At 36.6% G+C, this 115343-nt stretch carries 101 protein-coding genes and 1 riboswitch (2 of these 102 only partly in view); of the genes, 25 read left to right on the top strand and 76 right to left on the bottom strand.

The genetic code is table 11. The annotated features are described in order from the left end of the window. Nucleotides 1-120, top strand: partial view of a YktB family protein gene (locus tag ACQKNX_RS14545; RefSeq protein WP_427429487.1) — the 3' portion only. It extends 507 nt beyond the left edge of the window; only the last 120 of its 627 coding nucleotides appear in the window; the start codon falls outside the window, past its left edge; it ends in the stop codon at nucleotides 118-120. 537 nt (nucleotides 121-657) lie between these two features. Here ACQKNX_RS14545 and ACQKNX_RS14550 read toward each other — a convergent pair. Continuing rightward, nucleotides 658-945 (bottom strand): UPF0223 family protein, encoded by a 288-nt coding sequence (locus ACQKNX_RS14550; protein ID WP_427429488.1) that lies wholly within the window; start codon nucleotides 943-945, stop codon nucleotides 658-660. Between the two features lie 21 nt (nucleotides 946-966). Then, complete coding sequence (locus tag ACQKNX_RS14555; protein ID WP_427429489.1) at nucleotides 967-1926, bottom strand: NAD(P)H-dependent flavin oxidoreductase; 960 nt, start codon at nucleotides 1924-1926, stop codon at nucleotides 967-969. A gap of 145 nt (nucleotides 1927-2071) precedes the next feature. On the opposite strand from ACQKNX_RS14555, the gene ACQKNX_RS14560 reads away from it, so the two are divergent. Continuing rightward, nucleotides 2072-3541, top strand: a complete 1470-nt coding sequence (locus tag ACQKNX_RS14560) for an aminotransferase class I/II-fold pyridoxal phosphate-dependent enzyme (RefSeq protein WP_427429490.1) — start codon at nucleotides 2072-2074, stop codon at nucleotides 3539-3541. A 313-nt stretch (nucleotides 3542-3854) separates the two neighbouring features. On the opposite strand, the gene ACQKNX_RS14565 is transcribed toward ACQKNX_RS14560, so the two are convergent. Further along, nucleotides 3855-4643, bottom strand: a complete 789-nt coding sequence (locus ACQKNX_RS14565) for a helix-turn-helix domain-containing protein (protein ID WP_427429491.1) — start codon at nucleotides 4641-4643, stop codon at nucleotides 3855-3857. A gap of 190 nt (nucleotides 4644-4833) precedes the next feature. Here ACQKNX_RS14565 and ACQKNX_RS14570 point away from each other — a divergent pair, with 190 nt between their 5' ends. After that, the gene (locus ACQKNX_RS14570) at nucleotides 4834-5430 is read left to right on the top strand and encodes a class I SAM-dependent methyltransferase (RefSeq protein ID WP_427429492.1); all 597 of its coding nucleotides are present in this window, start codon (nucleotides 4834-4836) and stop codon (nucleotides 5428-5430) included. A 65-nt stretch (nucleotides 5431-5495) separates the two neighbouring features. Here ACQKNX_RS14570 and ACQKNX_RS14575 read toward each other — a convergent pair whose 3' ends face one another. From ACQKNX_RS14575 to pdhA, 7 genes are all read right to left on the bottom strand, one after another. Beyond that, on the bottom strand, nucleotides 5496-6173 hold the full coding sequence (locus ACQKNX_RS14575) for an LrgB family protein (RefSeq protein ID WP_427429493.1): 678 nt from the start codon (nucleotides 6171-6173) through the stop codon (nucleotides 5496-5498). After that, complete coding sequence (locus ACQKNX_RS14580) at nucleotides 6166-6609, bottom strand: CidA/LrgA family protein (protein WP_427429494.1); 444 nt, start codon at nucleotides 6607-6609, stop codon at nucleotides 6166-6168. Before ACQKNX_RS14580 ends, ACQKNX_RS14575 begins: the two co-directional genes overlap by 8 nt. Before the next feature lie 232 nt (nucleotides 6610-6841). Continuing rightward, complete coding sequence (locus ACQKNX_RS14585; protein WP_427429495.1) at nucleotides 6842-7624, bottom strand: SDR family NAD(P)-dependent oxidoreductase; 783 nt, start codon at nucleotides 7622-7624, stop codon at nucleotides 6842-6844. Nucleotides 7625-7746: 122 nt separating this feature from the next. Next, nucleotides 7747-9162 (bottom strand): dihydrolipoyl dehydrogenase, encoded by a 1416-nt coding sequence (lpdA, locus tag ACQKNX_RS14590; protein WP_401009608.1) that lies wholly within the window; start codon nucleotides 9160-9162, stop codon nucleotides 7747-7749. A 4-nt stretch (nucleotides 9163-9166) separates the two neighbouring features. Then, entirely contained in the window at nucleotides 9167-10513 is a 1347-nt protein-coding gene (locus ACQKNX_RS14595; protein WP_427429496.1) for a dihydrolipoamide acetyltransferase family protein, read from the bottom strand. 47 nt (nucleotides 10514-10560) lie between these two features. Beyond that, on the bottom strand, nucleotides 10561-11538 hold the full coding sequence (locus ACQKNX_RS14600) for an alpha-ketoacid dehydrogenase subunit beta (protein ID WP_173477915.1): 978 nt from the start codon (nucleotides 11536-11538) through the stop codon (nucleotides 10561-10563). A 3-nt stretch (nucleotides 11539-11541) separates the two neighbouring features. After that, the gene (pdhA, locus tag ACQKNX_RS14605) at nucleotides 11542-12657 is read right to left on the bottom strand and encodes a pyruvate dehydrogenase (acetyl-transferring) E1 component subunit alpha (protein WP_427429497.1); all 1116 of its coding nucleotides are present in this window, start codon (nucleotides 12655-12657) and stop codon (nucleotides 11542-11544) included. Nucleotides 12658-13052: 395 nt separating this feature from the next. Here pdhA and def point away from each other — a divergent pair, with 395 nt between their 5' ends. After that, on the top strand, nucleotides 13053-13610 hold the full coding sequence (gene def, locus ACQKNX_RS14610) for a peptide deformylase (RefSeq protein WP_340826072.1): 558 nt from the start codon (nucleotides 13053-13055) through the stop codon (nucleotides 13608-13610). Nucleotides 13611-13936: 326 nt separating this feature from the next. Here the strand turns inward: def and phnX are convergent, their stop codons facing one another. Genes phnX through ACQKNX_RS14635 form a run of 5 tightly spaced genes read right to left on the bottom strand, consistent with a single transcriptional unit; the run spans nucleotide 13937 to nucleotide 19186 of the window. After that, nucleotides 13937-14725: a phosphonoacetaldehyde hydrolase gene (gene phnX, locus ACQKNX_RS14615; RefSeq protein WP_427429498.1), complete on the bottom strand. Its 789-nt coding sequence runs from the start codon at nucleotides 14723-14725 to the stop codon at nucleotides 13937-13939. Further along, the gene (gene phnW / locus ACQKNX_RS14620) at nucleotides 14715-15815 is read right to left on the bottom strand and encodes a 2-aminoethylphosphonate--pyruvate transaminase (RefSeq protein ID WP_427429499.1); all 1101 of its coding nucleotides are present in this window, start codon (nucleotides 15813-15815) and stop codon (nucleotides 14715-14717) included. The genes phnX and phnW overlap by 11 nt, the downstream gene beginning before the upstream one ends. Nucleotides 15816-15829: 14 nt before the next feature. Beyond that, entirely contained in the window at nucleotides 15830-16813 is a 984-nt protein-coding gene (locus tag ACQKNX_RS14625) for an extracellular solute-binding protein (RefSeq protein WP_427429500.1), read from the bottom strand. Next, nucleotides 16813-18441, bottom strand: coding sequence for an ABC transporter permease subunit (locus ACQKNX_RS14630; RefSeq protein ID WP_427429501.1), 1629 nt, complete (start codon nucleotides 18439-18441; stop codon nucleotides 16813-16815). The genes ACQKNX_RS14625 and ACQKNX_RS14630 overlap by 1 nt, the downstream gene beginning before the upstream one ends. Next, nucleotides 18434-19186, bottom strand: a complete 753-nt coding sequence (locus ACQKNX_RS14635) for an ABC transporter ATP-binding protein (RefSeq protein WP_427429502.1) — start codon at nucleotides 19184-19186, stop codon at nucleotides 18434-18436. The genes ACQKNX_RS14630 and ACQKNX_RS14635 overlap by 8 nt, the downstream gene beginning before the upstream one ends. Nucleotides 19187-19333: 147 nt before the next feature. Here ACQKNX_RS14635 and ACQKNX_RS14640 point away from each other — a divergent pair, with 147 nt between their 5' ends. Beyond that, entirely contained in the window at nucleotides 19334-20098 is a 765-nt protein-coding gene (locus tag ACQKNX_RS14640; protein ID WP_427429503.1) for a DeoR/GlpR family DNA-binding transcription regulator, read from the top strand. A 178-nt stretch (nucleotides 20099-20276) separates the two neighbouring features. Here ACQKNX_RS14640 and ACQKNX_RS14645 read toward each other — a convergent pair whose 3' ends face one another. Continuing rightward, the gene (locus ACQKNX_RS14645) at nucleotides 20277-21047 is read right to left on the bottom strand and encodes a Cof-type HAD-IIB family hydrolase (protein ID WP_427429504.1); all 771 of its coding nucleotides are present in this window, start codon (nucleotides 21045-21047) and stop codon (nucleotides 20277-20279) included. A 434-nt stretch (nucleotides 21048-21481) separates the two neighbouring features. On the opposite strand from ACQKNX_RS14645, the gene ACQKNX_RS14650 reads away from it, so the two are divergent. Continuing rightward, nucleotides 21482-21691, top strand: coding sequence for a DNA-dependent RNA polymerase subunit epsilon (locus tag ACQKNX_RS14650; protein ID WP_427429505.1), 210 nt, complete (start codon nucleotides 21482-21484; stop codon nucleotides 21689-21691). A gap of 5 nt (nucleotides 21692-21696) precedes the next feature. Beyond that, nucleotides 21697-23364: a ribonuclease J1 gene (rnjA, locus tag ACQKNX_RS14655; protein ID WP_427429506.1), complete on the top strand. Its 1668-nt coding sequence runs from the start codon at nucleotides 21697-21699 to the stop codon at nucleotides 23362-23364. Nucleotides 23365-23775: 411 nt separating this feature from the next. Here the strand turns inward: rnjA and ACQKNX_RS14660 are convergent, their stop codons facing one another. After that, nucleotides 23776-24612: a TetR/AcrR family transcriptional regulator gene (locus ACQKNX_RS14660; protein WP_427429507.1), complete on the bottom strand. Its 837-nt coding sequence runs from the start codon at nucleotides 24610-24612 to the stop codon at nucleotides 23776-23778. Between the two features lie 99 nt (nucleotides 24613-24711). Between ACQKNX_RS14660 and ACQKNX_RS14665 the strand changes: the two genes are divergently transcribed. Then, nucleotides 24712-27801 carry an efflux RND transporter permease subunit gene (locus ACQKNX_RS14665; protein ID WP_427429508.1) on the top strand — a complete coding sequence of 1030 codons (3090 nt, stop codon included), beginning with the start codon at nucleotides 24712-24714 and terminating at the stop codon, nucleotides 27799-27801. Between the two features lie 125 nt (nucleotides 27802-27926). Here ACQKNX_RS14665 and ACQKNX_RS14670 read toward each other — a convergent pair whose 3' ends face one another. From ACQKNX_RS14670 to ACQKNX_RS14700, 7 genes are all read right to left on the bottom strand, one after another. Beyond that, the gene (locus tag ACQKNX_RS14670; protein ID WP_427429509.1) at nucleotides 27927-28709 is read right to left on the bottom strand and encodes an alpha/beta fold hydrolase; all 783 of its coding nucleotides are present in this window, start codon (nucleotides 28707-28709) and stop codon (nucleotides 27927-27929) included. Nucleotides 28710-28718: 9 nt separating this feature from the next. Further along, nucleotides 28719-29216, bottom strand: a complete 498-nt coding sequence (locus tag ACQKNX_RS14675) for a GNAT family N-acetyltransferase (RefSeq protein WP_427429510.1) — start codon at nucleotides 29214-29216, stop codon at nucleotides 28719-28721. A gap of 189 nt (nucleotides 29217-29405) precedes the next feature. After that, entirely contained in the window at nucleotides 29406-29972 is a 567-nt protein-coding gene (locus ACQKNX_RS14680) for a GNAT family N-acetyltransferase (protein WP_427429511.1), read from the bottom strand. 183 nt (nucleotides 29973-30155) lie between these two features. Further along, nucleotides 30156-32678, bottom strand: coding sequence for a bifunctional lysylphosphatidylglycerol flippase/synthetase MprF (mprF, locus tag ACQKNX_RS14685; protein WP_427429512.1), 2523 nt, complete (start codon nucleotides 32676-32678; stop codon nucleotides 30156-30158). 194 nt (nucleotides 32679-32872) lie between these two features. Beyond that, nucleotides 32873-33535, bottom strand: coding sequence for a potassium channel family protein (locus ACQKNX_RS14690; protein WP_024362220.1), 663 nt, complete (start codon nucleotides 33533-33535; stop codon nucleotides 32873-32875). 279 nt (nucleotides 33536-33814) lie between these two features. Next, a complete protein-coding gene (locus ACQKNX_RS14695; RefSeq protein WP_427429513.1) occupies nucleotides 33815-34267 on the bottom strand; it encodes a TlpA family protein disulfide reductase in 453 nt (150 codons plus the stop codon). A 235-nt stretch (nucleotides 34268-34502) separates the two neighbouring features. After that, nucleotides 34503-35045, bottom strand: a complete 543-nt coding sequence (locus ACQKNX_RS14700) for a peroxiredoxin (protein WP_427429514.1) — start codon at nucleotides 35043-35045, stop codon at nucleotides 34503-34505. Nucleotides 35046-35448: 403 nt separating this feature from the next. Between ACQKNX_RS14700 and ACQKNX_RS14705 the strand changes: the two genes are divergently transcribed. From ACQKNX_RS14705 to thiW, 7 genes are all read left to right on the top strand, one after another. Then, nucleotides 35449-35991 carry a helix-turn-helix domain-containing protein gene (locus ACQKNX_RS14705; RefSeq protein ID WP_427429515.1) on the top strand — a complete coding sequence of 181 codons (543 nt, stop codon included), beginning with the start codon at nucleotides 35449-35451 and terminating at the stop codon, nucleotides 35989-35991. A gap of 17 nt (nucleotides 35992-36008) precedes the next feature. Beyond that, nucleotides 36009-37115: an ABC transporter ATP-binding protein gene (locus ACQKNX_RS14710; protein WP_427429516.1), complete on the top strand. Its 1107-nt coding sequence runs from the start codon at nucleotides 36009-36011 to the stop codon at nucleotides 37113-37115. Next, nucleotides 37105-37914 (top strand): ABC transporter permease, encoded by an 810-nt coding sequence (locus ACQKNX_RS14715; protein ID WP_427429517.1) that lies wholly within the window; start codon nucleotides 37105-37107, stop codon nucleotides 37912-37914. The genes ACQKNX_RS14710 and ACQKNX_RS14715 overlap by 11 nt, the downstream gene beginning before the upstream one ends. Beyond that, nucleotides 37911-38708, top strand: coding sequence for an ABC transporter permease (locus ACQKNX_RS14720; protein WP_427429518.1), 798 nt, complete (start codon nucleotides 37911-37913; stop codon nucleotides 38706-38708). The genes ACQKNX_RS14715 and ACQKNX_RS14720 overlap by 4 nt, the downstream gene beginning before the upstream one ends. Then, a complete protein-coding gene (locus ACQKNX_RS14725; RefSeq protein ID WP_340826112.1) occupies nucleotides 38705-39778 on the top strand; it encodes an ABC transporter substrate-binding protein in 1074 nt (357 codons plus the stop codon). Before ACQKNX_RS14720 ends, ACQKNX_RS14725 begins: the two co-directional genes overlap by 4 nt. 398 nt (nucleotides 39779-40176) lie before the next feature. Further along, nucleotides 40177-41373 carry an MFS transporter gene (locus ACQKNX_RS14730; RefSeq protein WP_427429519.1) on the top strand — a complete coding sequence of 399 codons (1197 nt, stop codon included), beginning with the start codon at nucleotides 40177-40179 and terminating at the stop codon, nucleotides 41371-41373. Nucleotides 41374-41428: 55 nt separating this feature from the next. Continuing rightward, a riboswitch (TPP riboswitch) is annotated at nucleotides 41429-41536 on the top strand. Nucleotides 41537-41757: 221 nt separating this feature from the next. Continuing rightward, a complete protein-coding gene (gene thiW / locus ACQKNX_RS14735) occupies nucleotides 41758-42249 on the top strand; it encodes an energy coupling factor transporter S component ThiW (protein ID WP_427429520.1) in 492 nt (163 codons plus the stop codon). Nucleotides 42250-42306: 57 nt separating this feature from the next. On the opposite strand, the gene ACQKNX_RS14740 is transcribed toward thiW, so the two are convergent. From ACQKNX_RS14740 to ACQKNX_RS14820, 17 genes are all read right to left on the bottom strand, one after another. Next, nucleotides 42307-44904 carry a VWA domain-containing protein gene (locus tag ACQKNX_RS14740; RefSeq protein ID WP_427429521.1) on the bottom strand — a complete coding sequence of 866 codons (2598 nt, stop codon included), beginning with the start codon at nucleotides 44902-44904 and terminating at the stop codon, nucleotides 42307-42309. Continuing rightward, entirely contained in the window at nucleotides 44888-46633 is a 1746-nt protein-coding gene (locus ACQKNX_RS14745) for a vWA domain-containing protein (RefSeq protein ID WP_427429522.1), read from the bottom strand. The genes ACQKNX_RS14740 and ACQKNX_RS14745 overlap by 17 nt, the downstream gene beginning before the upstream one ends. Before the next feature lie 11 nt (nucleotides 46634-46644). Then, nucleotides 46645-47517, bottom strand: a complete 873-nt coding sequence (locus ACQKNX_RS14750) for a DUF58 domain-containing protein (protein ID WP_427429523.1) — start codon at nucleotides 47515-47517, stop codon at nucleotides 46645-46647. Beyond that, the gene (locus ACQKNX_RS14755) at nucleotides 47514-48509 is read right to left on the bottom strand and encodes an AAA family ATPase (protein WP_340826121.1); all 996 of its coding nucleotides are present in this window, start codon (nucleotides 48507-48509) and stop codon (nucleotides 47514-47516) included. Before ACQKNX_RS14755 ends, ACQKNX_RS14750 begins: the two co-directional genes overlap by 4 nt. A gap of 11 nt (nucleotides 48510-48520) precedes the next feature. Beyond that, nucleotides 48521-49993, bottom strand: coding sequence for a hypothetical protein (locus tag ACQKNX_RS14760; protein ID WP_427429524.1), 1473 nt, complete (start codon nucleotides 49991-49993; stop codon nucleotides 48521-48523). Nucleotides 49994-50005: 12 nt separating this feature from the next. Then, nucleotides 50006-50851, bottom strand: coding sequence for an ABC transporter permease (locus tag ACQKNX_RS14765; RefSeq protein ID WP_427429525.1), 846 nt, complete (start codon nucleotides 50849-50851; stop codon nucleotides 50006-50008). Then, on the bottom strand, nucleotides 50848-51783 hold the full coding sequence (locus ACQKNX_RS14770) for an ATP-binding cassette domain-containing protein (protein ID WP_427429526.1): 936 nt from the start codon (nucleotides 51781-51783) through the stop codon (nucleotides 50848-50850). Before ACQKNX_RS14770 ends, ACQKNX_RS14765 begins: the two co-directional genes overlap by 4 nt. After that, nucleotides 51783-54173: a hypothetical protein gene (locus ACQKNX_RS14775; RefSeq protein WP_427429527.1), complete on the bottom strand. Its 2391-nt coding sequence runs from the start codon at nucleotides 54171-54173 to the stop codon at nucleotides 51783-51785. The genes ACQKNX_RS14770 and ACQKNX_RS14775 overlap by 1 nt, the downstream gene beginning before the upstream one ends. A gap of 425 nt (nucleotides 54174-54598) precedes the next feature. Further along, entirely contained in the window at nucleotides 54599-55486 is an 888-nt protein-coding gene (locus ACQKNX_RS14780; protein WP_427429671.1) for a LysR family transcriptional regulator, read from the bottom strand. 67 nt (nucleotides 55487-55553) lie between these two features. Further along, complete coding sequence (cbpB, locus tag ACQKNX_RS14785; protein WP_340826130.1) at nucleotides 55554-55997, bottom strand: cyclic-di-AMP-binding protein CbpB; 444 nt, start codon at nucleotides 55995-55997, stop codon at nucleotides 55554-55556. 438 nt (nucleotides 55998-56435) lie between these two features. Beyond that, nucleotides 56436-57659, bottom strand: a complete 1224-nt coding sequence (locus ACQKNX_RS14790; protein ID WP_427429528.1) for an MFS transporter — start codon at nucleotides 57657-57659, stop codon at nucleotides 56436-56438. A gap of 11 nt (nucleotides 57660-57670) precedes the next feature. Then, entirely contained in the window at nucleotides 57671-58312 is a 642-nt protein-coding gene (locus ACQKNX_RS14795; RefSeq protein WP_427429529.1) for a DUF2268 domain-containing putative Zn-dependent protease, read from the bottom strand. 123 nt (nucleotides 58313-58435) lie between these two features. Next, nucleotides 58436-59236: an arylamine N-acetyltransferase gene (locus tag ACQKNX_RS14800; protein WP_427429530.1), complete on the bottom strand. Its 801-nt coding sequence runs from the start codon at nucleotides 59234-59236 to the stop codon at nucleotides 58436-58438. Beyond that, on the bottom strand, nucleotides 59233-59937 hold the full coding sequence (locus tag ACQKNX_RS14805; RefSeq protein ID WP_427429531.1) for a SagB/ThcOx family dehydrogenase: 705 nt from the start codon (nucleotides 59935-59937) through the stop codon (nucleotides 59233-59235). Before ACQKNX_RS14805 ends, ACQKNX_RS14800 begins: the two co-directional genes overlap by 4 nt. Nucleotides 59938-59949: 12 nt before the next feature. Continuing rightward, nucleotides 59950-61167: a YcaO-like family protein gene (locus tag ACQKNX_RS14810; RefSeq protein WP_427429532.1), complete on the bottom strand. Its 1218-nt coding sequence runs from the start codon at nucleotides 61165-61167 to the stop codon at nucleotides 59950-59952. Beyond that, nucleotides 61164-61934 carry a hypothetical protein gene (locus ACQKNX_RS14815; protein WP_427429533.1) on the bottom strand — a complete coding sequence of 257 codons (771 nt, stop codon included), beginning with the start codon at nucleotides 61932-61934 and terminating at the stop codon, nucleotides 61164-61166. The genes ACQKNX_RS14810 and ACQKNX_RS14815 overlap by 4 nt, the downstream gene beginning before the upstream one ends. 93 nt (nucleotides 61935-62027) lie before the next feature. Further along, nucleotides 62028-62156, bottom strand: a complete 129-nt coding sequence (locus tag ACQKNX_RS14820) for a hypothetical protein (RefSeq protein ID WP_340826140.1) — start codon at nucleotides 62154-62156, stop codon at nucleotides 62028-62030. 154 nt (nucleotides 62157-62310) lie between these two features. On the opposite strand from ACQKNX_RS14820, the gene ACQKNX_RS14825 reads away from it, so the two are divergent. Next, entirely contained in the window at nucleotides 62311-63144 is an 834-nt protein-coding gene (locus ACQKNX_RS14825; protein ID WP_427429534.1) for an alpha/beta fold hydrolase, read from the top strand. A gap of 719 nt (nucleotides 63145-63863) precedes the next feature. Here the strand turns inward: ACQKNX_RS14825 and ACQKNX_RS14830 are convergent. The 11 genes from ACQKNX_RS14830 to ACQKNX_RS14880 form a co-directional block, all read right to left on the bottom strand. Then, the gene (locus ACQKNX_RS14830) at nucleotides 63864-64028 is read right to left on the bottom strand and encodes a hypothetical protein (RefSeq protein WP_427429535.1); all 165 of its coding nucleotides are present in this window, start codon (nucleotides 64026-64028) and stop codon (nucleotides 63864-63866) included. Nucleotides 64029-64153: 125 nt separating this feature from the next. Next, the gene (locus ACQKNX_RS14835; RefSeq protein WP_427429536.1) at nucleotides 64154-65029 is read right to left on the bottom strand and encodes a helix-turn-helix domain-containing protein; all 876 of its coding nucleotides are present in this window, start codon (nucleotides 65027-65029) and stop codon (nucleotides 64154-64156) included. Nucleotides 65030-65488: 459 nt separating this feature from the next. Further along, complete coding sequence (locus ACQKNX_RS14840; protein ID WP_427429537.1) at nucleotides 65489-65728, bottom strand: short-chain dehydrogenase; 240 nt, start codon at nucleotides 65726-65728, stop codon at nucleotides 65489-65491. 158 nt (nucleotides 65729-65886) lie between these two features. After that, nucleotides 65887-66654: a 2,4-dienoyl-CoA reductase gene (gene fadH / locus ACQKNX_RS14845; protein ID WP_427429538.1), complete on the bottom strand. Its 768-nt coding sequence runs from the start codon at nucleotides 66652-66654 to the stop codon at nucleotides 65887-65889. Between the two features lie 335 nt (nucleotides 66655-66989). After that, on the bottom strand, nucleotides 66990-67388 hold the full coding sequence (locus ACQKNX_RS14850) for a DUF1700 domain-containing protein (RefSeq protein ID WP_427429539.1): 399 nt from the start codon (nucleotides 67386-67388) through the stop codon (nucleotides 66990-66992). Nucleotides 67389-67390: 2 nt separating this feature from the next. Next, on the bottom strand, nucleotides 67391-67741 hold the full coding sequence (locus tag ACQKNX_RS14855; protein WP_427429540.1) for a PadR family transcriptional regulator: 351 nt from the start codon (nucleotides 67739-67741) through the stop codon (nucleotides 67391-67393). Between the two features lie 201 nt (nucleotides 67742-67942). Continuing rightward, the gene (locus ACQKNX_RS14860) at nucleotides 67943-69127 is read right to left on the bottom strand and encodes an iron-containing alcohol dehydrogenase (RefSeq protein ID WP_427429541.1); all 1185 of its coding nucleotides are present in this window, start codon (nucleotides 69125-69127) and stop codon (nucleotides 67943-67945) included. Between the two features lie 17 nt (nucleotides 69128-69144). Then, complete coding sequence (locus ACQKNX_RS14865) at nucleotides 69145-69906, bottom strand: 3-hydroxybutyrate dehydrogenase (RefSeq protein ID WP_427429672.1); 762 nt, start codon at nucleotides 69904-69906, stop codon at nucleotides 69145-69147. Nucleotides 69907-69921: 15 nt separating this feature from the next. Continuing rightward, nucleotides 69922-71238, bottom strand: coding sequence for a GntP family permease (locus tag ACQKNX_RS14870; protein ID WP_427429542.1), 1317 nt, complete (start codon nucleotides 71236-71238; stop codon nucleotides 69922-69924). 249 nt (nucleotides 71239-71487) lie between these two features. After that, nucleotides 71488-73008 carry a CoA-acylating methylmalonate-semialdehyde dehydrogenase gene (locus ACQKNX_RS14875; RefSeq protein ID WP_427429543.1) on the bottom strand — a complete coding sequence of 507 codons (1521 nt, stop codon included), beginning with the start codon at nucleotides 73006-73008 and terminating at the stop codon, nucleotides 71488-71490. 15 nt (nucleotides 73009-73023) lie between these two features. Further along, nucleotides 73024-73917 carry an NAD(P)-dependent oxidoreductase gene (locus ACQKNX_RS14880; RefSeq protein ID WP_340826154.1) on the bottom strand — a complete coding sequence of 298 codons (894 nt, stop codon included), beginning with the start codon at nucleotides 73915-73917 and terminating at the stop codon, nucleotides 73024-73026. 233 nt (nucleotides 73918-74150) lie between these two features. Here ACQKNX_RS14880 and ACQKNX_RS14885 point away from each other — a divergent pair, with 233 nt between their 5' ends. After that, the gene (locus ACQKNX_RS14885) at nucleotides 74151-74768 is read left to right on the top strand and encodes a TetR/AcrR family transcriptional regulator (RefSeq protein WP_427429544.1); all 618 of its coding nucleotides are present in this window, start codon (nucleotides 74151-74153) and stop codon (nucleotides 74766-74768) included. Nucleotides 74769-74991: 223 nt separating this feature from the next. Here ACQKNX_RS14885 and ACQKNX_RS14890 read toward each other — a convergent pair whose 3' ends face one another. The 6 genes from ACQKNX_RS14890 to ACQKNX_RS14915 all read right to left on the bottom strand — a co-directional run bounded on the left by ACQKNX_RS14890 (nucleotide 74992) and on the right by ACQKNX_RS14915 (nucleotide 83736). Next, the gene (locus tag ACQKNX_RS14890; RefSeq protein ID WP_427429545.1) at nucleotides 74992-77004 is read right to left on the bottom strand and encodes an EAL domain-containing protein; all 2013 of its coding nucleotides are present in this window, start codon (nucleotides 77002-77004) and stop codon (nucleotides 74992-74994) included. Nucleotides 77005-77058: 54 nt separating this feature from the next. Then, nucleotides 77059-79215 carry an RNA degradosome polyphosphate kinase gene (locus ACQKNX_RS14895; RefSeq protein WP_427429546.1) on the bottom strand — a complete coding sequence of 719 codons (2157 nt, stop codon included), beginning with the start codon at nucleotides 79213-79215 and terminating at the stop codon, nucleotides 77059-77061. Continuing rightward, entirely contained in the window at nucleotides 79181-80758 is a 1578-nt protein-coding gene (locus ACQKNX_RS14900) for a Ppx/GppA family phosphatase (RefSeq protein ID WP_427429547.1), read from the bottom strand. The genes ACQKNX_RS14895 and ACQKNX_RS14900 overlap by 35 nt, the downstream gene beginning before the upstream one ends. Before the next feature lie 163 nt (nucleotides 80759-80921). Continuing rightward, nucleotides 80922-81824: a chemotaxis protein gene (locus ACQKNX_RS14905; RefSeq protein WP_427429548.1), complete on the bottom strand. Its 903-nt coding sequence runs from the start codon at nucleotides 81822-81824 to the stop codon at nucleotides 80922-80924. Between the two features lie 68 nt (nucleotides 81825-81892). After that, nucleotides 81893-83215, bottom strand: a complete 1323-nt coding sequence (locus tag ACQKNX_RS14910; protein WP_427429549.1) for an MFS transporter — start codon at nucleotides 83213-83215, stop codon at nucleotides 81893-81895. Between the two features lie 200 nt (nucleotides 83216-83415). Further along, nucleotides 83416-83736, bottom strand: a complete 321-nt coding sequence (locus ACQKNX_RS14915; RefSeq protein WP_401009670.1) for a winged helix-turn-helix transcriptional regulator — start codon at nucleotides 83734-83736, stop codon at nucleotides 83416-83418. 152 nt (nucleotides 83737-83888) lie between these two features. On the opposite strand from ACQKNX_RS14915, the gene ACQKNX_RS14920 reads away from it, so the two are divergent. Further along, complete coding sequence (locus ACQKNX_RS14920) at nucleotides 83889-84284, top strand: DoxX family protein (RefSeq protein ID WP_427429550.1); 396 nt, start codon at nucleotides 83889-83891, stop codon at nucleotides 84282-84284. 230 nt (nucleotides 84285-84514) lie between these two features. On the opposite strand, the gene ACQKNX_RS14925 is transcribed toward ACQKNX_RS14920, so the two are convergent. The 3 genes from ACQKNX_RS14925 to ACQKNX_RS14935 all read right to left on the bottom strand — a co-directional run bounded on the left by ACQKNX_RS14925 (nucleotide 84515) and on the right by ACQKNX_RS14935 (nucleotide 86300). Continuing rightward, nucleotides 84515-85381, bottom strand: a complete 867-nt coding sequence (locus ACQKNX_RS14925; protein ID WP_427429551.1) for an NAD(P)-dependent oxidoreductase — start codon at nucleotides 85379-85381, stop codon at nucleotides 84515-84517. 441 nt (nucleotides 85382-85822) lie between these two features. After that, nucleotides 85823-86017, bottom strand: a complete 195-nt coding sequence (locus tag ACQKNX_RS14930; RefSeq protein WP_340826168.1) for an aspartyl-phosphate phosphatase Spo0E family protein — start codon at nucleotides 86015-86017, stop codon at nucleotides 85823-85825. Nucleotides 86018-86111: 94 nt separating this feature from the next. Continuing rightward, nucleotides 86112-86300 carry a hypothetical protein gene (locus tag ACQKNX_RS14935; RefSeq protein ID WP_427429552.1) on the bottom strand — a complete coding sequence of 63 codons (189 nt, stop codon included), beginning with the start codon at nucleotides 86298-86300 and terminating at the stop codon, nucleotides 86112-86114. A 126-nt stretch (nucleotides 86301-86426) separates the two neighbouring features. On the opposite strand from ACQKNX_RS14935, the gene ACQKNX_RS14940 reads away from it, so the two are divergent. The 3 genes from ACQKNX_RS14940 to ACQKNX_RS14950 all read left to right on the top strand — a co-directional run bounded on the left by ACQKNX_RS14940 (nucleotide 86427) and on the right by ACQKNX_RS14950 (nucleotide 88047). Next, complete coding sequence (locus ACQKNX_RS14940) at nucleotides 86427-86615, top strand: YkvS family protein (RefSeq protein WP_024362262.1); 189 nt, start codon at nucleotides 86427-86429, stop codon at nucleotides 86613-86615. A gap of 80 nt (nucleotides 86616-86695) precedes the next feature. Further along, nucleotides 86696-87313, top strand: coding sequence for a CPBP family intramembrane glutamic endopeptidase (locus tag ACQKNX_RS14945; RefSeq protein WP_427429553.1), 618 nt, complete (start codon nucleotides 86696-86698; stop codon nucleotides 87311-87313). A gap of 62 nt (nucleotides 87314-87375) precedes the next feature. After that, nucleotides 87376-88047, top strand: coding sequence for a hypothetical protein (locus ACQKNX_RS14950; protein ID WP_427429554.1), 672 nt, complete (start codon nucleotides 87376-87378; stop codon nucleotides 88045-88047). Between the two features lie 225 nt (nucleotides 88048-88272). Here ACQKNX_RS14950 and ACQKNX_RS14955 read toward each other — a convergent pair whose 3' ends face one another. Beyond that, nucleotides 88273-88722 (bottom strand): MarR family winged helix-turn-helix transcriptional regulator, encoded by a 450-nt coding sequence (locus ACQKNX_RS14955; RefSeq protein ID WP_340826176.1) that lies wholly within the window; start codon nucleotides 88720-88722, stop codon nucleotides 88273-88275. 109 nt (nucleotides 88723-88831) lie between these two features. After that, the gene (locus tag ACQKNX_RS14960; RefSeq protein ID WP_427429555.1) at nucleotides 88832-90250 is read right to left on the bottom strand and encodes a PAS domain-containing sensor histidine kinase; all 1419 of its coding nucleotides are present in this window, start codon (nucleotides 90248-90250) and stop codon (nucleotides 88832-88834) included. A gap of 259 nt (nucleotides 90251-90509) precedes the next feature. Between ACQKNX_RS14960 and ACQKNX_RS14965 the strand changes: the two genes are divergently transcribed. After that, on the top strand, nucleotides 90510-92249 hold the full coding sequence (locus tag ACQKNX_RS14965; RefSeq protein WP_427429556.1) for a B12-binding domain-containing radical SAM protein: 1740 nt from the start codon (nucleotides 90510-90512) through the stop codon (nucleotides 92247-92249). Between the two features lie 677 nt (nucleotides 92250-92926). Here ACQKNX_RS14965 and ACQKNX_RS14970 read toward each other — a convergent pair. The 7 genes from ACQKNX_RS14970 to ACQKNX_RS15000 form a co-directional block, all read right to left on the bottom strand. Beyond that, nucleotides 92927-93085: a hypothetical protein gene (locus ACQKNX_RS14970; protein ID WP_340826179.1), complete on the bottom strand. Its 159-nt coding sequence runs from the start codon at nucleotides 93083-93085 to the stop codon at nucleotides 92927-92929. Between the two features lie 450 nt (nucleotides 93086-93535). Further along, nucleotides 93536-94891, bottom strand: coding sequence for a TrkH family potassium uptake protein (locus tag ACQKNX_RS14975; RefSeq protein ID WP_427429557.1), 1356 nt, complete (start codon nucleotides 94889-94891; stop codon nucleotides 93536-93538). A gap of 271 nt (nucleotides 94892-95162) precedes the next feature. Further along, complete coding sequence (locus ACQKNX_RS14980; RefSeq protein WP_427429558.1) at nucleotides 95163-95927, bottom strand: TerC family protein; 765 nt, start codon at nucleotides 95925-95927, stop codon at nucleotides 95163-95165. Between the two features lie 332 nt (nucleotides 95928-96259). Beyond that, complete coding sequence (locus tag ACQKNX_RS14985; RefSeq protein ID WP_427429559.1) at nucleotides 96260-97345, bottom strand: SDR family oxidoreductase; 1086 nt, start codon at nucleotides 97343-97345, stop codon at nucleotides 96260-96262. Nucleotides 97346-97365: 20 nt separating this feature from the next. Then, the gene (locus tag ACQKNX_RS14990; RefSeq protein WP_427429560.1) at nucleotides 97366-100419 is read right to left on the bottom strand and encodes an efflux RND transporter permease subunit; all 3054 of its coding nucleotides are present in this window, start codon (nucleotides 100417-100419) and stop codon (nucleotides 97366-97368) included. A gap of 273 nt (nucleotides 100420-100692) precedes the next feature. Beyond that, on the bottom strand, nucleotides 100693-102270 hold the full coding sequence (locus tag ACQKNX_RS14995) for a peptide chain release factor 3 (RefSeq protein ID WP_427429561.1): 1578 nt from the start codon (nucleotides 102268-102270) through the stop codon (nucleotides 100693-100695). Nucleotides 102271-102558: 288 nt separating this feature from the next. Further along, complete coding sequence (locus ACQKNX_RS15000; RefSeq protein ID WP_427429562.1) at nucleotides 102559-104025, bottom strand: UDP-N-acetylmuramoyl-L-alanyl-D-glutamate--2,6-diaminopimelate ligase; 1467 nt, start codon at nucleotides 104023-104025, stop codon at nucleotides 102559-102561. A gap of 271 nt (nucleotides 104026-104296) precedes the next feature. Between ACQKNX_RS15000 and ACQKNX_RS15005 the strand changes: the two genes are divergently transcribed. Beyond that, the gene (locus ACQKNX_RS15005; protein WP_427429563.1) at nucleotides 104297-105901 is read left to right on the top strand and encodes a two-component system sensor histidine kinase NtrB; all 1605 of its coding nucleotides are present in this window, start codon (nucleotides 104297-104299) and stop codon (nucleotides 105899-105901) included. A gap of 24 nt (nucleotides 105902-105925) precedes the next feature. Here ACQKNX_RS15005 and ACQKNX_RS15010 read toward each other — a convergent pair whose 3' ends face one another. Further along, complete coding sequence (locus ACQKNX_RS15010) at nucleotides 105926-107314, bottom strand: aldehyde dehydrogenase (protein ID WP_427429564.1); 1389 nt, start codon at nucleotides 107312-107314, stop codon at nucleotides 105926-105928. A 219-nt stretch (nucleotides 107315-107533) separates the two neighbouring features. On the opposite strand from ACQKNX_RS15010, the gene ACQKNX_RS15015 reads away from it, so the two are divergent. After that, nucleotides 107534-107698, top strand: a complete 165-nt coding sequence (locus ACQKNX_RS15015; RefSeq protein ID WP_427429565.1) for a hypothetical protein — start codon at nucleotides 107534-107536, stop codon at nucleotides 107696-107698. A gap of 46 nt (nucleotides 107699-107744) precedes the next feature. On the opposite strand, the gene ssuE is transcribed toward ACQKNX_RS15015, so the two are convergent. Further along, on the bottom strand, nucleotides 107745-108278 hold the full coding sequence (ssuE, locus tag ACQKNX_RS15020; RefSeq protein ID WP_427429566.1) for an NADPH-dependent FMN reductase: 534 nt from the start codon (nucleotides 108276-108278) through the stop codon (nucleotides 107745-107747). A 374-nt stretch (nucleotides 108279-108652) separates the two neighbouring features. Next, the gene (gene lpdA / locus ACQKNX_RS15025) at nucleotides 108653-109987 is read right to left on the bottom strand and encodes a dihydrolipoyl dehydrogenase (protein ID WP_427429567.1); all 1335 of its coding nucleotides are present in this window, start codon (nucleotides 109985-109987) and stop codon (nucleotides 108653-108655) included. 203 nt (nucleotides 109988-110190) lie between these two features. Here lpdA (ACQKNX_RS15025) and ACQKNX_RS15030 point away from each other — a divergent pair, with 203 nt between their 5' ends. Further along, the gene (locus ACQKNX_RS15030; RefSeq protein WP_427429568.1) at nucleotides 110191-110826 is read left to right on the top strand and encodes a hypothetical protein; all 636 of its coding nucleotides are present in this window, start codon (nucleotides 110191-110193) and stop codon (nucleotides 110824-110826) included. A 9-nt stretch (nucleotides 110827-110835) separates the two neighbouring features. Here the strand turns inward: ACQKNX_RS15030 and ACQKNX_RS15035 are convergent, their stop codons facing one another. From ACQKNX_RS15035 to ACQKNX_RS15045, 3 genes are all read right to left on the bottom strand, one after another. Continuing rightward, nucleotides 110836-112032: a polysaccharide deacetylase family protein gene (locus ACQKNX_RS15035; RefSeq protein ID WP_427429569.1), complete on the bottom strand. Its 1197-nt coding sequence runs from the start codon at nucleotides 112030-112032 to the stop codon at nucleotides 110836-110838. A gap of 190 nt (nucleotides 112033-112222) precedes the next feature. Then, nucleotides 112223-114289 (bottom strand): catalase, encoded by a 2067-nt coding sequence (locus ACQKNX_RS15040; protein WP_427429570.1) that lies wholly within the window; start codon nucleotides 114287-114289, stop codon nucleotides 112223-112225. A gap of 133 nt (nucleotides 114290-114422) precedes the next feature. Beyond that, nucleotides 114423-115343: the 3' portion of an acyl-CoA dehydrogenase family protein gene (locus tag ACQKNX_RS15045; RefSeq protein WP_427429571.1), read on the bottom strand. Its footprint extends 135 nt past the window's final position; the window shows 921 of its 1056 coding nt (coding positions 136-1056); its start codon lies off the right edge, out of view; it ends in the stop codon at nucleotides 114423-114425.

Raw genomic sequence — 115343 nt, forward strand, 5'->3', positions numbered from 1 at the left:
GTTGGTCGTCATATTCCAAAAGAAGAAGCGATAAAAATGTCATTTAAACAATTCCAGCAACTGACAGAAGAAACATTCCAAACTTTACTTCCTATTTACAAAATTATTCAAGGAAAATAATTTGTCGAGGCTCATCATAAAAATGTGGAATAAAAATCTTACTTGAACAATAATATTTCTTTAATAATGGAAAGATTGTGAAACCCGAATATTATAAGGTTTTACACATATGGACGAGGTCTTAATGTAGGTCTTTTGAGGAAATGCTCAGCACATCTTAAATGTATTGATGATGCATATTGAGGGTATGATAATTTTTATATCAATATACATTAGTTCTATCGCATTGGACGAGCGGTTGAAACATCGTCCGTGAACATTTTGTTACAGAAATCGATATTGCTGTAGTTTATGCAAATTATCATTAATTAACACAATATTTCACTTAGTGATTTAATAAAAATTTTAAATAAAAATGCTATAAGAAATCCGCTTCGCTTTCCGTAGGCACAGCCTAAGCAAACCGTTGTTTTGCACTGTTAGTTGTATTATCGTTATAACGGTTCCTACAGAAAGCTTTGCGGGTTTTTTCCCTAACTAAAAAGGCATGCTAGGAAATATCCTAGCACACCATTTTCACTTTTGGCCGTGACGATTTTAACGTCGTTGCTTTGGAACTGCTTTAATTAACGTTCCATCAGCTGCCTCTTTTGCTTGTTTCACAACTGGATAGCTTACATAGCCACTAGCTTCTTCAAATTCTCGAAAAATTGTTTTCTCCTCAGCTTGTGAAGGAACGATTTCTTTAAAGCGGCGATATTTTGCCATCATCACTTCACGTTTAATGCCCTTTTCATAAGCAAGCTCGATGCCTTCAAAAAATTTAACAACATCAACAATCTCTTCAGTCGACCAATCAATTGAAAACGGATAAGAATATTCCATTTGGACTTTACCACCTTTACATTACTGTCCCCATTTTACCCGGATACTTTCTGCTTCTGCAACCATTCGTGTAATGAGCTCGTCCACTGTTGGAATATCTTGAATCATTCCTGTAACTTGTCCTGCCCAACCAATGCCCGCATCCTTTTCTCCATCATAAATAAAACGTTTATTAGCACTCCCACTAATATAATCTTTCAATGCTTCATACGTAGGTGTCTCACGCTCTATTTCTAAAATTTTCTCTGTGAAATTACTGCGTAACGCTCTTGCTGGTGCCCCAATAGAACGCTTAATAACAGTTGTATCGGCCTCTGAACTAATGAGTAACGCCTCTTTATATGCTTGTGATGCATCTACACATTCTTTTGTAGCTATAAAGCGTGTCCCCATCTCAATGCCCTCTGCACCGAGTGCATGTGCTGCCATCCAGCCACGACCGTCACCAATACCACCAGACGCAATCACAGGAATTTTCACACTATCCACAACTTGAGGTACAAGCACCATAGTCCCGACATCGTCACGGCCAAGATGTCCACCACCTTCTTGTCCCACTACCATTACTGCATCTGCACCAAGCTCTTCCGCTTTCTGAGCTTGTCTACGAGCTGCAACGAGTACAAGTTTTTTTATGTTTGTTCCTGCAAGTAAATCAAATATCGGCGCTGGATTTCCACCTGTCATTGTGACAACGGGTACATTTTCTTCAACTGCTACTCGCACCATATCCTCATAGCCTGTGCCATGCATACCGATAGCAAAATTCACTCCAAATGGATGATCAGTTAATGTTCTTACTTTATGGATTTCTGCACGCAATAAGTCTGGATCTCGTAGGCTCATAGCAGTTATTTGCCCTAGACCGCCAGCATTCGACACCGCGGCTGCTAAATCTGCATAAGCTAAATAGGCTAATCCCCCTTGAATAATTGGATATTTTATTTTTAAAAGTTCGGTGATACGCGTCTCCCACTTCATCGAATCTCTCCTTTCGTACCATACTAACTTCTCGTAATCACGAAAAAACCCTTTATTTTTTTAATTAAAGTCTATTTTTTCATGTCGTTAGGTGCTATAATTCATTTGTTTTCTTAGATATTATAAAAGTGAGGTGGTACCTGCGTTGTCACAATTAGAGACTCCATTGTTCGACGTATTACTAAAACATCGGAACAGACATCCAATTCAGTTCCATATTCCAGGCCATAAGAAAGGGCACGGTATGGATCCTGCTTTCCGAGAATTCGTCGGCGACAACGTTTTATCAATCGATTTAATTAACATTGCTCCACTAGACGACTTACATTCACCAAAAGGTGCAATCAAGGATGCACAAGCACTTGCTGCAGAAGCCTTTGGTGCTGATTATACATTCTTTTCCGTACAAGGTACTAGTGGCGCCATTATGACGATGATCCTGACCGTCGTCGGTCCAGGTGATAAAATTCTAGTACCACGGAATGTTCATAAATCCATTATGTCAGCAATTGTTTTTGCTGGTGCCATTCCTATTTTTATTCATCCTGAAGTAGATAGTGAATATGGCATTTCTCATGGTATTTCAGCGGAAGCGGTTGAGAAGGCATTAAATGCTTATCCAGATGCAAAGGCTGTTCTAGTCATTAATCCAACATATTACGGCTTTTCAGCGGATTTAAAACGCATTGTCGAAATTGTCCATCGTCGTAATATACCAGTCGTTGTTGATGAAGCTCATGGGGTTCACATTAAATTCCATGACGAGCTGCCCTACTCTGCAATGGAGGCTGGCGCAGATATGGCTGCAACAAGCGTACATAAGCTTGGGGGCTCTATGACGCAAACTTCAATTTTAAATGTACGTGAGGGACTAGTTTCCGCAAAACGTGTACAAGCTGTCTTCTCGATGCTCACAACAACATCAACATCCTACCCATTACTTGCATCGCTTGACACAGCACGCCGTCAACTAGCAATTCATGGTTATGATTTAATTGGTGATGCACTGCGTTTAGCAAAAGATGCACGTAAACGCATTAACCAAATTCCACATTTAAAATGTGCGGGTAAGGAAAAGCTTCACTCATCAGCAACATTTGATATGGATCCATTGAAGCTATTAATTAGTGTAAAAGACTTAGGTATTTCAGGCCATCAAGCTGAGGAATGGCTTCGTCACAACGCGAATATCGAAGTGGAATTATCAGACTTATATAACATTTTATGTTTAGTAACATTAGCAGATACAAAAAAAGAAATTAATCTTCTTATTAATGCATTAAGTCGTATGTCAAAAGCTTTCGATTCAGAAGCTGCCATTACCGAAGCAGTAGTCAATGTACCTGAAATCCCAGCACTAGCAATGTCACCTCGTGATGCATTTTATGCAGATACAGAGGTAGTACCTCTTGCAGAAGCGGATAATTGTATTTGCGCTGAATTCATAATGGTTTATCCACCTGGAATACCAATTTTTATTCCCGGGGAAATAATTACGCAAGAAAATATTCATTACATTCAAATGAATATTGAAGCTGGTTTACCAGTTCAAGGACCAGAAGATTCAACATTAAAAACAATTCGTGTTATTAAAGAACGCAGAGCGATTATTTAAAACTTCAAAGCTATCTTTTCTAAATACAGTCTTAAGTGCTGTTGATTCCAGTTACGTGCTACGGCTTTCCGCTCAGCACACTGTAAGTTGCAACTCTTGCTAGTGCGCGGTTTATGCGTACTGAGCAGGAGACGCCGCTCCCACTCCAATCAACAAGACAAAAGGTATCAAGTTAAACTTCTTGATACCTTTTGTCGACACTCTGACCCCTTGTAACTATAGAAGAGGTAGCTTTTTAATCTCTTATACTATCCAGTTACCAGTTCTTCATAAATCCTAATGATGTCTACTAAAACTGTTCAACTTGTAATGATTAGAAGTTATTTAATTTTTTTCTCAATTTATGCAGCACTGTATTACTTAAACGTTGAATATGGTCCTTATTTTTCACCAGTATTCTATAAGAATCGATAATTGATAATATCCGAATTAACATGTAAACACCAACTGCAATGAAAGCAATTAACAATGGATAATAAGGCATTAAAACATCTGATGCTACAATTTCTTTTTTTACCAATAAAAAGGAAATACCACCTGCTACAATTAAGCAAACTCCTACTACCATAATCACTGTATTTTTTTTCTTAACCTCTTCATATGTTATGCTCAATTCTTTTAAATAATTTTGGTCAAATATTAATGCTTCTCTTTTAAGAATTGAATACCGATCTTCCTCTATAAAGCCCGCTGTAATCATTCCAATTCCAAGAACAACAATAATCGTGATAAGAATGGTGTAAATCAACGGTTCTTGTTTAAAAAGGAAATAAGGTATAGTGGATATGATAAGTAGACTAAAACCTATAGCGAAATATTTGGAAATTTTACGTTGAGATAATACATAACCTTCCACCATTTCTTTACTTACATAATAACCATTGCTATCTTCATGGCTATGTTCAACAGTATCTTTTAGCAAGTAATCTATTGACACTTCGAAAACATTACCAAGCATTAAAAGTTTCTCTGTTTCAGGAAAACCTTGATCATTTTCCCACTTACTAATAGCCTGCCTAGTAGTATTTAATTTTTCAGCTAGCGCCTCTTGTGATAAACCTTTCTCTTTTCTTAATTTAAAAAGTTTTTCACTAAATGTCATATATGGACTCCCCTTTCTGTTATTAATTAAATTTTATTAAAACAATTCCTCTAATTCCATATTTAAGGTAGTGCACTTTGTCAACTTTACGTTGCAACTGTGTTATTTGGCGCTATTTCTATATTACGAAGCGAAATATTAGATTAAGTATTGGACATTACTTACAATATTTAAAAAGGGAGTGAATTGAATGAATACATGGGATGAACGTTTTAAAACGGCAGAATATGTTTATGGTGAACAACCAAATGCATTTATAGAAAACTATGTAGACTATTTAAAGGGGTATGTAAATGTAGCAGCATATGCTGAAGGCGAAGGTAGAAATGCGGTTTTTTTAGCATCTAAAGAGCATACAGTCACTGCATTCGATTATGCTAAAAGCGGTCTTGAGAAAACAGCACAGCTAGCAAGAAAGCATTGTGTTACTGTTAATACTCAACTTGTTGATTTACTGCAAGATGAATTACCAATAGAAAAATTTGATGCTGCAGTCATGGTTTTTGGTCATTTTCCTGTAGAACAGCAGCATGCCGTTTTTAAACGTATAGTTCATTCTGTTAAACCTGGCGGCCGCATTATGATGGAATTATACTCCACATATCAACTACCATATGCCACAGGAGGCCCACAGAATATAAATTTATTATATAATCCTATTTCTGTTCTTACTTGGTGTCAGCCCTATAAAATTATTCATTTCTTTACAGGCGAACAAACACGAAATGAAGGTAGCTTACACACTGGTCTAGCACATACCATTCAATTAATAATTGAAAAAGATTAGACAAGCGGCATTTCAAAAAGACCCATCCCTTTACAAGCAAGTTATATCTTGTAAAGGGCCTTTTATTACATAAATAGATAAACAAAGAGCGGACATAGAAACGCCCCTATAATCGCTGTTAACCCCATAGAAAGCGAGCCAACTGATAATTCTTGTTCACCATACTCTCTAAGTTTAACAAGTCCTACACCATGCGAGGCACTTCCTATCGCTACACCTCTACTAACAGGAGAATCAATTTTTCCATATTTGATAACTAACGGTCCAATAATAGCTCCAACAAAACCTGCAATCATAACAAAAACTGCTGTTAAAGGAGGAATTCCGCCAATCGTTTCACTTACCTGCATACCTACAGGTGTTGTTAAAGATTTAGGCAGTGCTGTTAGCATCCAACTATCCTTTACACCGATCCATTTTAACATTATAAAAATTGTAAGTAATCCGGTAACCATTGCTAACATTATTCCTGAAAGAATTGAGTACTTATATTTCATAATAATGGCTCTTTGATTATAAAGTGGGTATGCAAGTGCGACAACAGCTGGACCGAGCATTTTTTGAAGCCATTCCCCACCTACCATATAGGTTGAATATGGAATATTAAAGACAACTAAAATAACAGCACTGACAATAGTCGTTGTCACTAAAGGAATCATTATAGGATGTGGGAACCGTTGATAAATCTTCGTAAATAAAACGAACAGCCCTATCGTACCAAGTACAACTATAAGTTCAATCAACAAATAATTCTCCCTTCCCGTCTTCAACATTTACTTCTTTTTCTTTCTTCGCTAATTCTCTTTTTTCAATCAGTTGGGTCAGTACTCCTGTTAAATAAATGGAAATTAATGTGCTAGCAATTACAGCTAAAATAATGAACAGACCTGTTGTGGACATTAATTCTGGATAATCAATAATACCAACCGTTGCTGGAATAAAAAACAATGTTAAAACGCCAATTAAAAAACCAGCACCATCTTGAATGTATTCTACTTTAATTATTTTAAAATTGAGTAAAAGTGCTAATAACAGTAATCCAATTACACTTCCAGGAAGCGGAATGTGCAAATACGAAACAATGCCCACACCAATGTAATAAAAAATATTGAGAATCCCAATTTGAACAATAATACGGACAGCACGCATTAATATCATAGTAAATTTTTCGTTCAACATTTCGCCTTTTTTCACCCCCTATTACGCTTATTCTACAACTGCAGGAATTTTCTGTCTATTACAATTTTAGAAAAACAATAGAAAAAAGAGTCAACCTAAAACTTAATAGGTTGCTCCTTTTCATTCAATATCGTCTTAATAGCGCAGTTTTTTTCTGCGTTTTTATGTTACATAATGGGATGAAAAACGTAAATATTTTAGAGCATTTTGCTTATCGGTATTTGTCGTTAAACTATAAAGCGTGTCCTGAACCGCCGTCTATATTAACAGCAGTACCTGTCACATAACTCGCTGCATCTGATACTAAAAAAGTAATGACATTGGCTGCTTCTTGCGTTTCCCCTACGCGGCCAAGTGGTATCGTTTGACCGACTTTTTGCGAATAGTCTTCCCAAGTTAACTCTGGTGCTTCTTTTTTCCATAGCTTCTCAATTTGATCACTTCGAATTAAACCTATACACACTGAATTCACACGGATATTATCTTTCCCTAAGTCCTTGCTCATCGCTTTCGTTAAAGCTAGTCCAGCTGCACGGCTAACTGTTGTAGGAAGTGAATTTGCTGGAGGCGTTTTAGCCATTACTGCCGTTACATTCACAATTGCTCCACCGCCAACCTTTCGCATATGTGGTACTGCATATTTGGAACAATTTATAGCACCAAATACTTTTAAATCAATATCAGATTGCCACACTTCACTGCTAACCGTTTCAAATGGATTAGCTGACGCTGTACCTGCATTATTAATAACAATATCAATACGCCCAAAATGTTCTACTGTACGCTCTATAAGTCTCTTACAATCTTTCTCCTTTGTGATATCCGTCGGAACGAATAACACTTCTTCGCCCGTTTCGTTTTTAATGCATCCAGCGGCTACTTGTAGCTGTTTTTCGCCACGTGCACTAATAACTACCTTCGCGCCTTCTTTCACTAGCTGCATCGCCGTATAATAGCCTATACCTTTACTTGACCCAGTAATAATCGCCACTTTTCCTTTTAAGCCTAATTCCATTTCGTCCCACCCCTATTTTTTCGAATAGTCATTCAATAGTTTTACTGTATCAAAATTAGTAGAATTATACAAAAAAACGACTATAAAGCGTATATGCTTTATAGTCGTTTATCTGTGTTAAATTATTTTTTCGCTACAATATGGATTGGGTTGCCTAGTAATACTTCAGCAGCTTCCATCGTAATTTCACCTAATGTTGGGTGAGCATGAATTGTTAACGCGATATCTTCAGCAGTCATGCCGCCTTCGATTGCTAAGCCCATTTCAGCGATCATATCAGATGCACCAGCACCTACGATTTGAGCACCGATTAATAAGCCATCTTCTTTACGCGCAACTAGTTTCACAAAACCTTCTGTTTGGTTCAGTGCAAGTGCACGACCATTTGCTGCGAATGGGAATTTTGCTGCAGTATATTCAATACCTTCAGCTTTAGCTTGATCTTCGTTATAGCCCACTGTCGCCATTTCTGGATCAGTGAAGCATACAGCAGGAACAGCTAAATAATCTACGATTGATTTCTCGCCAGCGATTGCTTCAGCAGCTACTTTACCTTCATAAGAAGCTTTGTGTGCAAGCTGTGGCCCCGCTACGATGTCGCCAATTGCATAGATGTTTGGAATGTTTGTACGGCATTGTTTGTCAACATTAATTAGACCACGTTCGCCGAATTCAATGCCAACACCTTCAAGACCCATTTCATCTGTATTTGGACGACGACCAACAGTTACTAATACGTAATCAGCTTCGACTTTTTTCTCTTCTCCGCCAACTTCATATGTTACAACTACGCCGTTTTCTGTTTCTTCAACGCCTTTTGCAGATGCGTTTACTTCAATTTCAACGCCTTTCTTTTTAAGGCCTTTTTTCACGATTTGCGTCATTTGTTTTTCGAAACCAGCTAAAATGTCTTTGCCGCCTTCGATAATTGTTACTTGTGAGCCTAAGTTTGCATAAGCTGAACCTAGTTCTGTTCCGATGTAGCCTCCGCCAATAACAACTAATTTACCTGGCACTTCTTGTAAAGAAAGTGCGCCAGTAGAGTTTAAGACACGATCAGAGAATTTAAAAGTTGGAATTTCAACTGGACGAGAACCTGTTGCGATAATCACATTGTTAAATGTGTAAGTTTGAGCAGATTCACCATTGATGATACGCACTGAATGAGCGTCAACGAAATATGCTTCACCTTGTACGATTTCAACTTTATTACCTTTAAGTAAGCCTTCAACACCGCCAGTTAATTTTTTAACAACGCTGTCTTTAAATGCTTGCGCTTTTGAAAAGTCTAGTTTCACATCAGAAGCGATGATACCCATGTCATCTGAATGTTTAGCATGCTCAAAGCGGTGACCAACTGAAATTAACGCTTTTGATGGAATACAACCTACGTTTAAGCACACACCACCAAGTACATTTTTTTCAACGATTGTTACTTTTTGGCCAGTTTGAGCTGCACGAATTGCTGCTACATATCCTCCAGGACCTGAACCAATGACAAGAGTATCTGTTTCGATTGGGAAATCTCCTACTACCATTTTGTTACGCCTCCATTAATAATAATTCTGGCTCACTTAACAAACGCTTTAAGTGATTTAAAGCATTTTGCGCAGTGGCTCCATCGATCATGCGATGATCAAAGCTCAATGATAATGCTAACACAGGTGCAGCTACAATTTCACCATTTTTTATTACAGGTTTTTCTGCAATTCGACCAATACCTAAAATAGCTACTTCAGGGTGGTTAATTACTGGAGTAAACCATTGACCACCTGCAGAACCGATATTTGTAATAGACATTGAAGCACCTTTCATTTCATGTGGTGCAAGTTTACCATCACGTGCTTTTGTTGCTAAGTCATTAATTTCATTTGAAACCGCAAATACAGATTTGCGATCAGCATGCTTAATAACTGGAACTAGCAAGCCTTTTTCAGTATCTGCCGCAATACCGATATTGTAATAATGTTTTTGAACGATTTCTTGTGTTGCATCATCTAATGAGCGGTTAAATTCTGGGAATTCACGTAAAGTTGAAATAAGGGCTTTCACTACGTATGGTAAATACGTCAATTTCACACCTTTTTCAGCAGCGATATCTTTGAATTTTTTGCGATGTGCTACAAGTGCTGTTACATCAACTTCATCCATTAGTGTAACGTGTGGTGCAGTTTGTTTTGAATGCACCATTGCTTTAGCAATTGCTTTACGAATGCCAGACATTTTTTCACGTGTTTCTGGGAAGTCGCCTTCAAGAACAACAGGTGCAGCAGGTGCAGTTTCTTGTTGAGCAACTGCTTCCTCATTTGCAACTGGAGCTTCTTCAGACTGCACTGCTCCACCACCATTTAAGAAATTCTCAATATCTTCTTTTAAAATACGACCATTTTTGCCAGTACCCGACACTTCATGAATATTAACATCATTGTCTCGAGCAAATTTGCGAACTGAAGGCATAGCAATGACGCGTTTTGTACTATCAGTTGTTTCTTGCTTTACTGCTACCTCCGCTGTTGCTGAAGCTTTTGGAGCTTCTTCCTTAGCAGCAGGCGCTTTTGCTACATCTTGACCAGCTTCAGCAGTTGACTGTACTTGTGCCTCTGTCTTCGCTTCCGCATGATCGTCACCTTTTAGTTTCAAATCTTCATAACCAGGAGCATCTAAACGAATTAATACATCGCCAACAACAGCAACTGTACCTTCTGCTACTAATATTTCCTCTACTTTGCCTTCAACAGGTGAAGGAATTTCTACGACTGCTTTATCATTTTGTACTTCACAAAGGATATCGTCTTCTTTTACTGTATCCCCAGCTTTAACGAACCATTTTACAATTTCGCCTTCGTGAATACCCTCGCCAATATCCGGTAATCTGAATTCAAATGCCATGTGTACCCATCCTTTCTCTTTGCTCTTCTTCAAATATGCAAGTTACATTAGAATGTTAAAACTTTTTTCGCTGTTTCCATTACATCTTTAAAATTCGGTAACCAAACACCTTCAGCTTGTGGGAATGGGTACACTGTATCCGGTGCTGCTACACGAAGAACAGGAGCCTCTAAGCTCAAAATTGCACGTTCTGTAATTTCAGCGACAACATTCGCAGCAATACCTGCTTGTTTTTGTGCCTCTTGAACAACGATTGCTCGGCCTGTTTTCTCAACTGACGCAATGATTGTTTCAATATCAATTGGTTGAATTGTACGTAAATCAATAACTTCTACAGAATGTCCTTCTTTTTCTAGTTCTTCTGCAGCCTTTAAGCTTTCGTGTACCATTAAGCCATATGCAACAATTGTTAAATCTTTACCTTCACGTTTTACATCAGCTTTACCTAGTGGAATTTCGTATGCTTCCTCAGGTACTTCTTCACGGAATGAGCGATATAATTTTAAATGCTCTAAGAAAATAACTGGATTATCATTGCGAATAGAAGAAATAAGTAAACCTTTAGCATCGTAAGGTGTTGATGGTACAACTACTGTTAAACCTGGTTGAGCTGTCATTAAACTCTCTAAGCTATCAGAGTGCATTTCTGGTGTATGCACACCGCCGCCGAATGGAGAACGAATTGTTACAGGTGCATTGTACACACCACCGCTACGGTAGCTTAAACGTGCTAATTGCCCACTGATAGAATCCATTACTTCATATACGAAACCGAAAAATTGAATTTCTGGAACTGGACGGAAACCTTGAAGAGAAAGACCGATCGCTAACCCACCGATACCTGACTCTGCTAATGGTGTATCAAATACACGGTCAACACCAAATTCTTTTTGTAGGCCTTCAGTTGCTCGGAAAACCCCACCGTTGACGCCTATATCTTCTCCGAATAAAAGAACGTTTTCATCATTCTTTAATTCTGTGCGAAGAGCATCTGTAATTGCTTGAATCATCGTCATTTGTGCCATAAGTTATTTCGACTCCTTCTCTTTGTAGATTTCATACTGTTCTTTTAAATTAGATGGCATTTCGCCTTTATACATATTTTCCATTAACTCTGTAACTTTTTGTTTAGGTGCAGCATCAGCTTTTTTGATTGCGTCTTTAATTTCTTCTTTCGCGCGCTCGATAACAGCCTCTTCTTTTTTCTCATCCCATAAACCTTTACCCTCTAAGTATTTACGGAAACGAACTAGAGGATCTTTTTGAGCCCATTCGTTATCTGTATCTGATGTACGGTAACGTGTTGGGTCATCCCCAGCCATAGTATGTGGGCCATAACGGTAACACATTGTTTCAATGAAAGTTGGACCTTCACCATTAATTGCGCGTTCACGTGCATCACGAGTTGCAACATAAACTGCAAGCGCATCCATACCATCAACTAAAATACTTGGAATACCTGCTGCAATACCTTTTTGTGCAATTGTTTTTGCAGCTGTTTGTAATTCACGTGGTGTAGAAATCGCGAATTGGTTATTTTGTACGATGAAAATTGCAGGCGCTTTAAATGCACCAGCAAAGTTTAAACCTTCGTAGAAATCACCTTGTGATGACCCACCATCACCTGTATAAGTAACTGCTACTGCTTTTTTACCTCGTTTTTTAATACCAAGTGCCACCCCAGCAGCTTGGATATATTGTGCACCAATAATGATTTGTGGAGCTAATACGTTTACGCCTTCTGGAACTTGATTTCCTAAGAAGTGACCACGTGAGAATAAAAATGCTTTATCTAACGGTAAACCATGCCACACAATTTGTGGAACATCACGGTAACCCGGTAAAATCCAATCTTCTTTTTCTAATGCATAATGAGAAGCAAGTTGTGATGCTTCCTGACCTGCTGTTGGTGCATAGAAGCCTAAGCGACCTTGACGGTTAAGAGAAATGGAACGTTGATCTAAAATACGTGTATAAACCATACGCGTCATTAACTCAACTAACTCTTCATCTGATAATTTCGGATCTGCCTCTTCATTTATAATTTCGCCTTCTTCGTTCAAAATTTGAAACATTTCAAACTTTTCTTCGATTTCAGTTAGCGTTTGTTTTGGATCAAAAATATTATTGTTTTTCTTGCTCATTTGTCACATCTCCCTTTCAACTGTATTAAAATAAATCACTTTTAAACTAGTACAACTTATTCTTAGCACTCAGTATACTGAATAAAATACTGTCGGTCAATCATATATTACGCCCAATACCAAAGAATTTTTCTACAAAAACGATTACCACAGACTGTCCTATACTGTATTACTAACCCCAAAAATCTGTATTACAACAACATTCATCAAGCGCACAAACATTACGTTTCAATACATAATTACCAATAGTAGAATACCCCAGTTCTCTATAATCTAATAGCAACATAAAATATTTTTAAGTTTATTCAAATAAAGTCTTTTTTCATGTGCATGTTTTGATAGGTGATGTATACTTATAAGTAAGGTAATACAAAGATTGAAAGGAAGATTTACTCATGATTTTAATGGATGATATTATTCGCGAAGGCCATCCGACTCTCCGCACAAAAACAGAGGAAGTTCTATTCCCTTTAACTGATGAAATAAAACAGCTTGCTACAGATATGCTTCAATTTTTAATTAACAGCCAAGATCCTGAAATAGCTGATAAGTATGATTTGCGTAGTGGCATCGGTTTAGCTGCTAATCAAGTAAACAGCCTACATCGAATGTTCGCTCTTCATTTGAAAGACGAAAACGGCGAACAACTTAGCTTTGTTGCTATCAATCCTAAAATTGTTAGCCACTCTGTTGAAAATACCTACTTGCCTACCGGCGAAGGCTGCTTATCTGTTGATCGTAATGTACCTGGTTACGTGCCTCGTCATGCACGCATTACAGTGAAATTTAAAACAATCGACGGTGAAGAGAAAAAAATGCGTCTATCAGGCTTACCAGCTATTGCATTCCAGCATGAATTAGACCATTTAAATGGCGTCATGTTTTATGATCGTATCAATGAAAAAAATCCGTTTGCTGAAATTCCAAACGCTGTACCGTACGAACGCGACTAAGACAAGCTTCTTCGTAACGCTGACTCGTTAAATGCAAAGTGTTCGTCAATTAAATATTATTAAGAAGAACTTAGCTAGTCCCTCTCTTTTGCAATAGATAATATTTTGCAGAGGGCATTAGTTGATGGTAGCGAAGGCGGTGACTCCTGCGGGAACGCACGCAGCGTAAGCCGCAACAGTCGGCGCGATAGCGACGGTTGCGGCTTACGTGTGTGCCCGCGGAAAGCATCCGCCGTAGCGGACATCAACGAAATAGCAAAAAGTGTTAGATTGACTGCAATCAATCTAACACATTTTGCTTTTATATTTTTGCTAAATGCTTTATTTTAAACTAATCGTTCATTAATCGTTTCAATTAACGTAGGAAGCTCTTCCATTGTTTGGATAGTATAATGTGCGCCCATTTGTTCAAAAATAGCTTTGGTTTTTTCGATTACAGCGACTTGCTCATCATCAGATAAGCCCATAAATTCCTGTTCCGTTAAACCCATTTCTGAACTACCGATGATGACACCGACAGCCCAAACTCCAGCATTTAGTGCCTCTTGAATATCTGAAGTAGTATCCCCAACTTTAACAATTTGCTTTGTTGCTTTTACACCAAGCTCCTCAATATTTCTGAAAATCATATAAGGATACGGACGCCCTTTATCTCCTACGTCAGTTGGCGTGACTAAAAAGTCAGGCTTATACCCTTTTTCCTGAGCGTGATGAGTCACTACTTCCATCATAGTTTTAGTATAGCCTGTTGTAGAGCCTATACTTATTCCTGCCTGTTTTAAATGATTAACCGTTTCTATTACATGTGGGATTGGATCGGTGTACATAGCTAGTGATTCCATTAGCTTCGTTTCAAACTGTGAATATAACGCTTGGACATCTTGTTCTGTATATGCGCGTCCATACACTTGTTCCCAAGCCTCACTTATTCTAGTCATTTCAAGCATTGTTCGAATATGGTCAATTTTTAACATTCCCATAGGTTTACGCGCTTCTTCCAGCGTCACCGTTACACCTGCATCTTCAAAAATTGTTAGAAAAACATTTACTGGAGCAAAACATCCGAAGTCAACCGCCGTACCTGCCCAATCTAAAATTACCGCTTCAATTTTCATTATTTTTCACCGCCATATAGTTTTCAATAACATTGCATAATGTATTAATATCTTCCTCGTGAACATCCCCGATATTGCCAATTCGGAATGTATCGAATTCAGTTAATTTCCCTGGATAAATGACAAAGCCAGCTTGTTTCATCTCATGATAGAAATGATCGAAAGAAAATGCTTCATTTGGATATAAAAACGTTGTAATAATAGGTGATTGAACTTCCTCAGAAATGTAGGCCTTAAATCCACATCGCGATAATCTTTCACGCAATATTTGATTGTTTTTTGCATAGCGTTTGTAGCGCGCCTCAATTCCGCCTTCTTCAGCAAGTTCCTCAAGTGCTTTCGCAAATGCCGCCACAACATGTGTCGGTGATGTAAAACGCCATTTCCCATCCACTTTCATCACTTGCCATTGGCTGTATAGATCTAACGCAACACTTTTGGCTATACCTTTACATTTTTCTAACGCTTCAATTTTCGCAATGACAAATCCAAAACCAGGAACGCCTTGAATACATTTGTTAGCACTACTGATTAAAAAGTCAATTTGACCGTTTGACAAATCCATCGGCACACCACCAAAGCTACTCATCGCATCTACAATAAATGTTTTATTGAACGAATGAACGACTTGTCCTATTTCATCAATAGGATTTAAAATTCCCGTTGTCGTCTCACAATGTACTACCGCTACATGAGTAATGGTAGCATCGTTTTCTAAAATAGTGCGCACTTCTAGCGGCGATGGTTGCTCATTATATGGCACACAATAAACGATGTGCTGTAACTGAAGTGCTTTCGCCATTTCTACGATACGTTCTCCATATGCACCATTCGTTAAAATAAGGACTTTATCAAGGTCACAAATAGTAGTTGTAAGTACAGACTCAACAACGAAGCTACCACTTCCTTGCATTAGTACTGCTGAATAATTTGTTTCATCCACTTGCGCTAATTCTACTAGTCTTTTACGTATTGTTTGTGTGACTTGCTTGTAGTCGTCATCCCATGTACAGCGATCCATTAACATCTCCTTTTTTACTGCTTCTGTTGTTGTTAATGGTCCTGGTGTTAATAATTTGTAGTTATTCATGTCATTACGCCCCTTTATTGTTGTGCTTCTTTAAAGAATGCTTGATGTTTTTCTAATAAATCGACAGTTAAAGTCGTATCCCACTTTTTCAAATACTGTGGTACGTATTCATCATCTACTTGCTCACCTTCATAAAGCGCTACCGGATATTGTTTCAACAAATCTGCTCGTGCCTCTGTCGCAATTACCTTTGCCATTTCAATTGCCAACGCTTCATCGCCCTCTTTATCTACAACAGCTACAGATTCTGTTAACGTAAAGTTGCCTTCAGTTGGGTCAATATAGTCAATTGGTAAGCCCTCATTTTTTGCATCAATTGCTTGAATACGTAACCCGAACCCAGCTGCCACTTCACCTGTTTTCACCTTTTTAATAGGACCAGAGCCAGAACTTTCAATATGAGGACCAGCATTTTTAATTAAATCCGCTAATACTTTCTTCCCTTCTTGTTCTCCGTATTCATTCATAATCGCTTGTACTAATAACCAACCTGTAGATGAATCTAGAATATTAGGAAATGAAACTAAATCTTTAAATTCAGGGTTCGTTAAATCCTTTATTGTTTTCGGGACAGGTAGCCCTTTTTGTGCCAATAAATCTGTATTGATAAAAATTGATCCTACATTCCCTAAAATCGGTAATGCATAGGATGATCCACCATCTATTGGCTTTAAGTCAGAGGGAAGTTCGACAAACATGGATTTTGATGTTTGAGCACTTTCTATAAAATACGAAGCTATCGTTACAACATCCGCTTCAATATCAGTTCCTTCTGCCATCATTTTTCCACCTAATTCAGACGTACCAAATGATTGGATTATATACTGCCCTTCATAGCCTTTTTTATCTAACGTTTCTTGCATTACCTCAATTGCTTCATCATCTGCATTCGAATAAATGATTACCTGTTTGTTTGCATCGGCCTCTGCACTGCCACATGCAGCTAATACAATTGCAGAACTAACAGTACCTAACATCATGATTGTTGACTTTTTCATCATTCCATCTCCTTACCCTTTTCTTTAGTTGTTGTTATATAGTCACAACCTAATTTCACAATGAGGTTAGTGCATAAAATAAAAATGGAGAGAACAAAAATATCTGTATACTTCGCAAAATGCTGAAGTTCTTTTATGCGCGTGGAGACAAGCATTGTTTTCGTACTAACAAGGAAAATTACCCCACTAACAGTCACCATGGCATTTAAAAAATAGTAGCTAAACATTTGAAAAATAGTAGGGCGGATATTTGGTAAAATAACGCGTACCACTGTTTGAATCCATGAGTCTTTTAGCAATTCCCCCGTTACTTCCCATGTAGGGTCCATTTTTTGCAAGGAGTTTTTCGCCATCAAATACGGTGTTGTAAAAAAATGAACGACAGTATAGGCAATAATAATGAAGAAGGTCCCCTTTAGCGAACTTCCATTAAAGAAAAATAAATAAGAAAGACCAAGAACCATCCCCGGCACGGTGTTCGTAACCATTGACATAATATCTATCGTTTTCCTGCCTTTCAGTGGCGTTCTGACATTTAGAAGAGCTGAGACAAATGCTATACAAACACCTAAAACGGCTGTACAGAAAGCAACGATGAGTGAATTCAAATAAACTCTAGTTAAATTTTTTTCTGCTAAAACATTTTGCACATGTTCCAATGTGAAGCTAAAGTCATATGGATACCCTTTTGTAAATGGCACGATGAACATTGTCGAGAAGATGATAAAAATCGAACTCACACATAGTAATGAAAAAACTGTAAATGTACTATCGCGCAAACGATGTACTACTAGCTCACTTTGACTAGCGTGCTTGTATTGAAAATTAAATCGATCTAGCAAACTTAACATCACGATACCAAGTACAGCAGGCACAAGCATCAATACAGAAATTACCGCACCTTGCTCAAACCGCACAATAGAGCCAAGCATCGCTTGATAAAGCTCTGTAGCGATCACTTTATAAGTGCCACCTACCGATGCTGGTATTCCAAAGTCCGTAAAGCTTAAAATAAACGTTAATATAAAAGCTCCACCAATAGTTCCTATCATTGGACGAAGTACGGTATGGTAAAATCGACGTGACGGTTTATCATGCATTAGCATAGAAACGAGCAAAAACCGTTTATCGATGTACTGCATGGAATTTTGCATCAAAATAAAGGCAACAGGTAATGTGTAGAGCACATAGCCAATTAACAATCCATTAAATCCATAAATAGTCACTATAGGCTGACCTACTATTTTTGTAATAATGCCTTGATTACCAAATGTATAAATCAGTACAAATCCATAGGTGATTGTCGGCAACAACATCGGCAATGTTACCCCTACATGTACTAGTTTTTTTACAAACTGATTCATCGTCGTAAAATGTAATGCATAAGCCAATGCAAACGCTAAACAAGTTGTGATAATAGCAGCTACAAATGACACTTGAAAACTATTGAGAAAAGCTTCACGTATTTCAACGCTCTGTAATGCTTCTACATAGTTTCGTAACGTTATGCTATTGCCTTTTTTCAAGGACTGCCAAAACATATAAAGTAAAGGCACAATTAAAAAGAAGAGAAAAAAGAATGCAACGGGCATAAACAAAATTTTCACCATTTTATTAGTTTTAAGCATAGGATTCTCCAAACAGCTGGTAAATGTTATGACGTTTTATGTGAAGTTGCCTTAAGATAAAGTCTTCGATAAATTGATTTTTTGGTGTTTTTAATATTTCATGAGGTGTACCATATTGTGAAACAGTGCCCTCATTAATAATTAGTACTTTATCTGATAACGTAAGCGCCTCTTCAGGATCATGCGTCACGATAATTGTCGTTAGATTAAATTGCCGTGCAATCGATTTAATACGCTCTTTAATCGATTCCTTGATTACCCCATCAAGCGCACTTAATGGTTCATCTAGTAATAATATTTTCGGTTGCATCACGAGTGTTCTAGCAATTGATACACGTTGTTTCTGCCCACCTGATAATTCGTGAATCTTCTTATGTAAATGTGGGGCTAATTCTAAAAAATCAACATACTCTTGTATCTCGTCTTTTGTCATTTGCTGTTTTTTATTTTTTAAGCCATATACGATATTGTCGTAAGCATTTAAATGTGGGAACAACGCGAAATCTTGGAAAACGATATTAAATCCCCGTTCCTGCATGGATTGTTTCGATATATCTTGTCCATTGTAAAAAAGTTGCCCATTCGTTTGCTCTGTAAGACCTAGAACAATGTTGAGTAATGTTGTTTTGCCACAACCACTCGGCCCCAATAAAGAAACTATTTCTCCAGAGCCAATCGTTAAATTTATATCTTTTAAAACTTTTTTATTTTTATAGCTTTTTGAAATATTTCTTAGTTCCAACAAATCGCTCACTCCTTTTGAGTTGTTACTCACAGTATAGTGGCAATTTGTAAAGGCAAATAACATGTTTGTGTAAATGTTGAGTAAATTCTGACAAACTGTTGACAAAGTTGTTACCACTTTGAGTAAATAACAAATAGAGGTGATTAAATGTATACATTAGAAAGGCAGCAACATATTTTGCAATACGTGCGCAATAACAAGGTAGTGAAATTAGTTACCTTGACAAAAGAATTCAATGTATCAATGGAAACTATCCGAAGAGATATTCAATTACTTGTGCAAGAGAAGAAAATTGAGAAGTTTTATGGGGGCGTAAAATATATTGAACCTGTCGAAGGGCTAATGGACAATCGATTAACGCAGCAACTAACAGAAAAAATTGCGATTGCAAAAACTTGCGCATCTTTAGTAGATGATGGTGATTGCATATTTATTGATAGTGGTACAACAACCTATCAGATGACGCCATTTCTTTTAGGAAAAGAAAAACTAACAGTTGTTACGAATTCTCTACCTGTGGCATTTGATTTAATCGGCTCTAATATTGAAGTAATGATTATAGGCGGGAAGATACGTCATTCAGAAAAGTCGGTCACTTCTAATGATTTTCTTTTCCGATTCGAGCATCTAAATATTAATAAGGCGTTTATATGCGCAAGTGGAGTAACGCTTGAAAAAGGAATATCCGATTTCAGTCTAGAAGAGGCGATGACGAGGAAACAGCTCATTAATATATCGCAAACAGTTTATGTTGCAACGGATTCTTCTAAATTTAATAAAGATGTCGCAATTCAAGTGTGCCTGTTAGATCAGGTCGACAAGATTATTACCGATAACAAGCTCTCTAAAGAGACTCTAAAGCAGTATACTGACGCAGGAATTAAGCTGGAGATTGTTGAGGTCGGGTCCTAAAGTGTAAAAAATTCAGAATTGTTCGGGTGCCTGGCACTCTAGCGGGCACGACGTAAGCCGCAACCCTCGCTATCGCGCAGATTGTTACGACTTACGTTTCGTGCGTTCCCGCAGGAGTCTTATAGATTTTTAAATATATTCTATGGGTAAAATTCAGAATTGTTTGGGTGCCTGGCACTTATATAATTTTTAGGTAACGCATCGCTTTCGCAAGTCCGTCTGCATCTACATGGTCTGTAATATGGGAGGCAACTGCCTTTACTCTTTCATGGCCATTCCCCATCGCTATGCTCGTACCAACAGCCTCTAACATTTCAATATCATTAATACCATCACCAAAAGCAATTGCATCATCTAATGTTAGGTCCATTTTTATGAGCACTTTTTCGATTCCTGCAGCTTTCGAGCCACCTTTAGGCAAAATATCACAAGAATATTGATGCCAACGTACAAACTGGACATTTGGAAAAGCTTCGTAATACAAATGTTCATCTTTCTCTTCCATAAAGATCAGTGTTTGATAAACATCGTTCTGCATATAATAAGATGAGTCTAGTTCTGGATATGGGTATTTTAAAGTATCGAGACTTTCGGATACCATGTTATGCCCTCCAACTGACGCGATCATTCGCTTGTCGTCCAAAAAAACAACTGGTTCATTTCGCGCTTCACCAAAGGCAATAATTTCCGCTAACTCATCTTTTTCAACACCATTTGTATAGACAACCTCGCCACGATAAACAACGTACTGTCCATTGAAGGTCACATACGTATTAATATCAAGCTCTTTTAACAATGCTTGAATCATAAACGGTGCACGTCCAGTGGCAATTGCAATCTCATAGCCTTTACGACGTGCTTCAAATAACGCTTCCTTTGCTGAAGCTGGCAATATTTTTTCACTGTTATAAAGTGTTCCATCTACATCAAAAAATAAAATTTTATTCATTTTATAATTCCTTTCTTTTTGTTGTTGCAAAGGCAAAATACTTTACACAGGCATCGTTTTTAATTATAATGATCCTAAGGAGTGATGTGCCATGTTGAAGAAACTAAAGCAAAAATTGTTGAAGCAACTTCGCGGCGTACTCGGAAAAAAATCAATTGCCTAACATTTGCCCTTCATTATTTGAAGGGCTTTTCTTTATTTTAGAGTAGCCGCGTGATAATATAAAGGAAATGCATTTATTTGTCTATGCGCAACCACTGTCTCATTGCCTTTATGAAAAGTGCAAGATTAAAGTATTGAGATACAAGAAATTCAAACGCTCATTTCTTTATTAGTTTGAAGTATACTAGAAATTCGCGGTTTTTTCTTGTAGTACGTGTGTGGTAATAGCCAAATCTGCAATAATAATGTACGCAATCAAAGGAGAGCAAACTATGATTTACAAAGTTTATTATCAAGAAAAAGAAAATGAGATTCCAGTTCGCGAAAACACTAAAAGTCTATATCTTGAAGCTGCTTCAGAACGTGAAGTACGTGAAAAGTTACAAGACCGTCATTACAACATTGAGTTCATTCAACTGCTTGAAGGTAACTATTTAGACTACGAACAAGCAAGCCCGAACTTTATCTTGGAGGAAATTTAACAAACATGAAGTTTGTTAAAAATGACCAAGCAGCTGTTTTCGCGCTCGGCGGACTGGGCGAAATCGGCAAAAACACTTACGGCGTACAATTTCAAGATGAAATCATCTTAATTGACGCCGGAATAAAATTTCCAGAAGACGATTTACTCGGAATTGACTATGTTATTCCTGATTACACGTATTTAGTACGAAACGTCGATAAAATTAAAGGGTTATTTATAACACACGGACACGAAGACCATATCGGTGGTATCCCTTATTTACTACGTCAAGTGAATGTTCCTGTTTATGGTGGTAAGCTTGCACTTGGCTTATTGCGCAACAAACTTGAAGAGCATGGTTTACTACGTACAACTAAACTAATCGAAATTAAAGAAGATGATGTTATTAAATTTAGAAAAACATCTGTAAGCTTCTTTAGAACAACGCATAGTATTCCAGATGCTTATGGTATCGTCGTAAAAACACCTCCTGGCAATATCGTGCATACAGGTGACTTTAAATTCGACTTTACTCCTGTAGGCGAGCCAGCAAACTTAACAAAAATGGCTGAAATCGGTCGTGACGGTGTGCTGTGCTTACTATCTGATAGTACAAATGCTGAAAAACCAAATTTCACAATGTCTGAACGTACAGTTGGGAAAAGTATTGACGAAATCTTCCGCAAGGTTGATAGTCGTATTATTTTCGCAACATTCGCTTCAAATATTCATCGCTTACAGCAAGCAACAGATGCTGCCATTAAGTACGGACGAAAAATCGCTGTATTCGGTCGATCTATGGATAATGCCATTACAATCGGTCGTGAACTTGGCTACATTAACGCACCAAAAGATACATTTATTGATGCCCAAAGCATTAACCGTTTACCTGCCAACGAAGTGATGATTTTATGTACAGGCTCTCAAGGTGAACCAATGGCAGCACTATCTCGTATTGCCAATGGTACACACCGTCAAATTCAAATCCAGCCTGGGGATACAGTTATCTTCTCTTCTTCACCTGTACCAGGTAATACGGTTAGCGTAAATAAAATCATTAATTTACTTTTCCGTGCTGGCGCTGAAGTTATTCACGGTGCATTAAATAACATCCATACATCTGGTCACGGATCGCAAGAAGAACAAAAGCTAATGTTACGACTAATGAAGCCAAAATTCTTTATGCCTATCCATGGGGAATTCCGTATGTTAAAAATGCATACGCATTTAGCAGAAGATTGTGATGTTCCACTTGAAAATACTTTCGTTATGGAAAATGGTGATGTACTGGCATTAAGTGCAAATGAAGCACATGTTGCAGGTCGCATCCCTTCTGGTGATGTCTATATTGATGGTAATGGCATTGGAGATATTGGCAATATTGTACTACGCGACCGCCGTATACTTTCTGAAGAAGGTTTAGTAATAGTGGTTGTGAGCGTAGATATGGAAAAGCAAAAAATTGTTTCAGGTCCTGATATTATTTCACGTGGCTTTGTCTATATGCGTGAATCAGGTACAATGATTAATGAAGCACAAAAAATGCTGAACCGTCATCTTAACGAAACAATTCAAAGCAAAACGCCACAATGGACAGAACTTAAAAATGAAATTACGGATGTTTTAGGACCTTACTTATTTGAGAAAACTAAACGTCGTCCGATGATTTTACCGATTATTATGGAAGTATAAACTTTTAAATTAAGAAGCTACGCATTATTTGCGTAGCTTTTTTTATGTAAATACATTCTATTTTATTTGCATAAAATTATAGAGTTTTGTAAAAGGCTAAGCTCCCCCACTTTAATTTTGAAGGATGGCGTTTAACCTCCTTACATTTAGAATACACACACTTACCAGCAATATTTATTACGTGACGAGCTTTTTTTGCCTTTGCAAGCTAGAGTTAGCTTTTTTTGTTTCAGTTTTAATTTGATTTAATAAATTTCTAAAATATTGAAACCTCCTTTAACAAATTACGTATATAGTAATAACAACACGATTCCTTTCCCCCTTTTCGAAAAGAAACATTCTTTTGAATACAAGTTCAAAAAAATAGAATCGTCCACTATGCCTTCCTTGTGAACAATTCTATTCCATTGCTTAAAATTGGAAATATTTCTCTAATACATATGCAATCCATTGACATCCTGGCTGTAAACGGATATTTTCAATCAACCCTTTTATAATCGGTTTACTGTATGTTTGGTGCTCTATTTGATTTTTTAAAAGCTCCAATGATTCCCGTTCAATAGATGGCTCTAAATTATGGATGTTTTGTTCGATTAGTTGTAATAATGATTCCCGTGTAATGATTTCCTGATTACATGGTCTGGTCATTAATTGAACAAGTTCTTCGGTAATAAAAGGAATTGTCGTATGTCGGGCAATGATATCCGTCTTTTCCGCTAAAGATTTAGCTAATTGATCTAAATCGAGCGGCATATCTGAAAACATAAACAACTCGGCATAACTTTTCATAAATCCTTTGACACAATACATCACATCATATTTCGTTTCTTGCAGCTCGTCTCGATAAAGCTGTTCAAGCATACTGACGATCGCCTTCGACATGTCTGCTTCATAGGCACTCACTTTATGAAACAACTCTTTTTTTGTAAGAAATACCTTTTCATTAAAAAACACACGCGAAGAAGCTGAATGTTTTTTAAACGTTTGAAAAATACCTTTATAAAAATCTACCAACACTACATCTTTTTTGTTCTTGTTTCTGACTACTTGGTCAATATCCGCTATAAATTGCTGTAGGTAGTAGTCAACCATAGAAAAAAGAAGTTCATCTTTTGTTTTAAAAGACAAATAAAATGCCCCTTTAGAAATCCCACAGCGCTCTGTAATTTGCTGTACAGATGTTGCTTCAAAGCCTTGTTCAGAAAACAGCTCTAATGCTTTCTCCATAATCAGTTGCTTTTTTGACATATTTTCAAATCTCTCCTAATGCATTTCATTGACAAATGACCGATTAGTCATTATTATAAATAATTGAATCTAGTAAGTCAATAAAGGGTAGGTGTGAAGGTGAAAGGTTTAGTTAATTTTGTATTGAAGAACAAATTGGCAGTGTGGTTATTAACAATTATCATCACTGTCTCAGGTATTTATTCAGGTACAAGAATGAAAATGGAATCAATCCCTGATATATCGATTCCATACTTAATTGTAATGGGCGTTTATCCAGGTGCAACGCCTGAACAAGTCATGAATGAACTTTCCATTCCATTTGAAAAATCAATCGAAAGTTTAGAGGATGTTAAGGCAGTTTATTCTACTTCTTCATCCAACATTGCACAAGTTCAAGTTGAATATGACTACGGCATTGATATGGATGAGAAAAAACGCCAGTTAGAGTCAGCTTTAGATAATGTGAAACTCCCTGAGGGTGCACAAGAACCTACAATTATGGCAATTAGTATGAACATGATGCCTGTTGTCGCATTATCAGTAAGTAGCTCTAAGGAAGATATAGTTGAACTAACATCAACAGTAGAAGATTTATTACTTCCTAAAATCGAAAAAATCGACGGTGTTGCTTCAGCAACTATTACAGGTCAACATATTGAACAAGTTTCCTTTAAATATGACGAAGAAAAAATGGCTGCTCTCGGCTTAACAGAGGATACCGTCAAGCAAATGATTCAAGCAAGTGATATGTCATTATCGCTTGGTTTATATCAATTTACTGTTGGAGAACAAGCGGTTTCCGTAGATGGTAAAGTTAAATCTATCGACGAATTAAAAGATTTATTAATACCAGTCACACCTTCAGCAACACAACCTTCTCCTTTCGTGCGCTTAGGTGATATTGCCACGATTGAAGTAGAAGGTAAAGTACAATCTGTTTCACGCACAAATGGTAAAGATGCCATTGCGATTCAAATCGTAAAAGGTCAAGATGCAAATACAGTAACTGTTGTAAATGCTGTAAAAGATCTGATTAAAGATGAAGAAAAAAGAATTGACGGCTTAAAAGTGGATATCTCACTTGACCAAGGTGCTCCAATTGAAGATTCAGTCTTCACAATGATTGAAAAAGCAGTATTCGGTGGCGCAATTGCTGTATTAATTATTTTACTATTCTTACGCGATTTCAAATCAACAATTATTTCAATTATTTCTATTCCAGTTTCTGTTTTCATGGCTTTACTATTATTGAACTGGATGAATATTACATTAAATATTATGACACTTGGTGCAATCACCGTTGCCATTGGGCGCGTTATTGATGACTCCATAGTCGTAGTAGAAAATATTTATCGACGCATCCATTTGAAACAAGAAAAATTAACGGGTCGCGCACTTATTCGTGAAGCGACAATTGAAATGTTTAAACCAATCTTGTCTTCTACATTAGTTACTGTAGCGGTATTTGCGCCACTTATGTTTGTAGGTGGTATGGTTGGTGAATTATTCATGCCATTCGCATTAACGATGACATTTGCTTTAGGCGCGTCACTATTAGTAGCGATTACAATTGTACCAGCTTTATCTCATTTCTTATTCCGTAAAAAAATCTATGGAGAGAAAAAGGAAAGCCAACATCAAGAAGTTGGTAAATTAGCTACTTGGTACAGAGGTGTATTAGAGAAAGCGTTAAATCATAAAATTATTACTTCTACGATTGCGATATTAATGCTTGTTGGCTCACTTGCCCTCACACCATTAATCGGCTTTAGTTTCATGGGATCTCAAGAGGAAAAGGTAATGTATTTAACATATACACCTGGTACTGGTGAGTTAAATGATGAAACAGAAGCAAATGTGGCAACAGTCGAAAAAGAATTAATGAAACGTAAAGATATTGATATTTTACAAGTCTCTATTACAGATGCTACAAATGCAGATCCAGCAGCAATGATGATGGGCGGTGGAGCTGGTGGTGCATTAATGTACCTAATCTTTGACCCAGACATGAAAGACTTCCCTGCAGCACGTGAAGAAGTGGAAGACTATGTATTTAACATTGACCAATCGGGTGAATGGAAAAGCCAAAACTTCACATCAATGTCTATGTCTTCAAATGAAGTCAGCTACACATTATACAGTGAAAACTTAGATAATCTACGTAGCGCTGTAAAAGACGTTGAAGGTACATTAAAAGATGTTGATGGTTTAGAGGATGTTAAATCCGACTATGAAGACCCTTATGTAGAGCATGTCTTAAAAGTAGAGCAAAAAAATGTTTTACAATATGGTTTAACGACTGCCCAAATCGTCATGGCTTTAAATTCTTCAGCATCACAAGAAGTGTTAACAACAGTTGAACGTGATGGTAAAGACATTAATGTCATAGTAAAACGCGATGCAAAAGCAGCAGCTTTATCAATCGATGACATTTTAAAAACTGAAATTAAAACAGCTTTAGGTACAACGATGACAATCGGTGAATTAGTAGATGTTGAAGAAGGAACAACGCTTAATTCGTTATCACGCTCAAAAGGTGAATACTTCGCAACAGTATCTGCCACAATTATTGGCGATGATATTTCAAAAGCAACTTCTGCAGCTGATAAAAAAATCGATAAGTTAGACTTACCTAAAGGTGTGACAACAGGCGTATCAGGTGTAGCAGCAGATATGCAAGAAACATTCACACAACTTGGAATTGCTATGTTAGCAGCAATTGCCATCGTTTACTTTATTCTTGTCGTAACGTTTGGTGAAGGTTTAGCACCATTTGCTATCCTCTTCTCATTACCGTTTGCGGTAATCGGTGCATTTGTTGGCTTATATGTAACGAATCAAACGATTTCTGTTTCAGTTATGATGGGTCTATTAATGCTAATAGGTATCGTTGTCACAAATGCCATTGTACTTGTCGACCGCATTATCCATATGGAACGTGATGGACTGGGTATGCGTGAAGCAATTTTAGAAGCAGGTGCAACGCGTCTACGTCCAATTTTAATGACTGCAATTGCAACGATTGGCGCGATGATTCCAATGGCACTAGGTAATGGTGGTAGCGGATTAATTTCAAAAGACCTTGCAATTACAGTAATCGGTGGTTTATTATCTTCAACATTATTAACATTAGTAGTCGTACCAATTGTGTATGAAATGCTATCAAAAATGTTAAAGAAAAACCGTAAAGATATGGAAGAAAATTAATTAATAGTCGCAATGCTAAAAGGGCACCCCATAATGGCGTGCCCTTTTTTATCGTCTTCGTAACCATTGATTTTTGATTTAGAAGCTCCCTTTTCACGTAGAGGCTCTATTTTGGGGTTACGCCCCTAAAGTATCGTATTACGAATCCACCCAGCTACATCTTGTGGGTTAGTTAGTGGTAAAAAATGAAATCCATTAGGAACTTTTATTATTTTTGCAGTTGGTTGTCTTTCGTGAAAATTAGTTAATTTCCTATGTAACAACTCGTCTTGTTGATGATCTGCTAACAGTAATAAAACTGGCAAAGGAGTTTCCGTTTCTATACAATAATCGTGCTGGTCAACTGCCTTAGCCAAATAATTTATAGCTTCTTCCTTACTATGGTGACGGTAAATATTTTCCACTTTCACAAAATTCCCAATAAAATATTCGTACAAATATTGCCGATTTTCAGCTGTTGCTATGCCCATACTCTTTATTTCTTCATTTATCGCCTCTTGTAAATCTTCGAAGCTTTCAATAAAAGGCAATTTTATCTCCATCTCATCATCAAGATGATATTGTCCATGAAAATAATAGCCACCGTCTAATAATGTTAACGACTTTACCGAATTACTATAGTTTGTATAAAAATTTTGAATAATCCAGGCACCTATTGAATTTCCTACAAAATGAGCTTTTGTAATTTTTAACTCATCCATCGTTTCTTTAATTGTCTTGGTGTATGTTTTAAATGAAAAATCATTGTCTAGCAACCCATTATGCCCAGGTAAATCAATTGCGACAATATGCACTTCTGGTAATGCTTTGGCCAATGCAGCATACATTTCTTTCCGTTCCCCAAGTGCCGGAATCGCAACAATAACCTCGTTATGCTGATTGGCATTGTATTGTATATAATTTCTCATCGGCTACCCCTATTCTTTTTCTATCGTTTTCAATAACTGAAAGACAGCTTGCTCATGACCAAACCTTTCTAAAACCTTTACTTTTTGCATACCTAACTTTTCTAGTACACGACAGGAGGCAATATTTGCAGTTTGCGTTTCCGCTACTATTTTTGATAAATTTAAGCTGTCAAATCCATAATGTATGATGGCAAATAATACTTCAAACGCATAACCCTTACCCCAATATTGTGGTAAAAATTGATAACTCAGCTCATATGTCGTTTTTTCATGATATTCATCAATCGACACTAAACCAATAAACTCATTTTTGTTTTTTAATGAAATATAAAAATATGAATTAGGCAAAGGAGCTTGTAGCATGCTGTCAAAGGAAGAATAGATGTAGCTTTTTTCCGGTACCCCTCCAAGAAAGGCTCTGACATCCTCATTACAATACAATGAATAAATATCTTCAACATGGTTTGGCTTTAAAGACTGTATGATACAATTTTCGGTAATTAACATAATATGCCTCGCTATTTGAATTTTCTTTATTATGACAAAGCTATAATAGGAAATCAAACACAATTTTACATTTATTTGTTTTAATCCTATCAAAGCAAATAAAAGACCTGCGTCCGATACAATATCGAACACAGGCTAAAACTTTTTCAAAATCACTATGTCTATCTTCATTTCATAATGACTAGCAAGTTATTTAGTTGTTGAAAGCTTCTTTAAGCATTCTTTTCTAACTTCCCACTCTTCTTTTAACATGCCCATACGTATGGAATCATAATAGACACCCTCATACAAACGCACTTTGCGAATTTTCGCTTCCAATTGCATCCCTAATTTCTCTCCGACGCGAATCATCCGTTTATTTCCTGACCATGTCGTAAACCCAACGCGAACAAGTGGCATCGTAGAAAATAAGTGATCAATCCATAGTGTCATTGCTCTAGTGCCAAGTCCTTTGCCCCAATTATGCGACTCATGAAAAACAATGCCCATTTCTAACCACTTAGAAGGCTCATGCTCCCAATAATATGAGATTACACCACAAATAACGCCATCAACCTCAATTGCCCAAAAGTTTTTTTGATTAATAAATTGCTGTGACATTAACATAAAATCATGCAATGGTTTAGCTTGGTGCGGGAAATAGGGAGCATCCCATTTTTTCCATTCTGGTTGCTCGTCTTTATAAATAAGCTCCCAAATACGCTCTAAATCAGACTCAATGATAGGACGAATGTTTAATTCTTGATCTGTGTACATAAGCAGCCTCTTTTCAATTTTCATTTCATTTTTTAAATTGCTTGAAAAGTGGCATATCCTCTATATGCTACTTCTCAATCACATTCCATATCTGTTTCATATTCATCATTCCTTCCATTGTAATTAGGTAAATTATAGCATATTCCCATTTACAGTATGTCTTACTTGCAATTTGAACGTCACTTATTTTCTTTTTCGACCGATTAAAAGCGTTACTTGTGCCATTGTAAATGGTAATGAAGATTTTTTACGGTAAGCCACATATTTAGGCTCCCAAAAATCAGCATATTTTAATTTAAAATTTCTTAATCCTTTGAAATGATAGAAGAAATGTCCATGTAAAAATATTTGTGCTGCAATTTTTTCACTTAAAAAGGAATATCTCGATTGCCCAACATTTGATAACGGCGACATGCCCATATTGAACACTCGATACCCTTGTTCTTTCGTCCATTCAAACAGCGATAAAAAAATGAAATCCATCGTTCCGGAAGGTGCACCTGGCTTGAAACGCATGAGATCGACTGAAATTCTTTCGCCATTGTCATACATTGGCATAATACTAGCAAAGCCTATCACACCTTCTGCTCCTCTTAACACAGCAATGTTTGACTTGCTCAAATAGTTTTCATCGAAAAAGCCAAGAGAAAATCCCTTTTCAGCTCTTCCTTGCAGCCATTTACTTGATACCTCTTCCAATTCATTCATTAGTTCCTGTGAATATGGCGGGCTTAATAATGCAACCGTGTAGTTCTCCCGTTCAAACTTATTTTTTACCGCCCTACTACTCTTCATTTCTTTACCGGAAAACGTGAATTTTTCTAAATCAACAAATGCTTCCTCACCAAGTTTAAAAAAGCTGTAGCCATGCTCATGTAAAGAAGGGAAAATATTGTTGTTTATCTCATAAAAAACAGGTGTATATCCATGTTTATCTGCCAATTCCAAAAACTCTTGAATAGCTGATAAAAAATCACTTTCTCGCCCAACCGGATCTCCTAATACAACGATTTTATCTGCAAATATTTGATAAGCAAATAACACTGTATTCTTTTCATTCCAATATACGAATTTGTCATGTAAAAATATTAAATGAGAAAACTCAGTCCCTTTATATTCCACTAAGTGGTTTTTAATTTTATCTTCGTGCTCTCTTGATAGAAGTTGCTCCATTTTTTTAGGTCCGCGCGTAAAATAACCAAAGTAAAAAATGACACACGCAATGAGGATACCAATAATTGCACTAAAAAATAAATCCCGATAGTCGGTAAGGATATAGTATTGTAACGAAGTCGGAATATGAATTTTTGCAGTAGGTAAGTTGACATATCCAATAAATAAATACATTGCAGTAATAAAAAGAACGGCAGCAAGGTCAAATAGGATGACGCCCCATGTAAGGACATAACTTTCTCGATAAAATTGTTTTTTCGATGCCATGAGCAACACTGCGACAATTAGTAAAAAGATCGCTTCTTCATAATCAAAGCCTTTAATAATCGAGAATATAGCCGAGCTACTAAGCACGACGATTGCAAGCTGATAAGCTTTTTTCACTTTATATTTAATTCCCCTACACAATCCTAAAAGGATAAAGGCTGCTGCAACAGTCAATTGATGGGAGATATTCATAATTGGTGATGATAAAAACTCCTGAGCTATTTTTAGCCGACTTAAAACGCCAGGCACCGATGCCGATAGCAATAACACAATGCCTGAGATAAATACTAAAATCGTTAACAACATATGACTAATTTTTTGAAAAATAACATTTGGTAAGTCATCCCAAGATCGATTCCAGCGTTCCCAATAATCTTTAATAAATAATAGTACGGATACTAAAAATGGTAATACGAAGTAGCCAACACGGTACAAAATCAATAAGAAAAGTACTTTTTCTTCACCGATTCCAACACTTTGCGTCCCCCATAGAAATACGAGGTCGAATGAGCCAACCCCTCCAGGTATCATACTAATTATGCCAGCACATGAGGCAATTAAAAATATTGGTATAAGGGTCGATAACTCAATAGGTATATGCAAGATTAACGTTAACAGCCAAATAACGAAAAAAACGGCAAGCCATTCTGCTACTGAAGTAATGATTAACTGAAGAGATACTTTTATTGTTAGAGAGCTACCTTTTTTATAACGAATAAGGTGCATCCCAATAAAGGCTGGAACATATAAGCTGACAAGAATGACCGCAATTGAAAGCCACCGAATTTCTTTTAGTAATGGGAAGTCCCAAAAGAATACATACATTAGCCATGCTAACAAAGAGATACCTGTTAAATAAAAAAGAGTAACGGAGGCAATGCTCTTCAACAAGCCTTCTCGATCCTCTTTATATTTTGAATAAAAATAATTTCGTAGAAAAACGCCTACTAAACCACCAAAGCCAATGAGGTTGGAAAATGTATTGACGATAAATGAATTATTCAGCAAAGTGCGCTTGTTCATTTTGATTCCTAGTAGTTTAGCTAAAATGATATCGTAAAAAATCATCGGAGTAATCGCACAAAATGCGATGAAAAAAATCAATAACAGTTCCCATATTTGCAATTGACTAACTTCATTCCGAAGTAAATTAACATCTACGCCTCTTAGCGATTGCTGAATTTCATAAATAGCTATCGCTAACAGTATGACTGGAAATAAAATTTTCAGAAACCGCAAAAATGGTTCTTTCCTTATTTTGAACATATGCTAAACCTACTCCCCAAGCTTTCTTAAAAGTTTAAAATTCGAACAAAACTTCTTATACCCTTTTAGGGATTGTACATAAAAAAGTGGTGTATTGTATGAAAAAACTACAGTTTTCTTTAAAAATAACCGCCGTTGATTTCGGATGCTTTCGTACAGCACAACGTGAAATTGTTTGAGTGCCTGGCACCCATTTATTCTTTCATCGCTTTTTTCACAAAACGATTTATATCCACATCTGCACCTATAAGAAGCATAATATCCCCAAGTAAAATTTTGTCACTCGCTTGTGGGGAAACAATAATATCCGATCCTCGTTTTATACCTACAATGTTAATGCCATATTTTGCTCGAATATCTAAATCCATAATTGAGTAGCCTGCAATGGCATCATTTGCTTTTAGCTCCATGATGGAGTGTTCATCTGAAAGCTCTAAATAATCGAGTACCGTATTAGACAGCATATTATTGGCAATACGAATACCCATATCTCGCTCAGGATGCACAACAAAATCTGCTCCAATTTTTCTTAGCACTTTTTCATGATAGTCATTTTGAGCCTTTACTGTAATTTGCTGAACACCTATTTCTTTTAAAATAATTGTCGTTAAAATACTAGCCTGAATATCTTCGCCGATCGCAACAATCACATGTTCAAAATTACGAATACCTAATGAATTTAATACCGATTCATCTGTTGAATCTGCAATAACGGCCTGAGTAGCAATCGCAGCAAATTCATCCACCCGTTCAGATGAATGATCTATCGCCATAACTTGCGCTCCTTGACTCATTAGTTCACGAACAATGCTTCCCCCAAAACGTCCAAGTCCAATGACAGCAAATTCTTTTTTCATCATTAAAAATCCCTCCGAAAACTACAATTACTTTATTTTAACTTATATTTACTCATATGTATCGTCAAAACAGGATACGATTCCCCATTTTATATATTCTATCTATAACTTTCGACATTCTATCATACAACTACTAATTATTTACGCCTCAGCTTAACTTTTTTGGACTTGTTCGCAAAATCCTCTTACCATTCGCCAGTTCCTTCATACTTGAAGGACTGTTAAAGCAAGATAAAAAAAGACGAGGATTTGAACATCCCCGTCTTTCAAATATTAAAATTACGCGTTACGCATTTCATCAAGAACTCGATTTACACGCTTTTCTAGCATCTTCATGCCGCTTCCGCCAGCTTGCATATGTCGAAGCTGACCATCTTTGTCAAAAACAAAGTACGCTGGAACGTATTGATTTTCAAATGCATCCGTTAGCTTCATTTCGCTATCAACAAAAATAGGTTGCGTAATATCATGCTCTGCCGCAACAGCTTTAATTGTATCTAAATCTGTATCTGCTTCCGAACGAGGCATATGCACAGCAATAACATTTAGTTCATCTTTATATTGATCACGGAAATTATTCACATCTGGCATTGCTTCTTTACATAAATGACAGCTTACTGACCAGAAATGGATTAATGTTGGTTTTTCGCCAACCAGCTCTGCTTTTGTTACTTCACCATTTAACCACGTTGTTGCGCCTACAAGTTCAGGCATTTGTTCACGAAGTTTCATAAAAAAATCCTCCCTAGAAAAAAATATCCCCACAAGCGTATCGTGGGGACCCATTATTTATTTTATGCATCAATCACGTCTTGGCGTAATTGCGTCCAGATTTTTTTCGAGCATTCTCGAAAATCACCTCATAAAATCTGTGACATCCGCTTGATTCAGCTGGGGTGAACCCCTCACTGAATTAGCTAACATTCATCCCGTACTTATATAGGTAGTGGACTTTTGCTAAATAAAATTAAAGTGTTGCTTGACCTGGGCGCCAGTTTGCTGGGCAAAGACCACCAGTTTGTAAAGCTTGTAGTACACGTAAAGTTTCATCTACATCACGGCCAATGTTATTATCAAATACTGTTTGATATTTTAGTTCGCCTTCTGGATTAATAATAAATAAGCCACGTAGTGCGATACCTTCTTCTTCAATTAAAACACCATATTCTTTCGAAATAGCATGGTTAGTATCCGCTGCTAATGGATATTTTAAATCGCCAAGCCCATTTTGAGTGCGATCTGTGTTAATCCAAGCTAAGTGTGTGTGGATTGTATCAGTTGATAAACCGATTACTTCTGCATCTAAGTCTTCAAACTCGTCATAACGATCGCTCATTGCAGTAATTTCTGTTGGACATACAAAAGTGAAGTCCATTGGGTAGAAGAATAAAACAGTCCATTTGTCTTGTGCTTTAATTTCTTCTAAAGATACTTTACCAAAAGATTTGTCTGCAAGTACTGCTTCCATTGTGAAGTCTGGGGCTTGTTTACCTACCATGCGTTCTGCCATTATAAATCCCTCCGAATAATATGTAGTTTTATATTCTATTCGCACATGCGAACCGTCTTCTACGATAGCAAAGAAAGCTCAGTTTTTCAACGAAGTTCACTTTTCTATGCTAATCGTTTCAAACGTGTTGACAATTATTTGTCATATACCCAAAAATATTCAACTCTACACATTAGTTATTTGCTTCTTTTCACAAATTTATTCTGGAAATATCCAAAAATTTGCACGAAAATGTATATGCATTTTTTCTATAAATTTCTTGTGCTTTTTTTCATCTAAAACGATTGCAAATTTTTTATTATTATGTATAATAGTAATGTTTTTAGTAAACTAAAAGTTTCGTTAAAGTAAACTTCATTTTCTGAAAGTTTATGATTGCTAAACTTCTTCTAGGAGGGAAAGGATGCAAATTGGAGGAAAAATTAAAGCACTTCGTTTGAAAAAAGGTCTTACCCAAGAAGAGCTTGGAGAACGTACTGATTTAAGTAAAGGCTATATTTCACAACTGGAGCGAGATTTAAATTCGCCTTCTATTGAAACGCTTTTTTCATTATTAGAAGTATTAGGATCGACGCCAAAGGAATTTTTTGATGATAATGCACCAGAACAAAAAGTTGTCTACACTGAGGAAGATCAATCGACCTATACAGATGAAGAAAAAAAATATGAAATTCAATGGCTCATTCCTACTTCAAATGAGAAAGAAATGGAGCCCATCTTTTTGACACTTGCTGCTGATGGAGAATTTAAACAATTCGAACCTTCTCTATCAGAAACTTTTATTTATATTGTCAAAGGGCGTATTCGTCTCGTTTTAGGGAATGAACAATATATAGCTAGTGAAGGTAATGCGCTCTATTTTGACGCATCCGATCATCATCAAATTTTTAATGCACATGACGATGAGACGAAAATTTTACTCGTCGCAACTGATTCTTATTTATAGCTTAAGGAGGCGCTTCAATGACAACAAATTCAATTATCCGCTTTGAAAATGTTTCAAAATCATATAGTGACGGTACAGTCGTCCTACAAAATATTAACTTAGAGCTTGAAAAAGGTAAGTTTTATACGTTACTTGGTCCTTCTGGTTGCGGTAAAACAACTATTTTACGTATTATAGCTGGTTTCACAGAACCTACTACAGGTGATGTATTCTTCCACGATAAAAAAATTAATACTGTTCCAGCAAATGAACGCCAAGTTAACACAGTATTTCAGGATTATGCATTATTTCCACATTTAAATGTTTTTGAAAACGTGGCATTTGGACTACGCATTAAAAAGCTTCCTGAAAGCAACATTAAAGAACGTGTGTCAGAAGCGCTTAAATTTGTCAATTTAGCAGGTTACGGCAATCGTGAAATTTCTGAAATGTCAGGTGGGCAACGTCAACGAGTGGCTATCGCTCGTGCCATTGTGAATGATCCAGAAGTAATTTTACTTGATGAGCCCCTTTCTGCACTAGACTTAAAACTTCGTACAGAAATGCAGTATGAACTACGTGAATTACAACAAAGACTTGGTAAAACTTTTGTATTTGTTACACATGACCAAGAGGAAGCTCTAGCCATGAGTGATGAAATATTTGTACTGAGTGAAGGTCAAATTCAACAATCAGGTACACCAGTAGATATTTATGATGAACCAATTAACCGTTTTGTTGCCGACTTTATCGGAGAATCAAACATTGTTAACGGTGTTATGATAGAAGATTTTACAGTTGAATTTGCTGGTCAAGTGTTTGAATGTGTTGACCAAGGGATGAAACCAAATGAGAAAATCGATATTGTCATTCGTCCAGAGGATTTAGAAATTACAACAGTCGACAAAGGAAAATTAATTGTTAAGGTAGATACACAATTATTCCGTGGTGTACATTATGAGCTTTCCACATATGACAAGGCTGGCAATGAGTGGCTTGTACATTCTTTGAAAAAAGCTGAAGTAGGGACAGAAATAGGATTAGACTTTGATCCAGAAGCCATTCATGTAATGCGTTTAAATGAAACTGAGGAAGAGTTCGATAAACGTCTAGAATCCTATGGAGATGACGAAGATGCAAACTAAAACTTCGAAATCAGCGTTATTTCCATATGTTTTATGGATTGCACTTTTCGTTATTGCGCCAATTGCTCTCGTTGTTTACTACTCCCTACTAGATTTACATGGCAATTTTACGCTTAATAACTACAAAGCATTTTTCTCTTCTGTCTATTTAAAAATGACACTTAGTTCATTTTGGTATGCTTTTCTAATAACATTCTTTACTCTGCTTATTTCATATCCGACAGCTTATTTTTTAACAAAAACAAAACACAAGCAGCTATGGCTGTTGCTCATTATTATTCCGTCTTGGATTAATTTATTGTTAAAGACATACGCGTTTATAGGGATTTTTGGTTTATATGGTCCGATTAACGCAGCGATTAAAGTATTCGGCTTTGATCCGAAGCAAATGCTATTCACAGATATTAGCTTTGTCTTTGTATCTGTTTATATTTTTATACCATTTATGATTTTACCAATTTTCAACTCATTGGATCGTCTAAATCCAACGCTTATATACGCAGCCCGCGACCTAGGTGCATCTGCTTTTACAACGTTCCGTCGCGTCGTATTACCATTGACGATGGATGGCGTTAAATCAGGGATTCAAGTTGTATTTATTCCAGCTTTATCACTATTCATGATTACTCGCTTAATTGCAGGGAATCGTGTCATTACATTGGGTACAGCAATTGAACAGCAATTCCTTGTGACGCAAAACTGGGGCATGGGTTCAACGATTGCCGTATTTTTAATTTTATTCATGGTGATTATTATGCTAATTACAGGTCAGAAGGATAAAGGAGGTCGCGTACGATGAGCAAACTCTCAACATCTGCAAAAGTGTATTTAGCCATTGTTTTTATCGTCCTGTATGCACCTATATTTTACTTAGTCTTTTACTCATTCAATAGTGGGGATTCCATGACTAACTTTCAATCCTTTACATTGGACCATTACAAGGCAGTTTTCGAGGATTCAAGACTACTCGTTATATTAATTAATACGGTAATTGTTGCACTGCTTTCTGCCCTTATCTCGACAATTATTGGCACATTAGGAGCAATCGGTATTGTTACGGTAAAAGATTCGAAAATGCGCAATACCCTACTTTCTTTAAATAATGTGTTAATCGTTAGTCCAGATGTTATTATCGGCGCAAGCTTTTTAATATTATTTACAATGGTTGGCATTAAACTAGGCTTTGCTTCGGTATTATTAGCCCATGTAGCGTTTAGTGTTCCTATTGTCGTACTTATGGTTTTACCGAAATTGCTAGAGATGAATAAGTCGTTAATTGATGCAGCTTTAGATCTTGGCGCTACAAAAAAAGATGTCATGATGCGCGTTATTTTACCGTATATCCAGCCTGGTATATTTGCAGGTTTCTTTCTCGCTTTAACTTATTCATTGGATGACTTTGCCGTAACATTTTTCGTAACAGGAAATGGCTTTAGTACTTTATCTGTTGAAATTTACTCAATGGCTCGTGCAGGTATTTCTTTAACTGTTAACGCAATTTCAGGTTTAGTATTCTTCGTAACGATATTAGTTGTAGTCGGCTATTATTTCTTTTCAAGCCGTACAAGTAAAAGAACGGGGGGACAACAATGAAATCTTTAATTCAAGCTACTATCGCTATTCTTGTCGTTTCCGCCCTTTTAATGTACGCTGCTGACGCAATGAGTGCGAACGGTGGTAAAAGTGGTAAAGATACATTAACGATTTTTAACTGGGGAGAATATATCGACCCTGATTTGCTAAAGCAATTCGAAAAAGAAACGGGTATCCATGTTATTTACGAAACATTTGACTCAAATGAGGCAATGATGACGAAAATTAAACAAGGTGGTACGGCTTACGATATTGCAGTGCCGTCTGAATATATGATTGAAAAAATGAAGGAAGAAAACTTACTACTTCCGTTAGATAAAACGAAAATACCTAATTTTAAAAATATCGATCCGTATTTTCTCGATTTACCATTTGATGATAACAATGAATACTCTGTTCCTTATTTCTGGGGCACAGTAGGTATTGTCTATAATCCAGATTTGGTCGGTGACTTAGATTTCTCTTCTTGGGAAGATTTATGGGACCCATCGTTAAAACGTAAAGTCTTTTTAGTAGATGGTGCACGTGAAGTTATTGGTATGGGCTTAAATAGTCTTGGTCATTCCCTTAACTCGCTAGATGACCATGAGTTACGTCAGGCTACAAATAAACTAATTACACTCGCACCAAACGTTAAAGCAATTATCGGTGATGAAATTACACCTTTAATGATTAATAACGAAGCGGCTGTCGCTCTCACATGGTCTGGGCAAGCAGCAGATATGTTATTCGAAAATGAAGACTTAGACTTTGCTGTTCCAGAAGAAGGCTCAAACTTATGGTTTGACAATATGGTTATCCCGAAAACTTCAAAAAATGTTGATGGTGCACATGCTTTTATTAACTTTATGTTGAAAGCGGAATCTGGTGCTCAAAATGCTGATTATGTAGGCTATTCTACTCCTAATATTGCAGCGATGAACTTAATGGATAAAGAAGTTGTAACGGATGAGCGCTTCTACCCTTCCGAGGAGCAACGCAAAAAATTAGAAGTATATAAAAACCTTGGTCCAGAATATTTAGGCAAATACAATGAATTATTTTTGGAATTTAAAATGAGTATTCGATAAATGCTAATGAAAAAAAGATATTTTTCTCTCTCAAAGAGTCGACAAAAGGCATCAAGAGTTCAAATACTTGGTGTCTTTTGTCATTTTTTCTTTTAATAGTTCTAATATAGAATTTCACTTCCGATATGTTCAGTTGACTGGAGCGGAGGGCGGCGACTCCTGCGGGAACGCACAACATGTAAGACGCAACAAGTCGCGCGACAGCAAGGGTTGCGGTTTGCAGTGTGCCCGCGGAAAGCGACCGCCCGTAGCGGAAATCAACGGTATTATTCAGAGGAAAAATAATGTCTTTGTTCCGATGACCAGGTCATTCATCTACGACTATAATCCAATAGCCAAGCAATATTTCTTTATGATAGACTGTAGTAATGTTTCAATAGAAAAAAGGGGGGTATTCGATGACCCAGCAGAAGTCCAACAAGGCGGCTTTGTATATTTTAATGTTTAATATGTTTATCGCAATGGGGAGTATCGGAATTATTATTCCTGTTATGCCAAAGTACTTACACATATTTGGTGCAGCAGGACAAGTTCTTGGCATGTTAATTGCAACGTTCGCCTTTGCACAATTCATTTTTTCTCCAATTGCTGGGAATCTTTCGGATCGATATGGTCGAAAAAATTTGATTGTTTTTGGTCTGATTGTAACTGGTATTGGGCAAATTTCGTTCGGGCTATCTACAGACGTATGGATGCTTTTTGTTGCTCGTTTCTTAGGAGGTTTAGGTTCTGCCTTTGTAGCACCTCCAATTATGGCGTTTGTAGCAGATATTACAACGTATGAAGAACGAGGTAAAGGAATGGGCATGTTAGGTGCCGCGATGTCTCTTGGTTTTATGATTGGACCAGGTATTGGTGGATTCCTATCTAAAGTTAGTTTGCATTTCCCATTCTTTATGGCTGGAGGAGCTGCTATTATTGCCTCTATCCTTTCATTGTTGTTATTACCTTCTACAAAACCAAGTGCAGCTCAGAAAGCACAAAAGCAAGACAATCTTGTGAAGCAGATGGCACGTTCAGTCCAAATGCCATACTTTGTTATGTTGATTATTATGCTAGTGTTCTCGTTCGGCATTGCCAATTTCCAAACGACATTATCATTATTTGTGACAGACAAATTTAACTACACACCTACCGATATTGCGATAATTTTAACTGTCGGTGGCGCATTTGGTGTTGTTGTACAAATGTTCATCATAACACCACTCTTTAAGCGCTTTGGGGAAATGAAAGTTGTATTAGTCAATTTATTTATTGCTGCTGTAGCTATTTTCCTCATATTATTTGTTTCTGGCTTTGCACTTATTTTAGTTGTCGCAACGATTTTCTCAACGGCAACAACACTTATTCGCCCAGCCGTCAACACACTGATTTCTAAACTTGCTGGCAATGAACAAGGTTTAGCCGCTGGACTTACCAATGCCTATATGAGTCTTGGAAATATGATTGGTCCTGCACTTGCGGGTCTTTTATTCGATTGGAATATGAACAGTCCTTATATATTTGGGGCAATTATTTTAATGACATGCTTCTTATTAGCGCTCATTTGGACATTGAAAAAGGCTCCGCATCTTATGCAGCCCGATACAAATTAGTCCATTGACAATTATTTGTAATATGGTACATTTATTATCGAAAAATTAAATCGTTTAACACCACTAGGGGAGTCTTTACAAGGCTGAGACGTATATGCTCATATACGGACCCTTTGAACCTGATCTAGTTCACACTAGCGGAGGGAAGTGGCGACGCTTGCTTTCGTGTAATTTAAAAATGCAAGGCCGCTTCCTTTCGTGACAAGGAAGCGGCTTTTTTATATTCATTAGACAGTGCTATCGGCGATTTTGCGAGGTCTACCGGCGATTTGTCCGGTTTTATCGGCGATTTCAGGATTTTCATCGGCGATTTCTCGCATTTTACCGGCGGTTCACTGGGTTCTATCGGCGATTCATCACACAAAACTTAAAGGAGTAACTATCATGTCTATTCGAAAACTAACTACTATGGCTTTATTAGTAGCTATTGCAGTAGCAGGCTCTATTTTTGTCTCCATTCCAACTGGCATTGCTCGTGCTTATCCTGTACAACATGCGATCAACGTCATCTGCGCCATTCTATTAGGTCCTATGCCTTCTATCGTCGTTGCTATAGTTACAGCATTGATTCGTATATTAACAGGCACAGGCTCCCTTTTAGCGATTCCTGGAAGCGTCATCGGTGCGGCATGTGCAGCCTTTGCTTATAAATACAGTCGCAACAACTGGCTAGCTGGTATTGGTGAAATATTTGGCACGGGTATCCTTGCCTCGTTCGTTGCTGTACCATATGCGCAATTATTAATGGGAACGTCCGTAGGAGCATTATTTTTTATGCCTGCATTTTTTACATCTAGTTTAATTGGGGCGTTTCTTGGTATTTTGATTGCTAGCAGTCTACGAAAAAACGCATCGCATATTCTTATTACGAAGTAGCTATGTGTATAAAAAAACGATGGCAATTGCTTTTAGCAATGTACCATCGTTTTTTAATTAAGAGCGTTTTTTCATCCCTTTTAATAACTGTGCAACGTTCGTGTCCTCTGCCTGTACAGTTGCTTCATCTACAGACTTTTCTTTTTGCTTATGTCTTGTTATGAAGCTCCATCCAAAGCGTCGAATCGTAATATCTACAAAGAATAACAGCATCCCCGTTAATAGTAACCATGTTGCAATATTTTGGCGCTCTGCTCCTTTGTTAGTGAATTTACGGAACACGTCTTGTGGTTCTTTCAAGACAGAGCCACCAGTTTGCTTCGTTAGTTGCTCGACAAGTGTTTCATTCACAGGGCGTAATTCATATTCTGCACTGTACGGTACGCTTAGTCCAGCCTGGTAAATGGCCTGCTCTTCGTCAGCAATACGGAAAAAAATCAACCCTGGTTTAGCTTGGACAACTGCACGTACTTGCGAGGCAGAAATCGTTTCAAGCTGCAAATCAAGCTCCTCGCCAGATTCATCGACAGCGACAATATCTAAAAAGGCAGCTTCATTTGTCGGGTCCGTGATGATAAATGAGCCATCTGTATCAAGACGTACATCATAGGCTACATCATTATAACTTGGTAGCATTTGCGAAATGATTGTTTGCCAAAATGATCCCCATTCTTGCCACCTTGCCCAGTCACCAGCCCATTTCCCTGTCGAATCTGATGTGAAAGCGAAAGTTTTACCAAGTCCATATTGCCATTGAGCCAATACAGGGTCTTCCTTCTCGCTTTCGGCTATTACTGCAGCTCCCTGCTTTGCTGTCGTACCAATATATGCATTCATTTGTGGCACACCATTTGCAAAGAGTGCATTCCATCCAGCTGCATTATAAATGGTAGGGTAAAATGGATTGTCTTCTATATAAGTACGGGAAATCATCGCTGTCTCACGTGATAAAATTGAAGGAATTGTTTGTTCATCAATAACATCATAGAAACGACCACTGCCCATATCACTTAATGACTGTAGTAAGTTGCCATCTGCATCTTGCCCAATCGCCACTGTAGAAAGTGTAATCCCTTGTTCCTTACCATTTTCAATTAAATCTTCATAATTGCCTGATTGTGACTGTCCGTCAGTTAATAAAATAATATGCTTCCTCTGCAATTTTAAATCTGCCAAACTATCATATGCCGCTGCGAGTGAGCTATATATTTCCGTACCACCACCTGGAGTCACCGATAAAATTGTATCAACTGCTTCCTCTTTATTACCAAGTGGTCCGGTTTCAATAATTTCCCAAGGTCGATCATCAAAGGCAATAAAACCAAGCGTATCCTCATCGCGTAACATTTCAACTGATCGTGCGGCCGCTTCTTTTGCTAGCTCTAATTTTGAACCATACATACTTCCTGAACGGTCAAGTACGATGACAAGTCCTAGCGATGGCAATTGCTCTTTACCCTTTATCTCCATCTCAACAGGTAATAAGGTTTCTATCGGCGTTTTAAAATAGCCACCCAAGCCGAAGCTATTTTCACCACCGACCATTGTAAAGCCAACACCAAAGTTTTTGACTGCCTGCTCAATAACGCTCATCTTCGCTTCACCGACTAAGTGTCCAGGTACGTTATCGAAGATAATAGCGTTATATTGCAAATAGCTAGAAAGTTCATTTGGCAAGCTTGCTGCATCTATCACATCATAGGAGATTGAATTCGCCCCTAGAGCTGCAGCAATTGGTGATGCCGTATCGTAGCCATTAACAATGAGTAAACGCGGCTCACTTTGCACCATTGTAATACTTGTTAATTTATTATTTTCAAAAATAGCATCCTGTCCAACTTGCACGTGTGCCTCATATTTTACAAGCCCCTCTGCAGTTGCCGTATGTTTATATGTGAAAACATTTGAACCTTGTGCAAGTTCTACTGACTCGCGATGAATGAGTTTGTCATTTTCGTACAGTAATAGTTCACCTTGTCCTGCAGCTGTAGCATTTACTTCCGTAACAAGCTGCTGCTGTTCACCTACGTAAGCTACTTGTGGTGTAACAAAGCTTTTTAGCGACACATCATTCGTCACACTTTGATGAAATGGAACGACATCTACACTAATATTGGAGCCCTTTAGCTTCGTTGCAAAATCTAGCGCGCTCCCTTGTGTCTCATTGGCATCTGTTAGTAAAACAAGTCTTGTTGCCTTTTTAGGATCGACAATACCTGTAGCAAGTTGAAGACTTTGCTCAATATTCGTTTGGTCTGTTCCTTTGATTTCAGTAAATTTGGGAACTTCCTTTAATGATTTCGATAAAATCGCTTCTGTTTGGAGAGTTGATGAAAAAGAGTAAATCCCTGCAAGTTGTTCATCCTTTTTCGATTTCAAACTTTCCTCTATAAAACTAGTCATTTCCGCTTCTGTGTTATTCATCGAAGCAGAACGGTCAACTAAATATAATACTTGCTCGTCCTTTACTGGTAATAAAATATAGGGCGCTGCGAGTGCAAAGACCAAACAACCAATTGCTATTACACGAATGCTCATGACAACAAGATGACTTTTTTTCAGGCGCACACGCTCTTGCCAATAAGTCCACCCAAAGTACATAAACAATGGCACTAATAACAATAAGGCTAATGGCGTATCAATTCGTAAATCCACGACGGCGTTGCACCTCCCACTCTGCTACAAGCAAACATAAAATAATGAGTATTAACCAAGGGACAAATGAAGCCTTTGATACTTCTTCTTTGCCATTTTGCTGAAGCTCTCCAAGCGTATAGCTCGTCCCTTCTTCTATCACACGTTCAGGTGCCTGTAGTTGCACGATAAGACGTTTTTCTTCACTACTTGAGCGAGCCGTGTAAATACCTGGCTGCATCGGTGCAGTTAATAAACCGTTAGTGATTGACGATAAAAATTCATCGTCCTGAGAATAGACACTCCAATCTCCTTGTGCTAACGCAACTGAACGTTGCTCATTTGGTGCGAAAATGCCAAGAGATCCTACTGATTCAGATAATTGTTGTTCCGCACTCCATAAAAATAACGGGAACGAAGGATATAATGGCCAATCCGTATCTGCAATATCAGCTAATACGATAATATCCCCTTGTGGCGAGCGTTGAATAAATGGTTTATCACCTACTGTGGCAATTGTTTTATAGCCATCAAAAGCAGGATACAGAGCACTTACATAAATATCATTTAACTCACTAAATGCAAATAAAGCATCGCTCGTTGTTTTTACTTCACCATTGATTTCCTTTTTTTCAACATCATCACGTCCAATTAATACTAACGGTCTCTGTATTTTTTGAAGTAATGACGTTTGATTTGTTACGATGGTAGCATTTTGGTTATCCGCTAGTTGTAATGACGGTACAATCTTTACATTATTATTAATTGATTGAAAGCCCTTTTGAATAAGTTGATGCATGCTTTGGTCGACAACGATATTCGATGTAGCAGTTTGAAGCACAACCGATTGTGTATTATCCACTGCATAATCATCTTTCACATCAATGTTCGCTGTTATAGTATCCATTAAAGGTAAATCTTTAAATGTTCTAGTCGTAGCCTCATTCGCTGATAAAGATATTTGCTCGTCTATTATCACTTCACCTTGATTATTTTGAAGTGTAATTGTCAGGTCATGCTCCTGGTCTGTATCGTTTTGTAGTTGCACTAGCGCCATCGTAGATTTACCGTCTGTTGTTGCCGCAAAGCGTGTAATCGCAACATTTGTTAATCCCTTTTCAGAACCATATACGAGCCATTTCACTGAATCTTTCTCCATTGGCAATTGTTTTTTATCAAGTGAATCTGTAAAAACGTAAATCGATGTTTGCGTATCACCAACAAATGCTTGTGCGACGTCAAGCGCCTTATTCATTTGCGCAGTTTCATACGTTACATGTAAATCTTGTATCGCTTTTTCAATATTTTTCACATTCGTTTCCTGCTGTAGTACTGCTTGTGGCGTATTGCCCGTTGTTATTAATGTGACAGGTCGTCCGTCAAGTTGCTTCACTAATGATTGCATTTCTTTTTTATGTGCATCAAATGTGGATTGCTCTTTACCGGCTAGCATTGTAGCGGACGTATCAACGATAAAAATCGTCTGCGCACCCGCAATAGTGCTTTTTTTCACATACGGATTCATCAGTGCTAGCACTAATAGGAGCAATGCTAGCAATTGCAAATAGAGCAACGCATTTTTTTGTAAATGCTTTAAATATGGAGAAACCCGAGTTTCTTGCATAATTTCAGACCAAAAAAGTGTTGAGGACACCGTTTGATCGGTATATTTTTTTCGAAAGAAATAATAGAGCAGGACAATGACCGGGATGATGGCCGTCCAGCTAAAAATAATTTGACTAAAGCCCAAAACGGCTCACCTCACCTAATCCAATGTGCTTTTAATAATTGCTGAAAGATTGCATGTTGCAACCCGTCTTCCACCTTGAGTTGCAGTTTACGCACGCCAAAGCGACGACAAATCGTTTCAAACTCCTCTTCGTGAAGGCGACGTCTTGCCTCATACGTATTTAATACTTTTGATGACATCGTGACATTTACATCACGCCCTGTTTCACGGTCGAGTAAACGCACATCTCCTGAATAATGAGGGGATAGCTCCTCTTCCGTAACGATTTGTAAAATGCGGACATCTCCTGCAAAACGGGGTAATCTTTTCAATAACTGCTCCCATTCCTCTATAGGTTCAAGCCCATCAGTCACGATGAATAGCACTGTGCTATCCTTTGGTAAAGCCTTTAATGCTCCCTGTGCAAAGCCTGCTGTATAAGTTGCTTGTTCAATATCTGTTACAACTTGCAAAAAGGCACGACGATACATTGCACCTTTACGACGAAACGGTGGCTTTACGTCATCTTGCACATAGGCAAACGATAAACGGTCATCACGCCCAAGTACCATTAATCCAAGTGATGCTACAATTTGCCGCGCAAACGTCCATTTTGCTTGATCGCCCATTGATTTTGTTGCATCTAATAAAATATGCACTCTCATTTCTTGCTCATCTAAAAAACGTTTAATAAAATATTTATCGGTTCTTGCATAGACGTTCCAATCTACTTGTCGCACATCATCACCTAAATGATATTCGCGGAAATCAGAGAAATCGAGGGATGCCCCGAAGCGCTGCGAACGATGCGAGCCTTTATGCTGGCCACGCAATTTGGAGGCAGTCGCCACTTGGAAACGACTTATTTTCGCTAACCAATCTTCGGGCAATATGTTTTTTGTCATCGACTTACGCCTTGCTGTACTTTTTCTAAAATAACGTCTATCACATCATCTGCTGTTTTACCTGAAGCCTCCCCTTCATAATTCAGCAGCATTCGGTGACGTAATACGGGCTTCGCCACTGACTTAATATCTCCAACAGATACATGAAAGCGTCCACTCATTAAAGCTCTAGCTTTCGCTAACTTAATTAAACTTTGCAAGCCACGAGGACCACTGCCATACATAACATAATGCCTTACTTCATCGATAGTATCTGCGCTTTCAGGGTGTGTTGCCACAACAAGATCTGCTGCAAACTCAAGCATCTCATCAGCAATCATCACTTCCTTAACCATTTGCTGTGCCATAATTAGTCCATCTGTATCCAAAACTTTTTGTAAGCTTACTTCCTGCGCACCTGTTGTCCGCTTCATAATTTCCATAAGCTCACTTTTCTCTGGATATGGAACGAGAATTTTACAAAGGAAACGGTCCATTTGCGCCTCAGGCAACGGATATGTACCTTCCATTTCAATTGGGTTTTGTGTTGCTAAGACGAAAAATGGTTTTGCCATTTTCTTCGTATCCCCTAAAATCGTAACCGTTTTTTCCCCCATTGCTTCAAGCAAGGCACTTTGCGTTTTTGGTGTTGCACGATTAATTTCATCTGCCAATACCATTTGACTAAAAATTGGCCCTGGCTGAAATGCAAACTGCTGTCTGCCATCTGCTGTGCGCTCAATCATGCTTGTTCCTGTAATATCAGCAGGCATTAAGTCCGGCGTAAATTGAATCCGTGAAAAAGATAAATCGAGCACTTCAGAGATTGTACGAATGAGCATCGTTTTCCCTAATCCAGGAAGCCCCTCTAACAGCGCGTGACCGTCTGCAAGGACTGCATATAATGTGTAATCAATTGCTTCTTCTTGTCCAACAATAAAACGATGAATTTCATCTTTTACTTGTTGTAATTTCGTACCCATTTCGACATACTGTTGTTCTGTAAATGCCATGTTTTCTCCTCCTACTGCTGCTCAATAGTCGTGAAATATGATTGCACGACTTGTTGTAAATCCTTCGGCAATTGTAAACGCTCAGAGCTTTCTAAATAGCTGTCTTTATATGAGCCAATTACTTCTTCATACGGTCGGATAGATCCTTTCGTAATCGGTCCATTTCCTTGTTGCTCAGATACATGCGAACCGTCGCCTAATTGCCCGCCATCGACAGTCGTTTCATTAGATCCACCAATTCTAGGTGTAGTTAATAAGTTTCGGCTGCCTTGACCGCTTCCCGCACCTTTTCCTGGACCAGAACCAGAACCTGAGCCGCTTCCTTGTCCTTGACCCTGTCCTTGTCCCTGTCCTTGTCCTTGTCCTTGACCTTGACCTTGTCCTTGACCTTGACCTTGTCCTTGACCTTGACCTTGGCCCTGTCCTTGCTGGTTGCCTTGTGATTGCCCGTTGCCTGTTGCTTGCTTGGAACCATTTTGGGAATTATTTTGTCCTTGCTGTCCCGATTGCCCTTGTTGACTGCTCGGCTGTGCGTTACCTGAAGAATGTTGATTCGAGTTTGAATTGCTCTGCTTGTTATTATTTGTACTATTAGCACTAGCAATAGCATTTTGTAATGTATTGCTTGCTGGTTTCCCTAAATTGCTCATCGCAGTTTGCGTTGTATTCGCACTTTGTGTAAGCTGTTGCTGCATCTGAGCAAGTTCGTTCAACTGTGCGATTTCCTCTTTTGATAAAGCGTCATTGTTATTGTCTGCAGCGCCTTCTTTACTCGCAGTCTGCTTATCTTTTAATTGCTGTTCTTTTAGAGCTAATTCCTTCTGCTTTTTCACGACTTCACGTAATGCTTCTTCGGCAGTTTGTGTTTCTTTTAATGTATTTTGTAATTCCTTTAACTGCTCTTTCACTTCTTTTGTCTCTGCTTTTTTCTCTAACTTGGCAACTTCTTTTTTAATGTCCTCAATAACAGCCTGTTCTTTTTCAACTTCAATCGCTTCAATTTGTGTTGCCGCTGGGAACATATAAAGTACTGCTAATACGACAGCAGTCACAAAAAGGCCGACGAAGGCTTGAGCTCGAAACAAATTTTTCTTTCGAGCTTTAAATTCAGCAAATGCTTTTTCAGACTTCTGGACAGCTTTTGCAAGTAAAGATTGTACGAGTGGATCTTTGTCATCTTTAAATGACAATGCTGTTACTAATTCATTATGAGAGAAGTAATAATCCAACGCATGCAATGCTTCCTTCTCTTTAACACGTCGCCACCACATTAAAACGACTGTAGCAAGTATGCCAATAATAAAGGTAGCAAGCGCAATCTGACGATAATATGGCCAAACAAACAACCTTGAGACAAGGACGAGCAAAGCACTCGAAAGCAATGCTAAAAACAACCCGTACTGTGCAATAGGTAGACTTTTCTCAAATGTTAAACTGTTTTTTGCACGCTGAATAAATTTTCGTAATTGCTGTCGACGCTCCATGCTGTTTCCTCCTCATCGATTACTCTTCATATTGGCACGTAATTTTTTAATCGCAATCGATAAACTTAACATGATAATTAAAATATAAATTACTAAATAGGTAATCCATACTGGGAACTTCACTCCGCTAAGCTCTGTTAACGCGTCTCCCATAGATGGAGAAATAAGTGTAAGCATTAATGCACCTGGATTAATAGATGCCCAAAAATATGTCATAAATGAAGAACTTGTTGCAATCGTATTGCCCATTTGATGGAATGCCATCGATAGGAAGAAGAAAAACGCCGTAATTCCACCTAAAAAAATGATTGAGCCATACGTTGCTATCATTGCGACAATTGTTTTCTTCGTAATAGTTGAAAACATAACACCAAGACTGCCAATTGCAACAACTGTTAATAAGTAAAATAAAAAGATTGAAATAAGTTGTGAAGGTGATACCCCACCAAATAAAAATACTAAACTATACAACGGTAGCCCTGCGATTAACATTAATACTAAAAACGCCACGGATGACAATAATTTACCAATGATAATTTGTGTTGAGCTTTGTGTAGTAGTTAGTAAAATATTTAACGTTTGCTTTTCTCGTTCACTACTAATTGCCCCAGCAGTTAAACTCGGTGTAATGAAAAGAACGAGTGCCATTTGTAAAATGGTCAGTACAGCAAACATCATAAAGCTTGTGTCAGGTCTAAAGAAGCCTTTGCCGGTAAATCCAGTCGTCAGTAGTAAAAAGCCTGCGATAAAAATACAAATCACCGCTAGATAAAACATTAAACCTGAAAAGCTTTTAAAAGAACGGAAGCGTAACTTCAATTCTTTTACAAGTACAGGGTTATAAAACCTTTCCATCATTGATTGTCCGCTCCCTTCGTAATCGCCATAAAGACATCCTCTAAATCTTTTTCTTCCTCACTCAATGCATAAATTGGTAAATCCGCAAGCATTGCCTTTTTCAGTAACATAATTTGTTCACTGTCCGTTCCACGGTAATTAAAAGCAATTTCCAATCGATTGTCCATCACATCTATTGAAGAAATAAGTGGATCTTCTTCCAAAAATGCACGTACTTCATTTAAACGATCCGAAACCTTAATGACAATGCGCTTTTCCCCTTGTAACTGAGCTTGAATAGTAGCAACATTGCCATGGGCAATCAGTTTACCATTATCAATAACGCCAATTTCATCACACATTTCAGCTAGCTCTGGCAAAATATGTGATGAAATTAAAATGGTTTTCCCCATGGATTTTAAATTTCGTAAAATATCACGCATTTCTACTCGCGCACGTGGATCTAATCCTGAAGCAGGTTCATCCAAGATTAATACCTTTGGATCATGGATGAGGGCTCTTGCTAAACATAAACGCTGCTTCATTCCTCGTGATAGTAAATCTACATATTCAAAACGTTTATTTGTTAAATTAACGAGCTCTAGTAACTGTGGTATCAGTACTTTACGGTCCTGTGTTCCAATGCCATAGCTCGCACCATAAAAGTCTAAATATTCATCTACCTTTAGTTGGTCGTATACACCGAAGAAATCTGGCATATAGCCTATTTGTTTACGAACTTCTTTTGGTTCCTTAATGACACTTTTTCCGTTAATCAATGCATCGCCTGAAGTTGGGGAAAGCAATGTTGCTAAAATCGAAAATGTTGTCGATTTCCCAGCACCATTGGCACCTACAAAACCAAACACTACCCCTTCCTCCAATGATAGATTTAAATGATCTAGTGCTATGAAGGAGCCATACTTTTTTGTTAAATCACGAATCTCAATCATTACTTCGCCACTCCTTTCAGCTCTATTTCAGGTAATTTTGTCTGCTCTCCAGTTTGATCTGGTCCAAATTTAATTTCCAAAAGCAGTTCACCCTTTTCATTGAAATACTGAGTAATATCATTTGTAAACACTTGCTTTGTATCCACTAATGGCTCATAGGCACTCGTTGTATTATTCCAAATTGATAGCTGCATACGTTTAACATCTTTATTAGAAATTGTGAGCTCATTTAAAGATTGAACGAAGCCCATAAAGTTGTCTGGCATCTCTATTGACAATTCATATAAGCCGTCTCCCAAGTGCCAAGTATTCAACTGTTCATCTATTTTATCAAAAAAGGCATTTGATGTTTGTGGGCTCAAATTATATGAAAAGTTGTTACGTTTCATCGTAAATGGACCGGACATTTCAACCTTTCCATCGAATGGCTGTACAAAATAAGAAATAGGCGACATCTTGACGCTTGTTTCAAGTTCTACGCCAACAATCGCTTGCTCTGCCCAAGCTGTAATGACTGGTTGTTTTTCATTTTCTACTAATAGAAGTGCTTGAGATTTCATGCGCTCAATACGTAGTGGGTCAACCTCTTCCTTCGTCTTTGGACTATCATAATTATAATTATTAAAGTTTGAAGGCTTTTGAAGAATCGTTGTTTTCATTTCTTTATCCACTGTTAGTGTAGCATTTGGTTCAATATCACCAAGCTTCACTTCTTTCGTGCCTGATATTACAGTGACATCCTTTAGAGCAAACGGGAAGTTATTTTTAACTGTTCCTGAAAGCTTTTCGTCTTTTAATGTAATATCAACATCCATTTTGCCAATATTTTGAGCTGCAGTTTTCCCTCCAAAAGATTGTACAGACCAATAACTTAAATCACGTAATGTTAATGTCGAACCATTTGCGTGCTCCTTAATATACGATGATTCATGTAATGAACCCGCTGCACCGGAGAGATTATAGTTATTACGGAATGCTAGTGCAGTCGTAGTCTTATCTGCATTCACAACAAAATTACCACTTCGATTTGTTAAAATCGATTCAACATAATAGCCATTTACGCTACTATCTTCATTGACTTTAAAAAATGCCGATTGTTGTACTTGTGGCTGTACAATACGATCTTTTGCACCAAAAATAAATAGCGCAATCGATAGGACAACAGAAATAGCTGGAACTACCCACCAAGCATGCTCACGTTTGTCCATTTTCTTTAGAACAAAGTAAAGAATTGGACCAATTACTAAAATATAAAGAATAATGACGATGAGCATATAACTAACAGACACTTCAAATGATGGGAATAATTCATTAATACTACCTAGCTCATAAGAAAGCTGATCCATCGTAGATTGACCTTGCATCGTTGTTTGTTGAGACATTGTTTGAATATCTAGCATTTTCGCCGTTAATGCCGCATAGCCATCCATTGATGCTAAAGGCTGATCTCCTAATGAAAACGTTGTTTGCACAATTTCTCCACTACCAACCTGTTTCTTAGCTGCTAGAATAATATTATTGTCCTTTAATACTGGGACACTTCCTTCGTTTTCCGTTGCTGAATATATAGGTATTGCTTGTGTGAAAATACCGCCTCCAGATAATTTTGTTAAGCTATCTGCTGAGACACTTGTCATTTGTTGCGACAATGAAAGTGGTAAATAGTCTTTAAAAACGCCCGCTGTTGCATTGATTTGCTCAGCGCCTCCAAGTAATAATGTACCGCCATCTTGTACCCATTTTAATAATGCTTCCTGTTGTTTTGGTGATAAATCAGCAATGGCTATCTCATCTACTGCAATGATATTCGCCATCTCAAAGCCTTGCGCAACCTCAGGTAATGTATAATCCTTTAGTTGATTTAAATTAAAAATTTCAACACTATTTGATGGTACAAATTGTGATAATCGCAAATATGCCGATAATCGGTCACTTTTATCTGTTAGCGTATAAATAAATGTTGAATTTGCTTCTAAAAAATTAGCCTGCAAACGTTTTGTTCCTTTATAAGCGACCTTTTTCCCTTTTTCAATATCGCCCTCATAAAAGGCAAATAAATCGGCATCGGAATATCCGTAGTCAGCTAAGCCGTCTAAATATATTGTAAATGTTTTTTCTTCACCAGCTGCTATATCGATTGGAACGACTAGTGCTGATGCAGCCTGATAAGAATTAAAGGCATTGATGGCCATATCTCCGGAAAAGTCAGCACCATTATTTTTTACCGTTACTTGCAATGGTGTAACTGATTGATATTTAGCCTTTCCTGAAATCCCTGCCTTAGCTTGTACCTCTAAAGTAGGTGCTGCGCTCGCCTCGGAGACAGGCAGAGCATAACCTACAACAAGCATTAATAATAGTATTAGTACTGTAATATTTATTTTTTTCAAAAGCTCAACCCCTTTTTCTTACTTTTAGATGATTACATAATTATACGTTTTATCGGGCATTTTGTTCCATTTCTTATGATATCTTCATGAATATTCATAAACTCTTAAGATTTAGGGAGATATATAAATGGAGGTTGCCTTTTTTTGCTACCCGTTGATGTCCACTTCGACGGTTGCTTTCCGCGGGCACACATGTAAGCCGCAACCCTCGCTAACGCGCGGAATGCCCGCGTCTTACGCTGCGTGCGTTCCCGCAGGAGTCACCGCCTTAGCTACCATCAACTAGTGTTCTCTGCTAAATATTATCTTCGGCAAAAGAAAGAATATCTAAGTTTTCCTTCATAATAAGTCACATCAAAAAAGTGTTAGATTGACTGCAATCAATCTAACACTTTTTGTCCTAGCCCTTTTGAGCATCGGGATATTTACTTTGTATAGTCAAACAGACATCGCGCATGATCTTGCACAACTTCTACAAATGCCTCAACTTGTCGTAATTCGAAAGAAGATTCATAGCCAATTAACCATGTATCTCGCGTTAAACCGAATTCTTTTTCATCGTTTGTTAGTGCGATTTTATTGATGTTATCATGCTCATTTAATGTGATTGACGGTAAAATAGCATAACCTATGCCATTTAACGCCATTTGCTTACATATTTCAATTTGATCCACTAAAATTTGTTTTCTTGGATTTGAAGCAAAATGCTGTTGCCACCATTGCTGTATTTCCTGATAATAATTAGAATCACTTTTATATTGAATAAATGGACGATCAGTCGTTAGCACATCTTCAACCGTTTTTAACTCCCGATCGACTAAGTACAGTGTATCTCGGAAAAGGTGAATCTTTTCTCCTTTCCAATCGACCTGACCACGCACAATTCCGACATGAGCCTCTCCTTCATATAAAGCTTTGACAATTTCTGAGCTCCAGCCAGTCATAAGTGATATTTTAGCTTCTGGATACTTTGTCACAAAGTCCTTTAATATTTGGGGCAACCAGTTTTGCCCTACAATAGAAGCACAAGCAATTTTTAGTGTACCATTAACTTTTGTCGTTAAGGACTGAATCATTTCAAAGATTTCTTCTTTTTTAGCGAGTATGTCTGTTGCATAGGCAATAACGTGCTCCCCTGCAGGTGTTGCTGTTAGTCCTTTTTGTGAACGAATAAAAAGCTGTGCACCCCAATCTTTTTCAATCGATTGCAACCGTTGTGAAAGTGCAGGCTGCGATAAAAACAACCGTTCCGCTGCCTTACGCATATTGCGTTCCTCAGCTAAAACTTTCAAAATTTCCGCTTCTGTTGCCATCAATTACCTAAACCTCCAATACAAGTAAAGGGGGACCTCATGATTTTCATCTGAGCTCCCTCTTACACTACTTTTCTTTTTGATAGATATATTTTTTCAACTGCTTTAAAATAACGCGTCTTGTTAAAATCCCTGTAAATGTACCATCTTCATCTATAACACATAAAAATGCATGGTTAATAACCAAATCTAAAGCGCGTTGGAATGTATCCGTCATCTTTAATACGGCTATATTTTTCTCCATTATTGTATCGACTTTAATATCTGGTAATTTTTCATATTCAATATGTTCGAGACCTAGAATGGATTCGGTAATCATTTTCATGCTCAGTAAACCTTGAAGTCTATATTTCATATCTAATACAGGTATTGATGAGTACCCCGTACGTGTTAGAACAAGGAGTGCATGCTCTGCACTATTACCAATTTGTACATGCGCGACCTTTTCGGATGAAATAATAAAATCACTAATTGGCATTGCTAATAAGTCTTTGCTGTTAGTTGAAATCATGAAATTCTTCTCCTTTTCTGTCCTTGCTTTGCAGAACAGGATCCTTCTCTTTTATCATATCACAATGTTTCCGAATATGACCACGACAAGGTCAAGAAGAGTTTTTTATAAACGACGCATATTATGGGCATTTCCCATTAACACCTTCTTCTGTTCTAAGCATATTAGGAGGAATATTTTTATATTCTCCTCATTTACATAGATAATGCATCTTTAATGAAATATCTATTTATGTATGTAATGCTACAATATCTTTATGTAGTTTTTTTTATTACATTTCCTGTTCACTGTTTACTGTTCACTAAGTTTTTTCTAAGTATAGAATGGAGCACAAACTCGTCCCTTGATTCGTTTTAATACTCTTTCCATATACAAATTTCTTCCACAGCTTTATACAATGTATTTGTATATGGAAAGGACATTTTGTTCCCGTTCTTTTCAATTGTCAGAATTGTTTGTGTGCCTGGCACTAAAAATAATAAAAAATACGATTCCTGTTAGTATTTCAAGAGCACCACTTATGATTGGGACAAATCTGATACCTAAGCCTTCTATAATGATTCCAGTAAATAACGCCCCAATTTGGATTGCAGCCAATGTAACGGTATTCCACAAGCCAAAGACTCTCCCTTGTAATTCTTCAGGAACCTGTGTCTGCATAATGTATCTTTCAAATGGTGCTAATATAGCTGCGCCGATTGAAAAGATAATTAGCGCAAGTATGCCTTGATATATACCATTCGTAAAACCGAAAAGTATCCATCCTAATCCAATCAATCCATAAATAAAGCTGTATTTAATTTTATTGCTTAGCATAAATTTTTTCTGAGCTATTTTATACCCAACAATAATTGCTATTAAACCTTCAGCGCAATACAAAATGCTAATCCCATAATTTTGCATTTCATATATGTTCGTAACATATTGCTGAAGCATTAAATTAAAGGTCCCAATAATTATTCCCATTGTTAATGCAGAAATTAATACGATCCCCACTAATTTATTTTGCTGAACAACTTTTAAACCCGTTATAAATTCTTCTTTAAAATTCTTTTCTGATTTTATTTTCTCACTATGCTTCCAGTTACATAAATAAATATTAACTGCTGATATTAAATATAGTAATGAGGCGATAATCCATGCTATCTCTAGAGGGAAAAACGAAATCACCAGTCCCCCGATTGAGGCTCCTGTAAGTCTTATAACACTTGTAATGGTATAGCTTAAAGAGTTAGCAACAACTAAATCTTCTCCATTGACGATATTTTTCACTACTTTTTGAGAGGCAATAGAAGAGAACGAATTTGATATTCCAATTACGAATCGAATAACAAAAAATAATATCCAAGATATTTTCATATCGAATTGTGGAATAAATATATAAACTAAAAATAATATTGCATTTAAAAAATCAGCAAAAACTATTAACTTCCTAATATTCACCCTATCTACAAAAACGCCAGTAAATAGGCTAAATAGAATAGGTGCAAGGCCACTTATTGACCATAATAATCCTAACTGTATCCCATTTTGTGTTATTTTATCTAATAGCACAAGCATCCCTATAAACGAAATCCATGATCCTAATCCAGTAAAAATTGAGGACATTTGTAATCTTTTAAAATCCGGATACTTTCTCCATATATACGAAATTGTATTCATTTTAATGGTAATCACCTATCTATACTAGTAGCGTTATAATAAATTTGATAAGGATTAAGTCGTATTAAATGTTCGAATTTTATTTGTGGCTCTTTCTTCATAAAGTTATTAACAATGTAGTATCCCATCGAATAACCTAACCACAATGGGTATTCCAACGTATTACCATACATAAATTTTTGAATCTCATCCGCTTTCGTTAAAGAAAGCTTATGCTTAAAACGTTCTAAATACACATTTATTTCATTGTTACTTAACGATGTTGTCCATTCCCCAACATAGCCTTTACCAAGTGCATATTCCACAAATAATTCTGAACAACCCTCATCTATCATCACATCTAGTAAAGTTTTTGGTTCTTTCTTTTTGACGATTGTATTGCGAACAACATGCTGGTATTCATGATAGGAAATACTTTGAATAAATTTTGAATCCACCCTTTTATCAACATTTAAATATATAAAAATATTCGATGTCCCATCTGTATGTGCTAAAATTCCGTTCATTTTTTCTAAATAAAATACATCCGTCGTAATTAACGGCAGAAGAAACACATTCGTAGGAACTTCCATTAATTTCTTACTAGCTGACTTTATATAAGTCGCCACTTCATGTTCGATATCATGGTATAAATTTTCCTTTTTTTCATGCATTATTTGACTAAAACCAGTTTGTATTAATTGATCAATATCTAAAGCTGAGCTAAATATAACAAGTTTTTCTTTTACTTGATCGATAGGTTTATCTATTAAATTAATTACATTAACTATAGCTACTCACCTCATCTTGCTTTTATAATGTTGGTCCAATAAATGAATATAATCGTCCCCATCCACATTAAAATTACTGACAAGTATGTTTTTTAATTCAACTGTATTTGTATAGTCATATTGGACATCTATAATTTTTTTCCCTTTATAAAACTCCTTATAGCTGTTGTTAACTAGAAATAAGAAAGTATCTTCATCTTTCCATTTATTAATATATAAATTTTGAAGAAAGGTATTATCTTCATTCATCGAATTTTCCCATTCACGCCAAAAATCATAAACACTTATGAATCTTCCGTCCCACCTTTTTGCGGGTTCTCCGCCACACAGAAGTGTGCCGCTTTCATTTTCAGGCATATACCTCCATTCAACAGAATGCACATGATTTGTTACTATCCAATTTTCTCTTAATGGGAAAGGCTTAAATAATGGCGCCCAAAAACCAACATCAACGTAAAACTCTTCCGCATCGTAGCTGACAACTAACGCAAAATGTAGTTCTTCTAATTTAATTATTTTCACTTCATAATTAAGTGAATGTAACAGATTATAAAGACCCCATGTGAGATGAAAGCATGTCCCACCATAACCATTTTGGGAAACAGATTGGATATATTGATTCACATCTGCATAATTCTCTTTTAAAATTTTTTTAGCGTTATAATCTTGAGATTTTCTAACTGTGTCGAATGGTATTGCTAACTGATGATTTAAGATAATTCGCGAAAGCAAGTCAAAACGTGGTAAATTTGAGAGCATAGATTCATCAATGCTCAATAATCTTAAATATTCTCTAGATGCCATCATGTAAACTCCCCCTTTTGACCAATACAATATAAATATAGTGGCACTTCATTTAATGGTAGATTAAGTGCACTTTGTAATTTGTCATCATAAAAGCCGCCTATAGCACAACAACCTAAATCTGGATTATCCATAATTGCCCTAGAAATATTTTGACCTATGTGACCTGCTTCAAGAAGGGCGTATCTATACCCTCTTGCTCCGTATTTATTAGTTATTTCTTCCATTCTTGCCGTCATTACTATGACAAATGGAGCGCTATAAACAAAACTATTATTAGTAGGTAGAAATGAATCAAACTCTATTGCATCACGTATATAATTAAGTTTTGCTTCTGATCTAAGGTAATGATATGTTCCTTTTAAATAATGGCTAGTAGATGTTAGCACATACATTTCAATTGGATACAATCCACCTGCTGAAGGGGTTAAAGATTTAATTTCTTCCCCCTTTTTCTCTAAAAAATAGCTCTTTTTTAATATTTGTAAAAGTACATCCATTGTCAAATTCCCTTTGTCATAACTTCTAAAGGAACTTGTTATAGTACCGTTAACATTCGACACATCGCAATAATTTTTATGACTAAGTGGATATTCTTTGCCATCACTATCTATAGTAAAACTCTTCCCCGGAGCATTTAATATTTGCGAAAGATAGTTTTTTGAATTATTATGATAAAACTCGTATATATATGAATCTTTCAAATAAAGCCCTCCTTATGGAAATGGGTGTGGTTCTGGATTTATTTTTCTACCTAATTTAGCAGCCGTTTCTTGTAACCTTGGGCAATTGAGTAGTGGATCATTAATTGAGAGAAAACACAAAGTGGGTATTATCACTCTTACAACAGATAATCCCATTTGTTTTACATCTTCAGTTGTAATTTCACTATAATATATTTTATGACCTAGGCGATTAATCCTTTCAACTGTGTCAGTAAATTGCACACTACGGTCTTCTACGGCAATTTTCCGTATAGAATTAGGAAGTAGCTGCAATAAAATTTCATCATTATTACCAGCTAAATAATATAGTGGATGATCATCTAAATTAGATGTAAGATCTAGCTTTTTAGGAATAGGCTCTTTATAGTGCTTTATTAACTCATAATAAATCGAAAATCCTCCTAACCCTTCTTCAATTGACTTTCTAATTGCATGCAAGTATTCGAGTGAACTAGCACACCCTAAGTAAAATCCAGCATTCCCTTTCACTTTTACAACAGTTAATATTGTAGGCACTTCTAAATCAGTGCTAATATCATACACCCTTAATTGTAGGTTACTGTTTTCCGCAAGCTCTAATAGTCTTTTTACATATTCGTTGTGAACTGTATTTAAATCAATTTCTCCTCGTACACAACCAAGTAACCAAAATTTAACAAATGCATCTCTTTCAATACATTCATTAATACCACTTAAAATTGCTTTCTCTAAATTTTGGCCACAAGCTAATCCAGTAGAAATTAAATCTCGTAATGGCAAATGACTAGGAGGGGTAGTTAAAAAAATCAGTTCAAATGGGACTAATATTTTTTTATTATCAACTACATCCTTAGCCTCAACCCATGCTCTCGGTTCGTTAACGTCAACTTCTTTGTACATCGTATTAATCTTGTATTGGTCATTTGTATATCGAGTAATTAATGTAGGATTAAGTGCCTGATGACTAATATCTGCATATTTTCCGATATAAATATCTTTCATATTAAACTGATTAGCACAATACCTCTCAACACTCTCTCCAATTGCAGCAGACTTAGCATGCTCCCTACTGATTGAAAAGCCAGAGCCACTACTTAAATGATGATGTTCACCATTAATTACTGCTAAATAGCGAAATAACCTAGGTGACCCTGGCAAAGGGGAAATTTCGTTTAATGTTGAAATAATGCTTGCTCTTAAAGTATCCTCTATTATTATTTGATTACTCATAAACTAACCTCACCCCTACAAAACTCACAGTCAGGCATTTGATATACAGGATATTTTTTAATTTCAAGTTCCTCAGCGTCAAAAACGATTTCGGTATTAAAGCATAGTGTTGGCGTTTTAGCTCTACAATACTTTAATAATTCCTTTTCAATAAAAGGAGCAAAAAAAGCTTCTAAATTGCCTAAACTTTTATTTTTTATAGGCTCTTCCTCAGCTCTACTAAGTCGTTTTTGGAAGCAATTGTAACAAGGACCTCCATCAGGAAAGAAAATCGGTCCCATAAAAATTTTAGAATAGCTAAAGGAATATTTTAACCATGGGACTTCAATAGCTCTTAAACGTTTATGTACCTGTGAAAAAAAACTACTACCATCATTATCAAGTGCTATTACAATGTCTGTGTTTTCTAATGAGATATTTTCTAAATTAGTAAAAGTTATAATTTGATTTAACGTAGGAATGTCAAAAATTCGTTGTAACTTTTCACTATTTAAACTTCCAGAAACTATGCTCACTTTCAGCAACGGTGCATCATTAATCGAAACAATTCCAACTTTCTCTAAATCACTTATATTATTTAATAATTCATGTTCTTCCATATGAATTAATTCGCTTATTTTTGTCAAAGGAATTGTACCTGTTAAATAAGGAAATAACTGATTAAAATTTGTTACACCTTCTCCATCTATCTCATAACCTACTCGATCATTAATAAATATTAGCTTTTCAGATAAACGTTGTAGTTCCCCGTTTGATTGAATATACATATTTATCACCTCAAAGTTACAAAAAAGTAGCAAATTAAAAAATTCGCTACTTTTTTAAATTTTTATATCTAGATGGTCCGAAAATAAATGCTCTTATTTTTTTAATGGACGAGCTTCACTTCCACCTCCACAACAGCAACCAGCTTGTAGTAATTGTTGTGAATCTTTTTTAGTTTTTGTGTTTAATGATTGAACATCTACACTTTTAATTGTTAATTTCATATTTAACACCTCCTTAGATATAATTATACTAATTTTTAATATTTTTACAATAAGTTTATTTATTAAATTATAAAATTATTTATTTTTACACACATTTTATAAATAAACTTATTGTAATAGTGTTATAATAAATAAAAACAATCGGAGGCACCCTATGTGGACACAATATATGATTGAAACCCCTCGAGGTCACTTTGAGTATTTTAAAATGGGAAATGGTGAACCAATTTGTATAACGCATCAATATACGGAGTTTAATAGTAAGGGCAATATATTCGCAGCTCCTTTTGCTAAACACTATACTGTCTATTTAATTAATTTAAGGGGCTGTGGAAACTCTAGCGATTCCACATTAACTGATGATTATAGTTTTATGACTAGTGTTAAAGATTTGGAAGCAATCAGAATTTCACTAGGTTTATCACAGTGGAGCTTTGCTGGTCATTCCGCTGGAGGTATGTTGGGTTTAATTTATGCGATAACGAATCCTAATTCTTTACAAAAAATTATAGTAGGTGGTTTGTCCGCATCGTCAAAATATATGTCGCATCCAGATAGCATATATTGTAAAAGTAATCCTCATAATCCAAGGTTATTAGAAATTTTAAAACTTCTTAAAGATCCATCTAAAACTTTAGAAGAACGAAGAGCGTTAAATAAAGAATGGAATTTAATGTCCGTTTATAAAAAAGAAGAATACGATAACATAATGTCTCGACCTAATAGTGGAAAGGCAGTAAATAAAAGATTAGATTATTTTATTTCTACTGAACTAAAAAACTATGATATTACTAATAGCTTAAAAGAAATAGATATCCCTTCTTTTATTTATTGCGGAAGGTTTGATACACAATGTCCTTTTGTTTTTTCTGAAGAAATCGCCACGGCAATTAACAATTCTAGCTTAACGATATTTGATGAAAGTAGTCATAATCCTTTTGTCGAAGAAGAAGAGGCATTTGATAGTTTTGTTAAGTCAACTAAATAAAGAAAAAAGCTATTCCCACATAGGAGGAATAGCTTCAGCTTGTCGACAAAAGGGATTAAGAATAGAAATCTTAATCCCTTTTATTATTTTTATTGTAAAAAATGGGTTCTTACTTTCGTCTTGCCATACGCTTCAAGCATCCCCTCTCTATGAAGCTGTTTGCCATGTCCAAGTAGCCATTATAGTAGACTGCTAGCAATACATATAATGTTGATTGGAGTGGAGGGCGGGCGACTCCTGCGGGAACAGCGCAAAACGTAAGACGCAACAAACCACGCGTTAGCGAGGGTTGCGGCTTACGATGTGCCCGCGGAAAGCGCCCGCCCGTAGCGGAAATCAACGGCAGTAGACCTCTAAATTTATTTAATGATTAAAGCAGACGACTATCATATATAATCATAAGTGCGATAATTGTACTTTATTTTCACTTTTTCCTTCGTAAGAGCGTGTTGACACTAGTTGATTGGAGTGGAGGACGGGCAACTCCTGCTCAGAACGCACAGTACGTAAGACGCAACAAACCGCGCGTTAGCGAGGGTTGCGGCTTACGATGTGCCCGCGGAAAGCGCCCGCCCGTAGCGGAAATCAACGACAGTAGTCATCCCCTATATTAGTTTTAAATAAAAAAGGACTATAGACAAATTCGAAAAACTTCGAGTTTGTCTACAGTCTGAAGCTATTCTCCACATAGGAGGAATAGCTTCTTTTTCATCATAGGATTAGTGTTGACTTGGTAAATCAGGTATATCCAGAACTTCTATAATATTGACTACTTCAATATTTTTAGGACTGTCCACCACTGCTGTTGGTTTTGTTGCTGATCCACTAATAAAAGTTACGAAAAGAGTAGATACTACTAAAAATTGCGTTATTATTTTCTTCATATATTACCCTCCTTTTGGAATATTATACATAAATATTTTGATTTTTTCAATAAGTATTTTTATATAAATATTTACTTTAATAAAAAATTCCTGACAGCCGCAATGCAATCAGGAATCCCATATTCTTATCGTTTTTCAATAAAATAATCCAATTTTACTTTTTCTATCACATCTAGGAATTCATAATTTCCCTCAATTTCGAAAATATGTTGCGCTTTCTCAAAATATTGTTCTGATTCCTTTACCCTATCTAAAATAACTAAATTCCTACCTATTTGAAAGTAAAGCTCTCCTAATAAATATAGTGACTCTTCTGTAACGCATATTTTAATTGCCTTCTTACATTCTAAAATAGCTTCTTCTTCTCTTTTTAAAGCAACTAAAGTTTTAGATAGACCATATAAAATTCTAATCTTCAGCACACTATCTTTTAAATTACTTAAATCGTATTCTGATTTACACTTTTGGAAGATTTCTAAAGAATTTTCATACTGCTGTATTTCAAAATAAATAATCGCAATACTATTATTTATACTAATAGTCTGCTCTGTATAATTTTCCTTACCGGTTAATTTTAAAGCGCTGTTTAAAATATTTATAGCGTTAACACTATCTTTATTTAAATAAAAATCACATATGCCCTCATGCCATAGTAAAAACTGTTTATCTTCGTTACTGCTAAAATTCGCCTTTTCTTTTTCCGTTTTTACTATATAATTTATAGCTTGATAATCACGATTTCTTATTAGTTTTCTTATTAATTTTTTGGTTTCCTCATTATCATCATGATGTGTTTTCAATGAATTTTGTCCGAAGAAGTAGTTAATATCTAACTTTAATTTTTGAGCAATTTTAAATAACACTACACTAGATGGTACACTTTCCCCTTTTTCAAAATTACTTATCATCGCTTGCGTACAAATTCCATCTGCTAGCTCCGCTTGTGTAATTCCTTTATCCTTACGTGCATCTTTTAATTTACTTGAAATAAGTTCTAACATAATTCTCCTTTTCTTCTACAGTATATAGTTCTTATACTTACGTAATCACTTCTTTTTCTATGAGAGCCCACATGAAGCATATATTTGAAGAAGTTTGTTATTACTTTATAATATAAACTCCTTATCATTATAACTATTCTAATAATAAAAAAGTAATATGTCCATAACTCAATTAAAGCAACTAAAATTATGAAGAGCAAAATCAAGCAGCATTATTTAAACTAAATGTAGCTTCTTTCAAAATTTACTGTTGAAAAGAAAAAAGTGCTGTCACTCAAAATGTTTGAGCTAAGCACAAATTAGAAACTAAATATCATAAATAAAGTTAATAAAAAAACACCTTATAAATTCGTAATTTTAAGGAAAAATAATATTTAACGCCTTCGCTTTAGACGAAATTATTTGTTAAAAAAGAAGTATCACATTGACCAATGCCATTGTGATACTTCGTTTAAACATTTAATAGCCTATTTTACTCCAGTAGTAAAAAATCATAATCCCTAAAAAAAGTAAAAAAACAATATACACCCAAACGATTGGATTCAGCATCGTTGCAAATTCTTCGACTGTCCCTGAAATCGGTGTATCTTTTTCCGATTTCCGTTCAGAAGTCATCTTGGCAATTCGCATTGTCGCCACAAAGGATATAACGGCAATGATTGTAATCGCAATAAGAGCTGGTATTAACCACATACCCATAGACAAAACTCCTTTCTTTGCCCTTAGTATGCATCAATACAGCTCTTCATTATGCAATGATTTTTTTCGAGACTGCTCAAAAGCCTCACTTAAAGTCTGTGATATCGGCAAGTCCATTGAACTGGATTCAACCATATTCATTCTTTTGCTGAAGCAAGTTAAAAAGGTGATTGATTTAGCCACTGTCCTCCATCCAATGTGACACATTCACCATTCATATAACGCGCTTTATCAGACATCATAAATGTTGCAAGATCGGCTATTTCCTCTGGTGTACCAATTCGCCCAAGTGGTACAGAATCAATTGTCATAGCAGCAGCTGCCTCTGATTCCCATAGTTTAGCTGCACCACCTGTACGTTCAATTGGACCTGGTGCAATGGCATTTACACGAATTCCATAACGTTTCCCCCACTCGACCGCTAAAGTTCTTGTCATTGATAAAACGCCTGCTTTTGCAGCAGATGAATGTATTACACCAGCGCCTGCATTCCAAGCATAGGTCGCCACCATATTGATAATTGAACCGTTGATTTTATTTTTAATCCAATATTTACCGATGGCAGAAGAGCAAAAGAACGTACCATTTAATACAATATCAACAACCGATTTCCAACCATTTGGCGTCAAATCCTCTGCACGAACGATAAAGTTACCAGCTGCATTATTCACTAGTCCATCAACTTGGCCAAATTTTTCAACAGCAAACGTGACCATCGCCTCCGCCTGCTCTGGTATACGAACATCCATTTGGAATGTTTCAATTGTTTTTCCTGCTTCTAATATAAACTTTTTAGCTTCTGCTAAGCGCTCTTCATTACGACCTACTATAACAACATTTGCGCCTTCTGAAACGAATTGCTTTGCCATATAAAGCCCCATACCACTTGAACCACCTGTAATAATAATCGTTTTCCCCTGCAACATTCTGCTTCCCCCTTCGTTTCTCAAAAATGAATACCCATTCATTTTATTTTACTATATTTTCTCGCAAATGTCATATTAATTCTACAAAACTCTTTTTTTATAGAAGTGCATTCACTATCTTTTCATACTGTCGACCAAAGGCATCAAGAAGTTTCCTCTTGAAGTCTTTAGTCATCACAACTTTCCTCAATTATTTATGTATTTTAAATTAAAAAATACTGTAGACAAACTCAAAGTTTTACTATGTTTGTCTACAGTATAAGTGATTATTTAAGCATATTTATAAATTCCATTATTTAACAAAAGAAACTACCACTTTCAATATAATATGATTTTCAAAGTACTTTATAATCAACAACTCCATTCGTTTCTATCGGTTTATCTGATGAATTTCCCATAAATACAATAATTGCTATAAATATAGAAAAAATGATTATACCTATTAAAGCCATTACAGTTATCCATATTTTCTTGCTGTTTTTTTGTTTAATAGGGTGTCTATTTTCAGTAGAAGGTGCACTATACAAGTGTTGAAACTCAGCTTTAATTTCTTTTGCTAATTCATTAGCTGGGAGAAAACTTTTTAATGCCTGTTCTACTGATTTACCATCATTTACTGATTGCAATAAATGATCTTTTACTTCCATGATATGATGATCTCTATCTTTTTTTGGTAATGGCTCCAACTCAAATTCCAGTTGTCGTATATATTCATTTATCTTCTGATTATCCACGTCTAATCCATCCCCTTAATTTCTTCAAAATATTTTAATATTGTTTCTAACTCCTTTAGTCTATTTTCTACTAATGCCTTTCCTAAATCTGTAATACGGTAATACTTTCTAATTCTTCCTTCGTATTCTTCTGAAAATACATCAACATAATCATTCGCCGTCAAACGTTTTAATATTGGATAAATTGAGCCATCAGAAATAGAAAAACATTTGCTCTCTTTCAATTCTTTAGTCAATTCATAGCCATACATCTTTTTTTTCTGTAGCATCATTAAAATAGCTATTTCAAATAAACCCTTAAGATATTGCGTATTATTATTTTTGTTGTCCATAAGGTAATTATATTTTTCCAATACATATATGTCAATCATACATATGTATAATTGATACATATCATTTTTTATTAGTGTACGGAACATTGCATTATAATGACACAAGCATTAATGTGACGTCTAATTTTATGAAATATCAACTCCTTTTTATTTTCAACATGAAATTTCAAATGAAAAGTGCCTTCCTCTATTGCATAAAGGAAGACACTCAGACTCAATTGTTTAAAACTCATAATAATAAGCAATTTTGTAAAGCTCCATTAACTCGTCCTGCGTTGGCACTTTAGGGTTATTTCCTGGGCTTCCACTTGCAATTGCATCGGTTGCCATTTTTGGAATTGCTGCAAAAAATGCATCCTCCTCAATTCCCCATTGCTGTAAATTGCCAATGTTCATCTTTTTACAAAGTTTTTTTATTGATTCAATTGCTAAATTTGCTAGTTCTTCTTGTGTTCCATTTTTTCCATCCTTATTAAAAAATTGTCCTATGTCTGCTAAGCGATTCACACATGCATCTTTTGTAAAGTCTAATACTGCTGGTAGCAGCATTGCATTTGAAATTCCATGAGGCACATGGAAGAGTGCACCTATAGGACGTGACATCCCATGCACTAAAGCTACTGACGCATTGGAAAACGATAGTCCTGCTTGCATGGAGCCAAGAGACATCGCCTCTCGCGCATCGATATCATCACCATGCTCATAAACTTTCAACAAATTATTAATAATTAAATCCATCGCCGATAATGCTAATACATTTGAATATGGATGTGCTAAACGTGATAAATAGCTTTCAATAGCATGACTTAATGCATCAATGCCAGTCGCTGCTGTGATGGCTGGCGGAGAAGTTATCGTTAACATTGGGTCGACAATTGCAACTGGTGGCATAAAAGCTTGTTGTTTTATCATCATTTTTACATCATTAGTCGTGTTGGTAATAACGGTAGCATCTGTAGCTTCTGAGCCTGTGCCTGCTGTAGTCGGGACTGCTATATGTGGAATAGGCGCTTGCTCAGCGATTTTCGCCATTTTCATATAATCACCAATGTATCCACCGTTTGTTGCTACAACAGCAATCGCTTTAGCTGTATCAATGCAACTTCCGCCACCGACAGAAATGATGACATCACATTGCTCAGACAGCAAAATTTCAAGACCTTCTGCTACATACGTATCCACTGGCTCAGTTGTTACCCCTAAATACGAAACCGCTTCCAAACCATTGACTGTCAATAATGACTTGCACTGATTGACAAACCCTAAGCTATCCATTATTGGATCGCTAACGATTAGTGCCTTCGTACCTAGTTTTTTAGCATATAAACCAACCTCTTCGAAAGCATCTCTTCCATAAATAATTGTCCCTGGAGAATTTACAGTGAAGGTTGTTTTTGTTTGAATCATAACGCATCTCTCCTCCATTATTGAGCAGTATAACCGCCATCTAATACAATCGCCTGACCTGTTAAGCCTTTTGCTACATCACTAGCTAAATAGAGTGCAAGTCCTGTAATCTCTGAAACGTCTAGCAAGCGCTTTTGAGGGACAAGAGGGTATAACACCTGCTCCAATACTTCTTCTACTTGGATACCTCGTGTCTTTGCTAAATCTGTAAACCGATTACGGACTAATTCCGTATCCACATATCCTGGACATATAGCATTTACAGTAATACCATCATTGGCCACTTCAAGTGCCGCGACTTTGGTTAACCCGATTAGCCCATGTTTCGCGGCATTGTATCCTGCTTTACCGGCAAAACCAATAACGCCGTTTATTGATGCCATATTAATAATGCGTCCAAATTTATTTTTCTTCATATGAGGTAATGCATATTTCATTGTGACAAATGGTGCAACCAGCATTACTTTTTGCATTTGTTCAAATATTTCAGTCGGAAAATCCTCGATGTATGAAACGTGTTGGAAGCCTGCATTATTTATTAAAATATCAATTGTGTTAAATTTCTCAACAGTGAAAGCAATCGCATCGCCAATTGCTTGTTCATCCGTAACATTACATGTATAAGCCGTTAATAGTGGATTTTGTTCTACCGCTTCAGCTAAGCTTTGCTCATTCATATCCGAAATAACAACATTCGCCCCTTGCTCAGCAAATGCTTGAGCAATTGACAAACCAATTCCACGTGCAGCGCCAGTAATAAATACTGTTTTGTCATCTATCACTTCGTTTCCCCCCTACATTCCAATTGAGAATAATAGTATCGCAATAATTGTACCGATAATTGGTATAATGACTGTCAATGCACCGAAAGGCAAATAGGCATCCTTATGTTTCTCATTACATACAGAATTTATCGTCGTCACAACATAGCCGCCATGTGGCAATGAATCAAGCGATCCAGAAGCAATCGCGATTGTTCGGTGTAATGCTTCCGTATTTACTCCCATGTCAATATAGTGAGGAGCAAGTAATGGCATCGCGATCGTTTGCCCACCTGATGCTGACCCTGTTAAACCTGCAATAACAGCGATAGCAATAGCACCGCCAATTAATGGATTACCAGGAATATTGGTCATTAAATCTACAGTTGCAACGAATGATGGTGTAGCTTTTACAACACCCCCAAAGCCTACTACTGCAGCCGTATTTGCAATAGCTACAACAGCACCCATCGCACCTGCTGCAAGTGTCGCACTAACAGATTTTGAATACTTAAAACTTACTAAATATGCCATAATACAACCGCTCGTTAGCGCAACGATTAAAGCCGATGTGCCAAGTGAGTCATGGAAAATAAACGAAATCAGTAAAACTACTAATAATGGCACCAAGCTTAAAATAGGGCTAGGTAGCTTACGTGTTTCGTCAACTACTGGATCCGTTGAACGTTCAATAAACACTTCACCCTTTTTCACCGCACGTTTAATCATCCAGTTCAACCATAGTGCGCCACCCACCGCCATAAATACTGCGATAACAATACTAACTTCCCATCCTGCATATGGTGTCGTATGTAAGTATTCAATCGGAATCCAGTTTTGAATCTCTGGTGAGCCTGCTGATGTCATCGTAAAGGTCACAGATCCCAAACCAAGTGCCGCAGGAATAAAACGACGCGGGAAGTTCGCTTGCTTAAATAAACTAATAGCCATCGGATAAACAGAGAAAGCAACAATAAATACTGAGACACCACCATACGTTAAAACTGCTGCTGCAGCCACTACAGCAAAAGTAGCATATTTCACGCCAATTTTTTCAACAATCCATTTGGAAACACTATCTGCTGCACCTGTATCTTCCATTACCTTTCCAAAGATTGCACCTGCCATGAACATTAAATACCAAGAACCAACGAAGCTAGTAAATCCATTCATATAACTCGTTAAGAAATTAGCTTGATCGTCATTTGCAGTTTGTGGGAAGAAAGCTAGACCATTCGTTACAGCCGCTATTAAAGCTGTTAATGGCGCTGAAATAAGTAAATTGACACCTCTCATTGTTAAATAGACTAAAAGTGCTAAACTCCCAAAAAGTCCAATATACGCTAACATCCACATCCCACCTATCTTTTTATAGAAAGTGCTATGTTACATCCCATATTATTCGTATTTTTACCCAATAGGTGGAGCTTTCCGCGGGCAAGCATTGAACAGATTCCCTCACTACGCTTTTGTCTTGAGTCTCTCGTTCGCTTGTTCTTCCCGCTGAAGTCGCCACCTTCCGTTACATTAAAATTCGTTATTTTCCCTTAAAAAAATATTTATGAAATTAACTCAAGTGATACAACTCTTTCTATTGCATTAATCGTTATTACTTGGGAATGCAAATGTAGATGCTGATGAAGCATTACTTGTCACCCAGCGTTCAGAAATTGTTTTAGTCTTTGTAAAGAAACGTGCCTGATCCGGACCAAACATATGCCCTTCACCAAAACGTGAGCCTTTAAATCCAGCAAAGTTATGGTAACCAACAGGAATTGGAATTGGTACATTTACACCTACCATTCCTACATCAATCTCTGTTGTAAATTTCCGAGCTGCAAGGCCATCATTTGTAAAGATCGTGACTCCATTTCCAAGTTCATGCTCGTTAATAAGCTCGATTGCCTCTTCTAACGAATCCACACGTACGACATTGCGGGCAGGTCCAAATACTTCTTGCTCATATATTTCCATACCTGGCTTTACATGATCTAATAATGTAGGACCTACAAAGAATCCTTTTGATTCGTTTACAATAGCTAGCTCACGACCATCACAAACAACAGTTGCCCCTTCTGATTCTCCTTTATCAATTGCAGCAAGAATTGCTTCTTTAGATTGCTGTGAAATAACTGGACCAAAGTCTGTATCCTTATCTGTATAAGCGCCAACTTTTAATGCTGTAATTTTTTCTTTTAATATTGCTACTAGACGATCTGCTGTTTCTTTACCAACAGGCATTATTGTAGAAATTGCCATACAACGTTGTGATGCTGCTCCATATGCTGCACCGATAAATGCATTTGCAACTTGCTCAAGGTCTGCATCAGGCATTACGACCATATTATTTTTACCTCCGCCTAAAGCAGTGACACGTTTACCATATTTTGAACCCGTTTCATAAATGTATTTAGCAACCGGTGTTGACCCTACAAATGAAATCGCTTGCACAGTTGGGTTTTCTAAAAGTTCATTCACGGCATCTTTATCGCCATTCACCACTGTCCAAATGCCATCTGGCAAACCAGCTTTTTTCCATAGCTCACTCACATATAACGCTGTCATCGGTACTCGCTCTGATGCTTTTAATACAACTGCGTTCCCAACAGCAATTGCCATACTTGTTTGCGCTAACGGCACCATAATTGGAAAATTAAATGGAGAGATTGCCGCTACAACACCTAAAGGATACTTGGCCGAATAGGCATTAATTTGACCGCCAACGTTTACAGAGTACTCTCCTTTTACTAGATGGGGAGCACCAATTGCTAAATCAACCGACTCTAGTCCTCGTGTAATTTCACCTCTTGCATCTTCAATCGTTTTACCACTTTCCGTACAAATAATTTGTAATAATTCTTCCATATTATCTGTCACTAAATTACGGAATTTTAATACGACCTCCGCCCGTTTGGATACTGATGTATCACGCCATTTAGGAAATGCTGCCTGTGCTTTAGCAATTGCCTCACGTGTCTCTTCTACTGTTGCTAGCGGAACTTTTGCGATGATGTCACCTGTTGTAGGATTATAAACCGAACCGTATCGACCACTTTGCCCCTCAATCATTTCTCCACCGATAAAATGTGTTAAAGTTTTCACTTCTTGCGCTGTTGTCATACCTGTTTTCCTCCTTTAATGTTGTTTAATAATACATTTTTCCTTCAGACTTAAATAAGCTGCCGACATATCGTTTTCACCATAGCCCTCTGCTGATATATCATTGTAAAGATTCACTAGCTGTTCGCCTATCCGAAGAGGCACACCTGCTTCATCAGCCATATTTTTAGCTAGCCTTAAATCTTTTAGTAATAGATTCGTAGAAAAACCAGGCTCATAATTTTCATTTTTCATATATTCTAAGTAATTGCGTTCGTAAATGCGACTTTGTCCATAGCTATTACTTAATACTTCGTAAAGTGTATTAGCTGGTATCCCCATATTTTCTCCAAGGACAATCGTTTCAGCTACCGCCTGTGTATAAAAACCTATCATTAAGTTGTTGAGTAATTTAATACGTGTACCGATACTAGGTGATGCACCAAGATGATAAACGTTTTTTCCAACTATTCCGAAAATTTCAGCTCCACTTTGATAATCTTTTTCTTCTCCACCTACCATAATTGTTAGAGTTGCATTTATTGCACCAATAACTCCACCACTTACCGGAGCTCCTAGATAACGTAAGCCCAATGATTGTGCCTTCTTATGTAGCACATCATTTAGCTCAGGATTTACTGTACTAAAATCTATCAGCAAGCTTTCTTGCTTAGCATTTTGTAAAATCCCTTCTTCTGATGTAAAGACATGTTCAACTATTTGCGGTGTTGGTAAGCTTGTCATAATAACATCACTTTGCTTTACAAGTTCTTGTGCAGTTGTTACACCCATACCACCTTCTGCAATAAATTGCTCCATTGCTTTTGTATTCGTATCAAAACCGTACACTTCATAACCTGCGCGAAGTAAGTTAATCGACATTGGTAAACCCATATTGCCTAGGCCGATAAAACCTAATTTCTCTTTCATTTGAGTCCCTCCATTTCCTGTGAATTGCGTTAATAAGCGCTGATACACTAGCAAACTTTACGTTTTTATCGTAACATTAATAACGAGATACTCTTAATGACCACGGTCACTGACTTCGGTCACTTAAATCATAAACAAACTTAATATAGCACGTCAATCAAAAAAATTTATATTTTCTGAATAAATTTCATGGTCATTATTATAGGATATTTTAATTACGGAGGCAGAAAGGCATGAATTCGTTAACTACTCGCCAAAAAAAGGCATTAGAAACTCGGGAAAAACTACTCAAAACTTCATTAGATTTATTTAATAAACATGGATATGAGCATGTGTCTGTTGAACAAATTACGAAAGCATGTAACGTGTCAAAGGGGACTTTCTATACACATTTCCCATCCAAATATGATGTTATTTTGGAAAAATTCGAGGAGCTTGATAGTTTTTATAGTACAGTGGAAAAAAATATTGATCAAACATTATCGGCAAGTGACAAAATTCTCGCGCTTTATAAGGAGCAAATGCTGTATTTAACAAATGTTGTTGGAAAAGATTTATTGCGAACAGTTTATTCTGCCGCAATGACCAATCAAGTTGAACAAAACCATTATTTAATTAGCCCTCAACGTAAAATCTTCCAAATCATCAATACTTATATTGAAGAAGGCGTTCAGCAAGGAGAATTTGTTAACGGTTTACAAGCGAAACAAATGCAACAAATTATTCAGCGCTGCATGCGTGCGAATGTTTATGATTGGTTAATTCATAACGAGGAATTTGATTTAGTTTCAGAAATGGCACACTTTACAGCAATTGTGTTAAATGGCATGAAGGCACGTCCTTCAAATTAAAAAAGAGCACCTCGAAACCTCTAGGTGCTCAGAATGTTGGTTAAAGGCATCAAGAAGTTTACTCGATGCCTTTTAATTAGTTGATTGGAGCGGAGGGTGGGCGACTCATGCGGGAACAGCACAAAACGCAAGACGCAACAGACCGGGCGTAGCGAAGGTTGCGGCTTACGTTGTGCCCACGGAAAGCGCCCACCCGTAGCGGAAATCAAACGCAGAAAATGAGTTATCCAACAAAATATTGTGCAACAATCGTTTCAACAGGTAATGGCTTATTATATAAATAGCCCTGTCCTTTTTGACAACGATGACGTTTCAAGAATGCTACTTGTGATGGCTCTTCAATGCCTTCTGCAATTACTTCAAGTCCTAAATTATGGGACATCGAAATAATGGCTTTAATAATCGCCTCATTTTTATCATCCTTTTCAATATCAGCAATAAACGATTGGTCGATTTTGATAATATCGATTGGATAGCGTTTCAAGTAGCTAAGTGATGAATAGCCAGTACCAAAATCATCTACCGAAACATAAACCCCTAGCTGCTTCAGTTCCGTTAAAATTGAATATGTTTCATGGACATTGGTCATTGAGCTTTCTGTAATTTCTACTTCAATTAATTGTGGTGCGACATTATATTTTTTCAATGTTGCTTTAATCTTCCGTGCGAAGTTTTCTTTTCTAAATTGTTTTGGAGATATATTTATTGCGATTCTGACTGGTCGATAGCCCTTCACACTCCATTCTTTTTGATAGCGACAAACCTCGTTAATAATCCAATCACCAATCTCAACTATTAAGCCTGTCGCCTCGGCAATTGGTATAAATTGCGCTGGAGATACAAAACCAAATTTACGATTATTCCATCGCAATAACGCTTCAAAGCTATTAATGCTATTATCATTTAAATTCATTTGCGGCTGTAGATGTATACTTAACTCATTAAACTCAATGGCACGACGTAAATGGGCCTCCATCAATGCCTCATTTGGAAACACATTCGTCATATCATCACGATAATAGCGGTAATGTGAACGTCCGTGCTCCTTAGCTGAAAATAAAGCTTGATCGGCCTTTCTCACAAGAGTTTCTATATCCTTACCGTCAGCGGGACTTAAGGAAATACCAATTGAAACACTGATAAAATACTCCTGTTCATCAATCATAAAGGGCTGTTTCAACGAGTCTAATATTGAATTAGCTAATTGCTCTATTTTAACGATTGTTGCATCCTTTAAAAGAAAAATAAATTCGTCACTATTATAACGATAAAGTGAGCATGTTGAGTAACAAAATTCACGAAGTCTATGACTAAACATCCGCATTAGTTCATCACCCTTACTTTCACCAAGGGACTCATTAAATTTTTTAAAGCGATCTATATCTACTAAAATAATTGTTGCCTGCTGATTTTCACTTTGTTTATCGTTCAAATGCTGTTGCCAATGCTCTTTAAACGCTCTACGATTCCAAATACCTGTCAATTCGTCCTTTAAGGCTAAATAATAAAAGGCATTGTGATCACTCTTAAATGATTTCGGGTCTTTTACAAAAAAATGTACCCCTATTATTTCTCCATTAAAATAAGTTGGATGGATACGCAAATAAAATGGCTCGCTACTTAGTAAATTGCGCTTAAATAAACATTTAGCCATATCCAATGTAGCGCCTTCAATCGTTTTAGCAAATAATAATTGTACTTCGTTTACATAGTTGCATTCCAATAATGAAAAAATATCAAGTCCTATAAGACTGTGATGTTCCCTCGACAAAACAGACGTAGCAGCACCGTTTTGATGAATAATACGACCTTGTAAATCAGTTGTTAGCACAGGACACACATGTTGTTCAACGAATTGCAAATAAGGCTTCATATTATTCTGTTCCTCACGTAAAATAACAGCTATAAGTGATGCTTCCAATTGCTGTACACTTACAGCAAACGATTTTTGCATTTGCTCAGCCTCTGAATAAAGCTCAATCTTACGTGCAATGTTAAATTCTTGTTGTACAATTTTCAATAATTGCTGCCAACATTGCTTGGTAAAGAATCGGTCTGCTTTCGTTGCTTTCACATCGTGCAACACTATAGATAATGGAAGTTTATCGTTATAGTGAACAATTTGAAATTCCCCATTATCAGCTTTTTTCAAGCATATAACTGCATCAAACGGATTAAGCAGTGCCATCTGTCGATAGTTTGCGAATTGCGCTACATTTTCTCTATATTTTTTCATTATATCCCTCTCTAGGTAGCGTGTTTACTCTAAGTCGTCTAGTACGCTCGTTATTTATTCTTCATCTAGCGTAGGCTTTAGAGCATCCTTTAAGAAAATTTCCTGACTATTAATAGGGTCTTCGCTTCGATCAAATTCTTTATAATGATATTTTCCATTGGAATCTTGAATACGAGCCTTTGCTGTATCCTCAAGTTGTTTGTTCATAATATCCATAATACGGGCTTTTGCTTCAATTGAATAGACAGGGAAAAGAATTTCAACGCGTTTTATCATATTTCTTGTCATCATATCTGCGGATGATAAGTAAACTTTGTTTTCACCATTATGATGGAACCAATAAATACGTGAATGTTCAAGGAATCGACCAACAATACTTGTGACTGTGATATTGTCACTAATACCTGGTATGCCTGGCCGTATACAGCAAATACCGCGAATAATAAGCTCTACTTTTACACCAGCAATAGAGGCTTCGTAAAGCTTCATCATTAAATCCTTATCCGTTAATGAATTCATTTTAGCTCGAATAAACCCATTACCGTATTTCTTATGACAACTAATTTCTTCATCCATTAAGCGGATAAATTCATCACGAATATCAAATGGTGCAACGACTAAATGATTAAAAGTAGGTTTTTCCGTATAGCCACTTAAATAATTAAAGAAGTTTGTTGCATCAATACCAAATTCCTTATCTGATGTTATGATGCCCATGTCCGTATAAATTTTTGCAGTTGCATCATTATAATTTCCTGTTCCGAGATGTACAAAACGTTCAATTTTCCCATTTCGGCGACTTACGACTAACGTTATTTTAGAGTGAGTTTTTAAATTATTCATACCGTATATAACAAGACAACCTGCTTGTTCTAGTTGCTTCGCCCAATGCACATTATTTTCTTCATCAAAACGGGCTTTTAGCTCTACTAAAACCGTCACTTGCTTGCCATTTTCAGCCGCAAGTTTTAATGCTTGTATGATTGGAGAATTGCCACTAACTCGATACAATGTTTGCTTTATTGCTAATACATTTGGATTGACAGCAGCCTCTGAAATAAAATCTACAATCGGTGCAAATGACTCATATGGATGATGGAAAAAAATGTCCTGTAGTAACGCTTTTTCAAAAATATTTTCATCTGATTGTAAATCTAAAGGTGGCTGTGGGATAAAGCTTTCATACTCTAAATGTTCTCGTCCTACAGAAATACCTTTCACAAACGAGAACATAAATGTTAAATCTAATGGGCCATCAATATGAAAAACATCGGTCTCCTCGATTTCAAATTCATCTAGTAAATAAGCAAGGACTTCTTCATTCATTTCTCCGACACGTACTTCGAGTCGACTACCGACTCCCCATTTGCGTTTTTTTAGTTCTTTTTCAATTTCAACGAGTAAATCGCGTGCGCCTTCTTCGTGAATCGTTAAATCCGCATTACGTGTTAGACGAAATGCCTGTGCAGATTTAACACTGTACCCATAGAAAAGCTTTTCAATATGAGCAACAATAACATCCTCGAGTAGTACGATTACCGATTCGCCTTCAGCACAAGGTACTTTAATATAGCGATCCAAAACAGATGGCACTTGCACTATCGCAACTCTTTCACGGCTTTCAAAATCTGTTTCATCTTGTTCTAACAGTACAAGTAAATTTAAAGTTTTCCCTAGCAATGTTGGAAATGGTCGATAAGCATCTACTGCTACAGGTGTTAGAACAGGGAAAATTGTCTCAGCAAACATTTCATTTATAAATGCTTTTTGCGTACTATTTAAATCCTTTATGTCCGCAATATGTACATTATGCTGTGGCAATAAATCATAAATTAAATGTCTATATACTTCCGTTTGTCGACGTACTAAAGCTTGCGTACGCTCAGCAATTTTCGCCAATTGCTCTTTTGGTGTTAAGCCTGATTTATTTTCAGCTTTATGGAAACCAGCACGTACTTGGTCCTGAAGTCCTGCTACGCGCACCATAAAAAATTCATCTAAATTGGAGCTAAATATCGCTAAAAACTTCAAACGTTCTAGCAGAGGATTATTGACATCCTCTGCTTCTTCTAAAACACGCTCATTAAATGCCAACCAGCTTAATTCACGATTATTATAATATTGAGGCTTTGCAATTTCTTCGAGCAAACGGCTATGTGCTTCTGAAAAATCTTCCTCATGTAAGCGATTGTTCGTTACTTCTGTTGTCATCTTGGTTCCACCCTTCTTCAATAAAATTTACTTTAATTGGTGTCTTTAGAGCACGTTCTAGATGTTTTTTATGTCGATTAGCTTGATATTTTTCGGCAGCCGCATTTTTTTTAACGTAAATGTTTAGCTGGACAAAATTATCCTTAGGTTGCATTTCAATAGCATGTACAATATTTCTTTTCGATACATTTAACGCATAGACAAATTTTAATAATGCACCAAAATCACGTATTTTACGATGTTCTTCACGACTCATCCATTCTATAAAAGGAGCAGCAAATCGGTAAAAATAATCTTTATTTTTATACGATGCTAAAAGTGCAAGCTTTAATCTTTCCTTATGGTTTAAGCCATCAATTGATTGATTGGCAACTAAATAAAAAGTATGTTGACTAGCGGAGCTTAACTCAATGTATTCCCCGATATTAAATATCTTTGCTGCCTTCCTCAACAATTGCAAATCGGTCTCGTCAAATTGTAAAAATTTTAAATGACAACACTCACGGTATAATTGATCTGCTAGGTGCATTAAATAATCAACTTCTGCCTCAGAGCGTCCGTACTGCCTAGCTAACCTTCTAGCGTTTCCCTCAAAAACATTATATTTATCAAAGGCATTTGCATCTTTTTGCAAAATACGGTGGATAATAAGCCCTTCTCGTAAACCTTTTTTCGTTAGCTGGAACACTTCACTACTGACAATGTCCATAAGCACGCGAAACACCTCTAAAGCAGGCACAATAATATCAGCGCGGTCCGTCGATAAACCATCTAAGTGTTTTAATTCTTGGAAGCTTAAGTTACCTAAAAACAAACTGAGTTGATCTAAATCCTCTTTAGATATTTCGTAGCCATGCACACTCGCAATAGGATATTGATGCCGTTGCTGATGAACTTGCGCAATATTTCTTGCACTGCCTCCAATCGCAATAATTGGTAATCCTACTTGTTGAATCCAAGGAAGTGATTTAAACTGCTCTTTCACAAAGGCAATTAATTCTTTCTTCTCACTACTATTCATAATGTCACCTTTTACGAAACGTTGCTTTAACGACACCGTTCCAAAAGGAAAGCTAAAGGATTCAATCAGTTCTTTATTTTTAAATAGTGTTATTTCCGTACTTCCTCCACCTATATCGATGGTCACGGCAGAAAGTGTACCAATCGAATGCGCTACAGCAACATAACCGAAATATGCCTCTTCCTCCTCAGACAAAAGCTCTATTTGTATGCCGGTTCTCTCTTTCATTAAAGCTATAATTTGTTCTCGATTCGTTGCTTGACGAATTGCAGCTGTTGCAGCTGCTTTCACATCTACAATTTCAAAATCATCAAGCATTGCTTTAAATGTTAATAATGTTTCCGTTAGTACTTGAATACCTTCTTGTGACATGTCACCTGTGGGTTGCAAATATGTACGTAAACGTGCAACCGTTTTAATATTACCTAGCTCTCTAAGCCCCTCTTCATTATCATACTGATACAGCACTAAACGAATCGTATTCGAGCCAATATCAATGATAGCTGTTTTCAATTCATCCAAATAATCACTTCCTTTATAGAACAATCGGTAGTCTAATTATTTTGTGTTAATAGCACCGTCATTTATACAAAAAAGTCGGAACCTAAAAGGTATCCGACTTTCATTTTTTATTAACATTTCAGGATACCAATTATTATAATTGTGAAGTTCCTTTTCGCTAGCTTTATAAAATAAGTTGATCGACGCGTAAAATAAGCTCTGCAATTTCGGGTTTACTAATTTGGTCCTCTGCCCCTACTTGATCGCCTTTATGGCGAAGATCATCTGTAATTAAACTAGAGAAAATAATGACCGGTAGCTTTTGTAAATCAGGATGCTCTTTAATTTTGCGTGTAAGATGGTGACCATCCATTTGTGGCATCTCAATATCAGTAACTACTAATTGAATGTGCTCTGTTACATTACTGCCACTTTTCGCCATTGTTTCTAAGTATTCATAAGCGTCACGGCCATTTTCAAAGAATTCTACATTCTCATAACCGGCTTCCTTCATCGTATCAAATAATAACTTACGTAATAATGGTGAATCCTCAGCAATTAAAATGCGTTTTTCAGAGCGTTCACGTTTACCAAGTTTTTTTACTGACTCTACACTAATACCCGAATCAGGGTTAATATCAACCATAATTTTCTCGAAATCTAGTAATAAAATCATTTGTTCATTTTGCTTAATAACACCGATAACTTGCGAAGTACCCCCCTGATACATATCTGAAGGTTTTTCGATTTGATTCCATGAAATACGGTGGATTTGTGTTACGTTATCTACATGAAAAACAACTCGTTGTTTATTAAACTCAGCAACAATATATTTTTGTTGTGGATTACGTTCTGCACTTTGTATCCCTAGTACTCGTAGCATATCTACTACTGGGAGTACCTCGCCTCTTAATTGAATAATTCCCTCAACATGCGGGTGCGCGTGTGGAATAAATGTTACTGGAATCGGTTGAATAATTTCTTTTACTTTAATAACATTAATACCGAATTTATTGTTAGCTACTTCAAATTCAACGATTTCTAGCTCATTTGTGCCACTTTCTAATAATATGCCTTTATGTTCCAAAGCAACCCCGCTCCTTTCTATTTCACATCAAATAATAAATCAATTGTATCATAGGCGATACAATTCTCCTATCTGGTATTTCCATTTTTATCATTAACTTTTAGATGAACCAATAGACCAATAACCGTCATCAAAATTAATGTTGATAATGCTACGCGACTTGCTAATGTACCGTAATCTTTCATCCATAATGTAACCGTTCCATATACAGCCGGTCCGATTATCGATGAGACTTTACCAGAAAAAGCAAATAGTCCGAAAAACTGCCCTCGCTTTTCATCTGGTGATAGCTCAATAATATATGTTCTTGATGTAACCCACATAGAGCCTAATGAAATACCAAACATACTCCCAGCAATCCAAAACATCCACTGTTCTGTGGCAAAAACAGCAAAGGTTAATGCGATAATCATTAACACCGCTACAATAGTAATAGCCCGCTTAGCACCAATTGCTTTCGTAATATAGCCGAATGCGAGTGAGCCAATAATTGTTGAAACGGTGGAAACTAAATATAGAATGATAAATTGACCTGAAGAAAATCCTACAATAGTAGTTGCGTAAACAGCCATCATTGCAATTGTTGTGGCAATTGCATCATTTAAAAAGAAATACGCAATCATAAAAGTAAAGATCGCTTTATACTGCTTCATGTCCTTAAATGTACGAATAATTTCCTTGTAACCTTCAAAAAACTTCGTCGTTTTACGCTGTTCTTTTGGTATCGGAGTATCTTTATTAATAAAAAATAATGGCAATGAAAATAATAAATACAAGATTGCTGTTGGTATAAAGGCACGATGGAAATCACTGTTTCCTACATATAAATAAACAAGAAGCCCAAAAATAGTACCTAAGTAGCCAATCGCTACACCATAACCAGAAATAAGGGGCATTTCTTCTTTTGTCCCAAGGTCACCCATCATCGAATCATAAAATACGAGACTCGAATTAAAGAAAAATTTCGCAATGACAAAGCTTGCAACGACTAAAAATAAACTGAGAGGTACACCTGAGTAATTTGTTGTTGTCTCTAAATTTGCAAAAACACCCATCAAAAAGGTAAATATAATAGAAATCGATGCAAACCAGACAATGAATCGTTTTTTATAGCCTGTTTGATCTATCCATACCCCAAAAAGCGGTGAAAAAACTACTAGAAAGAAGCTTGCTAATGCATTGGCATACGAAATAAATGTACTTGCTACTTGTTGCATTACTTCATTCGTCCCTAAAACTTCGTCCATATAAAAAGGGAAAAAAACTGTATTAATATTTGAAGAAAATATCGTATTAGCAAAATCGTAAAACGCCCATGATAGTATTGGCAATGATAAATAGAGTGCTAGCTGACTGCGATGCTGTGCTTCCCCCGCTTGCCTCTGATTCATTAAATCCCTCCTTTTCCTTCTTATAATATTAAATTAATTCCTATCTGTATTAAAAAATACCTTTTGTTTAAAAAAAATTAATATTATTTACAATATAACAAACACAACTGCTAAATGGCCATAAATTGGTTAATCTGTTACCAACCATTTTACAAAGAATAAAAAAAGATATTCAAGCCCCCTCGCTTGAATATCTTTTTTTATTCCTCAGTAATAGTTACCCATTTATTAGACCATTGTTCAATTGCTTTTAACACGGGTGTGATTGCATATCCTTTTTCTGTAAGCTCATATTCAATAACGACTGGTGTAGAAGGAATCACGGTACGTAAAACAATTTCTTCGGTCTCTAACTCTTTTAATCGCTCTGTTAACACACGACTACTAATATTCAACTGATTTTTAATGGTTGAAAATCGTTGTGGACCATCAAGTAGCTGATAAATAAGTAAAGTATTCCAACGATGATTCAATAGCATAAGTGCCTTTTCAAATCGTGGACAAATATTTTTTTGATTCAATTTACTCCCCTCCATTATTACTAGTTCTATTAAAAGATTATATCACTTTTTAAAAATCAGTTCTTAAAATCCACTTAGTTACTTGACAAAAGTTGTTTTTAAAAATAAACTAAGTTACGAAATGTAAGTTATAGAAAAGGAGTAATTACATTATGCAAAACAACATTGGTTCAACTATTTTACGTGTCGTTCTCGGCATTATTTTTACGGTGCACGGTTTCCAAAAATTCCAAGGCGGAATCAGCTACACTGCTGACTTCTTTGACAGTCTTGGTATACCAGGCTTTATGGCGTATATCGTTGCGGTTATTGAATTAGTTGGCGGAGCTGCTCTTATTTTAGGCTTAGCAACAAGAATTTTTGGTGCTTTACTGACCATTACAATGATTGTTGCTATCTTTACAGCAAAACTTAGCATTGGTTTTATCGGAGCAGATGGATTGGCAGGTTATGAGCTTGATTTAGCATTAGGTGCTATAGCACTCTACTTTGCTCTTGCAGGGGCATCTAGCTTCTCCTTAGATTCTCAACTTTTTAGTAAAGAGTAGAGAATCGTCTGCTATGGAGGTTGCTTTTCAAACGTTTACGGGCGATTTCCGGATCTTTTGTGGCGATTTCTCCTGTCTTTCGGGCGATTCTCGGACCTTTACTGGCGATTACACTAAGTTTATTGTCGGAGGGTAGTGCCAGGCACTCAAACAAAACGGCATGCAAAAAAAGTGTTAGATTGATGGCAGTCAATCTAACACTTTGCTTCTATAAATTCAATTGTTATTGTCTATTGATAATACTTTAGAAGAGCCTGTGTACCGTTGTCACCGTAGCCTTCTGCGATTAGTTTTTCATACATTTCATAAGCTAATGATAGCCCTGGTAAAGAAATACCCATTTTCTGTGATTCATCTAAAGCAATTTTCATATCTTTTACGAAATGTTTAATATAAAAACCTGGGGCAAAATCTTCCTTCATCATACGCGGAGCTAAATTGCTTAAAGACCACGAACCAGCAGCACCTGAAGAAATAGATTTTAAAACAGTAGCTAAATCTAGCCCCGCCTTTAAGCCATATGCAAGCGACTCACATACACCGATCATCCCAGATGCAATTACGATTTGATTACACATTTTTGCATGCTGTCCTGCACCTGCTTCACCTTGGTAAACTATATTTGCACCAAATTGTTGTAATACTGGTGCAACTTGATTAAATGCATGTTCGTTCCCACCGACCATAATCGACAATGTGCCATTCTGAGCACCAACATCTCCACCTGAAACAGGGGCATCCAATGCTTCTACTCCAAGTGTTTGAGCATGTGTATAAATCTTCTTCGCTAAAGTTGGTTCAGATGTAGTCATATCGATAACAATATTGCCAGCGTGGGCAGTTTTGAATAGACCTTGTTCACCAAAATAAACTTCCTCTACATCAGCTGGATAACCAACCATCGTTAGCGCTATATCCTTATCTTTAAAAGCTTCAGCTGGAGAACTAGCCCAACTAGCCCCTAATGCCATTAACGGCTCTGCTTTTTCTTTTGTGCGAGTATAAACTGTCACCTCATGGCCATTTTGCAATAAGTGTTTAATAATGCTAGCACCCATAACACCTGTACCGATAAATGCAATACGCTCTTTTCCCATATGTAATAACTCCTTTACTTGAATCAATTTTAATTCGCATCATTACGCTATAGACGGACGCTTTTTCGGACAAGTACGAGCCACTTCCCTCTCTAAGCTTCTCTTCCAGCTGGAATAGCCGCCTTCCGCACCATTGAATGAAATTAACTCACTTAATAAAACTAATCAATTATTCCTTACGCTCATTTTAGATTAGTTAAGCTTTAAAGAATTTTTGCTTAGTTTATGATGTGTTTTTAGTGTAGATGAATCAGTTCAATAATTCAAATTCTTCTTAAAACTTGTACTAACTTTATTATGTATGGCATATATACCGAATAAGCAAAAAAAAGAGAGCAGGTGATGGGAATCACTGCTCTAAAGGGGGAAATGAGAATGTTGCTGTGTTCATATTAACTATTCCCCAGTAAATGCATTTTTAAACATCTAATCTAAGAAGTTTTACTCTGAATACTGAAACAAATCATCTTGATCTTCTTCTTCTTCTAATGTTGTCTGTCTATAATAAGTATTCATTAACTGATCTAATCTGCGACTCAGTTGAATGGTTTTTGCATTCTGTAACCCGTTTTCAACACCAGAGCGAATCATCATCTCACGAGTTTGTTCCATTTGTTTCAAGAGTAGATTGACCATTCATACAACCCTCCAACATACAAATAATCATACCATTATTATACATTTATATTTCATTTCTTACAGCATTAAGTTACGACAATGTTCGACAAAATTAACTTCTAGGAATTTCCATATAAGTGTATATTATAATCCCATTTTGCTTTGCTTCACCTCTAAAATGTTTAAATAAGGGGTGTTTCACTAATACTTCACGAAACTCATAAAATTGATCTTTAGTAATTTCGATACTTTGTATTTCTCCTTCCTGTAATTGTTTAAGCATATTTTCATATTGTCCCATTTTTTTCTATTCCCTTCTCTTTCCTTATTTTGTGTATTAAATTATGAATTATTCAAAAAAAGCTTTACGTTTTCCTTTTTTTCATGCAAACTGTATATTATTAGTCGATGAAGGAGCTGACTGTCTGTGAAAATAGCTGAAGTTGGAAATATTATCGAGTTTAAAAATGGTTTGCAAGGTATTGTTGAAAAAGTAAATGAAAATTCGGTGATCGTTGATCTAACATATATGGAGAATTTTGATTCCCTTGAAATTGAAGAGAAAACGGTCGTCAACCATAAACGTTACAAAATCTTATATGCAAGTGAAGCTTAATATTCTGAATAGTCCCTTTTTGTCTTAATAGATGATAAGGGACTATTTTTTTGGTAAAATTAAAGTATGGAGGTCGAATTATGCAAACAAATTCGAAACAAACAATAATACTTCTCCTTTCTTTATTATTCGTTTATGGCATGCTTGCTTTCACATTTGCTAATCCAGCTGTATTTTGGTACTTGTATGCATTCACACTGCTCGTATGTATAGCTATTGCTATTCTTTCAGGTACGATTGAAGATCAATTACCTACTTGGAAGTTTCTAATTTTCGGCATAGGGTATGGTACAATCACATATGGCATTATACGTTTTGGTTATTGGCTCGCTCCATATATAAATGATCGGCTAGTAATAACAGTGAAAAAGTTTTTATCTGTTTACGGTCCACAAAATATTTGGCACTATATTTTACTTGTGTTTATTGTCGCGATTGGCGAAGAGCTATTTTGGCGTGGCTACGTACAACAGCAATTGAAGCGTTTTATGCGCCCTGTCTTAGCAGTTGTTGTAACAGCAATTTTATGCGCCATCTCGATTGCATTTAGTGGTTTTAAGCTAGGTATAGTCGCAGCTCTTGTAACAAGCCTAATTTGGGGCTTTATTTATGAATGGCGCAAGAGTATGCCTTTAGTTATTGTGGCCCATGTTGTTTTTGTTCTACTATTGTTTTTAGTGTTACCTTTAACATCATAACAAAAAAAATTGGAAACATTTTATCTTTTATTAGCGTTTAATATAGAAAAGGAGGGCTTTTCATGCAAAAAAAATTATTTTCAATGCTTGCATTATTACTAACAGCTGTTATTGTCGTGGGGTGTAATACCTCTGATAAGACAGAACAATCAGATGCTGAACAAAATGAACCAGCGAACTCACAACAACCATCTGAGAATGAAACTGCAGGCGATGACAAGCAAGAAACGCCTACATCAAATGATGCAAATACAGACACACAAGCTAAACCAGAACAAGAAGTGAAATACGTTCAAAAAGGCGTCGACAAAAAGGAAACAGCAACTGAATCTGATAGTGTTGATCAGGGCTATAAATTCCAACAACTACCTGAATTCACTCTTTCTCAAGAAGAACCTGGAAAAGACATGTTAGTATCAAATGCTAATGATGAAGTATTTATGCGTATTGAAACAGCAAATGCATCTGAAACAAGCTATGATGCAGTTAAAACATCTATGCAAGACTACATGAATGCAGTTGGAGGACCAGTAGCATTATCTGCTGAAGAACTTTCTGCATTTAAGGATATTAAAAATATTGAGGGCTATGTTGTAGACTTTGATACTGAAAAAGTAGTTGGCGTAGTATTTGAAAAAGATGGACTCATTACAAAATTAACAATTCATGATAATGATGAACAAGATTTAACTGCAGCAATGCTTGCAATGGCAGCCACTATTTCTAAAAAATAATACCAATTGTTTGAAAGGCCTTAGAATTCATTCTAAGGCCTTTCTTTTATTCATCAACAAAAAACATAGGGTGGCATTGTTAATCCCTTAAATAAACTCTCTAACGGGCAAAAATAGCTATTATATCCGATTCCTTACCAAAAACAATGTTAAGTTTCTTTTTAAAATCTTATTTTTCGGCATAGAAAAAAGAATCGCCTCAAAATCCATTTGAGACAACTCTTCTTAATAAGACAAATCTTTAATTGATAGCCCTAATTTTTTTAATAAGCCTATCGTTTGATCTTTTTCCTCGACTGATAATGCACTCATCAATTCATGTAAATGTTGTTCATGCTTTGGAAATAATTCGCCCATAAACGCTTCACCTTCCGCGGTAATTTCTGCATAGGTAACGCGACGGTCAGATGGACAGGAAACCCGTAAGAGATAGCCTCTTTTTTCAAGCTTATCAATTACATACGTAATAGACCCACTGGCAAGTAATATTTTATTGCCGATTTGCTGTAATGGTTGTCTCCCTTTATGATAAAGGAGTTCTAAAACTGCAAATTCAGTAGGATTCACACCATTCTCTTGAAAAAAATGGTTTGTCATCTCATTTATTGCTTTATGGGCACGGGATAATACTATATATAATTTTAAAGTTTGCTTTAAATCTTCTTCTGACGTCATAGCCTAGTCCTCTCAATTCGCTCTTTATACATGTCATTATAGCGACTTTTGAAAAGCATTGTCAAAAGCATTCAATAATAGCGCACTATTGAAATAATTTTCACTGTATTTAGGTTACTAAATACGCAGAATCCTTCGCCGCAACATCTAACGGGTCCAATTGATTGAATGTGTAAACTGGAAACTGCATATGGAAGCATGTCCCCTTCTGCACTTCACTTTGAACACCTATTACACCTTCATGCTCTTCGATTACCTTTTTCACGAAAGCAAGGCCTAGTCCTGTCCCTGTTGATTTCGTCGTGTAAAAAGGTTGGAATAGGTTTTGGATTGTTTTACTATCCATTCCACTGCCTTCATCTTTAATCATTAACTCTACAATCGTACAGTCAATAACATTCATTTCAACCGTAATTGTGCCACCATTATGCATAGCTTCCATCGCATTTTTAATAAGGTTCATAAATACTTGCTTTAGACGATTTTCATTGCCACCAATATACACTCCAGTAGCTGAAGGTATATATTGAATCATAATTTTTTTCATCAATGCATCAGGTAACATAAACTCGATCACTTGTTTTACAATATGATCTAATTCGATTAATTCTATCTTCATACTTGTTGGCTTGGACAATACTAATAATTCAGACAAAATTTGCTCCATCCGTTGTAACTCACTATCGATAACAGATAAATACATGCGTGATTCCTCATCCGCATTCAGCTTTAAAAGTTCTGTAAAGCCTTTTAAAGATGTTAATGGATTACGAATCTCGTGTGCAATACTTGCCGCCATTTGACCAACTACATTCAATGCTTCCTGATGCTCTACTTTATGCTGCAACTGCTTTTTCTCAGTTTCATCATTAATAACAGTGACGATAATATTATTATACTCATCGAAAACACTTGAAATTTCGTAATAGCATGTTCTACTTACTTGTGTTTCATCTACGACATGAATAATGGCATGTTTTTCGCCCATCAATTTGGATAAATATGTTGTAATTTGTCCATTCTTCATTGTAAATGAATCAAATATATGTTGATGCGCTTTATGAAGAAGCTGCGATTTTTCTATTTTTAAATACATTTCTGCATATTTATTTAAACCAAGAATAATCCCACTTGCGTCACTCACAATAACAGCATAGGGTAAATGATCATATGCACTGAAGGATTGTGATCGTTCCTGTTCCTTACTAACATACAATTCAATTGCTCTGTCATTATTAATAGTGGATAGCTGTGCGACTATTTCTTCTGTGTTTGGATCATAGAAACATTTAAAGGACATCATTTCTAGATCATTGTTGTTTTTACGAATATTAAATATTTCTTCTGATCTTAACTCACATTGTAGTTCCTTAACGAACTTAGCCCATTTAATATTGGATGGCTCGTCCATTGTTATATAACCTTTAAATGATGAATTAAGATTAAAAAGTTTAATAGCTGCCTCATTACAATTCAAAATTTTCCCTGATTTATTAAGAATAAGTGTTGGTGACGAAGTACTTTTCATAAGATTTCCAAAACATTGATTTATATCATTTTGCTTCAACTTTCTCACCGAACCTTTCAAAAGAGTAAAAAACCTCTCATTCGAATTTTGAGCCTTTACTATACTTTATGACTGTACGATTCTATTATTACAAAATTTAGTAAATTTAAGTATTTAAAATTATTTCACGAACCGTTCACAAAATAAATAGGTCTAAAGGATTATATTGTTTGTCAGCTACTTGACTGTTACAATTAGAAGTTGAAAGGAAGATTAATGCATGAATACTATTTTAACTACTTTAAACGCAAAGTATATCCACACAAATTTAGCATTGCGTTATTTAAAATGTGCTGCTTTACCTGAATACAATCCAGTAATTGCAGAATACACAATTAAAGACCCTGCATTTAATATTGTATCAGATTTATTTCAAAAAAACCCCGATATCGTAGGATTCAGTTGCTATATTTGGAATATTGAAGAAACAATACATGTTATTAAAATGTTAAAAACGGTTTGTCCAAATGTTAAAATTTTGCTGGGAGGACCTGAAGTATCATACGATGTCCATCATTGGTTACGTCGAATTGAAGAAGTTGATTTCATTGTCATGGGCGAAGGGGAAACTTCATTTAAGCAGTTACTACGCCATTTGCATGGAGAAATACCTTTAGAAGATGTTCCAGGCATTTGTTACTTAGAGGACGGTAAAGTTCGAATTCACGCGCAAGCACCTAAAATTGACTTACGTGAATTACCGAGTCCTTTCCGTTTTGAAGAAGACCTTCCACATCTAAGCAAGCGAATTCAATATATTGAGACAAGCCGAGGCTGTCCTTTTAGCTGTCAATTTTGCTTATCTTCTATTGAAGTAGGCGTACGCTATTTCAATAGAGAAAGTATAAAGGAAGATATTCGTTATCTAATGAATAATGGTGCGCGAACGATTAAATTTGTCGATCGTACATTTAATATTAGCCGTAGCTATGCGATGGAAATGTTCCAATTTTTAATAGATGAGCATAAGCCAGGCGTAGTCTTCCAGTTTGAAATTACTGCTGATATAATGCGTCCCGAAGTCATTCAGTTTTTAAATGATAATGCCCCAAAAGGACTTTTCCGTTTTGAAATTGGTGTTCAATCTACAAACGATCTAACAAACACGCTTGTACAACGTCGTCAAAATTTTGAAAAATTAACGCGTACAGTAACAATGGTCAAAAATGGTGGAAAAATAGATCAACATTTAGATTTAATTGCTGGTCTGCCAGAAGAGGATTATAGTAGCTTCCGACAAACATTTAATGATGTTTTTGCTATGCGCCCTGAGGAATTACAGCTAGGCTTCTTAAAGCTATTACGTGGTACAGGTCTTCGTTTGGAGGCTGAAAAGTTTGGTTATACCTATGTAGATTTATCTCCTTATGAAATCTTTTCGAATAATGTATTAACCTTCGATGATATTGTCCGTATTAAACATGCAGAAGATGTACTTGAAAAATATTGGAATGCTCACCGTATGGACCATACAATCGAATATTTAGTAACAGAAGTATTTGAGACACCATTTGATTTCTTCCAAAACTTTGGAACTTACTGGGAGACTAAGGGCTGGTCTCGTATTGGTCATCAGCTAGAAGATTTGTTCCGCCGTTTACTTGAGTTTTTAGAAACTGTGGAAGGTGTTAATTTACAAATTATCCAAAGCTTAATGCAACTTGATTATTTAAAGGCACAGCAATTCCAACCACGTAAATTATGGTGGAAAGATCGCCCAACTGAAGTTCAACAAAAAGCACTTTACACAGCTCTACGTGAAAATCCTAACCTTGCAGGTGAAGAATTTGCCAACTTGAATTTAACTGAAAAAGAACTGTTCAAGCATACACTTATCATCCCACATAACTTGGATTATCAAAATTTCTCAAATGGCAAAATTGTACAAAAAAACGGCTATCTTTTAACCTACTTCCGACACGGCCAAGAACCGTATTTTGCAACAATCCATTCAGTTTAATAAAAAAGCGCTATTCACTTGAAATTATTCAAGGAATAGCGTTTTTTTATTTTTGAAACTAAAATAATTCGATTTTTTTACTAATCCACTATCCTTCATATTACGAATAAATTACAAATTATACAAACTACCACTAACTTTTGATGCTAGTAATGGATTCTCATTCACATTAAAACTATTGATACAAATTACTTAAAATATAGTTAGAAGCAACAAATACTTATTACCTATTAAGCAATATTTTTAATCAGGAAATAATTTGTTAAATTTTCTAAATTTTTAGATATATTTTTAACAATTTGCTGAATGACTAATAAATGCTTATTTTAAATGATTTCTAAACCTATATTTATTCTTTTAAATTGCACATAAAAACAGTCAGACATCCTAAAATAACCTATCATTTCTTAGCTAATAATTTGAATTATCGTTTCTTTTTTCGTTAAGCAAATGAACATACTATATGGTCTTCTATCTTAAAAATTGCCAGCATCTTCTAATATATTAAATATTAAATACAATATAATAGAAGAAAGCTATAAAGAAGAATCACTTTTATTGTCTAATAAAAAATAATATTGCAGTGAAAGTACTCAATCTCCTTATTGAATATAGCAATTTAAATACAATGAATAAAGAAACCAAGGTGGCATGGAGCTATTTTGCTCTGTTTAATATTACAAAGTACGTTTTACTACCGAAATGAGCAAACCTAATGCTTCACCATCTGTCATACTGCTTACACGATCACTATGATCTATTTTCATAATACCTCGTTTATGTGTCTCTTTTAATAAGTCCTTTAATTCTTGTTTAGCTGTGCTTGTAAGTGTCATCGTTAAGTTCTCCTTTTGATTCTTTTTCGTAACTGGGTTCACCGCCGCTTCTATCCTTTTCAAAAAGCTGTATTAGATATCCCTCAGTTCTAGTACAAGGTGGTAATTTTTCTTTCTCCACTCTTAATAAGATGTACCCGCACACTTACCCAGCTAAACTTTTTTTAGAAATGTTTCTATTGTATTTTCATCCATTAGCGTAGATTTGCCTCAGACTGTCGACCAGCTTATAGCATTAGATCACTACTGTTGACTTCCACTACAGGTGGTGCTTTGCTCCAATCTTGACATAAGCTCCCGCACGACCCGTAACGCAAATCTACATGTACATGGAATATTAGGACAAGTCTCACCATGCCTAAGCAAATAAAATTTTTTGACTCCAATTTTAAAGGGAGCAAATTAATAATTTGCCCCCTTAAAACCCTCTATATCTATGCTTCTAAATGTTTAACCAATAATAACTCGTTCTTTCGGATAATGGAATTTAGATTTTTTACCTCTTCCACCTCCACCAAGTGAATACAGGAAGGAAATTAAACCAACTCGCCCTATGAACATTAATATGATAATGATGATCTTACCTACCACCGATAAATCTGAGGTAATCCCTAAAGACATTCCACATGTTCCGAACGCAGATGTAATTTCAAAAATGATTTGTATAAGTGTCGCATGTGGCTCTGTAATAAGTAAAATGATTGTAGCAATTAGCACCATAAAACAAGCTACTAAAATAACGACAAACGCACGGAAGACATCGATTAAATGGATTTCACGTCCAAAGATTTGAATATCTTCTCTCCCCCTAGCAAACGTAATTAAAAATAGTATTGCAATAGCGAAGGTCGTCGTCCGAATCCCGCCCCCAACTGAGCTTGGAGAAGAACCAATGAACATTAAAAAGCTCATAAAAATATCTGTCGCCTCACTGAAGGATGTTACATCATATGTTGTAAGTCCTGCTGAACGTGTAGATATGGAATGGAACATTGCGGAAAAGATAGCTTCATGCCAAGGCATCCCTTTAAATGAATGGAAAGACTCAAGCAGTAAAATAACGAGCGCCCCTACAACAAATAAAATTGCATAAGTAGTTGTCGTTATTTTTGTAAATAAGCTAAAACGGAAATTAGCATGCCGATTAAGTAAAAATGTTTTTATCTCAACTAGCACCGGGAAGCCAATTGCGCCTAGCACAATCAACACCATTGTTATTAATTGAACAAAATAATCATTATGAAATGGCAATAAACTCATCCCAGTTATATCAAAACCACCGTTAGTAGTAGCAGATATAGAAGCAAAGACACCGTGAATAAGAGCTTGTTCAAATGTATCGAAATAATTCGTAAAATGCGCAGTTAAAATAATTGCTCCTGCTAATTCTATGCCGATTAAGATTTTCAATATTTCTCGAATTAATTGGACAACGCCAGATAAATTATACTGATTATGATCGATCATAATTAGCTGACGCTCACGCATCCCAATTTTTTTCCCAACAAGCAACCAAACAAAAGTACCCAGTGACATAATACCAATCGCGCCGAGCTGTAAAATAACAAGTACCATGACGAGCCCAAATGTTGTATAGGTCTCTGAAATATTAAACGTTGTTAAGCCGGTCACACTTACAGCACTTACTGCAGTAAATAAGCTATCTAATAATGACACTTTCACACCCGTTTGATGAACGCCGGGAAGTCGTAACAATAGGAAGGAAATTGCTATTGCTATGAAATAATAAGACACTAGTGCCTGAAACGGTGTGATTAATTTATTAGATGATTTTTTCCAAGGCACCTCATCAACTCCTTCCACTCATGATGCCAAGATAGATATTAGTATAGAAAAAATCTATAAAAAAAGAAAGAGGCTGTTTTTAAACAGGGATAAAACTATCACCTCGAGCTAATTATTCGATATAAAGTAAAAATCCGCATACACTTTCGCATGGAAAAGCAAGCGCACATGACTCAGTTAGTGTTGCAAGCGATACGCTCGTGCCTTGCCCGCAGAAAGCAACGCGGATTTAAAAATAATTTCATTAATATTTACAAAAAATTACAAGCGGTTATTTTGTTTGTTTTTTATTACGTACTCCTACTAAATAACCGACAAAAGCAATACCAATTAACACAATCCAGAATGTTAATTCCCAGCCTGTTGAATGAGGAAATTCTTTAGGTAATATACCCACTTTTTCATGAGCTAATGTTAAAACAACAAGTTTTACCCCAACCCAGCCAACAATTAAAAATGCAGCAGTTTCAAGTGAAGGATAGTCGTTTAAAACTTTTACAAACCATTGCGCGGCAAAACGCATCATTATAACGCCGATAAAGCCGCCTAATAGCATAATAATAAATTGCCCACCATTAATGCCACCAATATCAAAATTACCTAAGTGTGGAAGCGTCACAGCAATAGCAACTGCAGCAAGCATTGAATCAATTGCAAATGCTATATCGGCAACCTCCACTTTTAAGACAGTCATCCAAAAGCCAGATCCCTTTTTCACAGCTGCCTCATCATTTTCTTCTTCCTCATCTTTACCTTTTCTCAAGTCATAAATATTTTTAGCTGACATAAACAATAGGTAGGCTGCTCCAACCGCCTGAATTTGCCAGTAATTAACTAATACTGTAATAACAAAGAGCGCAGAGAATCGGAATATTAATGCTCCAAATAATCCGTAAAAAAGTGCCTTTTTTTGTAGGTCATGCGGTAAGTGTTTCACCATAACAGCCATTACAACCGCATTGTCTGCTGCTAATAATCCTTCTAATACAACTAGTACAATCAATACCCAGCCATATTGTAATAATATTGCTTCCATCCTCTGTTCCTCCTTTAAACTCTGTATACCCAAAATTGCGATCATTTACTAGTCAAATGCAAAAGAAAAGACCCATGCCTGAAAGAAGGCAAAGGTCTTGCTAAGCAAATTTATATTTGTCACTTCTCTCATTACAGGTATCGGCATTGCACCTTTTTCAAAGCAACAACATTTGCTATCACACCCGATGGTAATACCATGTCTTGACGAATGTGAAATCAGATGCATCGCTCGCATCTGCTAGCTACTCCCCTTTAACAAAATGTCTAAGGATATTTCTTTTGTTCGTTTATTATAGCACTATCATTTAAAGCTGACAAAGAAATCCATCATTATTTAATTTGAATATGATAGTTTTTATCGTCTTTATGTGCTAGATAAAAATCAACCATCTTCGGCATTGTTTGTATAAAATCAGGACATGTAATATTTCCTTTTTGTAAAATAGCAACCGCTTCTGCTGTATCAAAGACAGCATTCCAAGTTAAATAATCTAAAGATTCTTGCTCGACACCTAGCAACTTACGAATGAAAGGTACTTTTAACGATTTTTTTGCTAACGATAAAGGAAAACGTCCTTTAGGATAATGATCCGTTAATAATTTTACCATTGTGCGATATACCTCTTGTACAGGGTGTGGGTTCGGATCTGTTAAATGTAGCGTTTTGCCTTCTGCACTTTTCTCCTCCACTATATAAGTTGCGGCATTTATAATATAATCAACCGGCACAACATTGATAGCTGAGCTCGACAGCCCTATATAAGGTATAACCGGTAACCGTTTTAATTTATCCACCATATTTAAAAAGAAATATGGTCCATCAAATTTAATCGTTTCCCCAGTCTCTGAATGTCCACGCACAATTCCTGGTCTAATAATCGTTATAGGAATCTCCGATTTTAAATCTTCTACACGATGCTCTGCCTCATATTTTGTTTCCTCATAATAGTTTTTAAAAGCAGGCGGTCGGATTAATTCATTTTCACGTAAAATCCCTTCACGTAGCCCAGCAACATATGCTGTACTAAAATACATATACCGCTTTAAATTTGGAAGTGTACGTACAAAATCATTTACCATCGCTGTTCCATGTACGTTGACCTTCCAAGCGATATCTCTAGGAACCGCTAAATCATAAATAGCTGCTAAATGCCAAAACACTTCAATTTGAGGCAGTATTTCCTGTACTACTTGATTTGTCATCCCTAAATTAGGTAGTGTAATGTCCCCTTCGACAATCTGTATCGTACACTGAGGATAGTCTACTTCTATCTTGCCTTTTTCAACAGTTGCTTTTGGTAATTCCCCTGCTAGCACTATTGCGATAACCTTTTGTGTTTTATTTTTTTGAAATAGCTCTCGTATTAATTGACTTGAAATGAATCCTGGAAAACCCGTAAAAAAATGAACACCCATATCTCATTTCCCCCTTGTACTTAAGGCAATTTTCTAGTTTCTTTATCCATTAAGCTATAAACAGCTGGCACTATATATAATGTCAGCAAAGTCGAAGTAATAAGCCCACCAATTACAACAATGCCCATAGGCTGGTTCATCTCAGTACCTTCACCAATACCAAGTGCAAGTGGTAGCAAACCTAATATTGTTGTTAATGCTGTCATTAATATTGGACGCAGTCGATCTTGTGTAGCAAGTAAAATCGCATCATATGACTTCATGCCATGCATCTTTTGCTGATTTATATAATCGACAAGTACAATTCCGTTATTCACAACAATGCCAACGAGAACCAAAATACCAATAACAGATGTCACACCAAGTAGTGTTTTTGTAGCAAACATTGCAATCGTAACACCAATAATCATAAGTGGTACTGTAAACATAATAACGAAAGGATATTTAAATGACTCAAACTGCGCAGCCATTACAATATAAACAAGCACTACAGCCAAAGCAACGGCTAAAAGCATGTCATCAATTGCACTATCATAAAGCTCTCGATCGCCACTAAAAACAACTTGCGTTTCAGAAGGTAAGTTAGCTTTTTCAAGAGCCTTATCGACCTCCTTTGAAATACCACCTAGTGATTCCTTCGCTGTATAATCAATGAAAAATGCGACTGCGGCAGCCTGATCAGAACGTCTAATGGATACTGGCCCTTCTTGTATAGATACGTTAGCGATTTCATCAAGCGTAACAAATAGACCTGCAGGAGAACGAATCTCCATTGCCTTTAAGGACTCAACACTTTCATTAAATGCTTGTCCAAAGCCTGTAAAAACCGATAACACAGCTCCATCATCAGCAATCATTTGAGTTGTCAGCTGTCCCTTTGTCATTTGATTAACCGTTTGGGCTATTTGTGCCGGTAAAAAGCCGTAATCCTTAGCTTTTTCACGGTCTACTTCAATTTGAATTTCCTGAACTGTATTATCTAAATCCGTCATTACATTTGTGACAACGTTAATGTGCTTTAGCGCTTGCTGTACTTTTTCAACTGACTCTTGTAAACGTTGTTCATTTGAATCGGTTAATCGGAATGTCAATGTATTTGGAGATGAACCTGACGATGTAGAAATATTAAATGTAATTTCAGCTTGCTCACCTAGCTCATTGTTTAAATCCTTTTCTACCTCTTCTACAAATTCAAAAATTGAGCGTTTACGATCTGCAAGTGGTACTAGCTTCACATAAATTTCCGCTCGATTTGCAGTTGTTTGTCCACGTGATTGCGACTGCTGCGTACCGCCAATTAGGCTCACATAGACGTCAACATCTTGTTCTTCTTTTAAACGCTCCTCTATTGCAGCGACAACCTGTTCCGTTTTTGTAACGGCAGCCCCTCTGTCAAGATCTACACTAATAGAAGCAAAACCTTCATCTGTTGCTGGTAAAAATTCCGTACCAATTCTCGATAAGCCAAACACCGATAAACTAAAAAGGATAACAGCCGAAAAAATGACCAATAAACGATGCTTTAATACCCAAACAACGGATGCATTATAGTGCTTATAAAAGGACGATGCTTTTCGAATTTCATTTATATTTTGGTCTTTCATTTTTAATAGACGACTTGCCAACATTGGTACAACTGTTAATGCTACTAATAGCGAGGCAATTAAACTGAATGAAATCGTAAGTGCAAATTCTGTAAAGATTTGCCCAATTAAACCTTCTATAAACATTACTGGAATGAACACAGCAATAGTTGTTAATGTAGATGCTGTTATTGCTAGCGCCACTTCCTTAGTGCCTTGCATTGCTGCTTCTATTGGGTTCTTACCAAGCCCTAAATGTCGTTCCACATTTTCAATTACTACGATTGCATTATCAACGAGCATCCCAATGCCTAATGCAAGCGCACCTAATGTCATAATATTGAGCGTGAAATGAGCAAAATACATTAATACAAATGTGACGATAACAGAATAAGGTATTGCAATACCAATGATAATTGGGCTTTTCACACCTCGTAAAAAGAAAAATAGCACAAGCATTGCAAATAAACCGCCTAATAGTAATGAAGAACCTATGTTACTTATCGCTAAATTCACATAATTACCTTGATCTACTAATATGTCTGCTACTACACCTTTGTATTGTTCTTGTGCTAGTAAGTCATGTAAAGATTGTTGGAACGCTTTTGATACTTCAGCAGTATTTGCCCCAGACTCTTGCAAAACGGACATTAATACAGCTGGATGGTCATTAGCACGCGTTTCTGTTAATGATTTTTGCTCCGCACGCTCGACGGTCGCTACATCTCCTACCGTTAGTGTTTCACCGTCTATCGGATTGACGGATACAATTAAATCCGCAATATCTTCTGGTTTTGTTAACGTACTAATAATACGTGTCGTCAACATTTTGCCATCAGCAGTTAATACAGGTTCTCCAGGTAGTGACACATTATTCGTTTGAATGATTTGAATAATATCAGCTTGGGTTAAGCCTTTTGCAATTAATTTCGATTCATCCAATGTTACTTGTACTTCTTCTACCAGCTTGCCGGATACGTTTACACTCGCAACTCCATTAGTACGACGAAGCTCTTTTTCTAACGATTCCGCTAATATACGCACGTCCACCTGATCATTTACTGCACGTAGAGAAAGCTGAATGATTGGAAACTGTGACGGGTCAAATTTTAAAAAACTTGGCTTTTGTGCATCGCTTGGTAGAGGTGTCATATCAATCCGCTGCAAAATATCGAGTTGAACATCCTCGATATTCGTTGTCCAATTAAACTCTAGCACAATTAAATTTGAACCTTCCTGCGAGGTAGATTGTAGTTTTTTAATGCCTGGCAAGGTGGCCAATGTCGCCTCTAAAGGTTTCGTTACCTTTTCATTTACTTCCGTTGAGCTCGCACCAGGATAGGAAGTAACAACGACACCAATGGGTGGATTTAATTCGGGAATTAAAGTAATTGGGATTTTTAACAATGAGACGCCACCTAAAATAATTATTAGTAGCATCGAAACAAGTGTAAAAACAGGCCTTTTAATCGAAAAGTTACTAATGTTCATTGTATATACTCCTTTTCTTTCTCTTCTTTCCTATGATAGCCGAAAAGGGGGATTTTTTATAAATTAATACATTATGTTGAAACAATTTCATCCTAAAAAATAAAATTATTCCCATCATTACGCTACAGGCGGACGCTTTCCGCTCCATTGAAATATTCATTATTTCCCAAGAAAAACTATAACCATTTCCTTATATTGTATATATTCTACACCAATCGCTTATTTTCCTTGTAAAAAAACACGAATCGATGAAATGTCGATTCGTGTTTCTTTTTATAGAAGGCTATATAATTTGATATTTTCGTTTTTATCTGAGAACCAACGCATAGCAAATTCATTTTCAAATAGGAAAACAAGATTGTCAAAGCGGTCTTTTACAAGCGTTGAACGACTTGAAGACATCGATTCTTTTACATCTTCTTCATTTTCAATCCAACGTGCCATTTTTGAACCAATTGGTTCCATTCTTACTTCAACATTGTATTCATTTTTCATGCGGTGCTCAAATACTTCAAATTGTAATTGACCAACTGCACCTAAAATAACTTCTTCTGTATGAAGCGTTTTGTAGTATTGAATGGCACCTTCTTGCACCAATTGTAAAATCCCTTTATGGAATTGCTTCGATTTCATTACGTTTTTCGCTGTCACGCGAACAAATAACTCTGGTGTGAACTGCGGTAATTTTTCAAATTGGAACGTTTTCTTGCCACCTACGACAGTGTCACCGATTTGATATGTGCCTGTATCATATAAACCAATAATATCTCCAGCCACCGCTACATCAACTGTTTCACGGTCGTCAGCTAAAAACTGTGTAGACTGTGTCACTTTAAAAGATTTACCTGTACGAGATAGCGTCATATTCATACCACGCTCGAATTTACCAGATACAATACGTACAAAGGCAATACGGTCACGGTGTGCAGGGTTCATATTGGCTTGAATTTTGAAAATAAAGCCCGAAAACTCTGGATGCTCAACAGGGTCAATGAACTGCTCATCTTCTGTAATACGAGGTTGAGGTGTTGGAGCAAATTTTAAATACGTTTCAAGGAATGTTTGTACCCCAAAGTTTGTTAAAGCAGAACCGAAAAACACAGGTGTTAATTCACCGCGGCGGATTTTTTCTTCAGAATAGGCATTCCCTGCCTCATTAAGTAGCATAATGTCATCAATCGCTTGTGAGTAATATGAAGTGACTTTCATCGGATTATCAATTGCTAACTCACCGTTCTCATCGATTGGTAAGAAACGTTCTCCCTCATCCGTACGGAATTGCTCAATACGTTTGTTATAACGGTCGTAAATACCAAGGAATTCTTTCCCCATACCGATTGGCCAGTTCATTGGGTAGGCATGAATGCCAAGCACTTCTTCAAGCTCTTCAATTAGCTCAAGCGGTTCTTTCCCTTGACGGTCTAATTTATTGATAAATGTAAAAATCGGAATACCGCGCATTTTACAAACTTTAAATAGTTTTAATGTTTGTGCCTCAATCCCCTTAGCCGCATCTACAACCATAACAGCACTATCTACTGCCATTAATGTACGATACGTATCCTCAGAGAAATCTTGGTGTCCAGGTGTGTCCAAAATGTTAATGCGTGAACCACTAAAATCAAACTGCATAACAGAAGATGTTACCGAAATACCACGTTGTTTTTCAATTTCCATCCAGTCCGATGTTGCAAATTTTCCTGATTTCTTACCTTTTACTGTACCTGCGTCACGAATCGCTCCGCCAAAAAGTAAAAGCTTTTCCGTAATCGTCGTTTTCCCAGCATCCGGGTGGCTGATAATAGCGAACGTACGTCGTGCTAATATATCTTTTTCTAAATTTGAAGTCATCTCTTCATTCTCCTTTTTTCATACCTACTAATAATAAAAGAAGTCTAGCCCTTCGTACAACCTTTTTACATGATTTCACCAAAAAGAAAACCCTTTAGTCACTACTAAAAGGGTTTAGACTGCCAATTAAAAATATTTTATTCATTAAATCATATACAATACGTTTACATTTTGTGCGAGTGTAGAAGCCTCCACTACGCTGACTTGCAAGGATGGGCTTGTAGGAAGAAATATCTTCTTGACTAGCTGTTCCTCTTCATCACTTAAAAGGTTGTGACACAAATTAATTTAGACAAATTTTAAGTGTCCTGCCTCTATAGCAATTTCTGCATCATTATGTGGATATTTTGTATTTTCAATAATTTGATAATCTTCATGTCCTTTACCAGCAAAAATAATCATATCCCCTGGTTCAGCTATCTCTATTGCATGACGGACTGCTTCTGCACGGTCTCCAATACAGGCATAATTTTTATGCAGCATACCTTTAGCAAGATCACCTGTAATACTATCGTAATCCTCATAGCGCGGGTCATCTGTCGTTAAAATTACATAATCAGCTGCAGATGCTTTTTCAGCCATTGCAGGGCGCTTAGATTTATCACGATTACCACCTGTACCAACTAAGAAAATAAGCTTACCTTTTTTATATGGCGTAGCTGCAGCAATCGCCTTTTCAATAGCATCCGGTGTATGCGCATAATCGACAAAAATTTGCACTGGCAAATCTGAACATACTTTTTCCATACGTCCTTTTACTGGTGGTAATTGCTCTATCTGTTCAATAATTGCGTCCATTGAATAGCCTCTGCCATAAAATGCAACCATTGCAGCAAGAACATTATAAATATTGAACTCACCAAGTAAATGCATTTTCACAGGAAATATTCCTTCAGGCATAACTACATCAAATGAAGTCATGTAATCATGGTACTCACAATTAATGGCACGGAAGTCAGCTGTCTCATCGTTTAATCCATAAGTCCATACTGGGAACGGTGTCATTGCTGCATAGCGTTCTGACCAAGCATCATCCGCATTGAGCACAACTAGTTTATTTTTTTCTAAGTCTTGTCCAAGTTGAGAGAATAATAAGCCTTTTGCATTTCCATATTCCTCCATCGTACCATGGAAATCAAGATGATCATGAGTAAGATTCGTAAAAATGGCAACATCATAATCAACACCAGCTAAACGACCAAGTGCTAATCCATGTGAAGAAACCTCCATTGTCATTAAACGGCAGCCTTCCATTTTTGCACGGAAAATCATTTGTTGCGTCGATAATGCATCACTTGTAGTATTTGCCGATTCATATAAAATACCATTTAAATTAAAACCAATTGTTCCTGATAATGCAGATTTCTCGCCCATACCGTGCATGATATTTTGAATAATACCTGTTACAGATGTTTTACCATTCGTCCCTGTTACACCAATCATTGTCATATCTTTTGAAGGATAATCAAAAAACTTAGCAGCTAACAAACCAACTGCACGATCTGTATCCTTCACAACAACTTGTGCAATCGCATCAGCTAATGGTAGTTCTCGTTCTGTGACAACAATAGTTGCACCACCTTCAACAGCTCTTTGCGCATAATCATGGCCATCCACTGTGTAACCTTTAATACATACAAACATGCTGTTAGGTTGCACACTTCGAGATCCGATAACGATATCCGTCACTTGATCCGGTAACACGCCAATTATTTTTTTCAAAGGTAATGCACTTAACAATTCCTCTGCATACATTTCATAGTCCTCCAATCAATCTCAACATTCATTTCATCATTTCTTGTTTTTCGACAAAAAAAGACAATTTGAATACCCCCACTTACCTAATGAATTTATTTTACTACTTATTCGCCTAGAAATGAAATGCCTCACGAAACGTTTTTTAAATGAAAACGCTACCATTTTAAAAATTAAGTTGGATTTTTCCTATCTTATCAAAAATCGGCATTTATCGACAACAATGAATCATGTATGATGGGAATATCGATTAAAAATTGAGGTGCTAAATATGCAACAATTGGAATTATTACGTATGCGCAATGAGATTATCTTGCTATTTTATGTGACAGCTATTTTTGCCTATGGAGTGCTCATTATGTTAGATCTCTATAGTAACCTCGAAGTACTGATCGGTGTGTTGTTAATAATATTTCTACCTCTACTAGCTGGTAAAATTTTTAAAATTAAACCAATTGCAATGCAATGGGTAATAATTATTTCAGGCAATATAGCCATCGTTTATCTTAATATTTTCAGCATTTCCTTAACTAGTTTTATTTGCTTTATTTTCTATATATTATTAATAACTATTTACCAATCGATAAAATTGAATACTTTAATTAGTATTGTTTCTTTGCTGGAAATTATAGCTCTTTCTCATTTTCTCCGGATTTCCAGTGAATTTATTGTCCATGCACGGTATTTCGAAACATTTATTTTTGTTGTATTGTTACTCACTATTGTAGGTTGGATTCAATCTCGCCATTTACAACATTTCTGGTATCGACTAAATGAGATGAACTTACAGAAAAAACAAGAGTTGCTTTCGCAAGAAGCCTATTTGCATTTGTTTTTCCAACATGCAAATGATTGTATTGCGGTTTTTAGTTTAGATAATCGCGTTATTGATGTAAATCCTGCTTTTGAGGAAGTATATGGTTGGACAAGAGCAGAAATTGTTGGCAAGAGCATCCCTCTCGTCCCTCCAGAAAATGTTTTGGAAGCTGAACAGCGCTATGCAAGTCTATTAGAAGGAAAAAGCTTTAAACTGTTAGAAACACAAGATATGCGTAAAAATGGTACAGTTTTCGATGTCGAAATTTCACTCTCGCCTATCTATGATCGCACAAACAAAATAATAGCTATTTCTGCTATTTCACGCGATATTTCTTATAAAAAGGAAAATGAACAACTTTTACTACAATCAGAAAAGCTAAAAATGGCAGGCGAAATAGCAGCTGGGGTAGCACATGAAATCCGTAATCCTATGGCCGTTATATCAGGTTTTGTTCAAATGATGAGTACGGAAAAAGATTCAACCTGCTACGCATATACCGAAATAATTCAATCTGAAATCGAACGAATTAACTTAATTATTGGTGAATTTTTAGTGCTGTCCAAGCCTCATGTTGAACAATTAAAAGTCGTATCGATTGACGACGTGATTAACAGTATTAGTCATCTATTTCATCTCGAATTTCAAAAGCATAACATTACCTTTTCACTACATATTGTTAGCGAAGATAACCAAATTTTAGCTAATGAAAATCAGTTAAAACAGGTATTCATTAACATTATTAAAAATGCCATTGAAGCAATTGAAGCACGTACAACTGAAGGAGAAATTATTATTTTTATTGCTAAAGATGCGGAAGGATTAATTATGGTGACAATTACAGATAATGGTGTTGGAATGTCCGAGGCACTGATTAAGCGTATTTTTGAACCTTTTTATACGACCAAGTCAACAGGAACCGGCCTTGGTATGCTCATAACAAACAAGATTATTCAGGAACATGGCGGCACTATTGCTATTGAAAGCAAGTTAAACTGTGGTTCAACTATAAAAATAAAATTACCGCCAGCAGAAAACAATGAGGTTGGAGGTGTCTAAACGTACAAGACACCTCCCTCAGCATTACTTCATAATAGTTCGAATAAGCTTAACCTTTTGTTTATATGGCGGAAAAAGAATATTTGTTTCGAGCTTTGAAGATTTTTTTAATATCGATTTTGGATGTGTAAAATTATCAAAGCTTGCCTTTCCATGATAGGCATTAATCCCTGAAGGACCAACCCCACCGAATGGCAAATGCTGATTTCCGACATGTGTTACCGTATCATTTATACAGCCACCACCAAATGGTAGCTCCTCTAAAAAGTATTGTATCGCTTTTTCATGTTCAGAGAAAAAATAAGCAGCTAATGGTTTAGGCAATTGACGAATTTGATGTATGGCAAGTCGTAAATCATCATATACCATAACTGGTAAAATAGGTCCAAATAGCTCATCTTGCATTGAAGGACTTGACCACTTCACATATTCAATTATGGTAGGCTCAATATATAAATCATCACGATCTGTTCGCCCTCCATATGTAATTGTGTCCCGCTCCTCCACTAAAATTTTTTGCAGACGATCAAACTGTCTTACATTCACAATACGACCGTAATCCGGACTTTTCATCGCATTTTTCCCATAGAAAGAACGGACAGTGTCCTTTAACAATTTCATAAATCGATCATAAACGTCTTTATGGACAAGCAAATAGTCTGGAGCTACACACGTTTGACCAGTATTTGTAAATTTTCCCCAAGCGATTCGTTTTGCCGCAACTTCTAAATTTGCCGTTTGATCGACTATTGCTGGGCTTTTACCACCAAGTTCGAGTGCTATCGGAGTTAAGCGTTCAGCTGCCGCTTTTGCCACTATTTTACCGACCGCTACACTTCCTGTAAAAAATATATAGTCAAACGAAGCATGAATAAGTGCAGTTACTTCTTCCTTTTCACCTTCTACAACACGTATATAAGAAGGATCAAATGTCTCTTCAATAATTTTTTTCACAATATTTGCTGTATGCACAGACGTTTCAGATGGCTTTACAATAGCTGTATTCCCACCAATAATTGCACCAATTAAAGGCTCCATCACAAGCTGAAATGGGTAATTAAATGGCCCAATAATTAACGTCACACCATATGGCTCTCGAACAATAAAGCTTTTCCCCATTTGAAGGTGAATTGGCGTTTTAGCCGTTTCAGGCTTCACCCATTCCTCTAAATTTTTCACCATATAAGAAATACTATCCAGAACAATTCCAATTTCTGTTGCGTATGCCTCGAACTCACTTTTTCTTAAGTCTAAAAACAATGCATTCAAAATATCCTTTTCATACTTTAAAATACTTTTCTTTAAGTTCATTAATTGATTTTTTCGAAACTTTACATCTTTTGTAGCGCGAGAAAAATAAAATTGTCGCTGCTCTGTAATCATATTTTCAACATCTTGTGGCGTAAAATTCATAAATAAACACCCCTTTTTTAAAATTGCGATACATAGTTTTGTCTTTTTTGAAACAAACTATCTTTGTCTATACGATACAACATTGAAGGAAAAAAATCCTCCTTCTTAAATAGGAGATGATGTAAAAAAACAGAAATAGTAACTAATGATGCCATGTTTTTTTTTGAGAAACTCGGGAATTATACAATTACATATTAAATCGAAACGGGGGCGTAGAGAATGACAACGACAACAGGAACTTGGTGGGAATCCATTTTTTCAGGAGCATTATCGCACGGTATATGTGAAGAGAAATTATCGTTATTGCAAGATGAGGCTTTTTTATATTTTTCTACAATGCAGTCGGAGAAAGACACTTTATTGGAGGAACCTGAAGTAAATTAATAAAAAGCGCATCATAGGTGGCTATTTCCTATGATGCGCTTTTATGTTAGTTCACAGCTACAGTGTGCTGTATTTTTTTAAGTTCAACCTCTAAACGATTAATTACTTCCTCCTCAATAGCAAAGCTGCCGTCCTCTAAACGTATAATTTGCTTGTCGATAATATAAACGGAATGGGCAATATCTGTTGCCCCTAATACAGCCAATACCGGTTTTAGAGCATATTCTAACGCAAGTAAATGCCCAATAGAGCCACCCACTGCTATAGGTAAAATCTTTTTACCTACTAACGCTTTTTGTGGCAATAAATCTAAGTAGGTTTTTAATATTCCTGAGTAAGATGCTTTATATATAGGTGTTAAAATGACAACAATATCTGCTTCCTCCACCTTTTGATTTTCTGCTTTAATGGCTTCACTTGCAAAGTTTGCAGTTATTAACGCAGCAGCTGGCAGTTCATGTACGTGAATTGTGTGTATTGTTGTACTCTGAGCTGAGAAAAAACACTCGACCTTCTCCTGAATCGCCGTTACACGCGAATACCTCGTATTACTGCCATTAATAATCACTACTTTTGTCATCTTGCTCACTCCCTTTATTTTATTAAATAAATTTTACTACCCCATTTCGAAGTAGTAAGCCTTCCGGACAAATTAAGAAATATTTATTTTGTCATCATTACAAAAGTGGTCGTTTATTGAATTCACATTGTGTACTGGCGTTAATTTCTCCCTTTGACAAAAAAGAGGCTTCTATATTTCCAGTCAACAACTAAGCCGTTGTGAAAAATAGAAGCCTCTAGATGTCTAGTCAGCGTATATCGTCTAATACCAAGTAATCTTATAAATTTAATTTACCATAATATTAAATAAAGTCAATAAGCTTTAATGAAATTTATATTTGAATACAAAAAGGTTGCCACAACAATATGTGAACAACCTTCTCTTCATTTATTTTATTGTTGAATTGCTTTACCGAATACCGCTTTTGCAGCATCTCCAATATGCTCTGATACTGTCGGGTGAGGAAAAATCATATTTGCTAATTCATTTACAGTACCACTAGCATTTTTCGTAGCTAAAATAGCATTGAGTATTTCTGTAGCACCATCAGCAACAACACATGCCCCTAAAATATACCCTTCCTCCTTCGTTACAACAAGCTTTACAAAACCTTCCACATTCCCTTCCATCAACGCCTTTGGATTTGTGTTAATTGGCATTTTTATCGTATACGCTTGATGAACTTGATCTTCTAACAAGCCAAACGTTGCAATTTCAGGATGGGTATAGACACATCGCGGAATAAGTGCTTGGTCAACCAATGCTCGTTTAGCCCCCAAAATATAATCCACAACATAAATACCTTCCGCACTAGCAGCATGTGCTAACTGATAGCCTCCAACTAAGTCACCTATTGCATAAATATGTGGAAGACTCGTTTCATAATGCTTATTTACCGCTATTAAACGACCATCAAAATCAAGCTCTAGCTGTTGTGCAATTTCCGTATTTGGACGACGTCCCGTTGCAAATAATAAGTTTTCGTATGTATAGATTCCTTTAGATGTATGAATTTCATTGCCATTAAATTGCTCAAATTGAAAGTTTGTCACAAGTTCGATACCGATATTTTTCATTTTCTTCCGAATAATCGGTCGTGCATCCGGTTCTTCCGTTTGTAAAATATCTTCACTATGATTTAACATCGTTACTTTTGTTCCAAGTGGTGCTAAGCTAAATGCCATTTCTACAGCAATAACTCCTCCACCAATAATTGTTAGCTGTTGTGGAAGTTCTTCCATATCAAAAAATGTATCCGTTGTATAATATGATGAGTTTTCTAGTCCTTTAAATGGCGGCACAAATGGCTTACTACCCGTTGCTAAAATGATATCTTTCGCTACAAAAGTTTCTTGACCGACTGTTACCGTTAAATCGGCAGCTACCGACGCCTCTCCACGGTAAAATGTAATATGATTGCTCGCAATGTACTGTTCGATATTTTCTAAAAGCTCTTGAACGATTGTATTTTTACGCTGCATTAAACGAGGGAAGTTTACATTAACGACTGGCGTTTCAATCCCCCAATCATTGCCACGTTGTATTTCTTGCACTAATTTACTGTGCTCTAATAAAATTTTTGATGGAATACAGCCAACATTATAGCAAGCTCCCCCTACTTTATCACGTTCTACCAAAGCTACTTTCATACCACTTTTAGCTGCATGAATTGCCGACACATATCCTCCTGGACCTGCGCCAATAATAGCGATATCAAATTGTTCCACGTCTATTCACCTCATTTACCACCTTAACATTTACAAAATTTCAATGCAATGACATATCCTTCTTAAGATACGAAGGTGAAATTCACTTAATGAAAAAAGCCTCTCACATGAGAGACTTCTAGTAGTACCAGGTGGATATCTGGGTATAGCGTGATTTATTTGAAGCAAAGTAATTCCGCGGAGCAAAGCGGGATTTCCGCGAAATGAAGTCGGATTTTCGCGGAACAACACTTTATTCCCGCGAAATGAAACAGGATTCCCGCGGAGCAACACTATATTCTCGCGAAATGAAACAGGATTTCCGCGGAGCAACACAATATTTCCGCGAAATGAAACAGTATTTCCGCGGAACAACACAGTATTCCCGCGAAATGAAGCGGGATTTCCGCGGAACAATACAATATTTCCGCGAAATGAAGTCGGATTTCCGCGGAACAACACAATATTCTCGCGAAATGAAACAGTATTCCCGCGGAACAACACTATATTTCCGCGAAATGAAACAGTATTCCCGCGGAGCAATACAATATTTCCGCGAAATGAAACAGGATTTCCGTGGAGCAACACTATATTTCCGCGAAATGAAGTCGGATTTCCGCGGAACAACACAATATTCTCGCGAAATGAAACGGGATTTCCGTGGAGCAACACTATATTTCCGCGAAATGAAGTCGGATTTCCGCGGAACAACACTATATTTCCGCGAAATGAAACGGGATTTCCGTGGAACAACACAGTATTCCCGCGAAATGAAGTCGGATTTCCGCGGAACAACACAATATTTCCGCGAAATCAAACAGTATTCCCGCGGAGCAACACAATATTTCCGCGATGCATAGCGGTTTTTATTATTTATTGAAATTAATCCAGAAAACTTCTTTACTTCCGTCTTGTTTAATAATAATCGTTTTAACGGAGTAGCCTCCTGCTTCGTATTTTGCTATATTTTCTTCTGTTGACATCACTCTTGCATTCGTACTTGCTGCCACTCGGTAACTGCCAAACTCACGTTGTAGCTGACGCTCACCATTCACCATTTTATATAGCTCAAACCGCGTCTCTTTAGCTTGAAATGGTCCTTTATTCATATCACTTTTCAACCAAGCTTTTACTGTCACTTTATTTGATGTCACTTGTGCTTCTACTTGAATATCCCGTTGTCGATATTGTTGCTCCGCATGTGTATAGTATTTCTCTATAATCTTTTTTAAATCATGGGCTGATACTCGATTGCTAGAATCAATTCGTTTAATATGAACGGTTCCTTGTCCAAATAAATTATAGCCACCCTGTGTAGAGTAATCGATTGTGTAGCCCGCATTTTTAATAGCCTGCTCAGCAATTCGATCATAAACACCATATGGATACGCAAAGGATTTAGGCGCTATTCCTGTATATTTTTCAATTAATTGATGTGCTTTTGTAATATCCTCTTGAATGTATTGAAGTCTCTCCTCATTTGTAAGTGGCTCTCCATTTTTCTTCTGATTAAGTATCATTGCCTCATGTTTTGACTTATCATTGTTCCCTCGCCAATGTAAATCATATGTATGGTTGCCGATATGCATAATACCAGAATCGGACATGTCCTTTATTTGTTGCCAGTTCAACATTGGTACATTTTTTCGAGCACCTGTCTCCACATCATTTACGATAACAAACAATGTCGCCTGCATGCCCATTTCTTTTAATATAGGGTATGCCATTTTATATACACTTTCGTAGCCATCATCTATCGTTAAAAATACAGATTTCTCAGGAATGCGACCGTGCCCTTGTAAATATGCGATTAGCTGCTCTTCCGTAATTGTTGAATAGCCATTGTCCTTTAGCATCTTCAACTGTTCCCGAAATAGCTTTTCTGTAATATTTATATTAGCTATTTCCTTATAATCACCAAATGAATGATAGTTAATGACCGTAACACCTTTGGCATTACTATATTCATAAAATTTTGTTGCCTTTGCTGCCATTGCCTGATCTGACATTGCTATAAAGAAGCAAACAAGTACAACAAATAATAGTATTTTCCTTATATATTTCATAATATTGGTCCCTTTCCCAAACTATAGTCCACATACAAGTATATACGAAATAATGACAGACTGAAAGAGACTGTTCGTATAGAACAGTCTCTTTATTGATAGAGCATGTTATTAATAAAGCTATAAGTATCGAAAGGATATTCCCTAGCGCCGCTAAACCCAACGATAGCGCCGCTAGCAAATGAAAGCATTAATAAATATTGCGCTGCCAAAAGCGTTGCTGGGCAATGGCATCTACAAATTTTTTGGCAAATCCCGCATTTCCAGTTGCTAAAATAATTCCTGGCCCTACATTTGCATTGGACATATTAAAAAATGTTGTTCCTGTTGAAGCAATACCAATAGGTTTAAAATGTCTGTACGCCTCATTAATATAATTGACAATATAGGTGTTAAACTTTGCTTGATTGTCAGCTCGAACTCCGACAATATATAAGGAATCAAATAGCACCGCATCGGTCGTAATGAATGTATCACTCGCTGTTAACTGTACACCATTAGTGCCCTTCACAACACCGAGTCTGTCAGAAATGATGCTATATCGAACTCCGTTCCTTGTTAAAAACTTCAATACTTCTCCAACCTCATTGGCGTCAAATCCATCACCTATTAATACACCCACTTTAAGTGTCTGTGGCAATTTCACAGTATTTGCCTGACTTAGTGCAGGCGATGATATAGTAACATTTGATTGCTCACCGGTAGGTCGATTAACGCCAATATTATTAGCAACTGTTGTAGCCATCTCTTTATCGACACGGACAAACATATCAACAACTTGCTGGCGAACGTATTTACTTTTAACCTTTCCTACCTCGAAACTAAAAGCGTCAATGATATGCTGCTTTTCAGGTTGCGACATACTATTCCAAAATAGTCGAGCTTGTGAGAAATGGTCATTAAAGGACTTACTTCGAGCCCTTGTAATACGTCCCTCGACCTTTTCTTCATAATGCACAAATCCCCCTTCTTTTGCAGTTGATGTTGAAGGAGTATTGCCTGCAAGCGAATTTTTATGATAGCTAATCTTTCCCGTATTAATCGTTTGTCGACTGAATCCATTTCGTTGGTTATTATGAATCGGGCAAACTGGCCTATTAATAGGAATCTCAGCAAAGTTTGGTCCGCCTAGACGAAGAAGTTGTGTATCGATATATGAAAATAAGCGACCTTGTAGCAGGGGATCATTTGTAAAATCAATGCCCGGCACAACATTTCCAGGGTGAAAAGCGACTTGCTCGGTTTCAGCAAAAACATTATCCACATTGCGATTCAATGTCATTTTTCCGATTCTTTTGACAGGTACTAACTCTTCTGGCCATAGTTTTGTGGCATCTAAAATATCAAAATCAAATCTAAATTCTTCTTCCGGCTCGATCATCTGGACACCAAGCTCATACTCTGGAAAATCTCCAATTTCAATTGATTCCCATAAATCTCGCCGTTGAAAATCGGAATCCTTGCCCCCAATAATTTGCGCTTCATCCCAAACAAGAGAGTGCACACCTAACACTGGCTTCCAATGAAATTTCACAAATCTGGATCTACCTTTGTCATTTACAAAACGGAATGTATGAACACCGAAGCCTTCCATCATCCGAAAACTTCTAGGAATCGTTCTATCAGACATATGCCACATAATCATATGCGCTATTTCCTGATTATTTGCAACAAAATCCCAAAACGTATCGTGTGCAGAAGCCGCTTGTGGCATATCATTATGAGGCTCAGGCTTTACAGCATGAATTAAATCTGGAAACTTAATAGCATCCTGAATAAAAAACACTGGGATATTGTTGCCGACTAAATCATAATTGCCCTCTTCAGTATAAAATTTTGTTGCAAACCCCCGAACATCACGAGCCGTATCCATTGATCCTAAGCTCCCTACTACGGTAGAAAATCTAACAAACACAGGCGTCTTTTTCCCTGGCTCCTGTAAAAAATTTGCTCTCGTATACTCTTTCATCGACTCATATAGTTCAAACTCTCCGTGCGCGGCAAAACCTCTAGCATGTACAACTCGTTCAGGAATCCGCTCATGGTCAAAATGCGTCATTTTTTCCCGAAAATGAAAATCCTCCATAATGGTTGGTCCACGAACGCCAGCTTTCAATGAATCTTCATCATTGGAAACCTTCAGCCCCTGATTGGTCGTCATCTTTTTCCCATCATTATTGACGCGAAATGCCTCTAGTTGTTGATCCTTCGCATTCTCAGTCAAATCCTTGCCCTGATTTGATTTAGACTTATCCACGCGATCCCCTTTCCTTCTGTCCTAATTACGCTCTATATACACTGTATGTTTTTCAGAAATAAACATGAATGGATGAGTCCATTCATAAAAAAAGAACCTTGACTCAATAACGCCAGTCAAGGTTTCTCATTCTCTATTTCGCTTTCGCTGTTGCCGTCATCTTCTCAAGCTGTCTAACTGTCGGTGTTAAATTCGCAAAGAAGTAGGCCTCGCGTAGCTTGCGTGATGGTGTACTTCCTGCAATATAACCCGCTGAGCCATTATGGAGCATGTTGGCCTGCACTGCAGCCAACGTATTATAAACGACTTGTAAACGCAGCTGACAAATTGCTTGTAAATTTACTTCGCCAGATTGAATTAGTGCTTGAAGTGTTTCTTGTAATGAGTGTAGATTTTCTGTTAGTTCATCCGCTTGAACTTGCAAATATTCATTACAACCATTTTGTTTAGCCTTAACTTTTTCTATCCCTTCAATCGCTGAGTCTACTACACCAAAACCTAGCGGGATTTGATACAGTACAAATGTCGGGCGAATAGTATCTACAAAAGTGCTTGCATCTTGTGCAATGATATAGTCATCAGCAACAAACACGTTGTCAAACTTACATGTATAGGTCGCACTGCCGTTGACACCCAAAAAGTGGATTTTTTCCTTTAGTGTAATGTTCTCATTGTCTGTATTAACGAAAACCATCACTTCCTGCTCACCGTTATGGGCAATCGCCCCGAACCAGTGATTCGCTGCTAAGTTGGAAACAGCGGGTAACACTCCATTAACGACATAGCCGCTGTCCACACGCTCAGCTGATAAATGAAGCTTCTCTAGTCCAGCATAAAACTTCATCGGATTTGATAAACCTGTCGCACCAAGTACTTCTCCACATTCTAATAATGGTAAAATATTTTCGCGTAATTGCTTATTATTCGTTTTACGTAAGTAAGTTAAAGCGGCAAGGTGGCACCATAGGCAAAATGCAGTTGTCATACAAACTTTCGCTGTCTCTTGTACAATCGTTAGCTCATCTAATAGCGTTGTTTGTTCATCTTTTTGTGT

It is taken from the genome of Lysinibacillus sp. NPDC093712 (assembly GCF_050280025.1).
GTDB lineage: Bacteria > Bacillota > Bacilli > Bacillales_A > Planococcaceae > Lysinibacillus.

Bases quoted from the DNA above. Each gene is read 5' to 3' on its own strand.
- ACQKNX_RS14630 (WP_427429501.1), bottom strand. From the start codon at position 18,441: ATGCTTAAAACTAATAAAATGGTGAAAATTTTGTTTATGCCCGTTGCA.
- ACQKNX_RS14645 (WP_427429504.1), bottom strand. From the start codon at position 21,047: ATGAATAAAATTTTATTTTTTGATGTAGATGGAACACTTTATAACAGT.
- ACQKNX_RS14790 (WP_427429528.1), bottom strand. From the start codon at position 57,659: ATGAATACAATTTCGTATATATGGAGAAAGTATCCGGATTTTAAAAGA.
- ACQKNX_RS15015 (WP_427429565.1), top strand. From the start codon at position 107,534: ATGACAACGACAACAGGAACTTGGTGGGAATCCATTTTTTCAGGAGCA.
- ACQKNX_RS14880 (WP_340826154.1), bottom strand. From the start codon at position 73,917: ATGAAAGAGAAATTAGGTTTTATCGGCCTAGGCAATATGGGTTTACCA.
- ACQKNX_RS14570 (WP_427429492.1), top strand. From the start codon at position 4,834: ATGAATACATGGGATGAACGTTTTAAAACGGCAGAATATGTTTATGGT.
- ACQKNX_RS14715 (WP_427429517.1), top strand. From the start codon at position 37,105: ATGCAAACTAAAACTTCGAAATCAGCGTTATTTCCATATGTTTTATGG.
- ACQKNX_RS14765 (WP_427429525.1), bottom strand. From the start codon at position 50,851: ATGATGGAAAGGTTTTATAACCCTGTACTTGTAAAAGAATTGAAGTTA.
- ACQKNX_RS14770 (WP_427429526.1), bottom strand. From the start codon at position 51,783: ATGATTGAGATTCGTGATTTAACAAAAAAGTATGGCTCCTTCATAGCA.
- ACQKNX_RS14890 (WP_427429545.1), bottom strand. From the start codon at position 77,004: ATGAAAAAATATAGAGAAAATGTAGCGCAATTCGCAAACTATCGACAG.
- ACQKNX_RS14680 (WP_427429511.1), bottom strand. From the start codon at position 29,972: ATGTACACAGATCAAGAATTAAACATTCGTCCTATCATTGAGTCTGAT.
- ACQKNX_RS14810 (WP_427429532.1), bottom strand. From the start codon at position 61,167: ATGAGTAATCAAATAATAATAGAGGATACTTTAAGAGCAAGCATTATT.
- ACQKNX_RS14660 (WP_427429507.1), bottom strand. From the start codon at position 24,612: ATGTCAAAAAAGCAACTGATTATGGAGAAAGCATTAGAGCTGTTTTCT.
- ACQKNX_RS14755 (WP_340826121.1), bottom strand. From the start codon at position 48,509: ATGGCATTTACAGAACAACAGTATGTCGAAATGGGTACGAAATTACAA.
- phnW (WP_427429499.1), bottom strand. From the start codon at position 15,815: ATGAATAACTACAAATTATTAACACCAGGACCATTAACAACAACAGAA.
- mprF (WP_427429512.1), bottom strand. From the start codon at position 32,678: ATGTTCAAAATAAGGAAAGAACCATTTTTGCGGTTTCTGAAAATTTTA.
- ACQKNX_RS14960 (WP_427429555.1), bottom strand. From the start codon at position 90,250: ATGAAAAGTACTTCGTCACCAACACTTATTCTTAATAAATCAGGGAAA.
- ACQKNX_RS14760 (WP_427429524.1), bottom strand. From the start codon at position 49,993: ATGGAGCGTCGACAGCAATTACGAAAATTTATTCAGCGTGCAAAAAAC.
- ACQKNX_RS14970 (WP_340826179.1), bottom strand. From the start codon at position 93,085: ATGACACTTACAAGCACAGCTAAACAAGAATTAAAGGACTTATTAAAA.
- phnX (WP_427429498.1), bottom strand. From the start codon at position 14,725: ATGAAAATTGAAGCGGTAATTTTAGATTGGGCAGGTACGGCGGTTGAC.
- ACQKNX_RS14995 (WP_427429561.1), bottom strand. From the start codon at position 102,270: ATGACTTCAAATTTAGAAAAAGATATATTAGCACGACGTACGTTCGCT.
- ACQKNX_RS14700 (WP_427429514.1), bottom strand. From the start codon at position 35,045: ATGGCAGAACGCATGGTAGGTAAACAAGCCCCAGACTTCACAATGGAA.
- ACQKNX_RS15035 (WP_427429569.1), bottom strand. From the start codon at position 112,032: ATGAAATATATAAGGAAAATACTATTATTTGTTGTACTTGTTTGCTTC.
- ACQKNX_RS14870 (WP_427429542.1), bottom strand. From the start codon at position 71,238: ATGTTAGCGTATATTGGACTTTTTGGGAGTTTAGCACTTTTAGTCTAT.
- ACQKNX_RS14830 (WP_427429535.1), bottom strand. From the start codon at position 64,028: ATGAAGAAAATAATAACGCAATTTTTAGTAGTATCTACTCTTTTCGTA.
- ACQKNX_RS14990 (WP_427429560.1), bottom strand. From the start codon at position 100,419: ATGAACATTAGTAACTTTTCGATTAAAAGGCCTGTTTTTACACTTGTT.
- ACQKNX_RS14780 (WP_427429671.1), bottom strand. From the start codon at position 55,486: ATGGCAACAGAAGCGGAAATTTTGAAAGTTTTAGCTGAGGAACGCAAT.
- ACQKNX_RS14720 (WP_427429518.1), top strand. From the start codon at position 37,911: ATGAGCAAACTCTCAACATCTGCAAAAGTGTATTTAGCCATTGTTTTT.
- ACQKNX_RS14710 (WP_427429516.1), top strand. From the start codon at position 36,009: ATGACAACAAATTCAATTATCCGCTTTGAAAATGTTTCAAAATCATAT.
- ACQKNX_RS14980 (WP_427429558.1), bottom strand. From the start codon at position 95,927: ATGGAAGCAATATTATTACAATATGGCTGGGTATTGATTGTACTAGTT.
- ACQKNX_RS14650 (WP_427429505.1), top strand. From the start codon at position 21,482: ATGATTTACAAAGTTTATTATCAAGAAAAAGAAAATGAGATTCCAGTT.
- ACQKNX_RS14795 (WP_427429529.1), bottom strand. From the start codon at position 58,312: ATGCATGAAAAAAAGGAAAATTTATACCATGATATCGAACATGAAGTG.
- ACQKNX_RS14550 (WP_427429488.1), bottom strand. From the start codon at position 945: ATGGAATATTCTTATCCGTTTTCAATTGATTGGTCGACTGAAGAGATT.
- def (WP_340826072.1), top strand. From the start codon at position 13,053: ATGATTTTAATGGATGATATTATTCGCGAAGGCCATCCGACTCTCCGC.
- ACQKNX_RS14885 (WP_427429544.1), top strand. From the start codon at position 74,151: ATGAATTCGTTAACTACTCGCCAAAAAAAGGCATTAGAAACTCGGGAA.
- ACQKNX_RS14640 (WP_427429503.1), top strand. From the start codon at position 19,334: ATGTATACATTAGAAAGGCAGCAACATATTTTGCAATACGTGCGCAAT.
- ACQKNX_RS14985 (WP_427429559.1), bottom strand. From the start codon at position 97,345: ATGGGTGTTCATTTTTTTACGGGTTTTCCAGGATTCATTTCAAGTCAA.
- thiW (WP_427429520.1), top strand. From the start codon at position 41,758: ATGTCTATTCGAAAACTAACTACTATGGCTTTATTAGTAGCTATTGCA.
- ACQKNX_RS14835 (WP_427429536.1), bottom strand. From the start codon at position 65,029: ATGTTAGAACTTATTTCAAGTAAATTAAAAGATGCACGTAAGGATAAA.
- pdhA (WP_427429497.1), bottom strand. From the start codon at position 12,657: ATGAGCAAGAAAAACAATAATATTTTTGATCCAAAACAAACGCTAACT.
- ACQKNX_RS14705 (WP_427429515.1), top strand. From the start codon at position 35,449: ATGCAAATTGGAGGAAAAATTAAAGCACTTCGTTTGAAAAAAGGTCTT.
- ACQKNX_RS14555 (WP_427429489.1), bottom strand. From the start codon at position 1,926: ATGAAGTGGGAGACGCGTATCACCGAACTTTTAAAAATAAAATATCCA.
- ACQKNX_RS14580 (WP_427429494.1), bottom strand. From the start codon at position 6,609: ATGTTGAACGAAAAATTTACTATGATATTAATGCGTGCTGTCCGTATT.
- ACQKNX_RS14875 (WP_427429543.1), bottom strand. From the start codon at position 73,008: ATGACAACAGCGCAAGAAGTGAAAACTTTAACACATTTTATCGGTGGA.
- rnjA (WP_427429506.1), top strand. From the start codon at position 21,697: ATGAAGTTTGTTAAAAATGACCAAGCAGCTGTTTTCGCGCTCGGCGGA.
- ACQKNX_RS14950 (WP_427429554.1), top strand. From the start codon at position 87,376: ATGCAAAAAAAATTATTTTCAATGCTTGCATTATTACTAACAGCTGTT.
- ACQKNX_RS14565 (WP_427429491.1), bottom strand. From the start codon at position 4,643: ATGACATTTAGTGAAAAACTTTTTAAATTAAGAAAAGAGAAAGGTTTA.
- ACQKNX_RS14945 (WP_427429553.1), top strand. From the start codon at position 86,696: ATGCAAACAAATTCGAAACAAACAATAATACTTCTCCTTTCTTTATTA.
- ACQKNX_RS14860 (WP_427429541.1), bottom strand. From the start codon at position 69,127: ATGATTCAAACAAAAACAACCTTCACTGTAAATTCTCCAGGGACAATT.
- ACQKNX_RS15030 (WP_427429568.1), top strand. From the start codon at position 110,191: ATGAAGTCGGATTTTCGCGGAACAACACTTTATTCCCGCGAAATGAAA.
- ACQKNX_RS14725 (WP_340826112.1), top strand. From the start codon at position 38,705: ATGAAATCTTTAATTCAAGCTACTATCGCTATTCTTGTCGTTTCCGCC.
- ACQKNX_RS14690 (WP_024362220.1), bottom strand. From the start codon at position 33,535: ATGAAAAAAGAATTTGCTGTCATTGGACTTGGACGTTTTGGGGGAAGC.
- lpdA (WP_401009608.1), bottom strand. From the start codon at position 9,162: ATGGTAGTAGGAGATTTCCCAATCGAAACAGATACTCTTGTCATTGGT.
- ACQKNX_RS14825 (WP_427429534.1), top strand. From the start codon at position 62,311: ATGTGGACACAATATATGATTGAAACCCCTCGAGGTCACTTTGAGTAT.
- fadH (WP_427429538.1), bottom strand. From the start codon at position 66,654: ATGTTGCAGGGGAAAACGATTATTATTACAGGTGGTTCAAGTGGTATG.
- ACQKNX_RS15000 (WP_427429562.1), bottom strand. From the start codon at position 104,025: ATGTATGCAGAGGAATTGTTAAGTGCATTACCTTTGAAAAAAATAATT.
- ACQKNX_RS15005 (WP_427429563.1), top strand. From the start codon at position 104,297: ATGCAACAATTGGAATTATTACGTATGCGCAATGAGATTATCTTGCTA.
- ACQKNX_RS14670 (WP_427429509.1), bottom strand. From the start codon at position 28,709: ATGAGAAATTATATACAATACAATGCCAATCAGCATAACGAGGTTATT.
- ACQKNX_RS14820 (WP_340826140.1), bottom strand. From the start codon at position 62,156: ATGAAATTAACAATTAAAAGTGTAGATGTTCAATCATTAAACACAAAA.
- ACQKNX_RS14925 (WP_427429551.1), bottom strand. From the start codon at position 85,381: ATGGGAAAAGAGCGTATTGCATTTATCGGTACAGGTGTTATGGGTGCT.
- ACQKNX_RS14930 (WP_340826168.1), bottom strand. From the start codon at position 86,017: ATGGTCAATCTACTCTTGAAACAAATGGAACAAACTCGTGAGATGATG.
- ACQKNX_RS14730 (WP_427429519.1), top strand. From the start codon at position 40,177: ATGACCCAGCAGAAGTCCAACAAGGCGGCTTTGTATATTTTAATGTTT.
- ACQKNX_RS14920 (WP_427429550.1), top strand. From the start codon at position 83,889: ATGCAAAACAACATTGGTTCAACTATTTTACGTGTCGTTCTCGGCATT.
- ACQKNX_RS14935 (WP_427429552.1), bottom strand. From the start codon at position 86,300: ATGGGACAATATGAAAATATGCTTAAACAATTACAGGAAGGAGAAATA.
- ACQKNX_RS14965 (WP_427429556.1), top strand. From the start codon at position 90,510: ATGAATACTATTTTAACTACTTTAAACGCAAAGTATATCCACACAAAT.
- ACQKNX_RS14895 (WP_427429546.1), bottom strand. From the start codon at position 79,215: ATGACAACAGAAGTAACGAACAATCGCTTACATGAGGAAGATTTTTCA.
- ACQKNX_RS15010 (WP_427429564.1), bottom strand. From the start codon at position 107,314: ATGAATTTTACGCCACAAGATGTTGAAAATATGATTACAGAGCAGCGA.
- ssuE (WP_427429566.1), bottom strand. From the start codon at position 108,278: ATGACAAAAGTAGTGATTATTAATGGCAGTAATACGAGGTATTCGCGT.
- ACQKNX_RS14800 (WP_427429530.1), bottom strand. From the start codon at position 59,236: ATGATGGCATCTAGAGAATATTTAAGATTATTGAGCATTGATGAATCT.
- ACQKNX_RS14750 (WP_427429523.1), bottom strand. From the start codon at position 47,517: ATGACAAAAAACATATTGCCCGAAGATTGGTTAGCGAAAATAAGTCGT.
- ACQKNX_RS14600 (WP_173477915.1), bottom strand. From the start codon at position 11,538: ATGGCACAAATGACGATGATTCAAGCAATTACAGATGCTCTTCGCACA.
- ACQKNX_RS14595 (WP_427429496.1), bottom strand. From the start codon at position 10,513: ATGGCATTTGAATTCAGATTACCGGATATTGGCGAGGGTATTCACGAA.
- ACQKNX_RS14815 (WP_427429533.1), bottom strand. From the start codon at position 61,934: ATGTATATTCAATCAAACGGGGAACTACAACGTTTATCTGAAAAGCTA.
- ACQKNX_RS14695 (WP_427429513.1), bottom strand. From the start codon at position 34,267: ATGAAACTTCGTGAACAAATGCCTGAACTTGTAGGCGCAACAACGTGG.
- ACQKNX_RS14675 (WP_427429510.1), bottom strand. From the start codon at position 29,216: ATGTTAATTACCGAAAATTGTATCATACAGTCTTTAAAGCCAAACCAT.
- ACQKNX_RS14625 (WP_427429500.1), bottom strand. From the start codon at position 16,813: ATGAAAAAGTCAACAATCATGATGTTAGGTACTGTTAGTTCTGCAATT.
- ACQKNX_RS14910 (WP_427429549.1), bottom strand. From the start codon at position 83,215: ATGAATCAGAGGCAAGCGGGGGAAGCACAGCATCGCAGTCAGCTAGCA.
- ACQKNX_RS14585 (WP_427429495.1), bottom strand. From the start codon at position 7,624: ATGGAATTAGGCTTAAAAGGAAAAGTGGCGATTATTACTGGGTCAAGT.
- ACQKNX_RS14955 (WP_340826176.1), bottom strand. From the start codon at position 88,722: ATGACGTCAGAAGAAGATTTAAAGCAAACTTTAAAATTATATATAGTA.
- cbpB (WP_340826130.1), bottom strand. From the start codon at position 55,997: ATGATTTCAACTAACAGCAAAGACTTATTAGCAATGCCAATTAGTGAT.
- ACQKNX_RS14840 (WP_427429537.1), bottom strand. From the start codon at position 65,728: ATGGGTATGTGGTTAATACCAGCTCTTATTGCGATTACAATCATTGCC.